Annotated in this window: 123 protein-coding genes and 2 riboswitches (1 of these 125 cut by a window edge); of the genes, 92 read left to right on the top strand and 31 right to left on the bottom strand. The window is 34.6% G+C overall.

Annotated elements, in window-relative coordinates:
• The 4 genes from SPD48_RS11095 to SPD48_RS11110 all read left to right on the top strand — a co-directional run.
• Positions 1–520, top strand: the 3' end of a protein-coding gene (locus SPD48_RS11095) for an aldehyde dehydrogenase family protein (protein WP_336258176.1). The gene continues 932 nt to the left of window position 1, outside the view; only the last 520 of its 1,452 coding nucleotides appear in the window; the start codon falls outside the window, past its left edge; it ends in the stop codon at positions 518–520.
• A gap of 109 nt (positions 521–629) precedes the next feature.
• Positions 630–1,523, top strand: coding sequence for an NAD(P)-dependent oxidoreductase (locus SPD48_RS11100; RefSeq protein ID WP_336258177.1), 894 nt, complete (start codon positions 630–632; stop codon positions 1,521–1,523).
• 42 nt (positions 1,524–1,565) lie between these two features.
• Positions 1,566–2,369 carry a DUF3100 domain-containing protein gene (locus tag SPD48_RS11105; protein ID WP_336258178.1) on the top strand — a complete coding sequence of 268 codons (804 nt, stop codon included), beginning with the start codon at positions 1,566–1,568 and terminating at the stop codon, positions 2,367–2,369.
• Positions 2,370–2,382: 13 nt separating this feature from the next.
• Positions 2,383–2,838 (top strand): hypothetical protein, encoded by a 456-nt coding sequence (locus SPD48_RS11110; protein ID WP_336258179.1) that lies wholly within the window; start codon positions 2,383–2,385, stop codon positions 2,836–2,838.
• A 368-nt stretch (positions 2,839–3,206) separates the two neighbouring features.
• On the opposite strand, the gene SPD48_RS11115 is transcribed toward SPD48_RS11110, so the two are convergent.
• Together SPD48_RS11115 and SPD48_RS11120 are read right to left on the bottom strand one after the other, a co-directional pair.
• Complete coding sequence (locus SPD48_RS11115) at positions 3,207–3,341, bottom strand: hypothetical protein (RefSeq protein ID WP_336258180.1); 135 nt, start codon at positions 3,339–3,341, stop codon at positions 3,207–3,209.
• Between the two features lie 148 nt (positions 3,342–3,489).
• A complete protein-coding gene (locus SPD48_RS11120) occupies positions 3,490–3,684 on the bottom strand; it encodes a hypothetical protein (RefSeq protein WP_336258181.1) in 195 nt (64 codons plus the stop codon).
• A gap of 143 nt (positions 3,685–3,827) precedes the next feature.
• Between SPD48_RS11120 and rlmD (SPD48_RS11125) the strand changes: the two genes are divergently transcribed.
• The 11 genes from rlmD (SPD48_RS11125) (at position 3,828) to SPD48_RS11175 (ending at position 12,803) form a co-directional block, all read left to right on the top strand.
• Complete coding sequence (gene rlmD, locus SPD48_RS11125) at positions 3,828–5,210, top strand: 23S rRNA (uracil(1939)-C(5))-methyltransferase RlmD (RefSeq protein ID WP_336258182.1); 1,383 nt, start codon at positions 3,828–3,830, stop codon at positions 5,208–5,210.
• Between the two features lie 470 nt (positions 5,211–5,680).
• Entirely contained in the window at positions 5,681–6,535 is an 855-nt protein-coding gene (locus SPD48_RS11130) for a hypothetical protein (protein WP_336258183.1), read from the top strand.
• Between the two features lie 236 nt (positions 6,536–6,771).
• Entirely contained in the window at positions 6,772–7,107 is a 336-nt protein-coding gene (locus SPD48_RS11135) for a VOC family protein (RefSeq protein ID WP_336258184.1), read from the top strand.
• A 103-nt stretch (positions 7,108–7,210) separates the two neighbouring features.
• Positions 7,211–7,333 carry a DUF6440 family protein gene (locus SPD48_RS11140; protein ID WP_336258185.1) on the top strand — a complete coding sequence of 41 codons (123 nt, stop codon included), beginning with the start codon at positions 7,211–7,213 and terminating at the stop codon, positions 7,331–7,333.
• A gap of 38 nt (positions 7,334–7,371) precedes the next feature.
• Entirely contained in the window at positions 7,372–7,422 is a 51-nt protein-coding gene (locus SPD48_RS11145; RefSeq protein ID WP_336258369.1) for a hypothetical protein, read from the top strand.
• A 144-nt stretch (positions 7,423–7,566) separates the two neighbouring features.
• Complete coding sequence (locus tag SPD48_RS11150; RefSeq protein WP_336258186.1) at positions 7,567–8,178, top strand: chloramphenicol phosphotransferase CPT family protein; 612 nt, start codon at positions 7,567–7,569, stop codon at positions 8,176–8,178.
• Between the two features lie 172 nt (positions 8,179–8,350).
• A complete protein-coding gene (locus SPD48_RS11155; RefSeq protein ID WP_336258370.1) occupies positions 8,351–8,809 on the top strand; it encodes an RDD family protein in 459 nt (152 codons plus the stop codon).
• Between the two features lie 256 nt (positions 8,810–9,065).
• The gene (locus SPD48_RS11160; protein ID WP_336258187.1) at positions 9,066–9,851 is read left to right on the top strand and encodes an AraC family transcriptional regulator; all 786 of its coding nucleotides are present in this window, start codon (positions 9,066–9,068) and stop codon (positions 9,849–9,851) included.
• Positions 9,852–9,936: 85 nt separating this feature from the next.
• Positions 9,937–10,491, top strand: a complete 555-nt coding sequence (locus tag SPD48_RS11165; protein WP_336258188.1) for a DUF899 family protein — start codon at positions 9,937–9,939, stop codon at positions 10,489–10,491.
• A gap of 418 nt (positions 10,492–10,909) precedes the next feature.
• Positions 10,910–11,731, top strand: a complete 822-nt coding sequence (locus SPD48_RS11170; RefSeq protein WP_336258189.1) for an alpha/beta fold hydrolase — start codon at positions 10,910–10,912, stop codon at positions 11,729–11,731.
• Positions 11,732–11,951: 220 nt separating this feature from the next.
• On the top strand, positions 11,952–12,803 hold the full coding sequence (locus tag SPD48_RS11175) for a recombinase zinc beta ribbon domain-containing protein (RefSeq protein ID WP_336258190.1): 852 nt from the start codon (positions 11,952–11,954) through the stop codon (positions 12,801–12,803).
• Between the two features lie 208 nt (positions 12,804–13,011).
• On the opposite strand, the gene speB is transcribed toward SPD48_RS11175, so the two are convergent.
• Both speB and SPD48_RS11185 read right to left on the bottom strand, forming a co-directional pair.
• Positions 13,012–13,989 carry an agmatinase gene (speB, locus tag SPD48_RS11180; RefSeq protein WP_336258191.1) on the bottom strand — a complete coding sequence of 326 codons (978 nt, stop codon included), beginning with the start codon at positions 13,987–13,989 and terminating at the stop codon, positions 13,012–13,014.
• A 58-nt stretch (positions 13,990–14,047) separates the two neighbouring features.
• A complete protein-coding gene (locus SPD48_RS11185; protein ID WP_336258192.1) occupies positions 14,048–15,106 on the bottom strand; it encodes a YkvI family membrane protein in 1,059 nt (352 codons plus the stop codon).
• A gap of 167 nt (positions 15,107–15,273) precedes the next feature.
• Here SPD48_RS11185 and SPD48_RS11190 point away from each other — a divergent pair, with 167 nt between their 5' ends.
• The 3 genes from SPD48_RS11190 to SPD48_RS11200 all read left to right on the top strand — a co-directional run bounded on the left by SPD48_RS11190 (position 15,274) and on the right by SPD48_RS11200 (position 16,382).
• Positions 15,274–15,717, top strand: a complete 444-nt coding sequence (locus SPD48_RS11190; protein ID WP_336258193.1) for an Lrp/AsnC family transcriptional regulator — start codon at positions 15,274–15,276, stop codon at positions 15,715–15,717.
• 318 nt (positions 15,718–16,035) lie between these two features.
• On the top strand, positions 16,036–16,176 hold the full coding sequence (locus tag SPD48_RS11195; protein ID WP_336258377.1) for a hypothetical protein: 141 nt from the start codon (positions 16,036–16,038) through the stop codon (positions 16,174–16,176).
• The gene (locus tag SPD48_RS11200; RefSeq protein ID WP_336258371.1) at positions 16,122–16,382 is read left to right on the top strand and encodes a GyrI-like domain-containing protein; all 261 of its coding nucleotides are present in this window, start codon (positions 16,122–16,124) and stop codon (positions 16,380–16,382) included. Before SPD48_RS11195 ends, SPD48_RS11200 begins: the two co-directional genes overlap by 55 nt.
• 65 nt (positions 16,383–16,447) lie before the next feature.
• On the opposite strand, the gene SPD48_RS11205 is transcribed toward SPD48_RS11200, so the two are convergent.
• From SPD48_RS11205 to SPD48_RS11215, 3 genes are read right to left on the bottom strand one after another with little or no spacing between them, the layout of a single operon-like run.
• Positions 16,448–16,759 (bottom strand): HAAS domain-containing protein, encoded by a 312-nt coding sequence (locus tag SPD48_RS11205; protein ID WP_442962151.1) that lies wholly within the window; start codon positions 16,757–16,759, stop codon positions 16,448–16,450.
• A gap of 41 nt (positions 16,760–16,800) precedes the next feature.
• Entirely contained in the window at positions 16,801–17,217 is a 417-nt protein-coding gene (locus tag SPD48_RS11210; protein WP_336258195.1) for a DUF1129 family protein, read from the bottom strand.
• Complete coding sequence (locus SPD48_RS11215; protein ID WP_336258196.1) at positions 17,210–17,563, bottom strand: PadR family transcriptional regulator; 354 nt, start codon at positions 17,561–17,563, stop codon at positions 17,210–17,212. Before SPD48_RS11215 ends, SPD48_RS11210 begins: the two co-directional genes overlap by 8 nt.
• A gap of 484 nt (positions 17,564–18,047) precedes the next feature.
• Here SPD48_RS11215 and SPD48_RS11220 point away from each other — a divergent pair, with 484 nt between their 5' ends.
• The 6 genes from SPD48_RS11220 (at position 18,048) to SPD48_RS11245 (ending at position 26,065) form a co-directional block, all read left to right on the top strand.
• Positions 18,048–19,025: a ring-cleaving dioxygenase gene (locus SPD48_RS11220; protein ID WP_336258197.1), complete on the top strand. Its 978-nt coding sequence runs from the start codon at positions 18,048–18,050 to the stop codon at positions 19,023–19,025.
• 271 nt (positions 19,026–19,296) lie between these two features.
• Positions 19,297–19,674 (top strand): hypothetical protein, encoded by a 378-nt coding sequence (locus SPD48_RS11225; RefSeq protein WP_336258198.1) that lies wholly within the window; start codon positions 19,297–19,299, stop codon positions 19,672–19,674.
• Positions 19,620–20,408, top strand: a complete 789-nt coding sequence (gene yidC, locus SPD48_RS11230; protein ID WP_336258199.1) for a membrane protein insertase YidC — start codon at positions 19,620–19,622, stop codon at positions 20,406–20,408. The genes SPD48_RS11225 and yidC overlap by 55 nt, the downstream gene beginning before the upstream one ends.
• Before the next feature lie 207 nt (positions 20,409–20,615).
• Positions 20,616–21,611: a glutathione S-transferase family protein gene (locus SPD48_RS11235; protein ID WP_336258200.1), complete on the top strand. Its 996-nt coding sequence runs from the start codon at positions 20,616–20,618 to the stop codon at positions 21,609–21,611.
• 960 nt (positions 21,612–22,571) lie between these two features.
• Entirely contained in the window at positions 22,572–24,347 is a 1,776-nt protein-coding gene (locus SPD48_RS11240; RefSeq protein WP_336258201.1) for an ABC transporter ATP-binding protein, read from the top strand.
• Positions 24,344–26,065: an ABC transporter ATP-binding protein gene (locus SPD48_RS11245; RefSeq protein ID WP_336258202.1), complete on the top strand. Its 1,722-nt coding sequence runs from the start codon at positions 24,344–24,346 to the stop codon at positions 26,063–26,065. The genes SPD48_RS11240 and SPD48_RS11245 overlap by 4 nt, the downstream gene beginning before the upstream one ends.
• 191 nt (positions 26,066–26,256) lie before the next feature.
• Here the strand turns inward: SPD48_RS11245 and SPD48_RS11250 are convergent, their stop codons facing one another.
• The 4 genes from SPD48_RS11250 to SPD48_RS11265 form a co-directional block, all read right to left on the bottom strand.
• Positions 26,257–27,396, bottom strand: a complete 1,140-nt coding sequence (locus tag SPD48_RS11250) for a hypothetical protein (RefSeq protein WP_336258203.1) — start codon at positions 27,394–27,396, stop codon at positions 26,257–26,259.
• Entirely contained in the window at positions 27,389–28,684 is a 1,296-nt protein-coding gene (locus SPD48_RS11255) for an arsenic transporter (RefSeq protein WP_336258204.1), read from the bottom strand. Before SPD48_RS11255 ends, SPD48_RS11250 begins: the two co-directional genes overlap by 8 nt.
• Positions 28,685–28,699: 15 nt before the next feature.
• Complete coding sequence (locus tag SPD48_RS11260) at positions 28,700–29,038, bottom strand: ArsR/SmtB family transcription factor (RefSeq protein WP_336258205.1); 339 nt, start codon at positions 29,036–29,038, stop codon at positions 28,700–28,702.
• Between the two features lie 231 nt (positions 29,039–29,269).
• On the bottom strand, positions 29,270–30,457 hold the full coding sequence (locus tag SPD48_RS11265; RefSeq protein WP_336258206.1) for a chromate transporter: 1,188 nt from the start codon (positions 30,455–30,457) through the stop codon (positions 29,270–29,272).
• 372 nt (positions 30,458–30,829) lie between these two features.
• Here SPD48_RS11265 and SPD48_RS11270 point away from each other — a divergent pair, with 372 nt between their 5' ends.
• The 3 genes from SPD48_RS11270 (at position 30,830) to SPD48_RS11280 (ending at position 34,672) form a co-directional block, all read left to right on the top strand.
• Entirely contained in the window at positions 30,830–31,912 is a 1,083-nt protein-coding gene (locus SPD48_RS11270) for a flavin-containing monooxygenase (protein WP_336258207.1), read from the top strand.
• The gene (locus tag SPD48_RS11275) at positions 31,909–32,535 is read left to right on the top strand and encodes a DJ-1/PfpI family protein (protein WP_336258208.1); all 627 of its coding nucleotides are present in this window, start codon (positions 31,909–31,911) and stop codon (positions 32,533–32,535) included. The genes SPD48_RS11270 and SPD48_RS11275 overlap by 4 nt, the downstream gene beginning before the upstream one ends.
• Before the next feature lie 256 nt (positions 32,536–32,791).
• Complete coding sequence (locus SPD48_RS11280) at positions 32,792–34,672, top strand: ABC-F family ATP-binding cassette domain-containing protein (RefSeq protein ID WP_336258372.1); 1,881 nt, start codon at positions 32,792–32,794, stop codon at positions 34,670–34,672.
• A 95-nt stretch (positions 34,673–34,767) separates the two neighbouring features.
• On the opposite strand, the gene SPD48_RS11285 is transcribed toward SPD48_RS11280, so the two are convergent.
• Positions 34,768–35,502: a YqcI/YcgG family protein gene (locus tag SPD48_RS11285; RefSeq protein WP_336258209.1), complete on the bottom strand. Its 735-nt coding sequence runs from the start codon at positions 35,500–35,502 to the stop codon at positions 34,768–34,770.
• A 170-nt stretch (positions 35,503–35,672) separates the two neighbouring features.
• Between SPD48_RS11285 and SPD48_RS11290 the strand changes: the two genes are divergently transcribed.
• The 12 genes from SPD48_RS11290 to SPD48_RS11345 all read left to right on the top strand — a co-directional run bounded on the left by SPD48_RS11290 (position 35,673) and on the right by SPD48_RS11345 (position 47,409).
• Positions 35,673–35,993 carry a cupin domain-containing protein gene (locus SPD48_RS11290; protein WP_336258210.1) on the top strand — a complete coding sequence of 107 codons (321 nt, stop codon included), beginning with the start codon at positions 35,673–35,675 and terminating at the stop codon, positions 35,991–35,993.
• 181 nt (positions 35,994–36,174) lie between these two features.
• Entirely contained in the window at positions 36,175–37,890 is a 1,716-nt protein-coding gene (locus SPD48_RS11295; protein WP_336258211.1) for a sensor domain-containing protein, read from the top strand.
• 90 nt (positions 37,891–37,980) lie between these two features.
• The gene (gene rlmD, locus SPD48_RS11300; RefSeq protein WP_336258212.1) at positions 37,981–39,369 is read left to right on the top strand and encodes a 23S rRNA (uracil(1939)-C(5))-methyltransferase RlmD; all 1,389 of its coding nucleotides are present in this window, start codon (positions 37,981–37,983) and stop codon (positions 39,367–39,369) included.
• 426 nt (positions 39,370–39,795) lie between these two features.
• The gene (locus SPD48_RS11305) at positions 39,796–39,984 is read left to right on the top strand and encodes a hypothetical protein (protein ID WP_336258213.1); all 189 of its coding nucleotides are present in this window, start codon (positions 39,796–39,798) and stop codon (positions 39,982–39,984) included.
• 382 nt (positions 39,985–40,366) lie between these two features.
• Entirely contained in the window at positions 40,367–40,960 is a 594-nt protein-coding gene (locus SPD48_RS11310) for a hypothetical protein (RefSeq protein WP_336258214.1), read from the top strand.
• Between the two features lie 774 nt (positions 40,961–41,734).
• Positions 41,735–42,403: a YdeI/OmpD-associated family protein gene (locus SPD48_RS11315; protein WP_336258215.1), complete on the top strand. Its 669-nt coding sequence runs from the start codon at positions 41,735–41,737 to the stop codon at positions 42,401–42,403.
• A gap of 94 nt (positions 42,404–42,497) precedes the next feature.
• The gene (locus SPD48_RS11320) at positions 42,498–42,719 is read left to right on the top strand and encodes a hypothetical protein (protein WP_336258216.1); all 222 of its coding nucleotides are present in this window, start codon (positions 42,498–42,500) and stop codon (positions 42,717–42,719) included.
• 299 nt (positions 42,720–43,018) lie between these two features.
• Positions 43,019–43,801 (top strand): MerR family transcriptional regulator, encoded by a 783-nt coding sequence (locus SPD48_RS11325; RefSeq protein ID WP_336258217.1) that lies wholly within the window; start codon positions 43,019–43,021, stop codon positions 43,799–43,801.
• Positions 43,802–43,831: 30 nt separating this feature from the next.
• A complete protein-coding gene (locus tag SPD48_RS11330) occupies positions 43,832–44,905 on the top strand; it encodes a serine hydrolase domain-containing protein (RefSeq protein ID WP_336258218.1) in 1,074 nt (357 codons plus the stop codon).
• A gap of 255 nt (positions 44,906–45,160) precedes the next feature.
• Positions 45,161–45,919 (top strand): class I SAM-dependent methyltransferase, encoded by a 759-nt coding sequence (locus SPD48_RS11335; protein ID WP_336258219.1) that lies wholly within the window; start codon positions 45,161–45,163, stop codon positions 45,917–45,919.
• Positions 45,920–45,980: 61 nt separating this feature from the next.
• A complete protein-coding gene (locus SPD48_RS11340; RefSeq protein WP_442962146.1) occupies positions 45,981–46,439 on the top strand; it encodes a GNAT family N-acetyltransferase in 459 nt (152 codons plus the stop codon).
• A 436-nt stretch (positions 46,440–46,875) separates the two neighbouring features.
• Positions 46,876–47,409: a GrpB family protein gene (locus SPD48_RS11345; RefSeq protein ID WP_336258220.1), complete on the top strand. Its 534-nt coding sequence runs from the start codon at positions 46,876–46,878 to the stop codon at positions 47,407–47,409.
• Between the two features lie 259 nt (positions 47,410–47,668).
• On the opposite strand, the gene SPD48_RS11350 is transcribed toward SPD48_RS11345, so the two are convergent.
• Positions 47,669–48,208, bottom strand: coding sequence for a cupin domain-containing protein (locus SPD48_RS11350; protein WP_336258221.1), 540 nt, complete (start codon positions 48,206–48,208; stop codon positions 47,669–47,671).
• A 114-nt stretch (positions 48,209–48,322) separates the two neighbouring features.
• On the bottom strand, positions 48,323–48,715 hold the full coding sequence (locus tag SPD48_RS11355; RefSeq protein WP_336258222.1) for a hypothetical protein: 393 nt from the start codon (positions 48,713–48,715) through the stop codon (positions 48,323–48,325).
• A 160-nt stretch (positions 48,716–48,875) separates the two neighbouring features.
• A riboswitch (purine riboswitch) is annotated at positions 48,876–48,975 on the top strand.
• A gap of 70 nt (positions 48,976–49,045) precedes the next feature.
• Between SPD48_RS11355 and SPD48_RS11360 the strand changes: the two genes are divergently transcribed.
• The 7 genes from SPD48_RS11360 to SPD48_RS11390 all read left to right on the top strand — a co-directional run bounded on the left by SPD48_RS11360 (position 49,046) and on the right by SPD48_RS11390 (position 55,645).
• Positions 49,046–50,227, top strand: a complete 1,182-nt coding sequence (locus SPD48_RS11360; protein ID WP_336258223.1) for an MFS transporter — start codon at positions 49,046–49,048, stop codon at positions 50,225–50,227.
• Positions 50,228–50,907: 680 nt separating this feature from the next.
• Positions 50,908–52,197, top strand: coding sequence for a hemolysin family protein (locus tag SPD48_RS11365; protein WP_336258224.1), 1,290 nt, complete (start codon positions 50,908–50,910; stop codon positions 52,195–52,197).
• A gap of 456 nt (positions 52,198–52,653) precedes the next feature.
• Positions 52,654–53,082, top strand: coding sequence for a GNAT family N-acetyltransferase (locus SPD48_RS11370; RefSeq protein WP_336258225.1), 429 nt, complete (start codon positions 52,654–52,656; stop codon positions 53,080–53,082).
• A gap of 93 nt (positions 53,083–53,175) precedes the next feature.
• On the top strand, positions 53,176–53,694 hold the full coding sequence (locus SPD48_RS11375; RefSeq protein WP_336258374.1) for a nucleotidyltransferase family protein: 519 nt from the start codon (positions 53,176–53,178) through the stop codon (positions 53,692–53,694).
• Between the two features lie 26 nt (positions 53,695–53,720).
• The gene (locus SPD48_RS11380) at positions 53,721–54,386 is read left to right on the top strand and encodes an HAD family hydrolase (protein ID WP_336258226.1); all 666 of its coding nucleotides are present in this window, start codon (positions 53,721–53,723) and stop codon (positions 54,384–54,386) included.
• A gap of 83 nt (positions 54,387–54,469) precedes the next feature.
• A complete protein-coding gene (locus tag SPD48_RS11385; RefSeq protein ID WP_336258227.1) occupies positions 54,470–55,057 on the top strand; it encodes a GNAT family N-acetyltransferase in 588 nt (195 codons plus the stop codon).
• A gap of 33 nt (positions 55,058–55,090) precedes the next feature.
• Positions 55,091–55,645 (top strand): GNAT family N-acetyltransferase, encoded by a 555-nt coding sequence (locus tag SPD48_RS11390; RefSeq protein WP_336258228.1) that lies wholly within the window; start codon positions 55,091–55,093, stop codon positions 55,643–55,645.
• 119 nt (positions 55,646–55,764) lie between these two features.
• Here the strand turns inward: SPD48_RS11390 and SPD48_RS11395 are convergent, their stop codons facing one another.
• From SPD48_RS11395 to SPD48_RS11410, 4 genes are all read right to left on the bottom strand, one after another.
• Positions 55,765–56,520 (bottom strand): LamB/YcsF family protein, encoded by a 756-nt coding sequence (locus SPD48_RS11395; RefSeq protein ID WP_336258229.1) that lies wholly within the window; start codon positions 56,518–56,520, stop codon positions 55,765–55,767.
• Positions 56,521–56,554: 34 nt separating this feature from the next.
• On the bottom strand, positions 56,555–57,847 hold the full coding sequence (locus SPD48_RS11400) for a TRAP transporter large permease (RefSeq protein WP_336258375.1): 1,293 nt from the start codon (positions 57,845–57,847) through the stop codon (positions 56,555–56,557).
• 41 nt (positions 57,848–57,888) lie between these two features.
• Complete coding sequence (locus tag SPD48_RS11405; RefSeq protein ID WP_336258230.1) at positions 57,889–58,428, bottom strand: TRAP transporter small permease subunit; 540 nt, start codon at positions 58,426–58,428, stop codon at positions 57,889–57,891.
• Between the two features lie 180 nt (positions 58,429–58,608).
• Positions 58,609–59,682, bottom strand: a complete 1,074-nt coding sequence (locus tag SPD48_RS11410) for a TRAP transporter substrate-binding protein (protein ID WP_336258231.1) — start codon at positions 59,680–59,682, stop codon at positions 58,609–58,611.
• Between the two features lie 343 nt (positions 59,683–60,025).
• On the opposite strand from SPD48_RS11410, the gene pxpB reads away from it, so the two are divergent.
• The 4 genes from pxpB to accC are packed head-to-tail and all read left to right on the top strand — an operon-like array spanning position 60,026 to position 63,574.
• Complete coding sequence (gene pxpB / locus SPD48_RS11415; RefSeq protein WP_336258232.1) at positions 60,026–60,760, top strand: 5-oxoprolinase subunit PxpB; 735 nt, start codon at positions 60,026–60,028, stop codon at positions 60,758–60,760.
• Entirely contained in the window at positions 60,757–61,749 is a 993-nt protein-coding gene (locus SPD48_RS11420; RefSeq protein WP_336258233.1) for a biotin-dependent carboxyltransferase family protein, read from the top strand. Before pxpB ends, SPD48_RS11420 begins: the two co-directional genes overlap by 4 nt.
• 15 nt (positions 61,750–61,764) lie before the next feature.
• Positions 61,765–62,229 (top strand): acetyl-CoA carboxylase biotin carboxyl carrier protein, encoded by a 465-nt coding sequence (gene accB, locus SPD48_RS11425; protein ID WP_336258234.1) that lies wholly within the window; start codon positions 61,765–61,767, stop codon positions 62,227–62,229.
• 1 nt (position 62,230) lies between these two features.
• Positions 62,231–63,574, top strand: a complete 1,344-nt coding sequence (gene accC / locus SPD48_RS11430) for an acetyl-CoA carboxylase biotin carboxylase subunit (RefSeq protein WP_336258235.1) — start codon at positions 62,231–62,233, stop codon at positions 63,572–63,574.
• 131 nt (positions 63,575–63,705) lie between these two features.
• On the opposite strand, the gene SPD48_RS11435 is transcribed toward accC, so the two are convergent.
• Positions 63,706–64,461 carry an IclR family transcriptional regulator gene (locus tag SPD48_RS11435; RefSeq protein ID WP_336258236.1) on the bottom strand — a complete coding sequence of 252 codons (756 nt, stop codon included), beginning with the start codon at positions 64,459–64,461 and terminating at the stop codon, positions 63,706–63,708.
• A 225-nt stretch (positions 64,462–64,686) separates the two neighbouring features.
• Between SPD48_RS11435 and SPD48_RS11440 the strand changes: the two genes are divergently transcribed.
• The 6 genes from SPD48_RS11440 (at position 64,687) to SPD48_RS11465 (ending at position 67,885) form a co-directional block, all read left to right on the top strand.
• Positions 64,687–64,896, top strand: a complete 210-nt coding sequence (locus SPD48_RS11440; RefSeq protein ID WP_336258237.1) for a hypothetical protein — start codon at positions 64,687–64,689, stop codon at positions 64,894–64,896.
• Between the two features lie 293 nt (positions 64,897–65,189).
• The gene (locus tag SPD48_RS11445; protein ID WP_336258238.1) at positions 65,190–65,375 is read left to right on the top strand and encodes a hypothetical protein; all 186 of its coding nucleotides are present in this window, start codon (positions 65,190–65,192) and stop codon (positions 65,373–65,375) included.
• Positions 65,376–65,397: 22 nt separating this feature from the next.
• Positions 65,398–66,393, top strand: a complete 996-nt coding sequence (locus SPD48_RS11450; protein WP_336258239.1) for an LLM class flavin-dependent oxidoreductase — start codon at positions 65,398–65,400, stop codon at positions 66,391–66,393.
• Between the two features lie 355 nt (positions 66,394–66,748).
• On the top strand, positions 66,749–66,970 hold the full coding sequence (locus SPD48_RS11455) for a DUF3923 family protein (protein WP_336258240.1): 222 nt from the start codon (positions 66,749–66,751) through the stop codon (positions 66,968–66,970).
• 86 nt (positions 66,971–67,056) lie between these two features.
• The gene (locus SPD48_RS11460) at positions 67,057–67,422 is read left to right on the top strand and encodes a DUF4064 domain-containing protein (protein WP_336258241.1); all 366 of its coding nucleotides are present in this window, start codon (positions 67,057–67,059) and stop codon (positions 67,420–67,422) included.
• Positions 67,423–67,435: 13 nt separating this feature from the next.
• Positions 67,436–67,885, top strand: coding sequence for a hypothetical protein (locus SPD48_RS11465; protein ID WP_336258242.1), 450 nt, complete (start codon positions 67,436–67,438; stop codon positions 67,883–67,885).
• A 189-nt stretch (positions 67,886–68,074) separates the two neighbouring features.
• Here SPD48_RS11465 and SPD48_RS11470 read toward each other — a convergent pair whose 3' ends face one another.
• Positions 68,075–68,281: a hypothetical protein gene (locus SPD48_RS11470; RefSeq protein ID WP_336258243.1), complete on the bottom strand. Its 207-nt coding sequence runs from the start codon at positions 68,279–68,281 to the stop codon at positions 68,075–68,077.
• Positions 68,282–68,541: 260 nt separating this feature from the next.
• On the opposite strand from SPD48_RS11470, the gene SPD48_RS11475 reads away from it, so the two are divergent.
• The 3 genes from SPD48_RS11475 (at position 68,542) to SPD48_RS11485 (ending at position 72,017) form a co-directional block, all read left to right on the top strand.
• Positions 68,542–68,976, top strand: a complete 435-nt coding sequence (locus SPD48_RS11475) for a hypothetical protein (protein WP_336258244.1) — start codon at positions 68,542–68,544, stop codon at positions 68,974–68,976.
• Positions 68,973–69,995: a DUF2332 domain-containing protein gene (locus tag SPD48_RS11480; RefSeq protein ID WP_336258245.1), complete on the top strand. Its 1,023-nt coding sequence runs from the start codon at positions 68,973–68,975 to the stop codon at positions 69,993–69,995. The genes SPD48_RS11475 and SPD48_RS11480 overlap by 4 nt, the downstream gene beginning before the upstream one ends.
• A gap of 327 nt (positions 69,996–70,322) precedes the next feature.
• Entirely contained in the window at positions 70,323–72,017 is a 1,695-nt protein-coding gene (locus SPD48_RS11485) for a methyl-accepting chemotaxis protein (RefSeq protein ID WP_336258246.1), read from the top strand.
• Between the two features lie 364 nt (positions 72,018–72,381).
• Here the strand turns inward: SPD48_RS11485 and SPD48_RS11490 are convergent, their stop codons facing one another.
• The 4 genes from SPD48_RS11490 to SPD48_RS11505 all read right to left on the bottom strand — a co-directional run bounded on the left by SPD48_RS11490 (position 72,382) and on the right by SPD48_RS11505 (position 76,285).
• Complete coding sequence (locus SPD48_RS11490) at positions 72,382–73,971, bottom strand: amidohydrolase (RefSeq protein ID WP_336258247.1); 1,590 nt, start codon at positions 73,969–73,971, stop codon at positions 72,382–72,384.
• A gap of 84 nt (positions 73,972–74,055) precedes the next feature.
• Positions 74,056–75,081: a hypothetical protein gene (locus tag SPD48_RS11495; protein ID WP_336258248.1), complete on the bottom strand. Its 1,026-nt coding sequence runs from the start codon at positions 75,079–75,081 to the stop codon at positions 74,056–74,058.
• On the bottom strand, positions 75,078–75,965 hold the full coding sequence (locus SPD48_RS11500) for a permease prefix domain 1-containing protein (RefSeq protein WP_336258249.1): 888 nt from the start codon (positions 75,963–75,965) through the stop codon (positions 75,078–75,080). The genes SPD48_RS11495 and SPD48_RS11500 overlap by 4 nt, the downstream gene beginning before the upstream one ends.
• Positions 75,962–76,285 carry a PadR family transcriptional regulator gene (locus SPD48_RS11505; protein WP_336258250.1) on the bottom strand — a complete coding sequence of 108 codons (324 nt, stop codon included), beginning with the start codon at positions 76,283–76,285 and terminating at the stop codon, positions 75,962–75,964. Before SPD48_RS11505 ends, SPD48_RS11500 begins: the two co-directional genes overlap by 4 nt.
• 310 nt (positions 76,286–76,595) lie before the next feature.
• Here SPD48_RS11505 and SPD48_RS11510 point away from each other — a divergent pair, with 310 nt between their 5' ends.
• The 3 genes from SPD48_RS11510 to SPD48_RS11520 all read left to right on the top strand — a co-directional run bounded on the left by SPD48_RS11510 (position 76,596) and on the right by SPD48_RS11520 (position 79,442).
• A complete protein-coding gene (locus SPD48_RS11510; protein ID WP_336258251.1) occupies positions 76,596–76,781 on the top strand; it encodes a hypothetical protein in 186 nt (61 codons plus the stop codon).
• A 130-nt stretch (positions 76,782–76,911) separates the two neighbouring features.
• Positions 76,912–78,027, top strand: coding sequence for a serine hydrolase (locus SPD48_RS11515; protein WP_336258252.1), 1,116 nt, complete (start codon positions 76,912–76,914; stop codon positions 78,025–78,027).
• A gap of 86 nt (positions 78,028–78,113) precedes the next feature.
• A complete protein-coding gene (locus SPD48_RS11520; protein WP_336258253.1) occupies positions 78,114–79,442 on the top strand; it encodes an FAD-dependent oxidoreductase in 1,329 nt (442 codons plus the stop codon).
• 391 nt (positions 79,443–79,833) lie between these two features.
• Here the strand turns inward: SPD48_RS11520 and SPD48_RS11525 are convergent, their stop codons facing one another.
• Entirely contained in the window at positions 79,834–80,655 is an 822-nt protein-coding gene (locus SPD48_RS11525; RefSeq protein WP_336258254.1) for an aldo/keto reductase, read from the bottom strand.
• Between the two features lie 149 nt (positions 80,656–80,804).
• Between SPD48_RS11525 and SPD48_RS11530 the strand changes: the two genes are divergently transcribed.
• Positions 80,805–82,409: a catalase gene (locus SPD48_RS11530; RefSeq protein WP_336258255.1), complete on the top strand. Its 1,605-nt coding sequence runs from the start codon at positions 80,805–80,807 to the stop codon at positions 82,407–82,409.
• Between the two features lie 274 nt (positions 82,410–82,683).
• Here SPD48_RS11530 and SPD48_RS11535 read toward each other — a convergent pair whose 3' ends face one another.
• Positions 82,684–83,142, bottom strand: a complete 459-nt coding sequence (locus SPD48_RS11535; RefSeq protein WP_336258256.1) for a DinB family protein — start codon at positions 83,140–83,142, stop codon at positions 82,684–82,686.
• Between the two features lie 91 nt (positions 83,143–83,233).
• Between SPD48_RS11535 and SPD48_RS11540 the strand changes: the two genes are divergently transcribed.
• Both SPD48_RS11540 and SPD48_RS11545 read left to right on the top strand, forming a co-directional pair.
• The gene (locus SPD48_RS11540) at positions 83,234–83,773 is read left to right on the top strand and encodes a D-glycero-alpha-D-manno-heptose-1,7-bisphosphate 7-phosphatase (RefSeq protein ID WP_336258257.1); all 540 of its coding nucleotides are present in this window, start codon (positions 83,234–83,236) and stop codon (positions 83,771–83,773) included.
• Positions 83,774–83,848: 75 nt separating this feature from the next.
• Entirely contained in the window at positions 83,849–84,139 is a 291-nt protein-coding gene (locus SPD48_RS11545) for a hypothetical protein (RefSeq protein ID WP_336258258.1), read from the top strand.
• A 14-nt stretch (positions 84,140–84,153) separates the two neighbouring features.
• On the opposite strand, the gene SPD48_RS11550 is transcribed toward SPD48_RS11545, so the two are convergent.
• Positions 84,154–85,050, bottom strand: a complete 897-nt coding sequence (locus tag SPD48_RS11550) for a LysR family transcriptional regulator (RefSeq protein ID WP_336258259.1) — start codon at positions 85,048–85,050, stop codon at positions 84,154–84,156.
• Positions 85,051–85,327: 277 nt separating this feature from the next.
• On the opposite strand from SPD48_RS11550, the gene hpaB reads away from it, so the two are divergent.
• The 10 genes from hpaB to SPD48_RS11600 all read left to right on the top strand — a co-directional run bounded on the left by hpaB (position 85,328) and on the right by SPD48_RS11600 (position 95,422).
• Positions 85,328–86,791, top strand: a complete 1,464-nt coding sequence (gene hpaB, locus SPD48_RS11555) for a 4-hydroxyphenylacetate 3-monooxygenase, oxygenase component (protein WP_336258260.1) — start codon at positions 85,328–85,330, stop codon at positions 86,789–86,791.
• Between the two features lie 22 nt (positions 86,792–86,813).
• Positions 86,814–87,797 (top strand): 3,4-dihydroxyphenylacetate 2,3-dioxygenase, encoded by a 984-nt coding sequence (hpaD, locus tag SPD48_RS11560; RefSeq protein ID WP_336258261.1) that lies wholly within the window; start codon positions 86,814–86,816, stop codon positions 87,795–87,797.
• Between the two features lie 90 nt (positions 87,798–87,887).
• Positions 87,888–88,355 carry a flavin reductase family protein gene (locus SPD48_RS11565; RefSeq protein WP_336258262.1) on the top strand — a complete coding sequence of 156 codons (468 nt, stop codon included), beginning with the start codon at positions 87,888–87,890 and terminating at the stop codon, positions 88,353–88,355.
• Between the two features lie 176 nt (positions 88,356–88,531).
• Positions 88,532–89,323, top strand: coding sequence for a fumarylacetoacetate hydrolase family protein (locus tag SPD48_RS11570; protein WP_336258263.1), 792 nt, complete (start codon positions 88,532–88,534; stop codon positions 89,321–89,323).
• Positions 89,320–90,075, top strand: coding sequence for a fumarylacetoacetate hydrolase family protein (locus SPD48_RS11575; RefSeq protein WP_336258264.1), 756 nt, complete (start codon positions 89,320–89,322; stop codon positions 90,073–90,075). The genes SPD48_RS11570 and SPD48_RS11575 overlap by 4 nt, the downstream gene beginning before the upstream one ends.
• A gap of 13 nt (positions 90,076–90,088) precedes the next feature.
• Positions 90,089–90,472 (top strand): 5-carboxymethyl-2-hydroxymuconate Delta-isomerase, encoded by a 384-nt coding sequence (locus SPD48_RS11580; RefSeq protein WP_336258265.1) that lies wholly within the window; start codon positions 90,089–90,091, stop codon positions 90,470–90,472.
• A gap of 41 nt (positions 90,473–90,513) precedes the next feature.
• Complete coding sequence (gene hpaI / locus SPD48_RS11585) at positions 90,514–91,431, top strand: 2,4-dihydroxyhept-2-ene-1,7-dioic acid aldolase (RefSeq protein WP_336258266.1); 918 nt, start codon at positions 90,514–90,516, stop codon at positions 91,429–91,431.
• 34 nt (positions 91,432–91,465) lie between these two features.
• Complete coding sequence (gene hpaE, locus SPD48_RS11590) at positions 91,466–92,956, top strand: 5-carboxymethyl-2-hydroxymuconate semialdehyde dehydrogenase (protein WP_336258267.1); 1,491 nt, start codon at positions 91,466–91,468, stop codon at positions 92,954–92,956.
• Between the two features lie 551 nt (positions 92,957–93,507).
• Positions 93,508–94,803, top strand: coding sequence for a hemolysin family protein (locus SPD48_RS11595; RefSeq protein ID WP_336258268.1), 1,296 nt, complete (start codon positions 93,508–93,510; stop codon positions 94,801–94,803).
• A 133-nt stretch (positions 94,804–94,936) separates the two neighbouring features.
• Positions 94,937–95,422 (top strand): hypothetical protein, encoded by a 486-nt coding sequence (locus tag SPD48_RS11600; protein WP_336258269.1) that lies wholly within the window; start codon positions 94,937–94,939, stop codon positions 95,420–95,422.
• 168 nt (positions 95,423–95,590) lie between these two features.
• On the opposite strand, the gene SPD48_RS11605 is transcribed toward SPD48_RS11600, so the two are convergent.
• From SPD48_RS11605 to SPD48_RS11615, 3 genes are read right to left on the bottom strand one after another with little or no spacing between them, the layout of a single operon-like run.
• Positions 95,591–96,097: a PadR family transcriptional regulator gene (locus SPD48_RS11605; RefSeq protein WP_336258270.1), complete on the bottom strand. Its 507-nt coding sequence runs from the start codon at positions 96,095–96,097 to the stop codon at positions 95,591–95,593.
• Positions 96,098–96,103: 6 nt separating this feature from the next.
• Positions 96,104–98,572, bottom strand: a complete 2,469-nt coding sequence (locus SPD48_RS11610) for an ABC transporter permease (RefSeq protein ID WP_336258271.1) — start codon at positions 98,570–98,572, stop codon at positions 96,104–96,106.
• Positions 98,541–99,260, bottom strand: a complete 720-nt coding sequence (locus tag SPD48_RS11615; RefSeq protein ID WP_336258272.1) for an ABC transporter ATP-binding protein — start codon at positions 99,258–99,260, stop codon at positions 98,541–98,543. The genes SPD48_RS11610 and SPD48_RS11615 overlap by 32 nt, the downstream gene beginning before the upstream one ends.
• 457 nt (positions 99,261–99,717) lie before the next feature.
• Here SPD48_RS11615 and SPD48_RS11620 point away from each other — a divergent pair, with 457 nt between their 5' ends.
• The 3 genes from SPD48_RS11620 to SPD48_RS11630 all read left to right on the top strand — a co-directional run bounded on the left by SPD48_RS11620 (position 99,718) and on the right by SPD48_RS11630 (position 102,542).
• Positions 99,718–99,975 (top strand): YiaA/YiaB family inner membrane protein, encoded by a 258-nt coding sequence (locus SPD48_RS11620; protein WP_336258273.1) that lies wholly within the window; start codon positions 99,718–99,720, stop codon positions 99,973–99,975.
• Between the two features lie 143 nt (positions 99,976–100,118).
• Positions 100,119–101,621 carry a GGDEF domain-containing protein gene (locus SPD48_RS11625; RefSeq protein ID WP_336258274.1) on the top strand — a complete coding sequence of 501 codons (1,503 nt, stop codon included), beginning with the start codon at positions 100,119–100,121 and terminating at the stop codon, positions 101,619–101,621.
• A gap of 78 nt (positions 101,622–101,699) precedes the next feature.
• The gene (locus tag SPD48_RS11630) at positions 101,700–102,542 is read left to right on the top strand and encodes an MBL fold metallo-hydrolase (protein WP_336258275.1); all 843 of its coding nucleotides are present in this window, start codon (positions 101,700–101,702) and stop codon (positions 102,540–102,542) included.
• A 608-nt stretch (positions 102,543–103,150) separates the two neighbouring features.
• On the opposite strand, the gene SPD48_RS11635 is transcribed toward SPD48_RS11630, so the two are convergent.
• On the bottom strand, positions 103,151–103,774 hold the full coding sequence (locus SPD48_RS11635; protein WP_336258276.1) for a DUF3298 and DUF4163 domain-containing protein: 624 nt from the start codon (positions 103,772–103,774) through the stop codon (positions 103,151–103,153).
• A gap of 125 nt (positions 103,775–103,899) precedes the next feature.
• Between SPD48_RS11635 and SPD48_RS11640 the strand changes: the two genes are divergently transcribed.
• The 14 genes from SPD48_RS11640 (at position 103,900) to SPD48_RS11705 (ending at position 115,320) form a co-directional block, all read left to right on the top strand.
• Positions 103,900–104,259 carry a DUF3221 domain-containing protein gene (locus SPD48_RS11640; RefSeq protein ID WP_336258277.1) on the top strand — a complete coding sequence of 120 codons (360 nt, stop codon included), beginning with the start codon at positions 103,900–103,902 and terminating at the stop codon, positions 104,257–104,259.
• Positions 104,260–104,330: 71 nt separating this feature from the next.
• Entirely contained in the window at positions 104,331–105,572 is a 1,242-nt protein-coding gene (locus SPD48_RS11645) for a GTPase (protein WP_336258278.1), read from the top strand.
• Positions 105,573–105,597: 25 nt separating this feature from the next.
• Positions 105,598–106,701: a M24 family metallopeptidase gene (locus tag SPD48_RS11650; protein ID WP_336258279.1), complete on the top strand. Its 1,104-nt coding sequence runs from the start codon at positions 105,598–105,600 to the stop codon at positions 106,699–106,701.
• A 27-nt stretch (positions 106,702–106,728) separates the two neighbouring features.
• Positions 106,729–107,058: a chaperone CsaA gene (gene csaA, locus SPD48_RS11655; protein ID WP_336258280.1), complete on the top strand. Its 330-nt coding sequence runs from the start codon at positions 106,729–106,731 to the stop codon at positions 107,056–107,058.
• A 96-nt stretch (positions 107,059–107,154) separates the two neighbouring features.
• Positions 107,155–107,433 carry a GNAT family N-acetyltransferase gene (locus SPD48_RS11660; RefSeq protein WP_336258281.1) on the top strand — a complete coding sequence of 93 codons (279 nt, stop codon included), beginning with the start codon at positions 107,155–107,157 and terminating at the stop codon, positions 107,431–107,433.
• A gap of 136 nt (positions 107,434–107,569) precedes the next feature.
• Positions 107,570–108,217, top strand: coding sequence for a hypothetical protein (locus SPD48_RS11665; RefSeq protein WP_336258282.1), 648 nt, complete (start codon positions 107,570–107,572; stop codon positions 108,215–108,217).
• Positions 108,218–108,266: 49 nt separating this feature from the next.
• Positions 108,267–108,791: a TlpA family protein disulfide reductase gene (locus SPD48_RS11670; RefSeq protein WP_336258283.1), complete on the top strand. Its 525-nt coding sequence runs from the start codon at positions 108,267–108,269 to the stop codon at positions 108,789–108,791.
• An 89-nt stretch (positions 108,792–108,880) separates the two neighbouring features.
• Positions 108,881–109,852 carry an N-acetylmuramoyl-L-alanine amidase family protein gene (locus SPD48_RS11675; RefSeq protein ID WP_336258284.1) on the top strand — a complete coding sequence of 324 codons (972 nt, stop codon included), beginning with the start codon at positions 108,881–108,883 and terminating at the stop codon, positions 109,850–109,852.
• Positions 109,853–110,460: 608 nt separating this feature from the next.
• Positions 110,461–110,910, top strand: coding sequence for a YehR family lipoprotein (locus SPD48_RS11680; protein WP_336258285.1), 450 nt, complete (start codon positions 110,461–110,463; stop codon positions 110,908–110,910).
• 271 nt (positions 110,911–111,181) lie between these two features.
• Positions 111,182–111,328: riboswitch (FMN riboswitch) on the top strand.
• 197 nt (positions 111,329–111,525) lie between these two features.
• A complete protein-coding gene (gene ribD / locus SPD48_RS11685; protein ID WP_336258286.1) occupies positions 111,526–112,650 on the top strand; it encodes a bifunctional diaminohydroxyphosphoribosylaminopyrimidine deaminase/5-amino-6-(5-phosphoribosylamino)uracil reductase RibD in 1,125 nt (374 codons plus the stop codon).
• Entirely contained in the window at positions 112,610–113,218 is a 609-nt protein-coding gene (ribE, locus tag SPD48_RS11690; RefSeq protein ID WP_336258287.1) for a riboflavin synthase, read from the top strand. Before ribD ends, ribE begins: the two co-directional genes overlap by 41 nt.
• Before the next feature lie 4 nt (positions 113,219–113,222).
• Positions 113,223–114,416: a bifunctional 3,4-dihydroxy-2-butanone-4-phosphate synthase/GTP cyclohydrolase II gene (locus tag SPD48_RS11695; protein WP_336258288.1), complete on the top strand. Its 1,194-nt coding sequence runs from the start codon at positions 113,223–113,225 to the stop codon at positions 114,414–114,416.
• Between the two features lie 18 nt (positions 114,417–114,434).
• Entirely contained in the window at positions 114,435–114,902 is a 468-nt protein-coding gene (ribH, locus tag SPD48_RS11700) for a 6,7-dimethyl-8-ribityllumazine synthase (protein ID WP_336258289.1), read from the top strand.
• 214 nt (positions 114,903–115,116) lie between these two features.
• Complete coding sequence (locus SPD48_RS11705; RefSeq protein WP_336258290.1) at positions 115,117–115,320, top strand: hypothetical protein; 204 nt, start codon at positions 115,117–115,119, stop codon at positions 115,318–115,320.
• Positions 115,321–115,343 lie beyond the last annotated feature (23 nt).

Raw genomic sequence — 115,343 nt, forward strand, 5'->3', positions numbered from 1 at the left:
AGTAATAGCCGACGGATTTACTGAAAATGTAGATAATGGTCCAGTTATTGATGAAGGCCAATTAAATACCTATCTGCACTATGTAAATTCTGCAATAGAAGAAGGCGCCACATTAGAATACGGTGGAAAAAGATTGACAGAGAATGGGTTGGATAAAGGCTATTTTGTGTTACCGACTATTTTCAGTAATGTTTCTTCTGAAATGACGATTTATAAAGAGGAAATTTTTGGACCGGTAATTGGAATTACAGCAGTAGACTCTTACGAAGAAGCAATGCAACTTGCAAATGATAATGAATTTGGTCTATCTTCTACAATTTATACGAACGACTTAAATAAAGCGTTTGATTTTATACGTGAAATCGAATCTGGAGTAACTCATGTCAATATTCCTTCGAATTATTTTGAAAACCAATATCCATTCGGAGGAAAGAAAGCATCGAGTATCGGTCCACGTGAACAAGGTTCAACAGCCTTAGATTTCTGGACAGATTATAAAACGGTATATATTAAACCTTAATAGTTTTTAAAATAGGGTGTCCATAATAAATAATGTAGGAGTGTTTCTACACTGTTATGGACAACCCATTTTATATCTTTGTCAACTCAGAAAGGAAGTATGCTCAACTATGAAAAACATCGGTGTAGTTGGCTGTGGTTTAATGGGTTTTGGAATCGCATCCACACTTTTAAAGAAAAATTATCATGTTTCTGTTTTCGATATTAACGACGAGGCGGTAAATAATTTAGTTAAAATAGGTGCAAAACGGGCAGAAAGTGTCAGAACATTAGCAAAAGATGTCGAAGTTATGATATTATCATTGCCATCACCATCTCTTATAAATCACTTAATGACAGATAAGGAACAAGGTGCTTTTCATGTGATGAAGAAAGGCTCTTTTATTTTAGACATGAGTACAAATGATGTTGAAATGACAAGAAAATTAAATGAAAGCGCCAAAACCTATGGAATAGAATATTTCGACTGTCCTTTAAGTGGCGGTCCAGATGGAGCAAATGAAGGAACGCTGACCATTATGGTTGGTGGAAATGAAAAGGCATTTCATAACGTATTACCTGTTCTTGAAGCAGTTGGTTCAAACATTACTTATATTGGAGAAAGCGGCGCAGGGCAAATTGTTAAGTTATGTCATAATATGGTTGTTGGCGGAATTATTTCTTTATTAAGTGAAACGCTTGAAGTGGGGGAAAAAGCAGGGGTTCCAAAAGAGAAAATTGCCTCTGTATTTCAGAAAGGCTCTGCCCAAACAAAAGTGATGGACGTGTTTGGATCAAATATCGTAGCAGATACATGTGAAAATGTAAAGTTTTCCTTAGGTAATATGATGAAAGATATGAATTTATATAGAAATCTTGCCGAGTCACAAAAAGTACCTGCAATTTCCAGCCAATCAGCTTATCAATTATTTCAAATTGCAAGTTATAACGGAAAAAGACAGAAAGATTCTTCAGCAGTATATGAGATAGTGAAAGCATTGGGAGAGGGGGAATTAAAAAACTAATTTAATTGCTTGTAAACAGTTAGATAATAAGGGGGATAAAAAATGAGCGAAAATTCAAATTCAATTATTGGTCTTTGGAAAGACTGGCGTTTACATGTTTTAGTATTTATAACCGTTATTATTACAGAAGCTATTGGACAATTTAGTATTCCAGTAGGACCTGGTGTCATTCTTTTATTACCAATGTTGTATGCACTAATCATCGGTCTTATTTTATATTTCACACCATTAGTAAAAGAAAAACAGTCTAAAAATGCCGAGCCAATTATTGTACTAGGAGTAGCATTACTTCTAGCTAAAATTGGTGTCATCATTGGTCCATCTTTACCAGAAGTTATTGCAGCAGGACCAGCATTGTTATTACAGGAACTTGGAAATTTAGGTACCATTTTATTAGCACTTCCAGTAGCTATTTGGCTTGGGATGAAGCGAGAAGCTGTTGGTATGACCCATTCCATCGGACGAGAACCGAACGTAGGGTTAATTATGGATAAGTTTGGAATCAACTCACCAGAAGGTCGCGGTGTCATGACAATGTACATCTTTGGTACCGTATTTGGAGCAGTCTTTTTAGGTCTAATCTCTGGATTTCTTGCAACAATCACTCCACTTCATCCACTTTCTTTTGCAATGGCATCAGGAGTAGGCAGTGGTAGCATGATGGCCGCAGCAAGTGGTTCATTAATCGCAGCATTTCCTGATTTAGAAACTTCTATCGTTGCATTTGCCGGAGCTAGTAACTTATTGTCCTTATCAACTGGATTATGGGTTAGTATCTTCATAGGTTTACCTTTAACAGAAAAAATCTATGCGGTTATGACAAAAAGAAGAGAGTCTAAATCATAAGGGGGTATTTACAATGTTATTAAAAAATATACAAGAATGGACGTTGTTATTAGTTATTTTTGGATTTACTGCCCTCTTAGGAAATTGGGCGGGGTACGAGATTTTACCTTTAGCAGCAATTCCGGGAATGATTGTACTTATCCTAGTTTGTTTAGCAGGTTTCATTTTAAGAGAACTTATCCCAATCAACTTTCCGAGTATTGCTTATATTTCTATAATTGGAGTTCTCGTATCGATGCCATGGATGCCAGGATCAGAGAAAGTTGTAGAGTGGACAAATGAAGTTCAATTGCTCGCGCTTGCCACTCCAATTTTGGCTTATGCAGGAATTTCAATAGGTCGTTCATGGACAGATTTTGTGAAATTAGGTTGGCGATCTATTGTTGTAGCAAGTTTAGTTATGATAGGAACATTTCTTGGCTCAGCCATTATCGCGGAAATAATTTTACGAATTCAAGGTATTATATAATTATACGTTTGATTAATAACTCCTTTCGTTGGTGAAAGCTAACGAGGGGAGTATTTTATTGGATGTATCCAATTCTCAATTTCGCCGTAATCGAAAGGCGTCCCGCCGATAACACGATAATCGCCGTTATAAATTGTCAACCGCCGATAAATCTATTTATTCCGTCGATAAAATTGCTCTCCCGCCGATATGTGTAGTCCATCCGCTGTAATTGAAAGAGGCATCACCGATAACACGGTATTCGCCGTTATAAACTGTTAACCGCCGATAAATCTATTTGCTCCGCCGATAAAATTGCTCCCGCGCCGATATGTGTATTCCATTCGCCGTAATCGAAAGGCACATCGCCGATAACACGGTATTCGCCGTTATAAATTGTTAACCGCCGATAAATTTATTTGCTCCGCCGTTAAAATTGCTCCCCCGCCGATATGTATATTCCATTCGCCGTAATCGAAAGGCACATCGCCGATAACACGGTATTCGCCGTTATAAATTGTCAACCGCCGATAAATCTATTTGCTCCGCCGATAAAATTGCTCCCGCGCCGATATGTGTATTCCATTCGCCGTAATCGAAAGGCACATCGCCGATAACACGGTATTCGCCGTTATAAATTGTTTACCGCCGATAGATCTATTTGCTCCGCCGTTAAAATTGCTCCCCCGCCGATATATGTAATCCATCCGCCGATAACACGATAATCGCCGTTATAATTTGTCTACCGCCGATAAATTTATTTGCTCCGCCGTTAAAATTCTTCCCCGCCGATATGTGTAGTCCATCCGCCGTAATCGACAGGCGTCCCGCCGATAACATAATAGTCGCTGTTATAACCGTCGTCAAACTCCTCCCATCCTTTTGATAAATAATTTAGCCTCATTTTTTCTTACTTTCAAAGTTGAACGCAAGTTATGGTAAGATAAGGATAGTTAAAGAAAATTAAATACATACTATAATAGAATTTTACATAAAGGAAGATTACCATCATGGCAAAACAGAATGCTCCAGTAAAAAAGAATGAAACTATTACATTAACATTTGAAGATTTAACACATGAAGGAAATGGTGTTGGAAAAATAGCAGGGTATCCAATTTTTGTTCCGAACGGTCTACCAGGTGAAGAAGCAGATGTAAAAGTAATTAAAGTAAATAAAAGATTCGGATACGGAAAACTGCTCAACATTAAGAAAGCTAGCCCAGAGCGGGTAACACCGCCATGCGATGTTTACTATAAATGCGGAGGTTGCCAACTGCAGCATATGAGTTATGACATGCAGCTTGAGATGAAACGAAATCAAGTAAAAAACGTCATGCAAAAAGTGGCACATCTAGAATCTGTACCTGTCCATCCTGTTCTAGGAATGGAAGATCCATGGCGTTACCGGAATAAAATCCAGATTCCTGTTGGAGAAAAAGATGGAGAGCTTATTACAGGTTTTTATCAGCAACGGAGTCACAGAATTATTGATGATATGGATACGTGCGTGATCCAGAACGAACTAGGGGATCGGATGGTGGAAGCGGTTAGACGAATCGCAACAGATCTGGGTATCGAAGCATACGATGAAAACACTCATCGTGGAGTCTTACGTCATATTATCGTCCGTACGGCATTTGGTACGAATGATACAATGATTATTCTCGTCACACGCACGGAAAAATTGCCTCACCAAACAGAACTCATCAAGCAATTGACTGAGACGTACCCGGCTAGTAAATCAATTATCCAGAACGTTAATAAAGAAAAAACAAACGTCATTATGGGAAAGAAATCCCGGACAATTTATGGCGAAGACTATATTTACGATGCTATTGGTGACTTGAAATTTAAGATTTCACCTAGGTCGTTTTATCAAGTCAATCCTACACAGACGAAAGTGTTATATAATAAAGCATTGGAATATGCAAGTGTTGGACCAAATGATGTAGTGATCGATGCATATTGCGGAATAGGGACGATTTCATTATTTTTAGCACAAAAAGCTCAAAAAGTATATGGGGTCGAGATTGTTCCCGAAGCAATTGATGATGCGAAAATAAATGCAAAACTTAACGGAATAACGAATGCTGAATTTGTAGTTGGTGAAGCCGAAAAAGTGATGCCATGGTGGACTGCACAAGGGTTAAGACCTGACGTAATCGTTGTCGATCCACCACGAAAAGGGTGTGACGAGGCTTTGCTACAGGCGATGATAGATATGGCACCAAAACGAATTGTATATGTATCATGTAATCCATCAACTTTAGCACGCGATTTACGAATCTTGGAAGATGGTGGGTTCAAAACACAAGAAGTGCAACCAGTAGATATGTTTAGTCAGACGAATCATGTGGAGTGTGTATCGTTGCTACAAAGAGAAACTATATAGAAATTCTTAGTTTTAAACACTTTCACAAGCATTTCGTGTTTGTAGGAGAAGGTGAAAAAACGAGAAATAAAGTACTGAAAAACCACATCACTGTTTCGGTGGTAAATTGATCTGGGGTGTGGGAATACAATCTGAGGTGGAGTTTATGTCTGATTTTGAAAATGGTGGTGCATTTGCTATAAAAGGATTACTCTAGACTTTTTTGATTCTATACTTTCATCAACCTCTTATTCTGTTTTTTGGAAAAAGAAGATTAAACAAGAGCAATTAAAAATAATCCATGCATATATCACTGAGAAAGAAATTGCAAAACGAGAATTAAGCAACATTGATGTTCTCAGTACGACAGAAGAAGAATTAATTAATATAGCAATGGAAAAATGTAATTGTGATGTAACATTTAATACATTAGGTGAATTTACTAAAAAAGCGATTATCATTGAAGTATTAGCAGAAATGAGTGAGAAAGTATGATTATAGAAAGAATAATTATATTAGATTATGAAAATAAAGTAGCAAATGAAAATAAAGTAGCAAATGAATTTGAATTTTCAAAAGGGCCTAATATTATTACAAGTGATGGAACTACTGTAGGGAAATCAAGTTTAACGAAATCGCTTTACTATGCATTAGGGTTTGAAATTAAACAGTTCCCGCATGGTTGGGATGTTAAGACAATGAGATTTCGGATAGATATATTAATTAATGGATTATCCTATTCTATTATTAGAAATAATTCCTTATTTTACGTTTCAGACAATGAGGGAGTATTAAATCTTAAGGAGTTTTCAGAATGGCTTCAAGAAAAATTATCCTTAAATATGAAATTGAAGTTACGAGGAGCAAGTACTAAAGAATTATCAAGTGTTTATTCTACAGAAATTTTAGCTCCATTTTATCTAGATCAGGATAAATCCTGGAATGGATATATATTTAAAAACTCATCTGATTCATTAGGTAGATATTCGAACATTCCAAGTGATTTATTGGAGTATGTATTAGGAATATCTAATGAAAAAATATTAGAAAAAGAGAATGAGAAAAGTATAAAGCGAAAACTAATTAAAGATAATGAGTCGAAAATTGAGGTACTAAATACATTACAAGAAGAGTATGCCGATAAAACGGAAATGTTAGATTCTGCACCATTTGATATAAAAGAATTAGAAGTAGCATTTAGAAGTAATCTTAATAGATTAAGTAATATTACTAATGAAATCTCTACAAGGAAGAGGAAACTATTTACTAATAAGTCAGAAAAGGATTTAATATACCAAGACAATATTGAGCTGAAGAAGGTAATGGCTATTCATAAAGTTAACTAAACCAATCCTAAAAAAAGAGAATTACAAGAAACTATTTAGTTTAGTTGATAATGTATAATTCAACGTTATAATCTAATTCAAAGGTTAATTCCCATCAATCATCTATTAATCTTTATTATTTAAATTGTCAATTAGGTGGAATCTTTAGGGGATTGTCATTGAAATAATACAATTTTGTATTCTTATTTACTTATGGTATTGTTTTCCATTGCATCATTCCAATATTGTGTACAACTGTGGTTAATCAAGTTAAATTAGAATATGAGCGTGAAGGCGATAAATTTTTATTTGTTTCATTGGAAGAAGAAAACCAAATGATGTTAGAAGAAATCAATGGTTATTGGGATACTGAAGAGTTGAAATACCCATTTGGTCGAGGAATCAATTTTCTAATAGACATTAAAAATATACAACCTGTTATTGACCGTTTGAGAAAGCAAAAACATCCACTATTTAGAGAGCCATCTGTTAGCAAATATAAAAGTAATTACACTACATTCATTCAAAAGGAATTTCTTGTTCAAGATCCTGATGGATATTTACTTAGATTCTCGCAAGAAATGGAAGATTAATATAAGAATTTATTCCAGAAACGGACGCAATTCACTGATAAGAGGTCACTACGCACATATTTAACATAGGGATCATATCGTTAATTATTTGACATAAGTGATGATGAAGAAAAGTTTAAGGAGGAAGGAATATATCAATGGAAAAAAACGATTTGAAGAGGTTTACAAACAAGGAAAACTTAAAATTGTAAAAGTTATTCGCGATAATGAGACGGGTGTTTTATAAATGTTACACCAAGAAGATATGGTGCAGGTTTGACTGTAATGGTTGACCAAAATGGCAAACCATTAGTTGATGAAGGATTTTTAAAGTAATATGTAGTTTTAAGATACGTTCGATAATCATTTGCTATTGTAACAGTTGAGCCGCCCTTCAAACGGAAGGATTGTGGAATAAAAAAAGTCAGAATCATCAAGAAATTAAAGCCTCGACTATACAACTGAAGGAGTGTTTCATCAATGAGTAAACTTGGAAAAATTGTGATTCTAAATGGTACCCCGAGATCAGGTAAGTCTAGCATTGCAATTACAATTCAAAATACATTTGAAGGATTGTGGATGAATCTAGGGGTTGATCATTTTATGAAAATGACTCCCGAAAATTATCAGCCTGGAATTGGATTGCGACCTGGGGGTGAACGGCCTGATCTTGAACCCATAATTATACAAATCTATAAAGCAATGTATGAATCAATTGCTGCACATAGCCGTATCGGGATAAATGTTGTGGTGGATGTCGGACATCATGACAGGTATTCCGTCCCCCGAAAGATTCTCCCTAATTGTGCGCGTATACTAAAGAAGTATCCGGTTGTGTTTGTAGGTGTACATTGTCCAATCGAGGAAATCATGAAACGGCGCAAGGATACTTGGGGAACAGGTTACGCTAAGAATGGGGCAATTCCGGAACCAGTCAAACGATGGCAACATTACGTTCATATACCAGGAATCTATGACCTGGAGGTCGATACTTCAATAATGAGTTCTGATGAATGTGCTCATCTTATTCACCAAAAACTTAAGGACCTACCATCCCAAACAGCTTTCCAATTAATTGGGGGTATAGAATAGAAAAATAAATAGTCCTATTACGTTAAGACACGGATTAGATTCTACACCTTAATTTAAAGAAACGAGACAGATTTTTTTATTAAAATTCTACCTTAGTGGGAGGAGAGTTATGTTCTATTCAACGTTTAGAGTTCGGATTTACGCCTTCCTATTAGATTAACTGGTTATTGTTATATACGGTGTTTTTGTGGTTGGCACTATTTCGTATGCATATCGCCCATATTTTCAATCCTTATTTTCCAGTTCCCCAGCAGTAGCAGAATTGACAGGATTTTTTATGATGACATTGCCAGTATCGCTCTACTTTATTCTCTGCGAGTGTACGAAAAGGCAAGGTACTTTAGGCAAAAGAAAAATGGGAGTCTGTGTTGTTGATAATTCTGGTCAACGTATTGGAATTGGTCGCTCTGTTGTTCGAACGGCTGTTAAGTTTCTTCCTTGGGAACTCGCTCATTTTGGTATATGGCAATTAATGCTTCCATCAAGCATTTCAGATATTACAATTTATATCATATTGAGTACCGTTAATTTTGCAATATTAGTATATCTAATCTTCCCTTTCACAAATAAAAAAAGGAAAAATGTTTATGATGGGATAGCGGGAACAGAGATTGTTCACTGTCATAAGTAGCCGTATTATTTGAAAAGAAGTGGTTCTGCCAATAGACGTAGTAGTGGAATAATACTGGACTTGAAGATGTACGGACGGAAACAATTTGCGGATTAAGGAAACCACTTTATTCCGAAGGGTGATTGAAGGACTTGTTGAACGACATGAAAGAATCTCTGTATGAGTATTATTAAAATCAGTTGTTAAGAAAAGGGCCATTTTGAGGAAGCCATTTTATTGAAGAGGCAAAATCATATTACAAGGAAGGGGCACATCCATGACTTATAGATATCCAGAAATAGAAGAGGTGATTTCGTATATTCAAAAGAATATTGACGAACCGCTTTCTCTTTCTCAACTGGCGAACAAAGTCTCCTATAGTCCATATCACTTTACACGTATATTTAAAGAAAAAACAGGTCTCTCTCCACTTTATTATGTATCCGCTATGCGATTACAAAAGGCAAAGGATTTGTTATTAAATACGAACCTAACAGTTCGCGATATCGGAATGGAAATTGGACAACAAAGTTTGGGAACCTTTACGACTAGATTTACCCAAAAGGTTGGTGTGACTCCTTCTCAATTTCGAAAGTCGAATATGCAAGTGGACGACCTCCTGCTTTCATTACAAAAACTGAACGATTGGCGTGAACAATATCCCACTCTAAATCAATATGCCAGAATAGAAGGAACCGTCCGAGCAACACTTCCCCTTAAGGGATTTGTTCTAATTGGCTTATTCTCCAAACCAATTCCGGAGGGATTTCCCTTGTATGGAACATTGCTTTCTTCTTTGGGAGACTTTTGTTTTACAAACGTCATACCCGGCACTTATTACCTAATGGCTACCTCGATTTCTTGGGAGATGGAATTTATGGATGTTCTCCTCCCACAAACAACCTTAAGGACTCGATCGAAAAAACCAATAGTCGTCAAATCCCATTCCGCCGTTCCGTACCAAGAAGTTACGCTTTACTCACCACGAATAGACGATCCTCCTATCTTGGTTTCCATTCCCTTGTTGATGAATCATTTCCTAAATCGAATTCATCAACATTAGCAATCCATGAGAACTTTTATGAAGTTCTACGTGATAGGATAAAGAAGAAACATTAAAGCAATTGCTTACGAAAGGAGAAATAGTGATGTCAGAAAAGAAAATCGCATTACCTATGTTTTTCTCATATTTTGAATGGGCCTTCGACGACAAGGGGCCGTTAGCCGAAAAAGGGGAAGACACTTATTTAGAAGAATCGTTAAAATCTGATGGTAGTAAATTATCAGCGGTTGAGGTTGATAAGGATTACTTTTTCAATGGTCCGGAAGGTAAGGTTGGCTTGCTTGATCTGTTCGATGGCCGGAAACAGCTAATTGTTGGTCACTTTATGTTTGACCCAAGTTGGGATAAGGGTTGTCCAGATTGCTCGGCGGTTGCCGACCAAATCTCAGACACCTCTCTGAGATATTTGCATGAGCAGAACACCTCTTTCGCCTATGTCTCTCGTGCTCCACTGGCGAAAATTGAGAAGTACAAGCATTCAAAGGGCTGGAGTTTCCCGTGGTACTCCTCGTATGACAGTGACTATAACTATGATTTTAAGGCAACAACTGATGAAGGCGAGATGCCTGGAGGAAGCGTTTTCCGGCGTAAAGAGAACAGTATCTTTCAAATCAATCATGCTGAGACATCGACAAACTAAATTCCTGGTTGAAATCCATTAAAAAAATCAGTTTTTTTTGCACAACAAGTTCAATCTATGCAAACAAGAGAGCTCAAAAAAAGATGAAGTGACAGGACTATTAATCGTGAATGTGTTTTAAGGGAAATAGTTATTAGGTTGAACGTCACCGAAAAGAAGGGATTTGAGCCACATTCTGTATTGTATTATTTAGGCGTTGAGCTAAATAACGAGGGCTTTGATTTCTATGATGAAGTTCTAAAAAGATATCGTGAATGCAGACTCCTATGGAATATATCTTGGCACCTATATATACAAAGAGAAACTACATCCGAGGAGATCAGTGAACCAATTTGAACGATATCTAAAAGGTAATTGCTTAGAATAGTAATTATATAATGCATATTTACCTATCGGTGGGAGCAAAGGTTAAAGCAGCATGACCACTAATCAAAATAAAACAAAGGAAGAAGGAAAAATCGTGAAAACAATCCAATCAAAAGATGGCACAACATTAGCCTATGATGTCTTCGGCAATGGACCTCCCCTTTTATTTATAACGGGGGCCACCTGTTTTCGCTCGTTTGAACCAGTTTTGCATGATGCAAAAGTATTTGCGGAGCAATTTACCGTCTACAATTACGATCGTCGCGGACGTGGTGATAGTGGTAACGTGCTACCGTACAAAATTGAACGTGAACTAGAAGACATTGAAGCCATGATCGATGTAGCTGGGGTAGCAGTAAATATTTATGGCCATTCTTCGGGTGCTATACTTGGTCTTGAAGCTGCAATGCATCTGGGCGACAAAGTAAATAAGCTGGTCATGTATGATGCACCTTATGCAAATGATGAAGCAAACCAAAATGAATTCAAAGAGCTAAGTCAAGGATTATATGAGTTGCTTGAAAGCGGTAAGGATGAAGAAGCGATAGTCTCTTTTTTAAGTGGTATTGACATTCCTCAAGAGGTGATTACCGTATTTCAGCAATCACCCCAATGGGCGACTATGGTAGCACTCGCACCTACACTTGCCTATGACACTATCCTTGCCAACGATTTACCACCCATTAAAAGGGTTTCTCATCTTACAACACCTACCAAAATTATTGTTGGAGAAAAGAGCCCTGCTCCCATTCATCAGGTCGCGAACCAGTTGAATGGTGCAATTCCAAACGCAGAGTACAGTATGCTCGCGGGACAAGACCACATGCCAAACCCCAAAGTGTTGATGTCGGTGCTTTCAAGTTTTCTAAAATAGTAGCTTGTCAGCAGTATTTTATGGGATTTATTTCGGGGATTCGGAATATATAGTGGAACTACCTATTCAACATTTAAGAATATGTAAAGTGCAAATTGGACTATTTGGTGGTATGTTAGGTCAAACAATACTAAAATTAAGTTCGATATTCGAATGCATCAAGATTTAATCCTAAACTATTGTCAGTGCGGAAATATTTGATAAAGCACAGGAAATCAGGATGAGAAGAAATCACGGGCGAAATACAGTAGAAAATAATGGTGAGAAGCGAGAGAAGTATAGTCGTAAATATGCGTTTAGCTGTATGGTTGATTGTGGTTACTGTGAAAGTACATTAACAAGACGCAGATGGCATAGTTCAACGAAATATAGCAAAACGATTTGGCAGTGCGTTACAAGTACAAAGAAGGGAAAAAAGTTCTGTCCAGACAGTAAAGGAATACCCGAAGAAGCCATTGAAAAAGCCTTTCTAGAAAGTTATCGAATTATGTGTAATAATAACAAAGACGTATTGGAAGAATTTTTGCAACGAATGGAAGAAACATTGAGTTCCAATAAGATTCATAAAGAAATAACTAAAATGGAAAAAGAAATTCAAGGATTAGAAAACAAAAAGAATAAATTAGTGGATATGAGACTGGAGAATATTATCGATAAAGATACGTATGAAGATAAATATAATTCACTGATGCAAGAGATTAATGAGAAGGTTCAAACAAGAGAAAAGTCCTTATCAAATTTGGAAAAAGAAAAGAATATTAAAAAACGCTTATTAGCTTTCAAGAAAGTATTGGAACAAAATGAAGTGATTGATACGTTTGATCGGCATGTATTTGAAAGTGTCGTTGAGAAAGTAATTGTAGGTGGAATAGATGAAGAAGGAAACAAAGATCCCGCCATGATTACGTTTGTATATAAAACAGGTTTAAGTAATAGTCTTGATGGTGAAAAATTTAAGCCTGCTAGAAGAAATGCGAAAAAAGATAACACAAGAAAATCTAACGAATTGTGTTCACATACAGTCGACGAGGACAATAAATTGTGTTCACATAGTAGTGACGACACATATTGAGAGTGTTGCGTGGCTACAAAGAGAAACTTAACAGAAATCCTTAGTTTTAAACACAAGCATGCACACTTTGTACCAAATCGTGAATATGGACGTAAGAAAGTGATGAAAAACCATATTGAAGTTTCTGTAGGAATTTAACTGATATAATACAATGCAGATCCGCGTATTTCACTGCGGATCTGCACATAGATGAAGCGTATTTTTACCATTAGCTGCCTGCTGCTTTTAGTTTCTTTTCATGAATGATGAAATTGATAAAATCAATGATCAGCCTTGCTGCAATTTGCGAAGTGACCCCGGAAGGATCGTATAAAGGGTTCACTTCGACCAAGTCAAAGCCAATAACATCACCTTTCTTCGCTACCGCTTCGAGAATATCGCTTACTTCCTCGTAATAAAATCCACCAGGGGAAGGAGAACCAGCACCTGGTGCAATCGAAGCATCTAGTCCATCAATATCGAGTGTTACATAATATTTTTCGCCGTCTGGCATATTTGCCAATGCCTGCTCAATGCCTATTTTACGTACTTGTCTAGGTGATAAAATGGTGCTGCCATATTCCCGCGCCTCGGCGAAATCCTCTTCCTGACTGCTGCCGACGCCGCGAATGCCAAGCTGGGCCATTTGATTGATATGTCCCATCTCAGACATTCTCCGCATCGGACTGCTTAGCGTAAAGCGTTGACCAGATGCATCTTTTAACCAGTCTAGGTGGGCATCAATCTGGACGACATTCACTTTTTCGTGTTTTTCCAAGGCAAAAGCTACTGGTGATGTAATGGAATGATCTCCTCCTAATACAACTGGGATCGTCCCTTTGTCAACAATAGTACGAATAAATTCTTCGGTGTTCTCATGACTTTGCTCTACATCCCCATTAATAATAGATACATCGCCACAATCGACAATTTTATAGCCGCTGTTATCATAAGTAATACCTTTTTCATGATCATACCCAGCTCCAAAAGCATATAAAGACGATTGCTCACGAATGGAACGAGGCCCCATTCTTGCACCAGACCGCCAGGCTGTAGTCATATCATTTGGCACACCTACAATGGCAAAGTCAGCATCTAGATTATCTAGGTCTTTGCATATTGGATATTTTCTGAAGGAAGTGATGCCTGTAAAAGGCATATCTAGTTTTACTCTGTTGTAATCTGATTTTCTTGCATATTTACTCATTTTAAAATCTCCTTTAGTATTTTACAAATAACTTTCGTTCATTCAAACTGCATGCATTTTAGATGGAACCTTTATTAATGAATTGACGATAAACCATGCCAATCATTAAGATTAAACCAATATAACCTACAATTGGATATACAAAGTCAATGATAGCGGCAAATGGAAGCAGTCCGCCAAAGAAACCGATAATCGTTAAAATAATGGTGATTAGTCTGTATTTATTGGCATTGCCTTTAGAAAATTGAGTAGCAACTGTCCATAGCATACCAACTGCTGTTGTATAGATAGCGATAAGTAAAATTATCGAGAAACAGAACGCTAAAAATGGACTAATTTGGCTTGCTAAAAATAGAGTAGGAATATCTATTTCGTGTAGGGCATCAATATTTGTCAACATGCCAATGTAAATGACAAAAACTCCAACCAACATAATAAATCCACCAATGATTCCTCCGAGAACGACATTCTTTCTTCGGGTTTCATCTTTTCCTAAATTGGCTAGAAATGGCAAAGCCACCAATAAAACAAAAGAGGAATAAACGAAACCGGCTTGCCACCAATGATTGGTTGCTTTTCCTAAGCCTAAGTCATGTACGAGCTGACCAGCATTTCCAAAGCTAGAAACATCAAAATTACCTGTTCCTACGATGATAGCAAATACAACGATAACGGGACCTGCAATCCCAAGAATTTTAATGATTGTTTCCAATCGTAATAATGCAGTAATTAATACTAGAATAGCCATTAAAGCTCGTCCAGGTAAAATGCCGACATTAAAATGTTCCGAAACAGTTGCTCCAGCTCCAGAAATCATGACGACAAATACAATCAGCATAAAAAACTGAGAAAACCAATAGAAAAATGTTCCGATATATTTTCCAGTGAAATAGACAAATACATCTTTGGAGTCAACTGCCTTTAAGCGCATCCCGACATCCATTGCAAAGGCGCCAAACCACATATGAAGTACAGCTGCTATGATAATTGCTCCTATTCCATAATAGCCAAACGAAACAAAAAATTGCAATATCTCCTGTCCTGTTGCTGTTCCAGCCCCAAGAATATAAGAAACAAAGGCTCCTGCTAAAATGAAAATTCTGACTATATTGTTCATTTTTGCTCCTTTCTAAAAAAATAATAAATATAAATAATTAAGTATATATAATATTATTATAATTTAGTATAATATTATATATATTAATGAATGTGATAAAGAATAATTATTACCAAAATGAATTAATTTTACTATTTCTTTTTACAAAGTGAAGAAAGGTGTTGGGAATGGATCATATTGATATAAAAATGCTGCGTATTTTGCAAGAAGATGGTCGTATTACGATAAGTGAGTTATCTCAGAAGCTGGCTCTGAGTAGACCAAGCGTGACGGAGAGATTGTACAGGCTGCAAGAAAAAGGAATTATTGAGAAGTTTTCAGCAATGGTTTCCCCAGAAGCAGTTGGAAGGAACTTATCAGTTATGATTGAATTAAATGAATTAAAGCAGTCGCCTGTAGAGGTTGAAAAGGTGCTGGAAAAGGAACCCGGCATTTTGGAGTGCCATCGTGCGACAGGTCATGTACATTATTATGTTAAAGCTGCATTTAGAGGGATGGATGATTTGCAGGTACTAGTTGAAAATTTGCTTCCTTATTGCAATACACGAACCTCTATTTTACTTAAAACACCTATAAAAAAAGATGTCATTTTGCCGATGGAGGAATCTTAATAGCAGGGTATGGGGAATGGGTGATACATTTAGGGATAGCTTTAGCATGGTATTAATTAAATAGATTTCTAGTTCATATATCTGGTGTATAAATGCGGGGGCTAGGCCTTGAGGGGTAAGGAATGGGTGGAGTTGGGGAAATACTAATTAGAGGTAAAAAAGAGAAACAAGCTTAAAGCATTTCCTAAGCTCTCCTTCCAATTAACGATTCAAGGGAGAATTAATATAGAGTATAGAATTGATAAGAAAGAAGCCTTTAGGATTGTCGGTGTAAAGAAGAGAGTTCCTATTCAATTTGAAGGAGAAAATCAAGAAATTGTGAGGTTAGTTAATAGCATTACACCTGAACAATGGGAAGAGCTAGCCAGTTATGCAAATATGGAACCAAATCAAGTAGTGAGTGTATTTATAATTTTGATGATGGACGTACGGAGGAAAAAGGGAGTCTCGACCATATGATTGGTTGCTTAACGACAAAAAACACAGGCTTTGATAAGTTTGATGTAGTAGAAGTCCCTTCTCTAACATGGGCGATATTTTCATCTAAAGGAGTATTTCCAAAAGTCATGCAAGAGACCTGGGGAAAAATATTTTCAGAGAGCAAGCACGGAATCTTTATCGAATTTTTATTAGCGATCACTACCAAAAGTTTGGTAAATAGATAGGAAACCAGCTCGTGGAAACTCAAATTAAAATAAGGGTTTTAACAGAGGTTTCCACAAGCCTATCTTCATTGAGGTGAATTTTCACTTACTTTTTCCAATTTAGACATTATCCAAAGATAAATGGCGATTCCACCGAAACTTATTATCATACTTAGAATTAGTTGTGTTTCATGTTGTAGTGATGTTAGGTTTAGGAAATAATCTGGTAATGTTAACAATGCTGTTATAATGATTAGAATCCATGTCTTAGCCCAAAGAGAAACACCAATTATAAATAGTAACGTAATTCCGCCAACAATTAAACTTCCTGTATTGTTAAAATGAACGGTAGGGGTGTGAATCACTTTATCAAGAAAGTTTAAACCTAAAAATAGCATCAATGGAAGCAACCCAATACTGAAAATCAAAACGCCTTTTTTTAAGATTGATTCATTGTTGAAATATATTTATATCCTTTAAAAACAGCTACAATAAATAGTAAAGCGATTAAAATATTTCCGCCGATTTCCAAGAGAGAATATGAAAGATTTCCTGCCAATAAATCAGAGAAAATTTTAAAAGTAAATGATCCAAAAATGATGAGACAGATGTATTTAAACCATGAGCGATAATCAATGGTCATTTCATTAGAAAGCATCTCCATATATTCTTTCGGTGAATTGCCAATTATTTTTTCAATTGGTTTCCCATTTTTCTCGGCTTCAGCTAAATGGATTTGTAATTCATTAACAATCTCATTAATTTCATCTTCATGTTTACCACTAGAAAATAGGTAGATTCGTAAGTTTTCTAAGAAGTTTTGACTCTTTTTAGAAAGCTGTAATTCACTATTCATCCTGATTACCTCCATTTGAATTTGATTCATATTGTAAGACTCCATTAACATTGTTCTGCAAACTCTCCCAACGCTCTATAAAATTTCTCAATTCCAAATCACCCTTTGGCGTTAGTGAGTAGTATTTTCTTCTTGGTCCCGCTGTAGATTTTTTTAATGTAGATGTAACTAATTCTTCCTTTTGCATTCGCATTAACAATGGATAAATTGTGCCCTCACTAAATGACTTAAACCCGTAACTTTCAAGTTTTTCTGCTAGTTCATAACCGTATACTTCTTTATTTTTGATTATTGCCAGCAAACAGCCATCAATTATACCCTTAAGCATTTGTGTAGTTGATGACAAATTTCTTCCTCCTTTTTCACAGTAACTTGCAATGCAAGGGTTATAGATATAAAAAGTCTTGCATTACATGGTATATAAGAAGTATAACTTCATTAGTCTTGTAATGCAAGGTAAACTTCGAAGAGCCAATTAATATAAGAAGAATTCTGTAAGATTACGGGATTTCGGTTGTATACATAACAATTAAATATATTCCTAAGTTATCAAAATAGAATAGAGGGAAAGAATATAGTATTGATTATATAAAGTAGTGAGAAGAAACCGAAAAATGAAAAAGGATAGTAACTATATAAAAAGTATCTCTAATTCGAGACATTTTTATTGCATTCTACTTACTTGAGTAGTAAAGTGATGATAGAGAACGAAAATGAAGTCCATGGGAAGTAAATGTTTTTGCCCAATTGCTTGGTGACGAGACGAATAAAGGATATAGAAGTGATAATTCGCTTAAAGTTAAAGCGAAACAAACTAGGAGGAATGTAAAATGAACCAATTAAAAGGAATACATCATGTTACAGCTATTACAAGTAGCGCGGAAAAGAATTATGAATTTTTTACGTATGTGTTAGGAATGCGTTTAGTTAAGAAAACGGTAAATCAAGATGACATTCAAACCTATCACCTGTTTTTCGCAGATGATAAAGGAAGCCCTGGAACAGATATGACATTTTTTGATTTCCCTGGAATTCCTAAAGGTCAACATGGAACGAATGAAATTTTCAAAACATCCTTCCGTGTGCCTACTGATGCATCACTAGACTACTGGGTAAAACGTTTTGATCGCTTAGAAGTTAAGCACACTGGAATTAAAGAACAATTTGGTAAGAAAACTCTTTCTTTCGTAGATTTTGATGATCAGCAATATCAATTGATTTCCGACGAATTCAATCAAGGGGTTGAATCGGGTACCCCTTGGGAAAAAGGACCAATCCCACTGGAACATGCCATAATGGGGTTAGGACCTGTCTTTATTCGAATTGCGAACATTGATTATTTTAAGGAAGTTTTGGAAAAAGTCTTATTGTTTAAAGAGATTGATCAAGATGGATCATTTCATTTATTTGAAGTAGGGGAAGGGGGCAATGGCGCGTCGGTCATTGTAGAAGATAATACAATTCTTCCTCCTGCCCGCCAAGGATATGGTACGGTACACCATACGGCTTTTCGAGTAGAGGATCGCTCGGTTTTAGATGAATGGGATGAGCGGATGAAGAATTTTGGATTCCCTACTTCCGGTTATGTAGATCGTCACTTTTTTGAGTCCTTGTACGCAAATGTTGCCCCACAAATTTTATTTGAATTTGCTACAGACGGCCCCGGCTTTATGGGGGATGAACCGTATGAAACACTCGGGGAAAAATTATCTTTACCTCCATTCTTGGAACCAAAACGTGAAGAAATAGAAAAACTTGTTCGACCAATTGATACAGTAAGAAGCACGAAAGAATTTACTAAAGAATAAAAGCAAACTAAGATGTTAATTTTAAAAAAGCCTGCTATTCATAGATGAGACAACAGTCGTTTCATATAGTATAGATGTAAAAGCTGTTCCAATTAAATGGGAACAGCTTTTTTTCATTGCCCTAAGCCCCATAGTTGAACTGTTACTATATAAATTAACGTTTACGACAGATGCCTTTTACTCTCTTTAGGCAATATGGTTACCTTGCTTAGGATAGCTAGTTATCTATGATATAATGATAATGAAAAATAAATGAAGGAGGTGAGTATGCATGTTATTAGAGTTGATAAATGATATTCTGATTAATTCGTCTGTATTCTATATTTATTTTGGTATGTTTCTTGCTGTAATTGGACTTGGACAGCTATTTATAATACAAAAAAGTTTTTGTAAAATACAGCAGTCTATCAAATTGAATGATTATCGAAGCTTAGATGTGGATAACTCATTACTGGAGATGCCATTCGTTTGTCATGAAATATTTGTCAATTGGTTTGTAAAAACGTTTAAACGAACTGACAAGCCCAGTACGAATGAAGAAGATGAGTCTAACTCTTATTTTATATGGATTTGTAAAATAAGAGGAGGACTATTATGGAGAAAAACAGCATACTCACATCCTTTCGGAAATATAGTATTATTATTCTAGCTTTAGGTGCCTTATTTTTACTCGCTGGTTGTGGAGGGGACTTTTCACCGATCGATGAATCATCAACCGGCTTTTTTAATGAATTTATTGTATATCCTTTTTCGTTGTTAATAAAATGGATCGCTGGACTTTTAAATGGGAGCTATGGATTATCTATCATTGTCATTACGATTGCCCTTAGACTTGTCATTCTTCCATTTATGGTAAAACAGCAAAAACAAAGTAAGGCTTCACAGGAGATAATGAAAGTAATAAAGCCCGAGATCGATACGATTCAAGAAAAGTATAAAGGGAAACAGGACATGGAAGACCAACTAAGCATGCAAAAAGAATTACGTGAACTTTATCAAAAGCATGATTTTCAACCTGCAAAAATGGTTTTAGGCTGTTTACCCTTGATCATCCAAATGCCTGTTTTGATTGGCTTTTATTATGCGATCCGACGGACTCCCGAGATTGCAGAACAATCGTTTCTTTGGTTTAGTTTGGGTGAAACAGATATTCTATTAACCTTCATTGCTATTTTTATTTATTATGTTCAAGCCCGTGTAAGTTTAATAGGACTTGACCAAAATCAACAGGGGATGATGGCAATGATGGTGTATATTTCACCAGTGATGATTGGTATTATTTCCTTTATTATGCCATCTGCACTTCCATTATATTGGGCAGTTGGAGGACTTTTTATGATCTTCCAAACTATCTTCTTAAAAAAGTTCGTGTTAAATAAATAATTTTTAATCAACATCTCTTTCCGGTAACATTGCTAGGAAAGAGGTGTTTCTAATTACTGGATTATGTGTTGGTGTCAATTTGTCTTGAAGCTGGCATTCATACAATGTGAGCATAATGGTTAAAGAGGGTACATACACTTTTTATTTAAAAATAGAGTAGGGTAATAACCTACATCTGTTAGAATATATATATCATAATTAAAGGGAGTGATTACGATTTCGCGAAATAAAGAAATTAAAGCAGACGGTTCGTTTAATAGACAAAAATCTTCGTTTTCGACGCACTTTGGTACAAAACAGGAAGAATTGCCTGTTAAAAAGAATCAATATCGCTTAATTTGGGCAGCTCCTTGTCCGTGGTCACATCGGGCAGTTATTGTGAGAAAAATACTTGGCTTAGAGGATGTGATCAGTCTAGGAGAAGTTGATCCAATTCGTCCTGACGTTCCTAGAGTCGACTGGTCGTTTTCACTGGATGAAAATAAAAGAGATCCCATATTGGGGGTTAAGTATTTAAGTGAGCTTTACACAAGAGCAGATCCTAATTATATGGGACGTCCAACAGTTCCGGCAATGATTGATCTGGAAACGGAAAAAGTGGTGAACAATGATTATTTTACGTTGACAACTGATTTTGAAACCGTTTGGGCACCTTTTCATAATGAGAGTTCTCCCGACCTATACCCTCAAAACTTGCGCCAAGAGATCGATGAATTAAATGAAATGATATTTTCTGATGTAAATAATGGGGTGTACAAATGTGGGTTTGCTCAGTCACAACAGGCTTATGAGCAGGCATATGATCGTTTATTTGAACGATTGGAAGAGTTGGAACAACGTCTAGCCACTCAACGATTTTTATTTGGAGATTATATTACAGAGGCTGATGTCAGGCTTTATGTTACTTTAGTGAGGTTTGACGTTGCTTATTACAATGCTTTTAAAGCAAATAAATATCGTTTGATTGATTATCCGAATTTATGGGGATATGCACGCGATTTATACGTCACTCCTGGTTTTGGAGACACAACCGATTTTGAGGCAATTAAGAAGCATTATTATATTTCCGCTCGTCTTTCACCCGGGAGCAATAAAGAAGAGATCATTATTCCTAAGGGACCAGACTTATCGGGATGGGATGTACAGCCTAATCGAGAACATTTGAGTAATACAAAAGAAAAGTTTTTAATTTATGAAGAATAGAATGAACGAGTCAACAGGATAAATTATTTAGTTAGTTTGATTGAATTTTACCTTTACTACTATTAACAATAGGCTCTTGTTTAAAAGCTGCTTTGTTAAATAAAAATTAAATTTTTGTTTATTCATACTTAATTTACAAATTAAGCGGTGATTATATGTGATTTTTTTTACTTGGCTATCAATAATTTGTTACTCATTTTCATTCTTTATGATTTTTTCTCTCTCTCAAGATTGGAATATCACCTTTGTTGATTATCTTTATGGAATAAGTATGTTTACACCTATTTTTTTAAATATTATAAGTATTGTGAGTGCATGTTTATCCGTAAAAGGAACTATACGTAAAACTTTAGTTTTTTTAAATTCTTTGATGATTATTTACTATGGAATTTTTTGCTTTATTGCATTATACGGGTTTCAAGAACCTTAAAAATAAACCGGTCGGCTCAATTTATCTTGAGTTGACTGGTTTATTTATTAACATCTACCTATCAATTTTAATCTAAATGTAGCAGAAATTAGGATAGCTGCACGATTGCCAAGAAGCTTATTAGTTTTCCATTGCCTTCTCTTTTTGATAAATAAACGCTTTTTTATTACTAACTACTTTCTCACTAACCTACTGCCACTCTGCATAAAGGAAAACGACTCCGCATAACTCCCTAGTACTCCTAAGTTTATTTATTTCGTGCTGCAAAAGTTAAGATACTTACTTATCATTTAATCTGCCCCTTTAAACATTCGGTTCACCTTTTAAAAGTAATAAAGTAAAATAACTCATCTTTACAATATAACAATATATGGTTATAATGTTTGGAAGCTAATAACAGTTTAATAGATTGGAATAACATCCTCATTACATATGACACCTGAGAATATACAAATAAACTTGTGGAGAATGTTTAAACAAAATTAACTATTTTATAGTGAAAATAATAATTTGTAGGAAGGAATTGAGTTATGGCTCAGGTGCATGAGAAGAAGTTAAAAAAGCATAATTTACTTACCGTTTACTTTTGGGTGTTATCTTTTATGTCCCCTTATAAATGGCAACTTTTACTGCTAATTATTTGTGGGATTGTTTTAAGTGGTGTGGAATTAATTATACCTAAATTTATTCAATATTTTACTGATACTATTTTGCCGCAAAATGATATACAGCAATTCTGGCTTCTAATTAGTGTGATCATTGTATCGGTTATTGTTATGATCGGATTTACTATAGTCTTAAATTTACTTGAAAGAATCGTTCAAGAGAAATCCTCTCGAGATTTACAATATGCTATTTATGCACATTTACGTAAATTAGGTTTTGCTTATTTTGAAAAACATCCGATTGGGGAAAGTTTAGCATTAATGAATTCTGAAGTAGCTTCATTACAAGACTTTTATCGTAGATTATTCCCCTGGATGGTCAACGGTCTCATTTTTTCGAGTCTGGCGATTATTATCATGGCACAAATTAGTATGAAATTAAGTCTTATTATTTTGGCAAGTTTTTTATTATATTATATTTTTGGTTCCTCCATTGAAAAAAAAGCATCAACTTATGGTAAAAAATTATCAGATGAACGTGTTGCATTTAATCAAAAAGTATATGAGAGTGTTTCATCGCTGAATGATATACGAGTAAGTGGTGCTGAAAAATGGGATTTGAAACATTTTGTAAAGAGTTTGAGAAGCTTTAATAAGTTAATGGTTAAGACATATTTCTTTGCATATTTACGTAGTACGAACCGACGTTTGTCATACAATATTGGTGGTATTGGAATCATTATTTATGGGGTTCATTTAGTGCGAACAGGAGATATTACGACAGGGGCTTTTATTGCTTTTCTTTTATATTTTTTCCAAACAATGCATATCTTGACATCTGTTATTACATCATTAGCAGATCAGAAAGTAGTTATGTATCAAGCAGAGAAACTGTACACATTTTTACAGCAACCTGTAACTGTAAAGGAAGCAAAGGAACCCAGAGAGTTATCACAACCCGAGGGAAGAATTTCTATACAAAACATGACATTTTCTTATCCAGATGGCCCTAACGTATTACAACATTTTAACTTAGATATATCTGCTGGAGAGAAGGTAGCATTAGTTGGTGAAAGTGGTTGTGGGAAAACGACTGTTTTAAAATTACTCGGCCGTTTTTATGACCCTTCTGAAGGTAAGATTGTAATAGATGGTATATCTATTGATCAATTATCATTTGAATCATTGCGAAACAATCTTGGATTCGTTTTTCAAGAAACATATTTATTTGGAAGAACAGTTAAAGAGAATATATTGTTTGGAAATCCCGAAGCGACGGAAAAGGAAGTAGTTGAAGCAGCAAAAGCGGCCAATGCGCATAAGTTTATCGTTGATTTACCAAATGGATACGAAACATTAGTTGGTGAACGAGGGGTAAAATTATCTGGCGGACAAAAACAACGGATATCAATCGCGAGGTTGTTTCTTAAAAATCCTCCGATTCTTATTTTAGATGAGGCGACATCCGCATTAGATAATGTTAGTGAGCGTGAGGTTCAAACTGCATTAGATCAATTAATGAAAGGACGAACAACGATCACAATCGCCCACCGTCTATCTACAATAATGGATTACGATAAAATCGTCTTACTGGAAAATGGAAAAATAATGGAATCAGGTTCATATGAACAATTACTTGCGAAAAAAGAACGCTTTTTCGATTTAGCTGCTCGTAATGAAAGTGTAGGTGTTGAAATATGAAAAGTAATTTTAAGTGGATATTACCTTATGCGTTTCCAGTTAAAGGCTTACTCTTTCTAACAACTCTTTTTATGGTCATTGAGTCACTTGCAAATTTAGCAGCAATCGGTTTGCAACAATCGTTAATTGATAATGTATTATTAAAAGGTGAATATCACCTTGTTACAAAAATTATAATCTTAATCGTTATCGCGTTTTTTATACACTCAATTATGTTTACAATTGGTCCACATTTTATTCATTTAAGTGTTGCAGCCATTACCGAACATACGTCAAAAGATTTTATTAACTATATGTACAAAATCCCGACGAGAAGACTTCAACAAAAACGAACTGGTTCTTTTGTACATAATATTGTGTTTGATGCAGAACAAATTGCAGTATTATTAGGGAATGATTTACCACGTATTATCATGGAATTAACCTCATTATTATTGCTCTTTTATATTATTGGAAAAAATAGTCTAGCAATCTTATTATTTAGTGTTATTGCGATTATTGCTTATATATTGTTAGGTCATCGCTTTACGAAAAAAGTGAAAGAGGCGGCAAAAGATGTACAAAGTTCCCGTTCGGAGTTAATTGTACATATGGAAGAAGGCATCTCCTCGACCCGGGAAGTTATTGCATACCATCGAATCAAGTGGGAAAAGGCAATTTATGACCGTGTTTTCAAAAAATATTTTCGTGCGGTGATGCAAGAGGGCAAAGTCGTTAATGTTCAGATAATAAGTAGTGAACCTATAAAATGGGGAGTCATTTTATTTATATTAATTTACGGCGGCTATCTTGTCATGCAGGGAAATATGTCCTTAGGTACTTTTGTAATTATTTATCAATTTAGTAATCAGTTAGTTGGAAAGTTTCAGAGCTTATTTTATTTATCCTTAGGTTTGTCAGAGAAAATGGCATGTGTTGAAAGAGTTCGGGCAGTGATAGATGAACCGACATGGAGCGACGGGAATAAAGAGATAACAGATGAAATCCATTCACTGGAGTTGGACAATATTGAATTTGCCTATAATGAAGAATCAGAAGATTTAGTTTTAAAAAATATAAACGTATCCATCCCAATTGGGAAAAAGGTAGCTTTTGTTGGAAGTAGTGGAGGCGGTAAATCAACGATCGCTCAGCTATTGATCCGTCTATTTGAGCCTACAAAGGGACATATACTAGTGAATAATTTAGATCTTACACAGATTAGAAGGAATGATTGGACCAAAAGAGTATCAATCGTTTTTCAGGAATCATATTTATATCCTGATTCCATACGAAATAATATAATGATGGGTCATGAAGTGAGTGATGAAAGATTAATCGAAGTTTGTAAAATCTCACAAATTCACGATTATATCATTTCATTAGCTGAAGGATATGATACGGTTATTGGGGAACGTGGAGTAACACTTTCCGGTGGTCAAAGACAGCGAATTGCAATTGCGCGAGCACTCATTCAAAATCCGGAGATATTAATTTTAGATGAGGCGACTTCCGCACTAGATTTAATTACTGAAAATAAACTTCAACAGGCGGTGGATGGGTATAGAGAAGGAAAGACAACTATTATTATAGCGCATCGTTTATCAACTATTCAAAATGCAGATTGTATATTTGTAATAGATAAAGGATCAGTTATCGAACAAGGTTCACATATTGAATTACTCAAAGGTATGACAAAATATAAGTCACTTGTCATGGCAGAGCATTCGCAAGTTTAACATGTAAATTTTTTTCTCTAAGTGATTTATAACTAATATACTACGTCTGAGTAGGAAAAACTCAGACGTTTTCTATATTCTAGGTTGAATCTACATCAATATTTAGGACACTCTTACGAACTTCACTCTCCTATATAAAATAATGGTACACTTTGTATTACTAAAAAAATTTCTGAATTGGTTGTCTATGCTTAAGTAAATAAATTCAACATATTATTATTCCACTTTAATAAAGCATCCAAATAACTTGGTTGTTCTTCGTTTATTTTGGCAGCTCGGCCATTTTCCCATTCAAGTGATTCAAGAATAGATTTTGCTAGTTCAATATTTGTTTCGGTTTGTTTCTCATTTAATACAGATTCTTCTAGAATTGCTTTCGTATATTTTTCTTTATTAGCTTGAAGTTGTAATAAAAACTCAGATGTTTCTTTGTGAGTTCCTTCTCCATTGATAAATCGCTCAAAATATTCTTTATCCATATATTTTTTAGTCAGTGCATAAAAGCTTACGTCATCATTATTTGAAAGAGGACTACTATACCTTTTAAAAGGTTCTATGTCACTATTATCGATAACAACATACCCTTTTGCTCTTAAAATATCATTCTCATAATATCTATTTATTTCATCCATAAAATTTTTTGCTTCTTGTTCATCTTCAAAATAATTTTCCGCAATATATTCAGCTTGCTTGAGAGCCATCTCTCTATATGCTGCCTGTTCTTCCGCACTTTTTTCAGGCATTGAAACTGAGCTGCGAATAGCTGAAGCTAGTTCGGCAGCATAAACAGATGCGTTTTTCACTTTTCCTTCTAATGCTTTTTTAATGGTGTGATGTAACGTATTTTCAGGATAAAGAGATTCGATTCCTTCAAGATTAAAATCATCTTCAAATCGGTTATAAGAGTTTTCTTTTTCCAATTCTTCAAGTTGTCTTCTTTCAATAGCCTCTATACTATTGTATTCTTCATAAAACTTTTGGAATAAATCTCCCAACTTATCATCTTCGTTCACTTGCTTAAATTTTAATGAGTCATTATAAATATCCCATCCTTTTTGACTAATCGTTACAGATTCAGTTCTTAATGGGATGGACTCATTCTTTTTCAGGCTACCTTTGTTTATCTTCATTTTTATAAGATTATCTGTTTGCGTTTTTTGATAATCCGAATTCGTCGGCATTTTTGTTTGTATATTTTGAATATACAATAGAATCACCTCGATTTTATTCTGTAACAAAGTTCTTTCTCTATATATCGGATAAATCAAATGAAATTGTAATGGTAGTATATCAACTTCTGCTAAATCTTCCCCAAACTCTTTTTTAAACAATAAGGAGCCATAAATAAAGGGAAAGTAATGTTATAAACAATACTGGAATCGTCAATACTATACCTGTTTTGAAGTAAGTTCCCCAAGAAATTTTTACTCCTTTTTGCGATAAAACATGAAGCCATAGTAATGTAGCTAACGAACCGATTGGGGTAATTTTAGGACCTAAGTCGGCTCCAATTACATTCGCATATATGAGAGCTTCTTTTATTGCTCCTGTTGCGGATGTATCTGCTATCGCTAAAGAGTTGATTAAGATTGTAGGCAAATTGTTCATTACAGAAGAAAGTACAGCTGATAAAAACCCCATTAACATTGTAGCTAAAAACAAACCTTCATTCGCTCCATAATCGATCACCTTGGCAAGTAGTGATGTTAATCCGACATTGCGAAGACCGTAAACAACGACGTACATGCCGATTGAGAAAAAGACAATCGCCCAAGGAGCACCCTTCATAATCTGTTTCGTATTGACACTGGAACTTCGTCTAGACACGATTAAAAAGAAGATAGCTACAACCCCTGCAACAAAGGAAACAGGAATCGAGAGTAATTCACTGACAAAATAACCGGAAAGGAGCAAAACAAGAATAAACCACGATAAGCGGAATAATTTTGGATCACGAATGGCATCTGCCGGCTTTTTTAAATGTAAACTATCATATTTTTTTGGAATGTTTTTCTTAAAATATACATATAAAACAAGAATGCTCGCAATAAGCGCAAATATATTCGGTACAACCATATGTTTCGCATATTCTGAAAAACCAATCCCAAAGTAGTCTGCCGAGATAATATTTACCAAATTACTTACGATTAATGGCAAGGATGTCGTATCGGCGATAAAGCCACTTGCTATAATAAAAGGAAACACCATTTTTTCATCGAAATTCAGTGCTCTTACCATCGCTAAAACAATTGGTGTTAATATAAGTGCGGCACCATCATTTGCGAAAAAGGCAGCCACAATTGCTCCTAATACGGATACATAGATAAACATCATGACTCCGTTACCTTTTGCTACTCTAGCCATATGTAGAGCTGCCCATTCAAAATATCCTATCTCATCAAGAATTAATGAAATGATAATGATAGCAATAAATGCTAGAGTAGCGTTCCAAACGATATTTGTTACCTCCCATACATCTTGGAAGTCTACTACTCCAACGATTAGTGCCAAAACAGCTCCTCCGCATGCTGACCAGCCGATAGATAAGTTTCGTGGTTGCCATATAACAAATGTAAGGGTAACTAAAAATATTATGATCGCTAAAATTGTCTGTAACATGTATTCATCCCCAAATTATTCGCATATTATTGTTAATCCTTGTTGTTCTAACCAAACCAACTTTTCATCTTGGTTTGGAAGATGAGTTAACACATCCTGGAGAAGTAAATAGAATTTACTCTCTTGATTTAATGAATAAATTATCCACTTTCCACTTCTTCGTTCATTTACCAATCCTGCTTCTTTTAATCTACGTACATGTTGGCTAATCGCAGGTTGAGTCAATTGAAAAATCTCTACAAACTCGCAAACACAGCAGTCTTTTATCTGCATGAGTTGAAGCATCGATAATCTAGTTTTATCTCCTAGTAATTTTAAAATCATTGCCGTTTCTTCTATTTTATCTTTTTCCATCTCCTCACCTCAAACAACGGTTATATAAGCAATTGCTTATATGATAACTTCTATATATGAAGATATCAAATTAAAATTTTGGGTTTTAGGGGGGAGAGTTTCACATAGTTGATGACGTCTTGAAAAATTTAAAAAGTTAGCAGCCATAAAAGTGTTACTATGTATGGAGGCCTATAAATAAAAAAGAATGTGAATTTTATTGGTAAAATCACATTCTCCTATATTCTAAACTTATATATATGAAATTAATAGCCCACCTAAAGCTCCTGCTATGACGATCACCCAAGGTGGTAATTTCCAAAAGACTAACATACCAAACAAAATAGATGCCAATGCAAAATCAATTGGTGCTAATATAGAGCTTGTCCAGATCGGTTGATAAAGTGCAGAAATCAGGAGACCGACAACTGAAGCATTTACTCCCATTAACGCTCCTTTGATTTTAGGGTTGCTGCGCAATGAGTTCCAAAAAGGTAAAGTCCCTAAAATTAGTAAAAAAGCAGGTAAAAAGATTGCGAAAGTTGCTAACAAACCTCCTTGCCATCCATTCATAACAGCACCAAGATAAGCGGCAAAGGTAAATAAGGGACCTGGGACAGCTTGAGCCACGCCATAGCCTGCAAGGAATTCTTGTTCACTTAGCCATCCAGTCGGAACAAATTCCTGTTCTAGTAAGGGTAAGACAACATGCCCTCCACCGAAAACTAGAGAACCTGAACGGTAAAAACTATCTATAAAAGCCATCCAATCTAATGTTGTAATTTCTCTTAGAATGGGAAGAAGTAGTAGCAATCCAAAGAACAGAGATAAGCATATCAATCCGAAACGACGCGAAACAGGAAAATCTGTGGCAGATGCCTTTTCATCTTCTACAATCTGTTGCCTGTATATTAAAAATCCTAGAAATCCGGCAATTAAAATTACTCCAACTTGCGTAAAAGCTGTTTGCCATAATAGGGTAACTACCAATGCAAATAATGCGATCGTTTTCCTCTTAGTGTCGGGTGTTAAACTTTTAGCCATCCCTAAAATTGCATGCGTAACTACAACAACAGCTACTATCTTTAATCCGTGGATCCAACCAGCAGTTCCGACATCAAACGTATCAAGAAGTAAAGCGAATAGGATAAGAGCAATGACTGATGGAAGGGTAAAACCTATAAATGCTAAAATCCCTCCTAGAACTCCAGCCCGCATTACGCCGATACCGATTCCTACTTGGCTGCTAGCGGGGCCAGGTAAGAATTGACATAAGGCTACTAGATCTGCATAACTTTTTTCATCCATCCATTTTCTTCGGCGAATATATTCTTCATGAAAGTAACCTAAATGTGCTACTGGCCCGCCAAATGAAGTTAGCCCAAGCCTGGTTGAAACAAATAATATTTCAATTAATGATGTAAGTTTATTTTCCTTCAAGCTCTTTTTACACTTCCTTCCATTTATTTATTTTGTCCATCACACTAGACCTCCATTATGTTTACCGAAAATGGATTCTACTATCAATAAGATAGCAACGATAATTTACTAGTTCAACCGCTTTAACTAAATTTTACATTCTTTTAACATTTGCTTTCTTTATAAGTCGATCGACTTCTAGAAAAAATCTACATTAAGTAAGATCTTAGTAAGTGTAATAAACTGTACATACAAAGAATCAAATGTTGCTAGGTTCAAAAATTCAGACAAAGCAAAATTTAATAGGAAGTATCTGCTTTTTCAACTTTACTTGTACCCCGTAAGGGTATATTATTGTATGTAATAAGTTATTTTACTATAGGAGAAACGTATATGATTAACTATGACATTGTAGTAGTTGGGGCTGGGCAAGCTGGTCTGGCAATCGGATATTATTTGAAACAGGCAGGGATATCTTATGTTTTAATAGATGAAAAACAAAGAATCGGTGATTCGTGGAGACATCGATATGATTCTTTAGTGTTATTTACACCACGTAAGTATAGTTCATTACCAGGTTTAGAAATGAGTGGTTGTCCAGAAGGATTTCCGACAAAAGATGAAATGGCTAATTATTTAGAAGCCTATGTGGAACATTTTAACCTGTCTATTAAATTAAATACCTTAGTTAAGCAGATCGACAAAAAAAGTAGCCTCTTTGAAATAACAACTAACCAAGAAGTTATTAAAACAAAAGAAGTTGTCATTGCTACAGGCGCCTTTCAAAAACCTTTTATTCCTTCCGTAAAAACTGGCAGTGACGATGGGATACTACATATTCATTCTTCAAACTATGTTTCACCAAATCAAATACCTGATGGATCTGTACTAGTAGTTGGCGGTGGTAATTCGGGAGCACAAATTGCTGTTGAATTAGCGCAAGAAAGAGATGTTTCTTTAGCTATTAGTCATCCATTAAAATTTTTACCACTACGTTTTTTAGGGAAAAGTATTTTCAAATGGCTTGATTTTGTAGGTTTATTATATGCGGGACTTGATACAAAAAGAGGTCGTTGGTTTCAAAAACAAAGCGATCCTATTTTTGGGTATGATCTAAAAAAGTTAATAAATGAAGGTAAAATTAAGATTAAGGATAGAGTCATGCAAGTGACAGGTAAAGAAGTAGTATTTCAAAATGAAGAGAAGCTATATTATGAAACGATAATTTGGGCAACTGGATTTGTACCAAATTACGAGTGGATAAATATTGATGGTGCGATTTCTTCAAAAGGAAAACCTATACATACAAGAGGAGTAAGTCCAATAAAAGGCTTGTATTTTATTGGACTGCCGTGGCAATACCAGCGGGGTTCAGCGTTAATTTGCGGTGTGGGACGAGATGCTGAATATTTAATGCCAAATATTTTACATGAACATTTTCAGAATGGCACTGAGGAGAGGAGAAATAATAAATGAAAAAGAGGAAAGTTGGAATTTTACTGTTTGATTATGTAGATGTTTTAGATTTTACTGGCCCCGCGGAAGTGTTATCATTAACTGCTAATAATAAAATGGAACAAGCAGTTACACTTTATAAAAAAAACTTATTACCTACAAGACCATTTCAAGTATTCACTATTTCTGAATTGGGAACAGCGATAAAAACGCACTCAGGGATAAAAGTAACACCTGATTTTAGTATTGATAATAGTCCAGAATTGGATATTTTGATTGTGCCAGGTGGTCCGTTAAGAGCGGTACAATCGATTGTTAAAAAACAAAAAATAAAAGATTGGATTGTCAAACATAGAAATATTGAATATATATGTTCCGTCTGCACAGGAGCATATATTTTAGGTGGAACGGGCTTGTTAGATGAAAAAAAGGCTACAACTCATCATTTGGCGTTAAACAATTTACAAGAGGTGTATCCTAAGATTCGAGTTATTTCTGATAGAAGAGTTGTTCATGATGGTAACCTCTTGACATCTGGTGGGGTTTCTTCAGGAATTAACATGGCAATTTATCTTGTAGAGCAGATTTTAGGTAAGACTGCTTCAGAAAGAATAGCAACCACAATTGAATTTTTATCTAGATAATTTAAAGATGATTGATTATAAAATAAGAATAGAGTTCAATCATCCTTTATTAAGAGGTTCAACAATTAGACATATGAAAAAGATATCTCCATTTGAGGTTTAAAGTATTCAAGATATGAAAAACAATCAAATGTTTTTTGAGCCATTAATAAATAGAGCGAGTAGCATAAAGCGGTAACCTTAACAATTAGATTGTCGATCACAAATCATCTATAATGGAAGATAGCAAGTAGTTTGAGTTGAGGGAATGAATAGCATGTTAACAATCGAGAATCTTAAAAAATCATATGGTGAAAAACTTTTATTTGAACATATACAATCAACGATAACTGACAATGAACGAATCGGATTGATTGGTGTGAATGGAACGGGAAAGTCGACTTTATTAAAAATTATAGCAGGATTAGAACCAGCAGATGAAGGGGAGATCATTCATCCGAAAGAGTATACGATCGAATATTTGCCGCAAAATCCAGAATTTGATGAAGAAGTAACTGTACTAGACTATATTTACGCTGGAGACGTCAAAGTAATGCAAGTGTTGCGTGATTATGAGCAAGGATTATTAGTATTAGAAAAGAATCCAAATGATGAAGTGGCACAAAATCGATTGCTCGATTTACAACAAGATATGGATAAATATGATGCATGGGAAGCAAGTACGATTGCCAAAACGGTGTTATCAAAAATGGGAATTTTTCAATTTGAAGCGAATGTCACTCATTTATCTGGCGGTCAGAAAAAGCGGGTGGCTATCGCGAAGGCATTAATTCAGCCGGCAGATTTATTAATTTTAGATGAACCGACAAACCATTTGGATAATGACACAATTGTCTGGCTGGAAAAACATCTCGAAAGTTACAAAGGAGCCTTATTACTTGTCACACATGATCGGTATTTTTTAAATCGTGTCACAAACAAAATATATGAACTAGAACATGGAAAGCTTTATATGTATGAAGGAAATTACGAATTGTTTTTGGAAAAGAAGCTGGAAAGAGAAGAACTTGAACAAAACCTGCAGCAAAAACATCGAAATACGTTGCGAAGAGAAATAGCTTGGTTGAAACGAGGGGCGAGAGCGAGATCTACAAAACAAAAAGCCCGGATCGATCGCATTGATGTGTTAAAAAAACAAACCTTTCACACGAACGATGACAATATTGAAATTCAAGTTGGTGCCACCCGTCTTGGAAAACAAGTAATTGAATTGAAATCAATTAGTAAAACACTTGGTGATAAAATATTGTGGGAAAACTTTAACATGTTAATTACACCTGATGATCGTATCGGTATCATTGGACCAAATGGAGCAGGGAAGTCAACACTGCTAAATATTATTGCGGGGCGATTAAATCCGGATGAAGGAGAAGTCATCATTGGTGAGACGGTAAAAATCGGTTACTATACTCAAGGCGAAGAAGAATTAGATGATGATCTTAGAGTGATTGAATATATTAAGGAGATTGCAGAAGTTATTCAGACGAAAGAGGGAAAGGTAATTACTGCAGAGCAAATGTTGGAGCGTTTTTTATTTTCCCGACCGAAGCAATGGACGTATATTAGCAGTTTATCAGGCGGTGAAAAAAGACGTTTATATTTATTAAAAATACTAATGCAAGAACCAAATGTAATTGTCTTTGATGAACCAACAAATGATTTGGATATTAAAACATTAGGAATATTGGAAGAATATTTAGATCATTTTCCAGGAGTTGTTTTAACTGTGTCACATGATCGGTACTTTTTAGATCATGTAGTAGATGAGTTAATTGTCTTTAATGGCAATGGAGGAGTTAGTCATTTTTATGGGAATTACAGTGAATATGCTTCCCATATGCAGCAAAAAACTTCTAAACAAATAGAGAAGAAATCCCAGCTGCCTAAAAAGATAGAGAAAAAAGTTAAAACGAAACTGTCTTATCATGAACAAAAAGAATGGGATGTTATAGAGGATGAAATTACAGAGTTAGAAGAAAAACTTGAACTACTACAAGATGAAATTGCGTCTAAGGGAAGTGACTATACTCAAGTACAGGAGCTTTTTAAGGAACAGCAAGAGCTAGAAAATAAATTAGAAGCAAAAATGGAAAGATGGGAAGAGCTATCTTTACTTGTAGAAAGTTTTAAAAAATAAAATTAATTTCGGTAGTTAAAATAAATTTCCGAGCAATGATTTATTTCCTATTGAAACATCGCTCGGATTTTCATTTCGTTTTTATTAGCCTATATTCATTTGACCTTATGGGAGAAAGGACATTTTCCTTTAATCGGTTTAATATCATCTCCGATAAAATATTGTTTCCATTCCCGATGTTCTGGGTCACCATAGTGGTTAATATTTGGATGTTTCGGAAGTTGATCCCACTTTTCTACTCGCTTTCGAATCGTTTCGCGAGCTTTTTTACCCTCTTCCGTTGTTCCTTCGATTCCGTTAAAAATTCTTCTAGGTTGGAACCCCATTATTAAACTTTTACCTAAATTTCTTGTTTTCCGTTGTTTATATGCCGGAGTGTTTCCAAATACAAAAAAAGGTTCTCCTGCAAAGGAAAAGTTCCACATTGCATGATCCGGATCTTTCGGTATTTGCTCAGGCCAGTCTGCTTGATCTTGTTCATGTAAATAATTAAGTACATTCCAGAAATAGTCTCGGTAATAGGACAAAGACTTTCCTTCTTTTTCCGGTTCGATAAAAAGGAAAAAACCGTAACGGATTAACCGGTCAGTTTTATCAAATAAAGTAAGGAATTCCTCTAACGCCTTTGGGAGCTGTGACCAGTCATCTTGTGAAATATAAGAATAGCGTAATTCCCCTCTTTTATGGGCAGCAAGCCCGAACGTGCAAGGAAAAGTTTTATCTGAAACTATTTGATCGAATGTATGAAATTCTTCAATTACCCAATTAGGAACAAAATCAGGATTTTTCATATCTTCTTTACTGTATAAAAATTTTTCTGCTGTTTTCATATGCACACCTCTCTTATTTATTGTTGTTTTACCCTGTTTTCAGCTTAGAAAAACAAAGCTAAGGGAATATAAAAGTGGAAGTCTTTTTCTATAATTAAAATCTATTCCTTAGTCTTAAAATAAGAACTATAGTACATTAGTAAAAAGATCATAATTAAGGAGAGCGTATAATGGAAATTCAATCAATTGCTGCAGCACAACAGTTTAATGAAAATAGATTTACAAAAATTGATATGATTAAAACGAAATCGAGTGTTGTTTTTATGTTGAATTTTTTACCAGGTCAACAAATGAAGCCCCATAACCACCCTAACCGCGAATTATACTTGCATGTTTTAGAAGGAGAAGGCACTCTCTTGATAGATAATGAAGAAATTGTTGTGAAACAAGGAGAACTTATTTATTGTAATGCTGAAGAAAAAATCGGATTTATAAATACGAGTGAAACTAACGTTTCAATTTATGCTACGATGAATAAAATGGAGGATTAACATTGTCCTACTTATTAAGCCTTGAGATTAACACTTTTAGGTTAATATAGTTTAAAATTAAATAGATAGCTCGGTTCTTGTCGAACTGAGCTATTTATTTAATTTTGAAAAATCTTCCTCTAAGAAATAACTTACCATTGCGGAAACATTTATAAAGCCTTTAAGAAAAGAGGTTATCACAGTGAATCAAAAAACTAAGCTGTCGGAAACATTACAAAAGTTAGAAGATATTGAGCTAGCTTTAAATGAGTCTTCTATTGTTGCAATTACAGATAATAAAGGAGTTATCCAATTTGCAAATGAAAAATTTTGCGAAATGTCTAAATATAGTTTGAAAGAATTAATAGGGAGTAAGCAAAGTATCGTTAATTCCGGATACCATAGTAGAGATTTTTTTAAGGAAATGTGGAGAACAATTGGTACAGGGAATGTTTGGAAAGGTGAAATAAAAAACAAAGCGAAAGATGGAACATTTTATTGGGTAAACACAACAATCGTTCCTTTTTTAAAAGAGAATGGTAAACCATTCAAATATGTTTCGATCCGCCACGATATAACGAAACGGAAAGAATATGAAGAAACGATCAAACAAATGGCATTTTATGATCCTTTAACTTCATTGCCAAATCGTAACGCATTAACTGAATGGATAACGAAAGAGGCAATGGAAGTTGGAGAATCAATTACAGTTCTTTTTATGGATATTGATCGTTTTAAATCTATTAATGATAATTTTGGCCACCGAACAGGGGATAAAATATTAAATGAAGTTGCTAAAAGATTGCAAAACTGTATCACTTCTTTTGATTTTATCGTTAGACAAGGTGGAGATGAATTTATTGTATTTTTGAAAGAACTAAGTGACCAACAAGAAATTATGACAGTTGTTGATAAAATTAAAGAGCAGTTCAATTTGCCTTTTTTTATTAATGGTAAAAAAATTGCCACCTCTACAAGTATTGGAATCAGTATGAATACTTTAGAGGACAAAGAAATTGAACTATTAAGTTTTATAGAGGCAACGATTAGACAAGCGGATACAGCGATGTATCATGCAAAGAGAAATGGTGGTAACTCACATTGTTTTAACACGTTTGATCAAAATAAAGAAATGGAAAGATATTACTTATTAGACCAAGAAGTAAAATATGCGTTAGGACAAAATCAATTTTCCATTCTCTATCATCCCCTTGTTAGTTTGAAAGATAATAAGATTAATGGAGTAGAGGCATTATTACGTTGGAACAATAAGAAACTAGGATCCGTATCTCCGGTAGAATTTATTCCAATTTTAGAAGAGCTTGGTCTCATTATTCCAGTTGGTAAATGGGTTCTAAAATCAGTCTGCAAGCAAATGAAGTCATGGCATGATAATGGGGTTCATATAAACAGAGCCTCCGTAAATGTTTCGCCAGTCCAATTTAGAAGCCAAAATTTTGTAAATGATGTAAAAGAAATATTACAAGAAACCGGACTGGAAGCAAAATATTTGGAAATGGAAATTACGGAAGGCACGATTTTAAACATAAAAAATCCAGAAGGAACTTTGTCTGAATTGAGAGATTTGGGTGTCTCTATTTCCATCGATGACTTCGGAACCGGTTATTCATCCTTGAGTTATTTAAAACGCCTACCTGTTAATACGATAAAAATAGATAAATCATTTATCGATGATTTAGACATCGAGGGTGAAGTAATCGTAGATACAATTATCTCAATGGGAAAAAATCTTAAGTATAATGTAGTAGCTGAAGGTATAGAAAACGCAGAACAAGCATCTTATTTGAAAGCTCAAAATTGTCATGAAGGACAAGGGTATTTTTGGAGTAAGCCTATAGAAGCAAAGCGAATAACTAAACTCTATGAAGAACAGGTTTCTTCCATTAATGTTAAATGACTTTTTATATAAGATTTCCCATTTGAACACTGTTTCTATTATACTAGGAAAGAAAATAAAATTGGTTAGTAGTAGGGGGAGGAGTCTCCGTTGAGTCATATAAAAGGAGAAACATTTGAAGTAGACATTCATCGATTGGATGATAAAGGAGCAGGACAAGCAGTTGTTTGGCGTAAAAACGAAGAAGGTAATGAAAGAAAATTAAAACTTACCATTCCATATACGCTTCCCGGCGAGAAAGTTCGCGTGACAGTTGAACAACCACATAAACGTCGTTGGAAAAGTAAGGCGGACACAGTTCTTGAAGGACATTCAAAACGGGTAGATGCTAGATGCCCACATTTTGAAAGCTGTGGTGGATGTGTATGGCAACATTGGAGTTATGAAGGACAGCTTGAAGAAAAAACGAATTATGTGAAAACGGTATTACACAATCAAGGATTTGATTCAGAAGTTGTTAAAGATACAATTGGGATGGAAGAGCCATGGTATTACCGCAACAAAATGGAGTTTACCTTTGCAGTTGATGGATCACTTGGATTGCATGAACAAGGGAATTATCAGCGAATCATCCCTTTAGAAACATGTTTTATCATGAAACAGGAAATGAAAGAAGCAGTTTTAGAAGTAGCACAATGGGTAAAAGAAAATCAGTTGTCTGGTTATCATAAAGAAAAAAGGGAAGGGCTTCTTCGTCATGTGATGGTTCGCCAATCTTTTCATACAGAAGAAATACTGTTAGCTATTTTTGCAACAGAAGGACCGGATAAGGTTTCAGGAATCGACGACTTAACTGAACGTATTGAAAAGAAATTTCCTCAGGTCAAAAGCCTATTATGGTTAGAAAACCGAAACTGGGCAGATCGAACACAGGCAGAAGAAACGCATGTATTGTCAGGTCGAGATTTTATTTATGATGAATTAATGGGTTATCGCTACCGATTATGGTTTGATACATTTTTCCAAACGAACCCAGCGCAAGCTGAAAAACTGGTCGAACTTGCTCTTCAGATGGCAGAACCAAAACCGACTGAAAAAATGATCGATCTATTTTGTGGGGTCGGAACATTTTCTTTACCGTTCGCAAATAGGGTGAAAGAACTTGCTGGGATAGAAATTGTGGAAACGTCGATTGAATCTGCAAAAAGAAATGCGGAGGACAATGGTATTACGAATACTCACTTTTTAGCAAAAGATGCACGTCATGGGATCGATGAAGTATTAGGCCATTTTGGTAAACCTGATTTATTACTCGTTGATCCCCCTCGTTCTGGAGCAGGTGGTAAAGTAATGCGCCGAATCGGGCGTTCTAAGCCAATTCGAATTGTCTATGTGTCATGTAACCCCGCATCCTTCGCAGTAGATATTAAAGAATTAGAAGCATTTGGCTATACATTACAGACAGTTCAACCTGTGGACTTGTTTCCACACACGTATCATGTGGAGTTGGTGGCGTTGCTACAAAGAGAAACTATATAGAAATCTTTAGTTTTAAACACTTTCACAAGCATTTCGTGTTTGTAGGAGAAGGTGAAAAAACGAGAAATAAAGTACTGAAAAACCACATTACTGTACTAGTGGTAATTGATCTGGGGAGTGGGGACACAACAGAATAATTATAAAAATTATTTCATAATTGATGATACTAATTTTAACGGCAGTTGTAAGATAAGGAAATTTACAGTCGCCGTTTTTCCTTTTAAAACGAATAGTGATTTATCGATATAGAAACTAGTGAAGATTATAGCAGTAACCAATATAACTCAAACAAAAATATCAAAGTGGCCCAGTCATATGTGGTAGAATTATTTGGACCCTAGCTATTATTATTTACAAGAAATAATGGAAGGCTTTAAGTGATTATTGTAAGCCTATCCTTAATAAAAATAATATGGATGTGAATAAATGAACCAAAGTGAAAATGAAGTCAATCAGGTTGCCGAAAAACGATTAGGGCTTGTCATTGGAGTTCATGTCTTGTCCTTATTAGCTGCAGCTGCTTTTCCCGAAGGACGTCCTTTATTGGCTTCCCATTTTATTCGCTGTAGAAGGTCTTATTGTCCTTCATTTATTCAGATTGTGGAAAAGATATAAATATCAATCAAAGCATTATTATACGATAAATCTATATTGGGTTTTAACAGGTATAAATATTTTTGCTTCGCTACCAATATTGCGATTGTGTTATGGAACACATTACTTTTGGGTCATTTTACCATTGATGATCGCCGTCTTCTTTTATGCCCATTTCATTAGAGAAAAGACTTTAGTGCTTTTTGTAAGTCCAAGTAAATTAAAAACGTTATATAGATTGCTTGTATTGATGCGTATCTTTGTAGTTGTATCAATAAGGGAGAAATTTCTAAATAATAACTGTCAGAGGCTTCTCTATAATGATATGATATATATTAAATTAGTCAAAAGATACAAAGGATCAAAATCTTTCTCTGTATGGAGATAAAAGAAAGGGCAGATAATGATTACGGATGAAATTATTTCCACCCTAATTGTGGTTGGTGGATTTGTTGGTATTATTTTTATTATTTATATTTTAAGCAAAATCCCTGGCGTTGGTCTTATCTTTGGCTTCCTTCGAAGACTCTTCTTGTTATTGTGGGGTATTGTTGTCATAGGCCTAACCTTTGTATATTTCACTTTTATCGGAAGTGAAGAGGGGATTCTTTATCAAGGAGAGCCGATAAATTTTCTTCTTGATGATGGTATGAGAGCATCGGTATTTTTTACTCTGCTGTATGCGGGATTTTGTCTTGTGTCAGTATTTTCTTTTGTTGTGGAGCTTGGTTGGAAAATCACTCGTATAAGCAGCAGGTTTAATGCTGAAATTGTTTTAGTTATAATGATTATTTTGGTGTTTACCGTATTTCCGATGGTTGTCGAAAAAATACTGCCAGATATTGAAGTAGGACGTTTTGGAAGATATGCACTTGGAATTTTACCGCTCGTGATGTATGTTGAGGGACAAATAAAAAGAGCCAGGGACCGATCAGGAGACACACGTTATCTTTCTTCGAAGGAGCGGTTTTATCCAAAATTTAGAATTAGTACATAAAAAGCGGAGGGAAAGATAAAAAATGGTTGTCTTTCTCCTTAAAGATTGATAACTATATTAATTTTAAAAGGTTGCCTTTGATGGCAATCTTTTTATGTCTATTATTCTTTATGAATTAACAATCGTATTGTTTAATATTTTGAATAAATGAAGCAATTATTGAACGTTGTTTCAATTTTTTGGGGAGCATTTTTGTTGAAAATGGAGGTAAAAACATGATTAGTGTTTTAAAGACAAGGCTTATGACAAGGGACTAAAAGTAATTGATTTTTCAGAAGTACCATCGGATGTCTTGACTGTTGTTACAGGTACCTTGGCAAATTATTATATAAGTTCAATTTTGGATGGAAAGCAAATAAAAGACCCCCTTTTAATTTGCTTTGCGATGAGGTACACCTTTATTTACCAATAAAGATGAGGCTGATGAAGTTTAGAAACAAGTACTTTATAACTTGAAAGAATAATAAAAGAAGGTAGATGTACTTCCTGTATTCGTAGTCGGTCAAAGACCATCTAAACGGTATTGAGCCAGTGCAATAATTTTACAATTTTACGTTTGACAATTGATTTCAGATTGAGTTGAACTAGCTTCAGCACCTATTCGCCTAGGAGACATCCGGTTCTCCCTACATAAATCAAATAAGAATTGCAATTCAAATATATCTCAGTCTAAGCATTTCCGATTTGTACGGCGATGAGCAAGGTGCTTGCGTTTTTCTTAAATGATAATATATTCTTCATCATATACTGATGAAAATAAAAAGGTGATTAGAAATGACGAAAACGATTGTAGAAAAATTAAATTTAACGAAATACAAGCAGATCGCTGTATTACATCAGCCAAAAGGAACAAATTATTTTAGTGAATTATCAGGCTATGATACTGATATAAAGCAGTCAGCCTACGATTTGATCTTTGCTTTTGTAGTCAATATTGACGAGTTAAAACAATTAGTTCATAAAGTAATTGAAAAAAATTATCTGAATCAGAAAGGATATTTATTCATCGCGTACCCTAAAAAAGGTAATACTGTGTACCCAAGCTATATTCATCGTGATGAAATTATGCCAAGTATTGGTGTAGATGAAGAAGGATATGTAGGGACAAGCAATATAAAATTTTCACGTATGGTTGGTCTAGACGAAACATTTACAGTTGTTGGTTTAAAAGAGGATGCTAATAATAAACAGAAAGCTGCTAATAAAGTAAGTCAGCGAGTAGATGATTATATTAATTTAATTCCAAAAATAGAAAAAGATTTACAAGATACTCCAGAGTTATTAGTTTTTTATCAAGCACTCACCCCAGGTTATCGCAAAGATTGGGCTCGATTTGTATATAGTGCTAAACAAGAGACAACGAGAGAAAAGCGACGTGAGGAAATGAAAGTCATTTTACGAGCAGGCTATAAAAGTCGAGACTTGTACCGACGCAACATATAAAAACAAATTAACATAAAAAAACATTATTGGTCATTACGAAGGTTATCAAAAGAAAATCTCAAGTAATCATGGTGATCCATGTGGTTTACGATATATGGACAAAGCATGGATAAGATTAATGATTGAAGAAGATGAATTAGAATTGTCATCAGGTGGGGTATTCTTGGTGGATAGTGTTGACAGTTTTTTTAAAGAGAATAAAAATATAATGGAATTTGTAAAAGGACCTATCGATATTCCGCCAGGTAGATATGCCATATACAAAGATAACTCAGATAATTTTTTAAGGATTATTGACTTTACTAACGAGAAATAAATTTAAAATAGGGCAATTTTCTTCTAATCAAATATAGTCAAAATTAGCATTTCCGATTATGATCCGGTTTTCGTGAAAATATACTTTTCCGTTTTCCGGTTCTTTTTCGTGCTCATACCTTGTCTTTAATCGGTTTTATCTTTTTTTCATTATTCAACATTTCGAGAGAACTATATATAAAACTATGGATATAAGGTTCAAAAACAAGTGAAAAAAGACGAAATAATATGAACTATCACTTGAACCTCCAGTTACTGAAGCCTTTATAATGAAAATATAATTAGATGGGAGGAATTTTGATGGATAATCAAAAGATGTTTTCCATTGGTGAATTTTCAAAAAAGACAGGAATATCCATTCGTAATTTACGCTATTATGATGAGATTGGTCTGTTAGTACCTGATAAGCATCCTATATCAGGGTATCGTATATACAATTACAAAGATATTGTAACCCTACAAAAAATCCTTAGCTTAAAATTTCTGGGATACAGCTTACATAAAATCGCTGATTTGTTACATGAATCGAGTTTTACTGTTGATTTGAATGAAACATTAACCGATCATTTCATAGCCCTGGAAGAGGAGAAAAAACAAATAGAAAAATCTATGGATGCTATTAAAAGAATTATCCGTTTATTGAAAGAAGAAGGAGAAGTTGATAGCGAGTTATTATTCAGTCTGATTCATAGTCTGCCTACCGAAGATAAACAAAAGGAATGGATGGAACGTCATAAGTTAACCGATTTTGTAGAAGAGTTGTCAAGGAAGGTAGAAGAGAGCGTAAATTTGGAAAAAACCTTTGTACAGCTGTCTAAAAAAGTAAATCAATTGTACGGTAAACCGATAGAGGATCCAGAAGTAAAAGAAATGGCTGAATCGTATATTGAAGCAACTATTTCATATCTTGGTGAGGGTTTAATGCGGAAATTATCCAATGTAAGCATTGAAGAACAAGACCTGCAAGAACTGAAAGACATAACCCCTTCTCCATTTACCGAAACTGAGGAAAAATGGCTTATTCAAGTAATCGAATATTATATGGAAAAGTCAGAAATTAACTTGAAATCGAATGCCAAATGATAACTTTTCAACTAATAAGGAGAACTGGGTGTGGTTTGTTTGATTAAGGAAACAGAAAAGTTGATAACAAAAGAACTAAATAAGTCAAAGAAAGCAAGTATAGTTGTTGGAGTAGTTACAAAAGATGAAAAAATAGTTACGGGGACCATCCATAGTGAGAATGAGGACGTTGACAAAGGTGATTATGTATTTGAAATTGGCTCAACAACAAAAACCTTTACTAGTTTACTATTATCAAAGTTAGTCCTTAATAAAACAATAGATTTAGATCAACCAATATCTGCATACAAACCAGAGTATAGGCGTGCATTATCATATAAAGGAAAGGAAGTAACATTTCGTCATCTATCGACACATCTGTCAGCTCTTCCAAGGGAAAACACGAAGAAACTAAGGCAACGAATGAAAGAACATAAAGATGAAAAACACAATCCATATAAATATCTTTCACAGGAGGATTTCAATCAATTTTTTATAGATTTTGACTTAAAAAAAGAGATTGAGAAGAAATGGAGATATTCCAATATAGGTGTAGGTTTATTGGGAAACACATTAGCTGAGATATTAGGCTTAACTTTTGAGGAAGCTATTACATCGCAAATTTTGGAACCTCTAGGTATGAAGGATACCTTTATTAAAGGTAATGCAGATCAAAATCGGCGCTATGTAAAGGCGTATACGAAAAAAGGAGAGGAGATTCCGCCATTTTTGGTACCAGCTATGAATGGTACAGGTGCATTAAAAAGCACAGTCCATGATATGCTCATGTTTTTAGAACATCAATTGAATATTCGTGAAAGTCCATTAAAAGAAGAAATTAAATTCACTCATAAAATACATTCAAAAACACAATGGAAAGATTTTAATATGGGATTAGGTTGGGTTATTGAGCGAAGAAAATGGAGTGATTTTCCAATTGTTCATCATGATGGAGCAACAATAGGATTTCATACGTATTGTGGATTTATTAAAGAGAAACAAATTGGTACTGTTATTTGTACGACAAGCCAAATAAGACCATTAAGATTAATTAAAATCTTATTAGGACTTTCTGGAAGATTAAACGAAGATATTGCAAAAACAATTTTTAATAAGTATAGATAGTAGGAAGAAAAAGGTTGCTCAAAACGAATTTAGTGTTGAGCACTTTGATGGAATAAGGATTACTAGTACTAAATGTAACTAAGTATCTCTCCGATAAAAAGTTGACATCCTAACGGCAAGAGATTCGTTGGATATGTTACAATAATTAAAAAGTAAATTTAACATTTTTTACTAGACAAACTCGTCAGATTGTTTGAAGAATGAATTTTATATATTTCAATAGCAAATTAATTAACGAAAAAGGTAGGTAAATATATGTTGGGGTATTATAGTAAGCTCTCTTCGGAGGTATATGATATAGATAAATATGTAGGATTTTCATTTGGAGATGTGGAATTTTATAGCGACAGATTAGCTTCTTGTACAGGGAAGATTCTTGAACCAGGGGTAGGTACGGGGCGTATTCTTATTCCACTATTGGAAAAAGGCTTTAAAATTGATGGTTTCGATGTCTCCAATGAAATGTTAAAAATATGCCGACGAAATTGTGAGAAAAGAGGACTGAATCCAAAACTCTTTGAAGGAAAAATGGAATCAGTTTTATTAGAAACGGAATATGAAGCTATCATTGTGCCAACAGGAACATTTTTACTATTACATAAAAGGGAAGATTCTCTTAATGCTTTAAGGAATTTTTATAACCATCTTTCTAATGGCGGCAAGCTTATCATAGATATCTTTTTGCAAACGGACTTAACAATCGGTGATGTATCGACAAGAACTTTGGAAACTCAGAATGACGAGATGATCACATTAGAGAGCAAGATAGTTGAGGTCGATTATATCAATCAATATACAGTTTCACATAACCGATACGAAAAATGGAATAACGGTGTATTAACACAGACAGAATTAGAACGATTTCCACTTCGTTGGTATGGGATTGAAGAGTTTAAAACAATCCTTGAACAGATTGGTTTTGAAGATATAGTTATTTCTGCTGACTACAAAAATAGGGAATATCCTACAAATTCATCCCAGACAATCACATTTGAAGCTGTTGCTAATAAATAAATCTTTCATTATGAGACTTGTGTTTTAGGTGTATAACAGAAAACTGGAAGGAATTTAAAAAATGAAAATTAATATAAGGAAACTTGATAAAAGCGATAAATTTCCAATGGAATTGTTGTTACTTGCCGACCCTTCAAGAGAAATTGTTGAAGGTTATGTCAACAGAGGAGCTTGTTTTATAGCTTATTTTGAACAGCAGACAATTGGTGTCTATATTTTACTTCCAACAAGACCTGAGATAGTTGAACTTGTAAATGTGGCTGTCGTAGAAGAACAGCAAGGTAGAGGCATAGGTAAAAGGTTGGTGTTGGATGCAATTAGGGTAGCGAAGACAATGGGTTACAAAACAATTGAAATTGGAACAGGAAATTCAAGCTTAGGCCAACTTGCTCTTTACCAAAAGTGTGGATTTAGAATAATTGGTGTTGAGAGAGACTTTTTCGTGAAACATTATTCTGAGAAAATTTTTGAAAATGGTATACATTGCAGAGATATGGTTCGTCTATCTCAAGATTTGTAAATATAAAAGCTTTTAGCAATCTAAGCTATAGTGGCACAAACAGAGTAGCACTTTTTAATGAAGGGTTTATTGATATTTAGTAAGATTCTCAAAAATCGAAAGGGGACAGTTTGCTGGAAAGATAAGTATTGGTAGAGACGGAGTTTACAGAAGGTAATTGGAGAGAGTATACTTGAACAAACCAAATGTACTAAAGCCGATGTCAATAATGGCAGAGGTTCTTTTAACTTTAATTGAATGAAATTTTTTATAAGTATAACATGAAGGAAAAGATAAATATGGAGGAAAATGGTATGTTTTCAACCTCTAGAAAAGATTTTGTAAACAAAATTATTATATAAATCTGGTGAAATTTTTCTTATATGTAGAAATATTAAGTGAAAAGTGTTTTATTATTAACTAACTATAAGAACCAAATTAAAAAGGTGATAATTTTTTGAGTAGTAAGATTGAAATAGAAGTTTATAATCCTCAATGGGAAATGATTTTTCATAAATTAAAAAGTGTTTTATGTAAGGAAATAAGTGAATTAGTAATAGCGATTGAGCATGTAGGAAGTACATCTGTAAAAGGGCTTGGAGCAAAAACTATATTGGATATAGACATTGTAATTAAGGATTACAGTATTTTTCCTAGGGTTATTCAAGGACTTGAAAAACTAGGATATTTTCATCAAGGTAATTTAGGAATTGAAGAAAGAGAAGCCTTTGGTAGAAAGGATAATTTAGTACCTTGGGGTGAAGAAAAAACAAATTGGATGGAACATCATTTATACGTGTGTCCTTTAAATAGTAAAGAATTATTTAGACATTTGGCTTTTCGGGATTATCTTCGCAATTATCCTAAAATAGCAGAGGAGTATGAACAACTTAAAAGAGAATTAGCAAAAACTGCTAAATCTAGGGAGTGTTATACCTTTGGGAAAGGAGAGTTTGTGAAGAAGGTTCTTGAAAAGGCAATCAATGATTAAAAAGTGAACCACTTCGTAATTATGTTACCTACAAAAAGTTACAGTTTGGTAAGGAGGATATCAGTATCGACTTAGGGATAGTAGATGAGCTTAGTCTATCTATTTAATAATTTTACAACTTCATAGTAATCATTAATCTAGGCTTTTCTCTTACTTTTTTAGTAACGAAAAAGTCATCCTTACTCTTATAAGTAATTAAAAGTACGAAAACCAAGTGACCCTCTCATCAAGGTGATCGTACTTTCAGTTTGAGAGTCTGCTAGCTCCTTTCTCCTGCCATTGCGTCAGCTTTTGTTTGCTCGACTGTACCAAAAGGATGTTCAGGTGGCGCATAAATTGTATATAATTTAAGTGGTTCATTTCCTGTATTTGTTAAGTTATGCCATGTTCCTGCCGGTACCATGATGGCATCATCCTCACTGACTCGTCGTTGAAAAGTCAGATTATTTCTAGAATTACCCATTTGGACAAATCCTTGCCCTTCTTCAATTCGAAGAAATTGATCGGTATTAGGATGTACTTCTAAACCAATATCTTCTCCCACACCAATACTCATTAATACGACTTGTAAATGGTCTCCAGTCCATAATGCATTTCGGAATGCACGATTCTGTTCGGCAGCATTCTCTATGTTAATGACAAATGGATTTTTTCCGTAATCTCTTAAATCAAGCCAATTGTTTCTATTGCCGTGTTGCCAAGTATTATACGGGTTCATTTGTTGATAGTGATGCATCGAGTTTCCTTGGAAGTTATACATCGGCATGTAGCCGTAATTTGGGTAAGGGGCATAGTACATTTTAATCCATCCTTTCTGATATTTAAAATTATCTTATGCATGATGTTTTAAAAAGGTACTTTGCCTATAGTAGGTGAAATTAAAGACATAGTAGGGAGCAATTTTAAGCGAAATTTATTGAAAAGGTTTTGGACTTCTTTCTAACAGTCCTCTGAAATTATCTCTATAATAAAAAATTAGATACCCGTGCGTAATTACAAGTAGGATAGCTAATAACAGTAAGGAAGGATCTACAAATAAATGAAGTAAAAAAATATTTGCAACAATCGGTGATAATATAACGAGATTAAATGGAATGTATTGATTTAATATTAATAAAAGTCCACAGATGATTTCAATTGATTTTTCTACAACTAACAAATAGTTAAACTCAAAGAGTGCCATTGCTTGCGGACTAGTAGAAATAAATGGTTCCATTCCAAAAATGACAAAATAACCATTTATTCCTGCACCTAAAAAAACGACTCCTAGAAATATTCTGCATATAAACATAATTAGCTTACTCATCGTCTCACCTCCTTTCCATATTGTAATATAACAACTCGTAGTAAGTTGTTGAGAAATGATGAAACAATTCTAATTAGCTAATAGGTAATCTCCTAAAATGTAAAAAGTATCAAAATTTTTCATTTGAAATAAAACAAGTTGCATGGTATATTTAGACTTGGAATTTTTATATGAATTTGGAAGTATAACCTCAATAATATGGTTTGAGGGTCTCTACCAGGAACCGTTAAATCCTGACTACTAGTATGTAATTGTAGTTGGGTTTTTTTATGTCTTTTAATAATTACTGATTAATTTATAGAAAGTGTTTTGTTTTAAAGGGGGATTTTGATGAACTTTAAAGTTTTTATACTGGCGGCCACAGCTGTTATCGTAGGGTTAGTGGAATTAATTGTGGGTGGAATTTTACCGGTTGTTGCCAAAGATTTGGAAGTTACTTTAGGAACGGCAGGCCAATTAATTACTGTGTTTGCCTTAGTATATGCATTTTCTGGTCCTGTTTTATTAGCGTTAACGGCCAAAATGGAACGAAAAAAATTATATTTGATTGCCCTTACTGTCTTTTTTCTTGGGAATCTAATGACGTATTTTAGTTCGACCTTCACGTTTGTGATGATCGCGCGTGTCATTATGGCTATGAGTGCAGCATTAGTAATCGTACTTTCTCTAACGATTGCCCCGAAAATTGTGACACCTGATCATCGTGCGAAAGCGATCGGTTTCATTTTTATGGGTGTAAGTTCCTCACTCGTTTTAGGGGTGCCGATTGGAATTGTACTTACCAATGTATTTGGATGGCGCTCTGTTTTTTTAGGAATCGCTATTTTGACGATTGGTTCGATTATTCTTATTTCTATGTTTTTAGAAAAAATACCTACAGAAAAAGTTTTACCATTATCCGCGCAACTAAAAGCACTTGGCAATATTAAAATTGCCGGAGCTCATTTAGCGATGATGTTCATGCTTGCCGGGCATTATACCGTGTATGCATATTTTACGCCGTTTTTAGAAACGACATTACATTTAGACTCCAATTGGGTAAGTATATGTTATTTTCTTTTCGGAATTGCAGCAGTATCTGGCGGTGCAATTGGTGGATCAATGGCTGATAGGATCGGATCGCCGAAAACTATCTTAATTGTGATCAGTTCGTTTGCGGTAATGTTATTTATACTTCCATATGCAACATTTTCATTTATTGTATTCTTGGCAGGAATGATGATTTGGGGTGCATTAAGCTGGGCGCTTGCGCCGCCAATGCAAAATTATATTATTCAGACAGACCCGGCTTCTTCCGACATTCATCAGAGTATTAATAACTCTGCATTGCAAATCGGGATTGCTCTTGGCTCAGCAATAGGTGGTATTTCTTTAGAGCATCTCGAGTCAGTAGAAAGTACGGCTCATGTTGGTTCTGGCGTTGTTGTTATTGCATTTTTGTGTGCAATTATATCTATAATGATGTCACCTAGCATCTCTCGAACTGATCTTGAAGTAAAAGTAAACAACTAAAAAAATAATAAGGCGATGTTTGAAAATTTTATCGCCTTATTCCAAAATAAATTAATCACTTCTCCTACATGTGTTTTACAATGTTGCGAAAGATGAAATGTTTCACTTGCGCTGCATTGTACTTTTAAAAATAGACTTCTATTTCCTTCTGTACATTCCCTCGTAAAAACATCATATGATAACTTTTACTATGTTTTATTATAGTTGGTTGATGAATATGTGAACTATCCATTGTTGTAATTCATTGAAAGAGTAGATACTATTGCTAACGAATAGAAATATACATACTACTAGCAATAAAGTAAAAAGTATTATTTAGTAGGATTCATTTTTTGCCTTATTTATGTAAATCAAATCCCTAGTTTGGCAATTTTTATTATGATTTAGAAGCCGGTTTATTAAATTGATTTATTTTATTGAAAATCTTTACTGATTTTGTGGTTAACATTAATGTTTCAAAAGAATTACTATGATAAAATAAAAATAAATCTAATTATTAGATTTAAAAAGGAAGAGGTGATGCTGATGGGAAGGTAAAAAGGTTTTGGGGTCTACCATGTTTTATTTTTAATAATAGAAAGACAACCATGAGCACTCATCGAAAAATTTATTACACACTAAAAAGATTGAACCATAACCAGGAGGTGAATTCCTTGTGTCACTAGATGCAAGGATACTATTTGGAAATAGTTAATATACTTTTGGTTGCTATATTGATATTAATGACAGCCTTCTTTGTAGCAGCCGAATTTGCAATCGTTAAAATACGAATAACAAGAATTGATTATTTAATTAAATTAGGAAATAAAAAGGCTGTAAACGTTAGAAAAATTCTTGATAATTTAGACGGGTACTTATCAGCATGTCAATTAGGAATAACCGTTACTGCATTAGGCTTGGGTTGGCTTGGTGAACCAACTGTAATGCGTTTACTTACCCCACTATTTAAAGAACTTGCTTTAAACGAAACAGTTGTATCCATATTGTCATTTGCGATTGCCTTCTTCACCATTACTTTTTTACATGTTGTAATAGGTGAATTGGCACCAAAGACAATTGCCATTCAAAAAGCGGAAGAAATATCATTTTTATTAGCAAAACCATTGATTTGGTTTTATAAACTCATGTATCCATTTATTTGGTTATTAAACGGATCGGCACGACAGTTTATTCGAATATTTGGTTTTAATCCAATAGCAGAACATGAAGTAGCTCATTCCGAAGAAGAACTGCGACTGATACTGTCAGAAAGTTACAAAAGCGGCGAAATTAATCAGACTGAAATGACATATGTTAATAATATTTTTGAATTTGATGAACGATTAGCAAAAGAAATTATGATACCACGGACGGAGATGATTTGTTTTTATCAAGAGGACAGTTTCGAAAAAAATATCGAAGTGGTATATGATGGTCAATTTACTCGATATCCAGTTGCTAATGGGGACAAGGATAACATTGTTGGATTAATTAATATAAAGGAAATGTTTACTGTAAAGCTTGATAGAGAAAAACCGATATCGATTGATAAGTATATTCGTCCCATTATTCATGTTTCTGAAGTAACTCCAATTAAACAGTTGTTACTTAAAATGCAGAAGGAAAGAATTCATATGGCTATCGTTAATGATGAATATGGTGGGACTGCAGGTTTAGTTACCGTCGAAGATATTTTAGAAGAAATTGTTGGGGAAATCCGTGATGAATTTGATGTGAATGAAAGTCCGCTAATTGAAAAGAAAGATAATAATACGATAATGGTATCTGGAAAATTGCAAATTGATGAAATTAACGACTTATTAGGTACAGATTTAGTTAATGAAGACATTGATACCATAGGTGGCTGGATTTTTGCGGAAAAATTAGATGCAACTGTTGGGACAATCGTTGAATATAAAAACTTTCAATTTATTGTTGAGGAAATCGAAGGGTATCAAATAAAGAAAATAAAAATATTAGAAGATTTATAAAACTGGTTTTTATTATTACTTGAAAAGTTTTCTCTCTATTCGCAAAATATCTATTAGAAATAAACTATAGAAAGTACGATCACTCCATAATTTTATGCGGAGATCGTACTTTTAGCTTTTTCAGTTACTATTTTACTATCCTTCATCTAGCTATATAGACATCTCGTTGATACTTTTTCTAAAATAAGTTAATTTCCTAATTTGACAACTAAATTTTATCAATTAAGGAAAAACTGCGAGTGGAGAGGTGGTATATTATTGAACTCGGTATAGGATTTAGCGTGTTCGATCGAAAAGATACCGTACAAAGTAGCTGGCGAATATAAGGTAGAATTGTTAGCTAATAACGATACCATCTAACAGTTTTCGGAACTTAATAAAATAAGAGGTAATTTTACAAACCATACAATAAATGGTAATATTGTGCAAATGTCTAAAAGTTTTGGGGGTTTTAAAATGATTAGAAAAGCTACTGAAAGTGACATTCGTCAAATGGCACAGCTGATGGGGGAGCTAGGTTATCCTACTACAACAGAAGAGATGAAAAAGCGTTTTACAAAAATAAATTCTAGTAATCTATATAACACGGAGCTTGCGGTAACAAACGGAGAGATCGTAGGAATGATCGGTATGATTCTTGGGTACCATTACGAAAAAAATGAAAATTATGTCAGAATCGTTGCTTTAGTTGTTAAATCTGAAAGTAGAAAACAGGGCATTGGGAAAAAACTAATAGAATCAGCAGAAAAATGGGCAAGAAGCCAAGGCGCAAATCGATTAGTGTTAAATAGTGGTAATAGAAGTGAACGAGATGATGCGCATAAATTTTATACGAACAGAGGGTTTGAAGCAAGAGCCACCGGATATTACAAAACATTGATGTAAAGATGAAGGGATTTTTAAAAAAGAGGAGAAAATGGAGATGGAAAATTGATTAATGAAGAAGATGTTATTTTTTTAATCGAAAAAGATACATGGATGATGGATGTATTAAAGTATGCAAAGTCTTTAAATCTGCCTGATTGGTGGATATGTGCCGGATTTGTACGTTCTAAAATTTGGGATATTGTGCACGGTTTTAAAGAAAAGACGTCTTTACCTGATGTCGATGTAATTTATTATGATGCTTCAGAAATTTGTGAAGCAAAAGATAAAAAATTGGAAGAGAAATTGTATTCACTTGCCCCCTCTATCCCATGGTCAGTAAAAAATCAGGCGAGAATGCATCTTATCAATAAAGTACCTCCCTATACTTCCGCGGTCGATGCAATGTCAAAGTTTCCTGAAACAGCAACATCATTAGGAATAAAGCTGGATGAAAATGATAATCTAGTGTTAGCCGCTCCACATGGTATTGAAGATGCTGTCAACTTAGAAATTAAACCTACACCTTATTTTACGGTAAAAAAAGACCGAATGGCTATGTATGAAAAACGTATTAAAAATAAAGATTGGATTTCAAAGTGGCCTAAGGTCAAAATAAATCACGGAAAATGAAATTAACTAGGGAAAGCAGGAAAATTGTGATTAAAGTTGTTTTATTTGATCTAGATAATACGTTGTTAAATCGTGATAAATCCGTTTTACATTTTGTAGAATCACAATATGAACGACTTTATCAGTATATTGGGCATATACCAAAAGAAAAATATATTACGAGATTTATCGAGTTAGATGATCGTGGTTACGTATGGAAAGATATCGTTTACCAGCGATTGACGGAAGAGTTTTTAATTAACGGAATAACGTGGCAAGAGTTGCTTCAAGATTATGTAATTAATTTTAAATTTAGTTGTATTCCATTTGAGGATTTAGAAAATATGCTGGGAGAGTTAAAAGAGAATAACCTAACTTTAGGAATAATTACTAATGGTTATGGACAATTTCAAATGGATAATATCAAGTATTTAGGTATAGTAAAATATTTCGAAACAATATTAATTTCCGAATGGGAGGGGATCAAAAAGCCTAACCCCTTAATATTCAAGAGAGCTGCAAGGAGACTTGGTGTAATACCAAATCAGTGTCTTTTTGTTGGCGATCATCCAGAAAATGATGTAAAAGCTGCTAAAAATGTTGGAATGAAAAGTATTTGGAAAAGGGATGAGCAGTTGCTAGAAGTTGAGGCTGATTTTATTATTGGTAATTTATTGGAAATTCCTTTGATTATAGAACAAATTAATAATTAAAGTAAGTTTGTCACATAACCTCTAGTATTTCATTCCATTTTTGAAACTCGACTATAAGAACTTCTTTTGAGGAGAATAATGGCATGAAAATAAGATGTTATGAACCAAAAGATGAAATTGGATGGCTACGTTGCAGAGTTTTATCCTTTTTAGATACAGCATATTTTGATCATGTTTTACGTGAAAAAGAAAAATATCTTCATCCTTCAATTGAGTTAGTTGCTGAAGAAGATAATCAAATAGTAGGTTTAATTGATATTGAATATGAGAAGGAACCAGGAACTATTTGTTCACATAAGAGTCAACGTAGTGGGATGATTTGGCATGTAGCGGTTCATCCGGACTATCAGTGTAAAGGAATAGCTAGGAGGTTATTAAACGAATGTATTCACTTACTAAAAGATAAAAACATTCATCGTTTAGAGGCATGGACACGTGATGATTTATTTGTTAACAACTGGTATGAGAACAATGATTTTGTAAAAAGGAATACGTATTATCATGTTTATATGGAAGGGAAAGAAGTGGAAAGTGCTGTGAAATCGAATTTATCAAATCTAATCCCTATTACAGCCTTCGCTCATTATGTAGGCGATGATCCAGATGAAATGAGGCGACGTTTTAAAAGAGTTCATGAATGTAATATGTTCGAGCGCATAATAAATATGTAGTAAATCAATTTGTAACTGCTCAAGGAGGTAAAAATGGAACGCATAGATCCGATAAAATTCCTTGAAGGAAAAAGAATTTATTTAAGACCGGTAGAAAAGGAAGACTTGGATATCATTTACGCATCCTTTTGGAATGAGGAAGCAAGAAGACTAACTGGGACTCAAACAGTATGCAACCGGGAAAAAATTCGAAGCCGGTTAGAAGCTGTATCGATGGACGATAGTAGAATGGATTTAATTATTTGCTTACACGAAAGTAATGAACTTATTGGAGAAATAGCGATGATGGAGATCGATCATCAAAATCAAAATGCAATTGTTCGAATTTCCATCTTTGAAAAAGATAACTGGGGAAAGGGGTATGGCACGGAGGCAATGTCTTTGTTATTGGACTTTGGTTTTAACGTCGTCAATTTACATAGAGTAGAATTGGAAGTTTTCGCTTTTAATCCTAGAGCAAAAAAATCATATGAAAAACTAGGTTTCCAACAAGAAGGAATTATCAGGGATAAGTTGTTCTATGATGGACAGTTTCATGATGCAATTTTGATGGGAGTATTAAGAAAAGAATTTAAATCAAGACACTAAAGGTAAAAAGGTTGGGGGGCGAAAGGAACATTTGAACAGTTCGCTATTGAGTATAACGCTTTTAAAGTAAAAATAGACGTAGAAAAATAAAAGACCTTGGCTCTTTATGCCAAGATCTTTTATGTAAGTGATTTTATTTGCACGCCATTATCCGAAAGAGACTGTTTCAGATGCTTTACTAGTTGAACTGCCTCATAATTATCGCCGTGAATACAGATACTATCAGCTTCTAATGGGATTTCGGTTCCATCAATTGCTTTTACTTTACCGTTTAATACAATATTTAGAATCTGAGTAGCGGCTTGGTCTTTATCATGGATGAGAGAGTTCGCCACCGTCCTGCTAACTAATGTTCCTTCACTTGTATATGTTCGATCTGCGAACACTTCACTCGCAGTTTGGAGTCCAATTTCTTTTCCCGCCTCTACAAGCTCTCCTCCAGCAAGGCCCATTAAAATTAACTCGGGGTCTACCGCATAGACACCTTCTGCTATTGCTTTTGCCAATATTGGGTCTGTTGCTGCCATATTGTAAAAAGCTCCATGTGGCTTTACATGTTGCATTTTCCCCCCGAGAGCTTTTACAAATCCGTTTAATGCACTGACTTGATAAATGACATATGCTTTTGCTTCTCCTGGAGAAATTTGAATTGGCCGGCGTCCAAAACCAAGCAGATCTGGAAAACCGGGATGTGCTCCTACTGCTACATTGTTTTCAAAAGCCTTCTCTACTGTTGTTTCCATTACTTGAGGATCACCTGCATGGAATCCGCAAGCTACATTGACGGAAGTGACATGTTTAAGGACTTCATCATCATTTCCGATTTTGTAATTTCCAAAACTTTCGCCAAGGTCACTATTTAAATCTATTTTCATACCATATTCCCCCTAGTAATTGTTTTAATTAGAGCTATCGCATCATTAAATCAGGTAGCCAGAGAATGATTTCAGGATAAACAGTAATTAATGCAGTTGCCAATAAAATAACGACAAAGGATGGTAGTGCATAATAGGCTATTTTTAAAATATCATCTTTTACAAGTCCATTAATAACAAATAAGTTAAATCCAACTGGTGGAGTAATCTGGGAGATTTCAATCATCAATACTAGATAAATACCAAACCAAAGTGGATCAAATCCTGCTGCCACAATTAATGGTAAAGCAAGTGGTAAGCTCATAACAATAATTGAAAATCCGTCTAACATCATTCCTAATAAAATGTACATAATAGATAAGATCAGAATAAGTTGAAAACCAGTTAAGCCAAGTGTACTAATGAATTGTGTTAACTGAGCAGGAATCTTCAAATACCCAACTGTAACGGATAAATATGAAGCCCCACATACAATAAGCATAATCATCGTGCTCGTTTTAACCGAGCCTAAAATGATTTCCATAAAAACTTTCCCATTTAAGCTTCTAGAGAACAGAGCGATTATAAATGAACCCAATACACCGACAGACGCCGCTTCCGTTGGAGTTGCCCAACCACTATAGATACTTCCTAATACTAGAATAATAAGTAATATAATTGGAAGGAGTTGCGGAAGAGCTTTTATACGATCTTCCCATGTATAACTATCCTCTTTTCGAGCTAGACTTGGATTGATTAAACATCGAATAATTATGTATCCGCTAAAACCGAGTGCCAATATAATACCTGGTACAATACCAGCGATAAATAATCGACCGATACTCACTTCGGCTACAATTCCATAAACGATCATCATCATACTTGGTGGTATTAGGAAGCCAAGTGTACCAGCACCGGCTAAAGAGCCAATACTTAATGAACGATCATATTTTCTTTTAAGGAGTTCTGGTAATGCTATTTTCCCTACAGTTGCTGTCGTTGCAGCAGATGATCCACTTACTGCTGAAAAAAGGCTGCTTGCAATAATATTAACATGTAGGAGTCTCCCAGGTAAAAAGCTCATCCATGGAGCTAGTCCTTTAAATAAGTTTTCAGAAAGACGGCTACGTACTAGAATTTCCCCCATTAATATAAATAAAGGTAATGCCATCATTGTTGCACTGTTCGTATTATTCCATAAAATATTAGACAATATGGTAAGTGGAGGATTATTCGTAAACAAGATAATACTAAGAATCCCGACGATAAATAAAGAAATGCCAACCCAAATGGTACTTCCAAGAAAAAAGAACAACAATCCTAATAAAGTTAAAGCGACTACAGCCATACTCAATCTTCACATCCTCCTTACTGAATGTATCATTTTACTTAACGTCCTAAAGCTTCTATTTCTGTGTCGTCTTCCTCATCAAACTCACCTTTTTTGAATTTAACAATAGACTTCAATATTTCGGCGAAAAATTGTAACGATACAATGAATGACCCTAAAGGCATTGCAAATTGTGGAATTGCTAAATATGTTTTCGTAATTTGCATGGAGCGGGTACCCGAAGCATACGTACCTAAGAAGAAATCTACTGTAGCAAATGTAATAATTGCAAAGATTACTAATCCTAGAGTAAAAGCATAAATGTCTAAAAATGTACGTCCTTTTCCAGACTTAACTATTTTATGTAAAAAGGTTAATCGAATATGGCCTTTTTCTTTCAGTGTGTAAGCCAAACCAAAAAAAGTAATGGCAACCATAAAATATGCAGTATACTCTTGTGTAATATAAATGGTACTGTTAAAGGCGGAGCGTACAATAACTTCTGTTAAGACTAATACGACGCCTAAAACCATTGTAATTCCAGCAATGGTGCCGAAAGCATTTGATATTTTATCAATAATGCGGATAATTAAAGCCATTTTAATCCTCCTTCATTAAACTAGTCATGTGAATAAAAAGAAAAAAGACAACCGACATGTCAATTATTTGTGCCGGTTGCCATTGATAAACAGATCAAAAAAGTAAAAGCATTCTTCTGATTATAGGCAACTTAGGCTTACGCCATTAAGGATTAGTCATTATCCATGTTTTTTAATTGATTAACGACCAACCTCTTGATTAAATTTCTCTACTATTTCTTTTGCTGCATCAGGAGCAGTTTCTAACCATTCTTGTCTAATATCTTCTGTTAGTTCTGATAACTCTTGTAAGAATTCTTCACTTGGTACAAGTGTTTCGATACCATTTTCATTTGAAATGGCTTCTTGATCTTTATCAAGTGCAGCAACATCTTCCCAAACTTTTTCTTCCATTTCTTTTCCAGCTTGGATTACGGCTTCCTGAGTTTCTGCATCTAGTTTATTAAACTCATCTAAGTTAACGGTTACAAAGTTTGTCGCCATCGTAACGCTTACAGGAGAATAGTAATCTAACACTTCCCAAAACTTAGCATCAACTGCTGTTGGTGTTGAAGTAAGAACAGAATCGATTACCCCTGTCGATAGAGAAGAATATACTTCACTGAATGGTAATGGATGTGGAGTTCCTCCTCCAGCCTCAACAACTAACGCACCGTTTTTATCGTATGTACGCATTTTTAAACCTTTCATATCATCAACAGATTCTACTTTATCTTTTGTCCAAAATCCTGCTGCAGGCCATGGAGTAACATAAAGGATCTTTTGATTCCACTTTTCTTCAGCTACTTCATCAAAATAAGGACGTGCAATTTCACTTAGTAATTTTCCTTCTTCAAAGTTTAGAACTAAAAACGGTAGTGTAACAATTTCAAAGAGTGGTTCATCACCAGCAACACCACTTACTAACATGTCTGATACTGGGACAGCATTGTCACGAACAGCTGTTAAAAGTTCTGGACCCTCGTAACCTAGTGCGCCGCCAACCATTACATCAAGCGTTACTTTACCATCTGTCACTTCTGCTAACTTATCTGCAAAATCAAAGAGAGCTTCACTGTTATGGTTGTTTTCAGGGTATACTTCGTTTGCAAGCCAAGTTACACTTTCACCACTATTATCGCTTTCAGCACTTTCACTACTATCACTAGAATCAGCATCACTACTAGAATTTTCTTCATTACCGCCACCACAGCCGACAAGCGCGATAGATGTAATGAAAAGTAAAGCTAATAACGTTAATAAAGACCTGTTCATTAATTGTTTCCCCCTAAAGTGTATTAGTTTTTTACTAAGTGAAACGTTTAATGGACTTCTTAATATCACTTCCTTATAGAGTTTTCGCTATTGTCAGCGTTTTCAATAACTTTGGTACCGATATTCGGAACTTAGGTTTTGAAAATATTAAATACATTCTAGCATATAAATTTATACATGTGAAGAATTATTATCAAATAATTATTTATAAAAGAACAATTTGAAAAATAAGTACTATTACATCTTCTAACTTGTATTTTGTATAAAACTAACTATAATTGTGGTATATATCCGTTTTACAAAACACTGATACCGAAAAACGAAACAACAGGAGTTGTTAATAATGCTATTGGAACAAAAAAGAATTTCTATAAGACCTTTGAGTGATTCAGCACTCGTCGTTCAGTTAGATAAAGAAATAAATTCTATCATCCATAAAAACATAATGAACTTAGTTAAACTGATAGAAGAGGAACCTTTTGAAGGATTTGTTGAAGCTGTGCCTTGTTATAACAACGTAACTATTTTTTACAATCCAATTTCTGTTCGACGGCATGTCTCACATGTTCCATTTAAAAGTGCGTTCGAAAAAGTCAGCGCTTCCATGATGGAATATTTGGACATGCTTGATGATAAAATGGATATTAAGAATAGACTTATAGAAATACCAGTAGTTTATGGAGAAGAATTTGGGCCTGATTTGGAATATGTAGCTCGTTTTAATAATATAACTCCCGAGAAAGTGATTGAATTACATACGAAACAAGATTATTTAGTATATATGATCGGATTTGCTCCTGGATTTCCTTTTCTAGGAGGGATTGATAAACGAATTGCTACTCCAAGGAAAGAAAAACCACGTCTCTCGATACCGGCAGGGTCGGTCGGAATTGCCGGAGAACAAACCGGAATGTATCCTTTAGAAACACCTGGTGGGTGGCAAGTAATTGGTAAAACTCCAATCGAATTATTTACTCCGAAAACGTCACCACCTACCTATCTGCAATCGGGAGATAAAATTCGTTTTATTGCAATATCAAAAGATGACTATCTAGCATATAAGGAGCCGAAGCAATGAGTATAGAAATATTGCAATCAGGATTACTAGCAACAATTCAAGACTTAGGTAGATTTGGGTCTCAAAAATATGGTGTCATTGTGGGTGGTGCAATGGATCCTTTAGCTGTGCGTATCGGTAATATTCTTGTTGGCAATGAAGAAGGAGAAGCTGCTATTGAAATTACGATGTATGGCACGGAAATTTTATTTAAAGAAGATCAGTTGATCGCCATCACAGGAGGACAATTAGATCCACATGTAGATGGAGAAAAGCTTCCAATGTGGCGACCTGTGCTCATTCGTAAGGGACAAATTTTACATTTTAAAGCTCTACGTTCGGGTTGTCGGGCTTATATAGCTATTGCAGGAGGGTTAGAAGTTCCCGAAGTCATGGGCAGTAAAAGTACATATCTCAGGGCTGGTATTGGCGGGTATGAAGGTAGGGAATTACGAACAGGGGATATTTTAACTTTTGGATATTTAACAGAACATAGCAAAACCTTAACCAAGCAGTTACAGGAAATGCCTAGTCACTTTACCTGGTCCGTTAATTATTCCTCATTCTATACATTCAAAAAGAAAGAAACTATCCGAATTTTATTAGGTGCAGAGTATGAACGTTTTACAAAAGATAGTCAAAAGAAATTAATTTCCAGTCCATTTAAGCTAACAGTAAATGCAGATCGGATGGGCTACCAATTAGAAGGGACTAAACTTATGTTGAAAAAACAGTTTGAGTTATTATCTGAAGGAGTTACTTATGGTACTATTCAAATCCCATCAAATGGTCAACCGATCATATTAATGGCGGATTGCCAAACGACTGGTGGTTATCCGAAAATTGGGCAAGTAATATCTGCTGACTTACCACGATTGGCCCAGCTTCAACCTGGTAGCGAAATACGTTTTCAAATTGTCACTATTGATGAAGCTGAAGATATCTTAATAGAACAAGAAAAAGATATTCATGAAGTAAAAATAGGAATTCAATTTAAAGTTGCAGGTTAATATGGGGGGAACAAAATGAAAATGGATGAACTTAAAGAAATAGTAAAATTAATTGAAGAATCAAAGATAGATATTTTGAAATTGGAAAAAGGGGATTTCAAACTTTTTTATCAAAAGGAAGGTGCTAAAAATATTCGTTTGGAGGGAGAAGAATCAAGTTTTGAAGAAGAGAGAAATAACTTCGAAAACTCTATTCAATCAGATTCAACGGTTGAAGAAACAGATAAAGATTCAGACCTTCACCAAATCACTTCTCCTATGATTGGTGCATTTTATTCCCGGCCAAATCCTGATGCAGAGCCCTTTGTTGAGATTGGAAGTAAAATTTCCAAAAATGATCCTGTCTGTGTGCTTGAAGCGATGAAATTATTAAATGAGGTAAATTCGAATGTAGATGGTGAAATAGTTGATATTCTAGCAGAGGATGGCCAAATCATCGAATTTGGTCAACCGTTATTTACGGTAAGGGTGAGTGAATAATATGTTGAAAAAAGTGTTGGTTGCAAATCGAGGGGAAATTGCAGTCCGTATTATTCAAGCATGTAAGGAATTAGAAATTAAGACGGTTGCTGTGTACTCTGATGTTGATTATGATTCTTTGCATGTAAAATTAGCAGATGAGGCGTACTGTATTGGCCCATCTGTAGCTAAAGAAAGTTATTTACATATAGAAAATATATTAAAAGTTGCGACTTTAACGAAAGTAGATGCAGTTCATCCGGGATATGGATTTTTAGCAGAGAATGCTGAATTCGCCTCCTTGTGTGAGGAGTTGAACATTCAATTCATTGGTCCATCTGCTGAACCCATTCAAAAAATGGGAATCAAAGATGTCGCACGTCAAACAATGAAAAATGCAGGGGTACCTATTACTCCAGGTTCAGATGGAATTGTTCAAGACTTACAAGAAGCATTTACTATTGCTGAGGAAATAGGATTCCCAGTTATTATTAAAGCGACAGCGGGGGGCGGTGGAAAAGGAATTCGAGTTGCTCACGATGCGGAAAGTTTAGAAAAAGGGTTAGAGATCACGCAACAGGAGGCAACAACTGCTTTTGGTAATCCTGGCGTTTATATAGAAAAATTCATTGAAGATTTTCGTCATGTTGAAATCCAAATTTTAGCGGACAAATTTGGAAATACAATCCATTTAGGGGAAAGAGACTGTACGATTCAGAGAAGAATGCAAAAACTAATTGAAGAAACCCCATCAACGGCTATATCATCAGAAACTCGTAAAAAGATGGGGGAAGCTGCAGTACAAGCAGCAAAAGCTGTTCAATATGTTGGAGCGGGTACTGTAGAATTTATATACGATTATCGAAAAGATGTTTTTTATTTTATGGAAATGAATACACGTATACAAGTTGAACATCCAATTACTGAAATGGTAACAGGTGTTGATTTAGTTCAGGAGCAATTAAAAATTGCATCAGGGGCCAAACTGGAGTTAAAACAAGAAGATATTTCATTGAATGGTTGGTCATTCGAATGCCGAATTAATGCAGAAGATCCTCATAATAATTTCATGCCTTCACCTGGAAAGGTAACTCAATATATTGTTCCTGGTGGGTTTGGGGTTCGAATAGATTCAGCTGTATATACTGGATATACAGTACAACCGTATTACGATTCAATCATAGCAAAATTGATTGTTCATGGGAAAGATCGAGAAGATGCAATCCAAAAGTTGAAACGAGCACTTGCACATTTTACGATTGAAGGAGTTCATACGACAATTCCATTTTTTGAAGCATTGCTTGAAGATGAAAAGTTTCTCAGTGGGGAATTTAACACGAATTTTTTAGAAAGCTTTAAAATGTAAAAGTTTCTAATAAAGAAGAAATTAATAGTTAATTGTCTCATTGGAAAAGTCCTATAGCTTAAAAAAATAGTGGTTAAAGTCATCCGTTGATGACCTTAACTACTATTTTTATTATCTGCAGCCTAGTTTTGTCATTTTATATAGCCTAATTTTGTCGAAATTTCATTCGCAGCTTCAATAACCTTTTGAGAATAAACTTTAATATCCTTTTCTTGATAATTTGCTTCAATCCCCGCAATACTTAAGCCGGCAACTACGTCACCATTATGATCGAAGATTGGAGCGGCAACGGAGCAAGTGTGATCCTCCAATTCCGAACTGCTTACAGTATATCCGTCTTTTCTAGCCTGTTTGATTAATTCATAAAGCTTATCTTTATCTGTAATTGTACCTTTACTAAATTGTTTTAGTTTCGTATTTTCTATGTATTGCCTTACTTTATCATCTGGTAAAAAGGATAAAATAATTCTGGAACAGGCACCTGCATAAAGTGGACTCGTTCTGCCAACTGCCGTAAATAGACGAACTTTTTGTTTTAAATCTATTTTCTCTATATATACGGCTTCATCCCCTTGTTGGACAATTAAATTAACCGCTTCTTCTACATCCTCATGTAATTCTTTCATCACTGGGTAGGCAATTTGTCTAATATCAAGTCGGGAAGAGACAAGTGAACCGAATTTAAGAAAAATTAATCCAAGTCGATATTTTAGATCAGTACCTTTTTCTATGAATTGCATTTCTTCAAGTGAGGTAAGCATTCGGTAAACGGATGTTTTAGGAATTCCGGATAAATCAATAATTTCTTGAAATGAAAGCTCTGTATGGTCAATAAATAAATTTAAAATGTCCATTGAACGGACAACGGTTTTATTTTTATGATTCATTCGTTATAAATTCTCCTTAAATAATTTAACGTGCTTTTAACATCATATTGTACTATTTAATCGTAACATATTTTATTGGATATGCTAGTTAATTAGAGTAAAAGCTGTAATGAGGGGTATGGAACTATTCAATATAATTTTTAAAATTTACTCTGTGATAAATTTTACATGTTTACAGACGGTACGTATAAACTATACATAGAAATGAGTAAAGGAGGCTCTCACATGGGAAAAGATGAACCAAAATTTACAGAGGTTGGAACAGATATCGAAGCAATTAGAGAACAAGCAAGAAGATCAGGCTTATCCTATAATGAGGCAATCGAATGGATTGCAAAAACTACTGGCGGACGTGGTACAAATGTATATAGTGATACAAATGTAGAGGCTGTTAAGAAACAGATTGAACAGTCTGAACAAGCAAAACGCCATTAATATTTGTACTATTGTTGAAAATGTAAGAAGATTTGTGGAATCACCAGATAGAATTAATGGTGATTCTTTTTGTTATTTACGAAGACTAACATTATTATGAAGGAATTTTTTTTTGAATTGAGCTGAAATGGTACACCCAAATGTTTGATCAGTTAAAACGAAAACCAAAGTATACTAAAAAATGGAAAGTTATGTTACATTGATGAACAAGTAAATCGTTTTTGGAAAAAATGAATATCTAACTCTATACTTTAAAAGATACTCATAAAAAAGAATTGAAAAGAGGTTAAAAATTGAAAAATTGGCAGTCTGTTTTATATGTAGTTGTGTTAGCACTTATTTCAATTGTAACTGGCGAGATTGTAACATTTATTATGCTTGGTTTCATTTTAATGAGTCTGCAAAATATCCATAAAACATTAAGAAGCATGTTAGAATTAAAAAAAGAAGAGAAGTATTCCATTGAGTCAGATGAATAGCTACAAGAAAGGAAGAAGAACATTGCAATTAAGCGTATTAGATCAAGCACCGATAACAAAAGGAAATAGTGCAGCCGGAGCGTTGATCAAAGCGGAAGAATTGGCTATATTGGCCGATGAATTAGGATATAAGCGGATGTGGATGGCTGAACATCATGGAACTAAAGCATTTTCAAGTTCAGCTCCAGAAATAACGGCAGCTCATTTAGCTGCAAAAACGAAATCCATTCGGATCGGAACAGGTGGAGTAATGATGATGCATTATTCGCCGCTAAAACTTGCAGAAATTTTTAAAACATTGAGCGCTCTATCACCTGGTCGGATTGATTTTGGTGTCGGTCGTGCGCCAGGAGGAGATAATTATTCTATCTACGCTTTATCAGAAGGGCGGCAACCAATGGTATACAATATGTATGAGAAGTTTGATACCGCGCTTGTTTTACTAAATGATGAGGTGCCGGAAAATTCATTATATGATAAAACGATTGCTTCCCCGCAAAAGGTTCAGCTGCCAGAGGCGTGGATGTTAGGATCTAGCGGAAGTAGTGCGATAAAATCGGGAGAAATGGGTGTAGGTTATTCTTTTGCTCAGTTTTTTAATGGAGAATTGACTAAAGAAATCATTGATGCGTATAAAGAGCGTTTTAAACCTTCTCCATTTATGGAAAAACCTGAAACAATTGTCACGTATATGGTAACGACTGCAGAGACGAAAGAAGAGGCAGAATTTGAAGCAGGTCCGCAAGATATTTCCCGCTTAATGTTAAGGAGAGGAAGAATGCTTCAAGCATTGACGCCGGAAGAAGCACAAAACTATCCACTTACAGAATTGGATAAAATGGAAATTAAAGAAAATAGACGGCTTCATCTAGTTGGATCTGCGAAAGAAATCGCAGATCGATTACTACAAGAACAGGAACAGTATGGATTTGATGAAGCGATGATCTGCAGTATCCCGCATTCTCAAGAAAAACGGTTAGATGTATACCGCCTGCTCGCGCGTGAGTTACTCGAATAGCTAAAAAATATAGACTATTTTCGCTGTAGGAAGCGAGGAAATATGGTTAGATTAATTTTAGAATTTATTTCTGTAGTTATCTGCTTATATTTAATTCTCCAATTTGGGTATTATAAAAATGAAACAAAAACATTTAACTCTGCTGATTAACGGACATATAAAAGTAAAAAAATAATAAACTCTTCATAATAACAGAGTAACTGTTTTAAAATGAAGAAGTAGAGTATGTTCGGATTATGGTGTAAAAAGGTTCATAGATATTGAAAAATTATAATGTGTTCTGTAAGTGTAACCACATATTTTTTCAACGGATAGTTTACTTCAATTGTTGATAGGAGGTTAAACAAAGAAAAATATGAAAAAGAGATGGATTCCTTGGTGGATTGCTAACATATTTTGGTTTATTATCTTTGCAATAGGCTCAGCCGTTATTTGGCTAAGAGAAGTAGATGGTGCTGGTGTTACGCAAACACCAGAGCTTAGATTGATAGCATTCGTAGTTTTACTTATTGCATTTATTTTCCCATTAATCATTCAAGTTATTTGGGCAATTGTTAATGCAGTAGTTAGACAGTAAGAAAAAATTTAGTTTGTGGAGAAATTGAAAAATTCCAATCACATAGATAATTTTACACATTCAAAAATTCAAAGGAGGGGAAAGCAATGAAACGAACACCTGAACTAGTTTTAGGAAGTATTGCTTTGGGACTGCAGCTTTTGGTGATTTTGCTTGTTGTCCCGTTACTAGCTTTTTTTAGTTTTCAATTCCCTGAATTAACTTCACCGAAGTTTGAAGCATGGTATGCATGGTTTTCTGTAGCAGTTCATATAGCCGGATTCTTTTCAGGGTTAGTTGCATTAATTAGTTTAAAAACAAACGCAAAAAAAGCAGGAATTATTTTACTAATAACCGGTATTTTGATGTTTTTTCTCACACTAGGAGCAACGCTTATTCAGACGGTTTTATTCGTTATTGCAGGTAGTATGTGTTTAATTAGACAGTCAAAACAAGAGGCAGTTGTGCAATAGAAAAGGTGAATTTATGGAAGAATATTGGGAAATCATTGAAAGTCCTCAAGGAAAAACGTATGAACAATTGATCAAGGTATTATGTGACTACTCGGACTATTTTTATTTTATTACTCGAAAAGAATTAACATATGATGTAGATGTTTTAAGAAATTTCGAGCCTTATATCTTGGAAAAATATAAAACAAAGCAATGGGCAAACACACGAACAAAAGGACCGGTAGCAACCGTATATGTCATTGAGGTAAATGACAATACATGCAAGCTTCTTCAAACATCAGCAAACAGTTTATATGATTGGGTTGCACCTCAATTACCGGAAGATTTGACGTTTTTAAAAAATGATTTTGCTTGGTTTACTTCCACTACGCATGAGGAATTTGCAGGATTTTCGATTCGAACGCCATACTATAAAAAAATAATGGAAAAAATAGAAGGTTTAAAAATTGAATTTGTTCCTTAGATTGACAGAGATGAGCTTTTGAAAGTCATAAAACTAAAGAAAATCAGTGACTATAAGAAAAGCTAATTTTCAGTAGGGCAACATCTCACGTTTCCAGCGAAGTACCATTAAATCTTTATACAAGAAAAATCCGTCTGAATTCAAATGCTATGGAATTCAGACGGAATTATTTTTTAGATGAATTAATTTTTAATATCCATACGCCCAGTCGATTGAGTCTTCATACCAAACGACCGTACTGATTGAATCAAAAGTTATTTCTTTTTCATCGACAGTACAATGAATCTGATCTGCCGATTCATCTTGATTTGTCAATTCTTCATATAAGTCGTGATCTACATTTTCCAATACAGTAACAGAATGATCTTTATTAATTAATAATGCTGTTCCCTTCAATTAAGACACCTTCCTCAGAAGAATTATTTTAACTCATCTTCAGTATATACCAATGTAGCTCTATACAAACATATATGTGAAGACTTTCACATATATGTCATATTTACAGTTTTTAGTTTTGTAACAATTACTATTAATACAAATTTTTAACTAGCAAATTTTTTCTTCTTTTTGAAAGGGGAAAATATATCAGTGCAAACTGTTTTGCAATGTGAGTGCAAGGGTATATTGGAAAAAATGAAGAAGAGTGGGGATGAAAGATGAAGAACATAGTGAAACTGGCTGTCATTGGAATAATTGCTGGAATCATTTTAGCGTTATTTTTAAAAATTATACAATCGTTAACAAATAATCAGGCTTATAATTTATTGTTCAATACAGATTATATTCCATTTTTAAATGAGTTATATCCTAAGTATTTAGTCGAGGTTCTCTTTCACTTTATTACTTGTATAATGAGTGTTATCGTTTTATTTTATTTACTCAAGTTGTTTAACCTTCAATTTAAATTGATGCCTTATGTCCTTATCTATACTGCGGGGAGCAGCATTTTATTTCCGTTAACGGCATTATCCGAAAGAACTCCTGATTTATCCGATTATTCAGCGTGGATCTATTGGATAATAGGTCACATGATTTATAGTGTAATTGTTGCTATAATGATTAATAAATGGATAAAAATGGAGGAGTTATGAATAAGATACTATCTGATCGATTTATTCGTTTTGCCAAAGAGGAATGTAAGGGATCAAGCCCATTATATGAATACTTATCTTTGCAAATTGCTGAAGATGATTCACTGCTTTCCTTAAGTTCTCATGCTCAAGAAGGACAACCTATTCCAAACTTATTATTTGGGGCCGTTCACTATTTATTGTTTAAAGGAAAAGGAAAGCGACTAGGGGATTATTATCCGAGTATTACAGATAATCCGAAAAAAGATATGCCGGGGGCTTTTCGAGCATTTAGGGAACTTTGCTTAACGAACGATGAATGTATAAAAGAAATACTCCAAACAAAACTTGTGCAGACAAATGAAGTGAGACGTTGTGCGTATTTATACCCTGCATTTTGTTATATTTATGAAAAGATTAATCAACCTTTAGCTTTAATTGAAATTGGTACAAGTGCAGGGCTACAATTATTTTGGGATCGCTATTGCTATTCATATGGTAATGGAAAAAAGTATGGAAATCTTCAGTCGACGGTTCATATAACATCTAAAAGTAAGGGTAATCCTATTTTCCAAGAGAATATTCCGATAGTAAAGTCCAGAATTGGTCTGGATTTACATATTAGTAATCTAAATGATAGTGAAGATTATCTATGGTTACAGGCACTTATTTGGCCTGAACATCATGAACGAAGAGACCTATTTCGTCGTGCGGCTAACTTTGTGAAAGAAAACTCCCCTAGATTAATAGAAGGCGATGGAATTGAGTTACTTCCTAATATCCTAAAAAGTATATCAACCGAATCGGTTATTTGCATATTCCATACTCATGTCGCTAATCAAATTCCAACAAAGAAAAAACATGATTTACTCAACTACATCAGACAGATTGGATTAACAAGAAATGTCGTTCACCTTTATAATAATATGTTTGATGCAGAACTTCATTTGGATTATTTTTTAGGAGGAAAAGAATATAACAAATTAATTGGTAAAACAGATGGACATGGAAAATGGTTTGAATGGAAATTAAATGAATGAAAGTTAACTAGTTACCGTTGCTCGTAAATAAACCTTGTACTATGATTACAACTCTTATAAAATTTAGTATTCATTTGATGATCAAAAGGGTCCAGCCTTTTGTTCCGTGGGATTAAATTGCGGTCGCGTAAGTGGAAGTTTCATTTTATTTTTTATCGGAGGATTTTTATATTTTCAAAAGAAAATGATCTACTTACTAATAAATTATGGTTTCCAATAAAAGGAATATAAATTGTACTATTAATTTACGTTTCTTTATACAAAATCTCTCCCTGCTGTCGATATATTAAGAAATAGATTAACTTATAACAGTTGGGAGACAGCATGATGAAAAATAATTTGAAATTTAAGAGTATTCGGTCAAAGATTCTATTTGGTTTTGGGTTAATAATTACTTTAGTACTCATTATGAATGTTTTAAACTACTTAGGTTTTAAAACAATTACGAAACAAAGTGAGGATATTATTGATGAACAATTACCTATTTTAATTATCGAGGAACGGATACGGATTAATATAGAAGAAACAAGATCCTTGATCAGAGGTTATATCTTATACAAGGATATTAAGATGAAAGACGAATTATATGCAAAGATAGAAGAAGGAAAAAAATTAGATCAAGAGCAATTGAAGTATTTTTCAGAAGAAGAACTGAAAGAGTATCTGGATAAAAGGGAAGAGTGGGAAAAAACGTTACATGATTCAATTAGTGAATATGAAAATGGTAACTCTGAAAAAGCATTAGAAATCATGCATGATTCAGCGTCGCTATCTTCTGAAATTTCAAAAGAAATAAAAGAATGGGCGGAATCAAGTGAAGAAGACATTATATTACATGGGAAAAATATGATTGATGTCGCTAAATCGACGAACATATTTATGGCAATTATATCATCGGCAGTAATCGTATTCGGAATGATTACTGCATACATTACTTCTAGATCTATCACAAGACCAATTACTGCAGTGATGCATCGAATGAATGAGATTGCTGAGGGAGATTTAAGTCGCGAACCATTAAAGACTAATGCTAAGGATGAAACAGCAAAACTGGTAACAGCAACAAACACAATGAGCCAAAATACAAGAGAGCTATTAAACCGCATCAGAAAGGTTTCTGAAACGGTATCTAGTCAAAGTGAAGAGTTAACACAATCAGCAAATGAAGTGAAAGCTGGTAGCGATCAAGTAGCCCTTACAATGGATGAATTAGCTTCTGGTGCTGAGGTTCAAGCAAACAGTGCAAGTGATTTGACAAATATGATGGGTGAATTTTCAAATAAGGTAATTGTTGCTAATGAAAATGGAGAAACGATCAATGAAAATTCAGGTAAAGTATTGGAATTGACTGTTGAAGGAAGCAAACTTATGCATCAATCAACACTTCAAATGGAAAAAATCAATAATAGCTTAAAAGGTTCCATTACTCAAATGCAGAAATTAGATCAACAGTCACAAGAAATTTCAAAATTGGTCGCAGTCATTAACGATATCGCTGACCAGACAAACTTATTAGCGTTAAACGCGGCTATTGAAGCTGCAAGAGCCGGAGAAAATGGTAAAGGGTTTGCTGTAGTTGCCGATGAAGTTAGAAAGCTAGCCGAACAAGTCGGTCATTCGATCAAAGATATTACAGAGATAGTATTAAGTATCCAAACTGGTTCTGCAAATGTTTCTGAGGCATTAAAAACAGGATTTACGGAAGTGGAACAAGGAACTATACAAATCGAAACAACAGAAAACACATTTAATGAAATTAATGAGAAAGTAAATGAAATGAGTATAAATATTAAACGCGTATCTCAAAATTTAAAGGAGATAGCGATGAATAATCAGGAAATGAGTGAATCGATTGAAGAGATTGCCTCTGTTTCTGAAGAAGCTGCTGCGGGAATAGAGCAAACTGCAGCGTCAACGCAGCAAGCGAGTGGTTCTATGGAAGAAGTGTCCGGAAGTGCAGGTCAGCTGGCGGAGTTAGCAGAAGAATTAAATTCTCTAGTTCATCAATTTAAATTATCATAAATTTGTAAGTTAGCCACCAGTTTTCATAGAGAGTTTCACAACATAAAATAAGAGTTTTAAACACGTTGACTCACACTTCAGACGATTGCATTGGACAGGTAAAGCCTTTAAGGGATTCTTCAACTTGTCCTTTACTTGCAATCGTCTTTGGTTTCGATCAACTCCATTAGTGTTTAAAGAAGTTAGCGCTAATCTATGATATTCGTTATATCTTATAAAATTCACTTTACATTCCATCGTGTTTTTAGACGTTGGAATGTGTTTATTTTTCCATCAGTTTCATTTTAAATTGCCAAGTGTTAACGTGAAATTACGGAAGTTATAGGCTACTCTATTTTAAACTCTACTTTTATTATTTACTCCATTAATATGTCTTTGTCCTATCAAAGACAATCTGTCCCGCAACCACTGTTTTTACTGCTTGTGCTTGTAACATATCTTCTGTAGAACCAGCAAATAAATCACGATCAAAAATGGAGAAGTCTGCATCATATCCTTGTTTAATTAGCCCTCGAATATGTTCCTTCCCAATTGCTTGTGCGCTCCCAAGTGTGTACATTTGAATTGCTTCGAAACGAGAAACTTTTTGCTGTGGAACATAGCCATTATGTCTTTCGGATGGAGCTTTTCGTTCTACAGCAGCATAAATTGATAAAAGGGGATCAATATTTTCAACAGGCGCATCTGTTCCTGCTGCACATTGAATACCATGATCACGAAGTGTACGCCAAGGATACACGTACTGCAAACGTTCCTCACCAAGTCGATCTTTAATCCACGGGAAATCAGATGGCACAAATGCTGGTTGCGCATCCACAATAATAGGTAATCGTTTCATTTTCTTTATTAAATCTTCGCGAAGCACACTACAGTGTATAAATCGATCACGTTTACCAGAAGGAGCTGGATACTTTTCAATTGTTTTTATTGCTTGTTCAGCCGCTGCATCGCCAATCATATGCATGGCCACAGCTTCGTTTTTGTCTCGAGCTAATTTAACTAAGGTTTCGAGTTCTTCATCTGTATGAATAAATAATCCCTGATTACTTGGTTGATCTACATAAGGTGCAGAGAGAGCAGCTGTAGCACCTCCTAATGCTCCGTCTAAAAAGATCTTCATTGCGCCTAGTTCGATAAAACGTTCATCGACATCGATACTATTTTTTGTCATCTCTTCAAAGACTGTATGATGACGTAATAAATGAACACGAAAAGGAAATTTCTCGCTAACTATTTGTTTAAAAGCGTGGAGGGGGTTAGTGTAGCTTCCGAAATATCCCATGTCTTCTGTATGACCACCAGTTAATCCGTAAGAAATCATATCTTTTATAGAAACTCGAAGAGCTTCGGTTAATGACTGTACATATGTTTCACCTTCTTGGGTAAGGGCTTTTGTAAGCAGTGTTCGTGCTTCTTCATACAACAATCCATTTAATTTACCCTCCGCATTTCTGCCAATCTGTCCGCCTGCTGGTGTTGTACTGTTCTCCGTAATTCCAGCTATTCTAAAAGCTTCTGAATTACCAAGTATCACATGTCGACATACTCTAGTAAGTAAGATTGGTCCTTTTCGAATCGCATCAAGGTCCTCCATCGTAGGGATTCGTATATCATGGAAATTATTTTCATTCCATCCTTCGCCAAATAACCATTGATATTCAGGGATTTCTTGAGCTGCTTTTTCTATCATAGCTAACATTTCATCCATAGAACTTGCTTTGGATAAGTCTAAACGAATAAGTTTTTCTCCTTGATGAATCATATGTAAATGACTATCAACAAAACCGGGATACATAGCTGCTCCTTGCAAATCATAAAGTTCATCAGCTTGTTTTTTTAATGTATTAAAATCCCCTGTAGCCAGGATGCTTCCCTCATGTACTAGTATTGCTTCAACTGTTTCCGATTCTTTTTCCATTGTATAAATGTTGCCACCGTACCAAAGTTGTTTCATCATAAAACCCTCTCTCACTAGATTTTTACATAGAAACTATTACCTTCATTATGCTAGTTTATGAGAGATACTGCAAGATAGCCTTTAATCGTTTAGTTCAACTTTTCTAATATTTTCACCATCCAAATCCATTTTATATAAGTAATAATCCGAATATTTTTGGGCAAATTGTTTATCTACAATAAAGTAGATATGCTCTTCATGGACAATGGGGCGAGAAGTATATTCTTTTAGATTGGTAAGCTGGACTTCTTTATTTGTTGTCGAGTCATATTCAAAAAGTTCATATTGGAACGTTCCTCCTGAATGAGGATTACTAACGGACTGGTAGATTATTTTTTCTTCACCTGACAGAACAGTGAAGTCATAAATGTCGATTTCTTTTTTTGGGTCACTTACGATAGATAATTTGTCAGGTTCTTTTAAAGGCACGTTAAAAATCCGTAGATTTGCATCAAAAATTTCCTCTGCAGTCTGTGCAGTTTCATCATTAAACATTTGAATATACACGGATTCGTCTGATGCAGAAACTTGTAATGAATCTATAGAATATTTTTTCCAATCTGTTAATTGATCATGGGTAATTCCTGTCATATCATACTTGTAAATATCAAAATTATGTGGGTTTGCACGAGCAATCGGCGAATAATTTTCGAAAGTATCTGCTTTTAGATAAAATAAATTCGTCTCGTCCTTAGGATCAAAAGCAATTTCTGTAATCATTCCAGATTTTTGAAAGAGATTATCTTCTTCTAATTTATCTACATCAATTATATTTATAGTTGTGACTAAATCTGACTCTACATCCCGATTAATAACACTATATGCAAGCGAGGAACCGTCGGGAGAAAAAGCAATATCTAGAATAACTTTTTCTTTATTAATTGAAACTACTTCTTGTTCGAGTCCATCCTTACTGAATTTTATTTGTTGTTCTCCATCTTTATTAATAACATAAGCTATAATGCCTTCTCGGGAGATATCATATAATTCTGTCAAACCATTCTGTTTTTCATCCTCTGTTTTATTGTAAAGTAATCCGACAAGGACTAATATTCCTGTCAAAAATGCAAGGCTTGAAAATATTAGGATGTTACGGTTTATTTTCATACAAAAACTCCTTTAGGTATCGCATTCCAAATCAAAAAGATTACAATGATGACAATAAATACAAAAGGAATCATTGCAATGGTGTAAGCTATTTTTCTTTTATTATGTGACACTAAATTCATTTGAATATAATAAGCGACTAGCCAAATAATGAATGGGATAAAAATAGCTAGTAAAAATGGTGGGAATGTTTCAGAAAAAATTAATATTCCCCATAAAAAAAACAGTGTAGCTCCAGTAATGATTATCCCAGCAGTAATATTAATAAAATGAAGCTGTTTTGCTTGCTTTACATTTTTAGTTGAATGAAAAGTAAAATCTATAATTGTTGTCCGATAAATAAGAATAATGGATACAAGTAATAGAGTAATACCGTAAATAGTTAAAAATGGTGTAAATATATGAATCATATTGGTCGCTATTAAGGTACCAAGTAAGTAAGTGAAAATATGTCCAATTAATACACTATTGATCCATCTTTTTTGGTCGATAGAAGGGAATACTTGTAACGCAAAAAGCAATAAACCAGAACTCGTTCCGATGGAAAGTAGTAACCAAATAATTTCAGCATCCCTTTCTGCAATTAAATATGTTATGTATAAGGTAACTGAAAAAGCAATCGATGTGATCGCTAAAAATAGTAATAACTTTTTACGCATTGGATACATTGCTTCTTGCATGTCATTTCCAATTTTGTGTGATTCTCCAAAGTCTGTCATAGCAAGTTGTTCTGCTTTCTTTTGATCGAAACCTTCTTCCATATAACGTTTTGTGTTCAGTTCAAGATGGACTTCAATTTCTTCATAAATATCCATTTTTTCTTCCGTTGTTCCATCGATTTGGTTGAGGATTGTTGTGATAAAACTGTGAAACGGCTTTTTCATATGAAACTCTCCGAACTTTTCTTAATTAAATCATTCATCCATTCCCAATTTTCCTGTTTTTGTTTTAATTCTTTCTTTCCCTCGTTCGTCATCTGATAATATTTTCTACGGCCATTTTCTGTATCTTTCCAGTAGGAAGCGATCCAGTTCTTTCTTTCCATTCGTTTTAGTGCTGCATATAATGTTCCTTCACTCATTTCATACGTATCTTTGCTTAGACGTTTAATGATTCGCGTCATTTCATATCCATAAAGCTCCCGTTGGTGAATAAGTGATAACAATAATAAATCAATACTGCCTTTCATCATTTCTTTATCCATCATGTCACCTCCATTAATTGTAAGTAACATTATAATACGATGTACCTCGCATTGCAATGTATTATTTATTTTTTATCCTCTAATTGGAATGAGGATAAGCAAGGAACGTACTAAAAAGAACGGACAAACTAGAGAAAATACCTAATTGAAAATTAGATTACATCTATGAGAATGAAAGGATAGTTGTTCATTTCGTGTTCTAAAATCTGAATTTAGACGTATAGTAAAATAACATCTAGATGATTGTCACAACCAATGTAGCAGCTATATTCATAATATATAAAAATAACACTTTAAGGAGTGGGATTTAATGGGTGATCGAGCAAAGCTATTAAGAATTGGCATGTGGGCATTAGTCATCTTTTCCATATTATTATTTGTCGTGATTATTATGATAGGACATAGCAATTCCTTTAATTTTTCTCAACCAGATGTAAACGAATTAGTTTTTAATGATACCTTAACCAATGATTTAAACAATCTGAAACATTTATAAAAAAACATAAATATTCTACGTAAGAAAAAGTATGTCTTAAGAGATGATTCTCCTCTAAGACGTACTTTTTTAATGCATGAATTATGTGATATGATGATTGGTAGTTTGAAAGAAAAGGTGGATGTTTACCGTGGTAAAATATTTAAGTGTTATTGGAGCTGTAATCGTTCTAATAATAATCTTAGTCATCGGGTTTGTTGTTTGGCTTAATTCCTCAAATCCCGATTATGTTTGGAAAAAATTGAACGATGAACAGATGAAGTCATCTTTTGTTTTTAATAAAAACGGTGACACCGTCATTTCCATTAATCCAGACGAACGTCTTGCATTAGCAAGTACGGTCAAAATTATGGTTGCATTGGAATATTCATTTCAAATTGAAAACGGTAACGTAAAGCCTGATGAACAGGTTAAGTTATCTGATTTAGAAGCATACTACGTTGAAAACTTGGACGGCGGTGCGCATGAAGCGTGGATAAATAGTATAAAAGAGAATAATATGATTTCAAATGAAGCTGTCCCTATAAGGGAAGTGGCTAAAGGAATGATGGCGTTTAGTTCCAATGCAAATACAGAATACTTAATGGACAAACTTGGGATTGAACAAATTGAAAACAGAATGAAGGAGCTAGATATATACGAGCATGATCCATTGTACTTTTTTACTGCTTCCTTATTTATTCCTTATGAGCTAAAAAATGAGCATTATCCTAATGAGTCAATGAAGGAAGTGAAAGATGATATAGTTAGCCTTATGCGAGAAATGGATAAGCAAGAATGGATTCAATTATCTACGGATATTCACGAGAAATTGAAAAACGAACCTACGTACAAAACGGACGCTAAGATAAAAGACTGGTGGAATACTGATTTTGATCAACTGTTTTCTGACAAATTTATCCGTTCATCTGCCTCTGAATATGCGAATTTAATACATAAAATTAATCATAAAATGTTACCTGAAGAAGCACAGTTCGAGATGGAATATGTTATGGGTTCGTTAATGGAAAATGAAGCAAATCAGCAGTGGCTTAATCGGGCTGGAAAAAAAGGCGGATCAACAGCGTATATTTTAACTGATGCTATCTTTGCTGAAGATAAAGAAGGAGATTACTATGAAGCGGTTATATTTTTTAATGATCTAAAAGGTTTAGAAGCGTATAAGTTAATGAAAAGTTTAAATGAATTTGAATTAAAATTATTGAAGGATGAACAGTTTCAAGACAAACTAACTAATCAACAATGATATTGAGATGCATTACATATGTTTTTCTCCATCTGTACTCGGGTATACGTATCGATAGAAGAAATCTTTAGAGGGTGGGAGAAAAATTGAAAAAATATGATGCAATAATCCTTGGTTCAGGTGCTGCAGGTAAACATATCGCGAGTGAGTTTGCTAAGCAGCATAAATCTGTAGCTATTGTGGAAAAGGATTTGGAGGCATTCGGTGGTGCATGTATTAATGTCGCTTGTATTCCTACAAAAGCGTTAATCGAATTCAGTCTAAGAGGTATTCCATATGAAGAAGCAATTGAACGTAAAAATAAATTGACTGCTCAACTTAAAGAAAATGCGTATGATTCACTTGATAAGAAAGAAAAAGTAACCATTTTTGAAGGGGAGGCCCGATTCAAATCCAATAATGAAATTGAGATAGTTTCAGATCAGGACAATGAAGTGCTAGCTGGTGAACATATTGTTATCGACACAGGATCTACGCCAATTTATCCGCCCATAAAAGGTTTAGATAAGGTAGGTAATGTATTTACGAGTACGAGCTTAATAGAAGAAACTGAACTCCCTGAAACATTAATTATTATTGGTGGTGGATATATTGGACTGGAATTTGCATCAATGTATGCTAGTTTTGGATCCAAAGTAAAAGTAGTTAATTCAGAAAATGAATTAATGCCACAAGAAGAGAGTCGAGTAACTAAACATGTTCAAGAGGCATTAGAAGAAAAAGGCGTACAGTTTACGTTCGGTGCAAAAGCTGAAAAAGTTGAGGCAAAAGGTTCTGATTTAATGGTACATTTAGCTGATGGTAAAAAATTAACTGGCGAAGCAATTTTACTTGCAACTGGACGTAAGCCTAATATTAAAAACTTACAACTTGATCATACAGATATTGTAGTCGATAACGGTGCCATCAAAGTGAATGACCGTATGGAAACAGATGTGAAAAATGTATGGGCTGTTGGCGACGTTAGAGGCGAAATGCAATTTACGTATATTTCTCATGATGATGGGCGAATTGTGAACAACCAAATTTTTGGAGATCGATCATATTTACTTAAAGAACGGAACAATGTACAATATACTGTATTTGTAGATCCACCTTTGTCACGAGTCGGTTATACGAAAAAAGCCGCCGAGGAAGCGGGATATGAAGTGATAACAAATGAATTACCGGTTTCAGCTCTTCCTCGAGCAAAGATGATGGGAGAAGAAAGAGGATTATTTACTGCAGTTGTTGATAAAAAGAGTAAAAAAATCCTAGGTGTTTCCTTGTTCGGTCCTAGATCAGAAGAATTGATCAATATTGTTAAAATTGCCATTGACCATGAGTGGCTATACAGTGATATGCGGGATCAAATTTTTACACATCCCGTTATGAGTGAATCACTTAATAATTTATTTGATGTGGAGATGAATTAGAAAAACGTTTTCTCTTTGAAAAAGTTTTGAGGTTGGGACAAAACAAAATAGTAGATATGAAACACGAACAAAATCTCAAGTTAGCGAAAGAAATATATGGAGACTCCTGCCAGAAGAAAAGCCTCGATAAGACACTGAAAGGCGACAAATATCGAAAGATTACAGACTAAAACCGCCCTTTGCGGGCAACGTCTGCATACCCCTTGCCGGGGCAAGGGGCTTATCAGCGAGCAGCGGTAAAGGAGACACTGTGAAAGCAAGCGAAGTGCTGCTTGAACAGATGTCGCGCTTATGCCTATGGTGAAAGCGAAGTATATTTCTGTAGCGACTATTATTAACGTAATTATTCGTGTTTCAATAATTCATTCTAGCTTATGTCCCAGCCTCTTTTTTATCTTACATTCATTTCGTTTGGATCTCGCCCCGTTCGTTCATTCCGATTTAGTTTTTCTATTTTCTTCATATCCTCAGAAGATAATTCAAAATCAAAGATATGAAAGTTTTCTCGAATTCTTGATGGAGTTACTGATTTAGGGATAATGATAGAATCTTGTTGAATATGCCAACGGAGGACAATTTGGGCTGGCGATTTTTGATGCTTTTTTGCAAGATGTACGATTGCAGGATCATTCAAGACGTTACCTCTTGCCAGCGGGCTCCATGCCTCAATCAATATGGAGTGTTCTCTACAATATTTTTTTAATTCATCTTGTTGTAAATAAGGATGATATTCTACTTGATTCAAAACAGGAGTGACATCACATTCATTTAGAACGCGCTCTAAATGCTCGATGTTAAAATTACTGACTCCGATCGCTTTGACACGGCCATCATGATATAGTTTTTCTAATGCTTTGTATGTTTCGATATATTGATCATACATAGGTGTAGGCCAATGAATTAAATACAGGTCCAAATATTCGAGCTTCAGTTTTTCCATACTTTCTTCAAACGCTCGGAGTGTGTTGTCATACCCGTGATGACTGTTCCAAACTTTTGAAGTAATGAAAAGATCTTCGCGTGGAATAGGACTATTTCTTATTGCCTCCCCAACACCATCCTCATTTTCATAAAATTGTGCAGTATCAATGGAGCGATATCCTACATTTAATGCATGAGTTACCACATCGGTAACTTCTTCATTTAAAACTTTATACACACCTAAGCCGAGCTGAGGCATCAAAACATTATTGTTTAACCTTTCATATTTCATTGGATATCATCCTTTCTTTAAAAGTGTAAGGATATATTCTGTTTTTCTACTCATATTTTACCATAATTCAGGACTAATATTGGTAATCAAATGCATGTTTACCATGGTTTCGGGTAAAGTAAGAAAGACAATTATACTATCAAGGAAGGATGAGAGGCTTGACAAAAGAAAATAAGGAGTATGAGACACATATTGAGAAAGAAGATACGTTAACGACTAGACAGGGACATCCGGTTACAAATAATCAAAATATCCGAACTATTGGTAACAGGGGTCCCGCGACGTTAGAAAACTATGATTTTATTGAAAAGATCAGTCATTTTGACCGTGAGAAAATACCTGAACGAATTGTTCATGCGAGAGGTGCAGGTGCACATGGTTTTTTTGAAACATACGGTACAGTTGGAGATGAGCCGGTTTCAAAGTATACTCGTGCTAAAGTATTTCAGGAGAAAGGGAAGAAAACACCAGTCTTCGTACGATTTTCTACTGTAGTTCATGGAAATCATTCGCCTGAAACAGTCCGCGATCCAAGAGGATTTGCTGTTAAGTTTTATACAGAAGATGGAAACTGGGATTTGGTAGGAAATAATTTAAAAATATTTTTTATTCGTGATGCAATGAAATTTCCCGATATGATCCATGCATTTAGACCGGATCCAGTAACAAATTATCAGGATAGCGAACGATTTTTTGATTTTTGTGCCAGTTCTCCGGAATCGTTTCATATGGTCACGTTTATTTATTCTCCTTGGGGAATCCCGGCTAATTATCGAATGATGCAGGGGTCGGGAGTGAATACGTATAAATGGGTTAATAGTGAGGGAAAAGCAGTATTAGTGAAATATCACTGGGAGCCTAAGCAAGGGATAAAAAATCTAACGCAAAAAGACGCAGAAAAGATTCAAGCAAAAAACTTTAACCACGCTACCCAAGATCTATATGAAGCGATTGAACGAGGAGAATTTCCTGAATGGGAATTGTTTGTTCAGATTATGGAAGAAGGCCCTCATCCCGAATTAGATTTCGATCCGCTCGATGATACGAAACTCTGGCCAGATGACCAATTTCCTTGGTTACCAGTTGGGAAAATGGTGTTAAACAAGAACCCAGAGAACTATTTCACTGAAGTAGAACAATCCGCTTTTGGAACGGGAGTATTGGTTGATGGATTAGATTTTTCAGATGACAAAATGTTACAAGGACGAACGTTCTCTTATTCAGATACACAGCGCTACCGAGTTGGCCCGAATTATTTACAACTCCCAATTAATGCCGCTAAAAAGCGGGTTGCTACCAACCAAGAAGGCGGGATGATGCGCTATGAACCTGAGAGAGCAGGAACGAATAATCCACATATCAATTATGAACCTTCTGTTTTAGGTGGTTTAAAGGAAGCAGAACAGCTAGGGAAAGAACATACACCTTATGTTGAAGGAAATTTAGTAAGAGAGTCAATTGATCGTAATGATAATACGAAGCAAGCGGGGGAGACATATCGAAGATTTGAGAAATGGGAAAGAGATGAATTGATCTCGAACTTAGTTGGGGACCTCTCTCAATGTGATCCTCGTATCCAAGATAAAATGATAGCTTTAGCTGAAAAAGCTGATGAAGAGTATGGCAGACGCTTACGTGAAGGTCTTCAAAACGCTAAAAAAGATGGATCCAGTAAAAATCCATTAGGGTATAAAGATGCTGAAAAAGCACCAGCACAAGCTGTCGAAAGAGGTAAGGATGCAGAACCTTATTAAGTAAAGAAAAAAATAGTAACAATTTTATATGTTATGTTAGATTATAATTTCTTACCTAGAATCCACTCTATGAATAATAAGTAATCTGATAAAAGATAAGTGATTCTATTTAAATTAAGGATATAAAATTTTTGCTTAAGAGCTGTTTTTTTGTAAGATGAGTTTATTTTTAAAAAGTGCAATCTTGTTGGATCATGATCTGCTTTCTGTTGAGGGATGAATTACCACGGTGTGATAAGCATTTCTGTCCAACAAGATTAATTTACTTTATCTGTTACAGAAACTTTTTTATATCAATAATTGCTTGCATATGCATTCCTTCATGGAAAACCGTTCTCATAAGGACTTGTTCTATTGTTCTGATCCCCATATCAATTGGTGGAAATTCTTCTTCTAATCGATGTCCATATTCATTTTGTATATAAGTTGGCTGGCTTTTTAATCGTTCTTTCAAATCTGCAGTTGAGGGGGTTTCAGTCACAAAGTCATTTGGAGAAGTTCTGAAACCGAATGAGGTATGAAAAATATTTGGGATATCAATTGTTTTTTTTGTTAATTCTTGAATCCATAAGAATTGATCGAGATATACATGTCCCAGGTTCCAACGGATATTATTATTAAAGCCTTTTGGAATAATATTTGCCTTTTCTTCATTTATTCCGTTAAGTTCATTTAATAGTTCATTACGATATGTATGCAACTGATTAAATAAGATTTCATGCCGCTTTTTCATTCTATCCTCTCCCATTACGTTTATTAATATTTATCATACAAAAAAAGTTAAGTAGTAACAATGTACAGTTTTATAAACAGGAGGTACTGGATTGGATAAAGCAGTATTTTTAGATCGAGACGGAGTAGTTAATGAAGTATTGAGTCATCGGGTTAAATTTGTGAATCGTCCGGAAGATTTTCATCTACTTAAGGGGGTAGGTGAAGCAATCCGAAAAATAAACGAGTTAAATTTTAAAGTGTTCGTTGTTACAAATCAAGGAGGGATCGGGTTAGGGTATATGAAAGAGAGAGAACTTCGTAAGATCCATGCCAAAATGCAGAATGATTTAGCAGAATATGGTGCGATCGTCCATGATGTTGCTTATTGTCCACATAAACCTAATGAAGGCTGTGCATGTCGAAAACCAAAACCGTGCATGTTATTGCGGCTTGCTAAAAAGCATCAGATTGATTTAAAAAAAAGCTATATGGTTGGTGATCGGGAACCGGATATTGAAGCGGGAAAAGAGGCGAAAACAATTACCGTTTTGGTAGGGTCTAGAAAAAAAGAAAACGCAAATGCAGATTTGCGATTTACCGACTTACTTGAATTTGCAAATTGGCTTGCGAAAAGAGCAAGTTTATTTTAATAGATTGAAAATCATGAACGAATCTACTGAACTTCACGTACCATATAATTAAACGGGACCAAATTGATGAAGTAAATGTTTAACTTCATTTACGACGGGTATTGGAAAGGTACTAATGCAAAAGATACTACTTTATTTGATAAAGGAGCCAGAATGATGACGATCATTGATTTTCAAGCAGCAAAAAAGTGGGCTAAATTACCATATGAGATGCAAAGAAAACTACTTCATAATGTGTTTTGTGTGAATTGTGGGTTAGCTACAATTAAAGAATATACGTTAAAAGATGATACATATGGAATCGTCGTAGAGGCTAGTTGTGAAAAATGTGGCAGCAATGTAGCACGAGCAATTGAAATGCAATAAAAAGATTACAGTCGCTATTTAATCGTAGCGACTGGTTTATTTGTGAATAGCTCAATAAACCTTTTTGCAGACTTGGACAGATAACGATCCTTTGCCCAAACAATTGCCGATTCAGAAATGATTTTTTGATTAGACAGCTTGAGAATAGACACATGATTCGTATTGTATTTTAATAAAGTTGATTGTGGAACAATGGTTGCACCTAACCCTTCATTTACTAAGCCTAAAAGCATATCTACGTTCGGAGATTCACATTTAACCTGTACATTTAATCCTTCTTGTTCGAATCTTTCCATTATAATTTCGAATTGTCCTCTCCCTTTCATTCGATGTAATAAAAATAATGGAATATCGGCTAGTTCCTGTAGAGAAATTGATTCTCTTTTTACAGTTATCAAGTTATTTGGTACGACAGCTACATACTCCTCTTTAGGAAGCTCGTAATATTCTAGATCACTCATATCTATTGGCAATCGAATAATCGCTATTTCAAGTTCTCTTTCTTTAAGTTGTTTAGTTAAAAAATAGGAGTCACCTTCTATAAGTTTAAAATTAACATCTGGGTACATTTCCTGATAGATGTTAATTTTATTTGGAATATGAGAAAAACATGACTTATTACATCCAATGGATAAGGTCCCACGGATACCTTGTCCTGTTTCTTGGACTTCTTTGTACGTTTCATCTAAGTTGTTGAAAATAATTTCGACTCTTCTATACAATACTTCTCCAGCATCTGTCAAAACCATTTCCCGACCGTTTCTTTCAAACAAAATGACACCTAGCCTCGTTTCTAAGGCTTTTAACGATTGACTAAGGGGAGGTTGAGCGATATGCAGTTTTTTAGCAGCTCGAGTGATCTGCCCCTCCTTTGCAATTTCATAAAAATACTTTAACTGCTTAATATTCATACGTAACACCTCTTAATATATAAATTTTATATATAAAAACAATAAAATTAATATTTTACATATATGAGAACGTGGATGATAATAAATATATAGATAAAAGAAAGCGATTACATTTATATCTTTTGAATGAATACTCATGAGTTAGTAGAGTGTAACATTAACTGTTTGAAAATACGAACAATTTACTTTTCTGTAAGGTTGTCGGAGAAAGAAATAATTATTTATATTTACTTTATTATACATGAAATGGAAGAAATATGAATTGGGAGGAAAGAAAATGGGAGCGAAAACTGGAAAAGAATATAAAGAAAGATTGAAAAAAGCGAACAACAATGTTTATGCAAACGGGGAAAGAGTTGAAGATGTTACAACCCATCCGGCATTTAAAAATGTCATTGATTCTATGGCTAAACTGTACGATGTTCAACATGAAAAAGCGGATAAAATGTTATACAAATCACCTTCATCTGGAAATCTGGTAGGTATGACATTTAAACATCCAGAGACGATTGAAGATATTATTGATCGAAGGAAAGCGATTCAAGAATGGGCTCAAACAACACATGGAATGATGGGAAGGTCACCTGATTATTTAAATGCCGAAGTGATGGCAATGGGAATGAATAATGATTTATTTGCAGAGGCAGATCCTAGTTTTGCTCAAAATGCACGTGATTATTATGAATATGCTCGTGAAAACGATGTTAGTCTAACACATACACTTATTCACCCCCAAGTTAATCGTGCAAAAGCTCAACATGAACAAAAGGATGCGAATGTGGCTCTTCATCTAGTTGAAAAACGTTCAGATGGAATTATTGTCGATGGAGTACGTCTCTTGGCAACGCAAGGGGCGATTACGGATGAGACATTAGTATTTCCATCTACGGTAAAAAAGGCAGGAGAACTTGATGATCCTTATTCTCTCGCATTTGTTGTTCCTAATAATACTCCAGGGATTAAACATATTAGCAGAGAGCCGTGGGACTATAAAGATAATAAATGGGATTATCCATTATCTTCCCGTTTCGAAGAAGGGGATACAGTCATCTCTTTTGATCATGTATTTATTCCGTGGGAGAAAGTTTTTGTCTGTGGGAATTCCTCAATCTGTAATCGGACATTTGCCGAAACGAATGCTGTTGTGCATATGTCACATCAGGTAGTTGCAAAAGCAATTGTAAAAACAGAATTTATTTTAGGGGTAGCGCTTAGCATAATGGATGCAATCGGAATCGACCAATTTCAGCATGTGAAAGATAAAGGGCGGGACATTATGATAACGCTGGAAACGATGCGTTCCCATTTATATCGTGCAGAACATAATGCAAAACTCGATAAATATGGCACGATGACACCTGATTTTATTGCTTTAGACGCTGCAAGGAATTGGTATCCGCGAGTGTATCCTGATTTAGCCGAAATTATTCGTGTATTAGCAGCTTCCGGCTTAACGGGAATTCCGACAGAAGCTGATTTCGCTCACGAAGATATCGGTCCGATTCTTGAGAGAGGATTACAAGGAAAGAACTTAAATGGCTATGAACGAGTACAATTATTCCGTCTAGCATGGGATTTAACGGCAAGTGCTTTCGGATCACGGCAAACTCATTATGAATATTATTTCTTCGGTGATCCGATCCGAATGGGAATGGCATACTTTGACAATTTTAACAAAGAGCCATATAAACAACGAGTTGCTGATTTTTTGAAAGAGACTGCTAGGCAACCAAGCAAATAGGATGGAAATCGGGGAGATAAAAATGGAGATTAATATAACGAGAGTTGGAAGAGCCGTGTTGCATGTTACTGATTTAGAGGCATCTAAAAGATTTTATGTGGATGCCTTGGGATTTTATGAGACGGAATCAGATACAGATCACATTTATTTGCGCGGATATGAAGAACAGAACCATCATAGTCTTTTATTAAAAAAAGCTGATAAACCAGCAGTAGAAGTGGTCAGTTTCAAAGTATTAAAAGAGTTTCATTTAGAGATGTTAGCAGAACTTGCAGTTAAAAATAATTTGCCCTTTAAGTGGATGGAAAAAGGAACACAACGTGCGATGGGGCGGACTTTACGAATTCAGGATGTTTCAGGTTTATCTTTAGAATTCTATGCCGAAATGGAGCCAGTGGAGAGCTTAATGCAACGCTATGATTTATATAAAGGTGCTCGAATTCAGCGTATTGATCATATTAATTGTTTGGTGCCCGATGTTCAAAAAGCCTATGACTTCTTTCGGGACGAATTAGGTTTTCGTTGCTCTGAATATACAGAAGACGACGAAGAAAACTTGTGGGCGATTTGGACTCATAGGAAAGGAAATGTACATGATCAGGCTTTTATGAATGGTGATGGTCCATTGCTACACCATGTAGGATTTTGGTTGCCTGATCCGCTTGCACTTATCCATGCTTGTGATGTTTTAGCATCAATGGGAATGGCTGATACGATTGAACGAGGGCCAGGACGTCATGGTCTTTCAAATGCATTTTTCTTATATTTACGGGATCCAGACGGACACCGGATTGAATTATACTTTGGAGATTACTTTACAGGCGATGGAGATTTTAAACCGAAAAGATGGAGTGTTCACGATAAGACGCGGCAAACATTTTGGGGACACGAAGCTCCTGATAGTTGGTTTGATGAGGCGTCACCATTTCTTCATGTAATAAGTGGTGAAGAAATAAAGCAGGAAAAGGCGAAATTAACCTTATATAAACCAGATTTTACTTTGTGATTATTAGTTTATCTCAATGAACGTACTTTTCTATTTTTAAATACATTAAGAGTACAGCGATCAATAAGTTTATAGGGAGGGATAACTAAGGTGGATGACATTACATTTCGAAATGCGATGGGGAAATTTACAACTGGTGTTACTGTCATAACAACGCAGATTAAAGACGACATTCATGGAATGACAGCTAATGCATTTATGTCGGTCTCTCTAAACCCTAAATTAATAACTGTATCTATAGACAATCGAGCAAATATGTTAAATAGAATGAAAGATTCCAGTAAGTTCGCAGTTAATATACTTTCCGATCAACAACAAAATATTTCTAAGCATTTTGCTGGTCAGATAAAAGAAGAAAAGCAGATCGATTTTAGTTTCTTACGTGAAACACCTATTATCAAGGATTCATTAGCTTCGATTGTATGTACGAAAAAAACGTCCTATACGGTAGGGGATCACACGCTGTTTATAGGGGAAGTGATTGATATCACATCATCAGACGGGGCTCCGCTAACTTTTTATCGGGGAAAATATGGAATGAACTCGGTAGTCAGCTAATATCCCGAAGAATAAGGTAAAATCTCAAGACGCTGCGAGAGAAGGATGCCTCGCAGTCGTCTTGTGAATCAACGTTTGGAGGCTGACAGATCGAATCTGAGAATGAAGCCAACTTATTATAAATTAAAAAGTCTTAAGCCAGTTCAGATAAGCGATAGAAAGAGGAGTTGGTCAAATTGAAAGGAAAGGTTCAACTTACTTTACGGGGAGTAGAGCAAATTCTAGAAGGCGAATGTTATTCCGAGGGAATCGTAGAGATTCATGGATTAGAATATCATGAAGATACCTTACCTTTAGACATACCCAAAATTGGTACAGTGTATGGAACCTTATTAAATTTTAAAGGTATGTATGAGGAATATGAGCCTTTGATGAACGAGAATCCATATAAATCCCCACCGAAGGCTCCTATATTATATATTAAGCCGAAAAATACACAGATAAGTCATAGACAAGCGATTCCTTTACCAAAAAATATAGATGGAATAGAAATGAATGCGTCACTTGGGCTAGTGATTGGAAAAACTGCCACCAAAGTTTTAGAAAAAGAGGCAAATGAATATATTCACGGCTATACCATTGTAAATGACGTAACTATACCTCATCAAAACATCCATCGTCCTGCTATAAAAGAAAAAGCAAGAGATGGATTTTGTCCAATTGGCCCATGGATTACATGTAAACATTCGAATATCGATCCGAATGATCTTCTGATAAAGGTATATGTGAATGATAAACTCGAACAGGAAATTTCGACGAAATATTTATGTAGATCGATAGAAAAGTTAGTTGCAGATGTGACTGAATTTATGACGTTATATAAAGGGGATGTTTTATTAGTCGGTACACCAGAAAAACCACCTTACGCAAAATTAAATGATTTAGTTAGGATTGAGATTGAAGGAATCGGAAAACTTGAAAATAGAGTCATTCACGAAGAAGAGTTGTTAAGGGGAGATTCATTATGAAACGAGCCCGTGTAGGTTTCGGTGGGTTAATTCATGAAGCAACTGAGGAAAAAGGAAGAGTAAAATTAATGGACGGTCGACTGGTGGATGAAACCGAAGTTGTTTGGCTTCCTCCAATTCAACCTCAAACCGTTTTTGCTTTAGGGCTAAATTATGCAGATCATGCGGAAGAATTATCTTTTTCGGCACCAAAGGAACCTTTAGTTTTTTTGAAAGGGCCAAATACGTTTATTGGCCATCGTGGGCATACTATCCGGCCAAGTGATGTAACTTTTATGCACTACGAGTGTGAATTGGCGGTTGTGATTGGAAAAACAGGAAAGAACATTACACGTGAAAATGCATATGATTATGTTTCAGGATATACAATCGCTAATGATTATGCAATCCGTGATTATCTTGAAAATTATTACCGGCCTAATTTGAGAGTGAAAAACCGTGACAAATGTACACCGATCGGCCCTTGGTTTGTACATAAAACAGCGATTAAGGATCCGATGAATTTAACTTTACGAACATATATAAATGGAAAAATAAAACAAGAAGGTACAACCGCAGATATGGTGTTTGATATCCCATATTTAATTGAATATTTAAGTTCTTTTATGACGTTGAATGAGAATGATTTAATTTTGACCGGTACACCAAAAGGTTCTGTTGATACGAAAGTTGGTGATGAGGTCGTAACAGAAATAGAAGGAATTGGAAAACTGATCAACACAGTCGTAAATGAACAACACCAAATAAATTAAAAGGGAGATGAACATGCCACATCTCATTATTGAATATACTGACAATATAAAGGAAGAAGCGAATATCCCTAATTTATTGAAAAAGGCGAATAATACTTTGTTAATGCATAAAGATATTATTCCGATAGGAGGTTTACGGACAAGGGCAATAGGATTGACAGATTATTATATTGCAGATGGAACAGAAGACGATGCATTTATTCATCTGACATTAAAGATTGGGAAAGGACGTTGCGAGGAAGAGATCAAGAACGTTGGCGATGATTTATTTGCAGTGATAAGAGAGTATTTTAAAGATTTATTTGAAAAACGTTATCTTGCAATCTCAATGGAAATCTATGAGTTTTCCCGTCCAACTTATAAACAGAATAATATTCATTTACGTTATCAAAATTAGGGCGAAAAATAATTAAATTGATAGATCAGGAGGGCTTTAAAATGAATTATGATGAAGCGAGAAAAAGATTAAGAGGTTCAATCTGTCCGGTAATCACCCCATTTAGAGAGGATGGAACAATTGATGAGGAAGCATTTAAGCAGCTTGTAAACTGGCAAATCGAGAGCGGAAGCCATGGTATCTCTGTAACAGGAACGAGTGGAGAGCCAAGTTCACTTACTATTGAAGAGCGCAAAAGAGTTATGGATATGGCAAAAGATACAATTGATGGGCGAGTTATTTTTACACCTGGTACAGGTTCAACAAATCATGATGAAACGATGGAACTGACAAAGTATGCTGAAGAAATTGGAGCAGACGCCGCAATGGTGATTGTACCTTATTACAATCGGCCAAATCAAGAAGCATTATATGAACATTTTAAAACGGTTGCCGATTCAGTGGAAATACCAATTATTATTTATAATATTCCTGGTCGTACAGCGATTAATATGGAAGTAAGTACAATGAAACGGCTTGTTGAAGATTGTCCAAACATAATCGGAGCAAAAGAATCCAATAAAGATTTTGAACATGTGAACCGTGTGTTATTACATTGTGGGCGGGATTTCTTACTTTACTCGGGAATTGAATTGCTTTGTTATCCAATGCTTGCAATTGGCGGTGCTGGTTTTATTAGCGCCACAGCGAATGTAGATCCGAAGAGAGTTGCTGCTCTTTATGATGCTTGGGAAGCTGGCGATGTAAAAAAAGCTCAAGATATGCATTTTGAGTTAATGCCTTTAAATGATGTGCTATTTAGAGATACAAATCCAACCGTAGCCAAAGCAGCATTAGGAATGATGGGTAAAATCACTCCGAAACTTCGTCTGCCATTAGGTTTACCTTCCAGTGAAATTCAGGAAGAAGTTCGTGAAACATTAGAAGAGTTAGGAATTATCTCTAAGCAGCTAGGCTGATCGACTTTATGTTGAGAGAAGGACAGGTGAAAATATGACCACTTTAGAACATACGACACAACCGGATATTTTACTATATATTAACGGAGAGTTTGTTAAAAGTGAAGATGGAAATACATTTGAAAACTTAAATCCATTTACGAATAATAAAATTAATAAAGTATATGAAGGAAGAAAAACAGATATTGATAAAGCGGTTATGGCAGCAAGAGAGGCGTTTGATCATGGACCATGGAAAAAAATGAAGGTAACAGAAAGATTAGCTTATATATATAAAATTGCGGATTTAATTGATCAAGAAGTAGAAAAGATTGCTTATTTAGAAGCATTAGATACAGGTTTGCCAATTAAACAAACGAGGTCAATGGTTAGCAGAGCTTCAGAAAACTTCAGGTTTTATGCCAGAATGGTTGATAGTCGTTTGATAGGTGAAGCTTACCAAGTAGATGACCACTTTATCAATTATACAATAAATTTACCGGCAGGAGTTGCGGGATTGATTACTCCTTGGAATGCCCCTTTTATGTTAGAAACATGGAAAGTAGCTCCAGCACTGGCAACTGGTAATACAGTAATTTTAAAACCTGCTGAATTTTCTCCTCTATCTGCCAATGTATTAGCAGAAGTAATTGACAAATCAGGTTTGCCCAAAGGAGTGTTTAATGTTGTTCATGGGTATGGGGAAACTGCTGGAGATGCACTAGTAAAACATCTGGATGTTCAGTTAATTTCATTTACTGGAGAAACAGTAACAGGTTCAACAATCATTAAAAATAGTGCAGATACATTGAAAGAATGTTCAATGGAGTTAGGTGGGAAATCTCCGATTATTATTTTTGATGATGCTGATTTTGAAAGGGCACTTGATGCCTGTGTATGGGGGATTTTCTCTTTTAATGGTGAAAGATGTACAGCAAATTCAAGACTATTTATTCAAGAGGGAATTAAAGATAATTTTATTGAAGCATTAAAAAAACGTGTAGCTAAAGTTCGGATTGGGGACCCTTTAGAAGAGACTACCGAAGTTGGACCTCTGATTCATAAGGAGCATTATGATAAAGTTGTTAGTTACCTTGAAATTGCTAAACAAGAAGGTGCAGAAGTTCTAACACGTGATATACCGGATGAATTGAAAAATGGAAATTTTGTAGCCCCTTCAATGATATTACACGCATCGAATGATATGCGTGTTGCGCAAGAAGAAATTTTCGGTCCGATATTGACCGTAATGAGTTTTAAAGATGAAGATGAAGCAATTCGCCTAGCAAATGATATTGATTATGGTCTTGCTGGGTATGTTTGGACGAATGATATTAAACGGGGACATCGAGTTGCTCATCAGATCGACGCAGGTATGTTATGGGTAAATGCCCAAAATGTACGTGATCTTCGTACTCCATTTGGTGGTTCTAAATCATCAGGAATTGGACGTGAAGGTGGGCATTATGCATTTGACTTTTACACGGAGAAGAAAATTATCCATGTAGCTATCGGAGATCATCCGATTCAGCAATTTGGTAAATAATATTGATATAGAAAAGAACAAAGAGATATAGTTGTAAAGAAAATAGAACTATTTCAAATTTCATTGCTTGAAATTTGAGTAGTTCTTTTTTTATTTACAGTTAAGTAGACTACGATATATCATAGTTCCTGCACAGTAAATACGATTCCACTTAGAGTCGATTGCTGCTTGTGTCAAGCGACTCAGCATATATTTACCGCCACTCAACGAAGATGCAATTGACTCAGATATATCTTCCATTACTCCTCGTAATAGGTCGAGTTGTCCGCTAATTTATTTCGCCACTTAAACGTTCAACAATTAGTAACGAAATTACTCCAAATTTTCTTCAATTAGTAATACTCTATACTTCCAATGACGGAATCGTTCTCAATTAGAAAAACTTTTTTTATATCCCAGTCCCTTGATTTAGTTTTCATCATTAGTATTTTATTGTTTGGTGTGTAATGAGATATAAAGTTGGGAATAGTCCTAAAAGAAAATAGTTTTATTTTGTAATGAATAAAATAGGAGGTGTACCCCTTACTATTTATTATTAAGGGGGGAGCAAATTGGATATTCTCAAGTTATCAATGGTTGTAGTATTAATTGCATTAACTGCTTTTTTTGTAGCGACTGAATTCGCAATAGTAAAAGTTCGTAGTACGCGTATTAACCAGCTTGCTTTAGAAGAAAATAATAAAGCAATCTCTGCACTACGATTAATCCAGAATCTAGATGAGTATTTATCCGCATGCCAGCTTGGAATTACAGTGACCGCATTAGGGCTTGGTTGGTTGGGTGAACCTACGGTAAAGAGGCTGTTGACACCCTTATTTTTAAAATTACATTTAGCGGAAAATATTTCTTCGATTTTATCCTTTGTCATTGCCTTTTCATTAATTACTTTTTTACATGTAGTCGTCGGTGAACTTGTACCAAAAATTTTCGCTTTGCAAAAGGCAGAGAAAGTTGCTTTGACTTTTGCTGGTCCGATGATTATTTTTTACAAAGTGGCATATCCATTTATTAAAGCTTTAAACGGGACAGCAAGATTTATTGCTGGAATATTTGGTTTAAAAGCAGTATCAGAAAATGAAGTGGCACATTCTGAAGAGGAGTTACGAATGATTTTATCGGAAAGTTTCAAGAGCGGGGAAATTAATCAGTCTGAATATGAATATGTTGATAATATTTTTCGCTTTGATGAAAGACTGGCAAGAGAAATTATGGTACCACGAACAGAGATTATCGCTTTCGATCAAAAAGATACATTAAAAAACTTTATGGAAGTAGCTTCCGAGAGCAATTATACTAGGTATCCGATCTATGAGGGGGATAAAGATAATATAATTGGTTTAGTAAATTTAAAAGAAGTACTTATTCATTTTGCAAACGGAGATACGTTAGATGAAACATTAGAAACATACACGCGTCCTATTTTACGGGTCATTGAGTCACTACCAGTTCATGATTTACTGCTTACAATGCAAAAAGAAAGGGTTCATATGGCGATTCTATTAGATGAATATGGCGGGACGAAAGGGATGGTTACAGTCGAAGATATTTTGGAGGAAATCGTTGGTGAAATACGCGATGAATTTGATGAGGATGAAACACCTGAAGTTCATAAATTGGACGAGAACAGAACCATTATTGATGGAAAAGTTTTAATCGAAGAAGTCAATGATATGTTCAATATTGATATTGATGATACGGATATTGATACAATCGGAGGATGGATTTTAACTAAAATAGTGCAACCGAAAATAGGGGATAAAATTCAAGTAGATGATTATGAATTTATTGTTATGGAAGCAGAAGGATATCATATAAAAACAATCGAAGTTCATAAAACGCCTGAATAGTTGATATTGCTCTCTGTTCAGGTAAATTTCTTTTTTAAAGCACTTTCTAAAATAACATATTAATGCCATTTTGGTTGTAATAGTATAAAATGTAAATTAATAACTAGATTTTTATGAAAAAAGTAGGGATAATGTGCGAAGGAAAATATACCCTGTTGCAATAACTATTTCATTGCCTTTGGTTTTCCTTGTTTTTTATATCATTAACCAAGGACATTTTGAAGTGCAAACTTGTTCCTCTATAAATCCCGAATTAGTAAAGAAAAACAACATTTTATTTATCGGCTGTGATGTAAAATGGATGGGGTTTGGACAACCGAAAATTCATCAAGTTAATCTAATAAATGAAGACAACGGAACAAATAACAATGAGATTGATATTACTCCTTCTATTGAGAATCAACCGTTAACAGGACTGGCAGTCTTTACTGAAGAAGAAGCTAGCAGAAGTGGGCTCAATGAGCGTCTCGTTCCTGTTCGTGATTATAAAGTAAATAATTCTTTTAGGCTTATAATAAAAATAGAATATGAAGATGAAAAAGTATTCGAATCATTTAAGACATTATCGATTAGATATAATACGTTTGGTATTATAAGGGAACAACAGATTCGTTTATAAATGACTAATGAAGAAGCACTCTTTAGCAGTAATGTTTACATTCCACTAGTGTGTGATCCAATAATATAAGACAGGGGATTAAATCTCCTGTCTTATAATTATCATTTGTCATGAACGTTCAAAAAATTGGAGGCAAAGGGTTATGAAAAAGATAATATTTGCCTAAAATTATGTTCGATTTCGATTTTCAACTTGATTAATCCAATTTAAATCTGCTTCTAAATGTAAGAGTGTACCAGTGATTAATAAATACCTATTCTCATCACCTTGAATAAGAAATTCCGTTTTTAATTGAGTCAATTCCATTACATCTTTCATTAGCATTACTTTTTGTTGCTCAAGCATTTTCTGTTCCTGTTCAAAACGGATCTTTCGAGCACAGCTCCATTTAAAATGAAAATCTTCTTTAGTAGAATCATAAGGTACAGATTCCAGCAACCAATTTTCCAACTCTTTTTTTCCTTCTACAGTAATTTTGTATAGTTTTCTTTCTTGGTCATCCATTCCTACAGATGAGACTAGTTGATCGCGAGTCAAACGGTCAAGAGTCGTGTAAATTTGGCCAGGATTAATTTTCCCTTTAATTCCTAAGAGGTTTTCCAACTCTATTTTTAACTCATAACCATGATTAGTTTTTAGTGATAGCAATGTTAATATTCCATACTTAACCGACATACTTACTCAACCTTCTTTGAGAGATGATATAATGTTTATTTTACTAGCTGTAGCACTAGAAATCCAAGAAGCAATAAGAGTTAGAAAAACACCAGCAATCAGTGCCGCTATAATATTACTTAAAGGTATTTGAAAAGAAATAAATCCACCGAAAAGTTCGGATTGGGTGGTGACATAAAGTAAAATTAGACTTGATACTATACCCCCAATAACTCCCGACACTCCTATAAGCAGACCTTCTCCAATTATCATCTTCCTAACTTGTTGTTTAGTAAAACCTAGTGCCCGCATCGTTCCTATGTCGGAAGTGCGCTCCAAAGTGTTCATCAATAAAGTATTAGCTGTCCCAATACTAGCTAGCCCTACGATAAAAACTAGCATGGTTAAAATTAACTCATTCATACCAGTCAATGCTGAAGTAGTTGATCTAATTTCGTCCTCTACCGTTTCAATTTTTGAAAGGTGATTACCAAAATCTAACCATAACTGATCTCGTAATTGTTCACCAGTAAATCCGTCGTTTAAAGTTAGTAGTACGTCAAAACTATTCGTCCAACCAAATTCATTATTTAAATGATGCTCATCCATAAATGCGACATAGCCCGCGTAATGGGATGTTTTCACAACGTCAATGACTTCAAGTTGTTGTTTACCTGAAGGCGTATTAATGGAGATATATTCGCCAATATTTCCTCCCCATTCATCAAAAGCTCTTTCACCAAGAATAACAGATGGTTCCTTCGTCAACTCATTAAAAATTATATCTTCTTTTTTTGATTCCTCAAATAATCTAGGTCCCTCTTTATCTACAGCTAGGACAGAAAATTGTCTCTTTTCTTCTTCGATTGTTTCCCATGTAATTGGCGTAGCCTCCGTTAAAAGCTCAACATTAGCAACAGACTCATAAGATAGCAGCTTTTCTCTATCTTCATTCGACCAAGGAGCTTCTGAAGTGACTCTTAGGTCTCCTCCATAAGTATTCCTAATTTCATTTTCATAACCTTCAGGAGCAGATTCTATAACTGCACTTAGTAATAATATCACTGCTATCCCAACAGCAAGAATAGCGGAAGTATTGGCATTTCGATTTAATTGTTGTGTTATGCTTTGAGCTGCCAGGCTGCCAGAATATCCGAAAAAAATCTTCAAAATAGGTTTAAATATCTGATTCAGACCCATTAACAATAATGGAAACAACAGAATGATACTTGCTAAAATAGCTATATAAGAGGCAGGATGGTCGATAAATACAAAAGAAAGTAAGCCAGCTCCAAGAATAGTCCTATATATGTATTGTTTTATAGAAAAATGTGATTGGTTTTCTGTTTTTAATGTCAATAACACAGAGGTTTTTCCAGCATTGTATATTGGAAATAAAGAAAAAACAACAGGAAATAAAATTCCGATTATTACAGCAGTTAATGTAGGTATTTTCCAATTCAATGTGTATACCATGTCAAATTCAAACACAGCAAGTAAAGTTTGCATGAACATATCTCCAAGCCATATTCCTATGGGTACCCCAATAGCTGTACCTATTACAGCCAAAAATATCACTTCAATAAGAATGAGCCTAGAAATAGAACTTTGCAGATAACCAAAACTCTTCATTATCGCAAATTCCTTTTTTCTCTCCATAACAGTTGTATAAATCATGTTAAAAACAATGAAGCCACTAATTAACATCGATAACCCAGCAATTAAGTAAAAAAATGTATAAAGTCCCTCTATATCATTACTTTGTCGATCATCTGCGACAACTGGTTGTGCATAGACATTTGAATCACGAAATTCTTGCTGGAGAGATTGAAAAAGTTTTTCTCCATCTTCGTTTGTTTGAAATCTTAAATATGAAAGCTCGTTTTCCATGCCAGTCCATTCTTTTAACAAGCCAAGAGGAGCAATAATTCGGAAACTCTTTTGTTCAGCACGTTCCCAGTCACTCGGACTTGCAAGCAGCTGGGTATATTCAACGATAGCGGAAATCTTAGCTTCTCCTAAATCGGTAAACCGAATTGAATCACCTACCTTTTTATTTAACAGTTTTGCAACAACGTCCGGTATCACCAATCCTTCATTATCTAAAGTTCCTTCAATAACTGGAAGTTTTAGCAATGAACTATTTTGATCACTTATGCCTGTAATTCGTACAGACCTTTGATTTAGGGAATGATTACCCTCAAGCTCAAAGAAAGCTTGTTTATCAAGCGCCATTAATATTTCTGTTACAGCTGGACTAGTCACAACCGGTGTAACCAAATCTTCGGAATAAGTATGATCATCGCTAAGAATCCAATAATCCGCATTTGCCACATACATTTGTTCATAATAATTGAAAACATCATTTGTTGTTTTGTCTGCAATCAGCATAGAGGTTATAAATGCTATACCTAAGATAATCCCAAGCATTGAAATAAAACACCGTTTTTTATTTTGTATTATGTTACGCCATGAAATTCGCCACATATTCAGCATAATCGTCATCCTTTCGAGAAATCACTTGATCAATAATTCCATCTTTAAAAAGAATAATTCGATCAGCAAATCCAGCTGCGAAAATATCATGCGTAACCATTAAGATCGTTTGATTATTTTCTCGATTAAACCTAGATATTAAGCCAAGAATTTCTTCGGCTCTATTTCTATCTAAATTTCCTGTTGGTTCATCGGCTAATAAAACAGAAGGATTATTGACCAGTGCTCTTGCTATAGCTACTCGTTGTTGTTGACCACCACTAAGTAAATTAGCTCGTTTCCGACCAAGTCCTTTTAGTCCAACAGCATCTAGTAATTCTAATATAGTTTGGTTCTTTTCTTTAGTTAAACTACCATCTGCATGAAGAGGGAAAGCTATATTTTCTTCTACAGATAATGAAGGTAATAGCTGATAATTTTGAAAAATAAAACCTATGTACTTTCTACGAAATATCGTTCTTTCTTTTTCTGTCATATTACTTAGATTTCTTTGATTTATTAATATATCTCCTTGAGTGGGTGTATCAAGACCACCCAATAGTTGCAGTAATGTACTTTTTCCAGAACCACTTGGTCCCATTATAGCGACGAATTCTCCTTCTCTAACATTCAAATCAGCACCTTTTAATACTTGAGTTTTTTCTTGTCCCTGTATAAATTCCTTTTTTAAATTATCGATTTTAATCATGTTTTAAATTCCTCCTATCCTTCACAGAAATATTATATACTAAGTATATATATTATTAAAGTAAATTTATTCAAAACCCTTTAAAAAAATGATTTTAGACATAAATACACCTATATAAACATATACTTAGTATATAACATATAGATGTATTTTGTTTCAGAAACATAGAATATTTTATCTTTTATAAATTTCTAACAAACAGTATATCTGAATGGCGGCAGATGTGAGGCAATTTTCAAAAAAAGAAATGAAATTAAAGTGTACCAATAAACAATAGAATTTCTTCAAAATCATCAATAAAATATTTAAAGCACCTTACTAGTAATAATTAACTAGATAATAGAATGAGAATGGCGATCGTATCGCTAGAAATCCTACTTTCTCGCTATTGTAGGAACCCCCGTTTTACAGTATATTATTTGTAGTTAAGGCATTCTTAATAATAGGGGGTTATCAAATGCGTGAACATAGACGGAGAAATACAGCTGCTTTCGTATTTATGGCATACTTTACGTTTGCGGTAGGAATAGTATTGTTTTGTATAGGTTTATGGAATGCAAATATGGAATTAAATGAAAAAGGCTATTATATTGCTGTTATGATATTGGTTGCTGTTGGAGCAATTTTAACGCAGAAGGTTGTTCGAGATAACGCAGAAGACGATGCAATTATTGAAGAACAGAAAAGAAAACAAAATTTAGCAAAGAAGGAATAATTTTAAAGAGCAGAGTGTCCGCCGTAAATTTCACGGAGGGCACTTTTTCTTTTTATAAGTTTCCGTTAGCTATTATTGATTCTATTATTATATGAGAAAATAACGTAGAATAATAGGTAAAAGGACTTATGGAGAAAAACATAATGAGAACACATTATAGATTTAAATTATTTATCGTATTGTTTGCATTAGCGAATGTGATTACGATTACCATTACTACACTTGATTATTTTCGATTAAAGCAGCAAATAATCGAAGACAATCAATTTAAAATAGAGCATGCCACTGATACGGTAAAATATGCGTTAAAAACAATCGATAAAGCATATTATTTATTAGATGAAAAAACTGCGAAGAGTATGGAAATACATACAAGTGCACTACAGGAAAAGTATAATTTGAATCCAAATTTTGAAACTTGGGATTTCATTGAGTTAAGTAAACAAATGAAGATGGATATATATATTATGGACGAAAATAATATAATAATTTATGGCAGTGTACCAGAAGAAATTGGTGTGGATTTTTCCGAGTGTTGTACATCTTTTAATAAAATATTAAATAAAAGAAGAGATGAAGGCAAACTTTTTATTGACGGGATTGATCTAGATCAACAAAGTGGAGAAGCTAAAAAATTTAGTTATATGGCTACAAAGGATAAAAAGTATATCATAGAGCTTGGTTATTCTCTAAAAAATGAAGAAATTTTTCAGCAGTTTAATTTTTTGACGATCATTGATGAACTCGTACCTAATTTCGAACTGATTGAGGAGTTGCATGTATTAAATTTTGGAGGGTTGCCGTTTGGTACAACAAGAGGATATAAAATTTCGACAGAACAAAGAAAAGCATTTGAAAAGGCAAGAGAAAATAATGAGATTGTTGAAATAAAGACAAAGCATAATGGGGAAAATGTAATTATTCGTTATGTACCTTACTATTCAGAATATGATGATGGTGAAAATACAAAAATAAAAGTAGTCGAGATTATGTATAATACACATGATTTGGATGATGTGTTACACGAAAATTTAAAGGTTTTTGTTGTGCAGCTTATTATTATTTTAGTCGTTACTATCCTTGTCTCATCATTGATTGCGAATTGGTTTGCAAAGCCAGTCTATTTGGCATTTCATGATAGCTTAACAAAACTGAAAAACAGAGCGGCTTTTAATGATGTTATTGAACAATTATTAGTAGATCGCAAGCAAACTATCTCTTTATTAATGATGGATTTAGATAATTTTAAAATAGTCAATGATACAATGGGACATGGAAAAGGGGATTACTTACTTTACTTAATTGGTCAAACAATAAAAGAAACCATTAAAGTGGAAGGCAAAGCGTTTCGATTAGGTGGTGATGAGTTTGCTATTGTTATGCCTAATGCGAATAAAGAAGAGTCGATACAATTGGCGAAAAAAGTAATTCAAGCTATAGAAGACAGGTTAAATAACGAAAATGAAATTAATACATTTGCTGTCTCAGTGAGCATCGGTATTGCTTTGTCAGAGGAAACAGATAATCAGGAGTCGCTTTATAAGAAAGCAGACATTGCCTTATATACAGCAAAAGATAAAGGTAAAAATCAATTCATCGTATATCATCAAGGGCTTATGAGAGACATGCTTGAAAATGAAGCTTAATCCTTTATTAATCGGGAACATAACATTTGTACGAAAGTGACACACTATGGACAAGATTAATGAAAGGAGCGAGCGTCAGTGGGAAGAAAGATGAATTATGGTAAAGATTATAAATATATACCTGCTACTTCTATAGCGAGTGGATCAGGCATTGAGGTCCTTCCGGATTTATACCAATTCACCATTCAAATAGTAAATATCCATATGGTAGGTTATCCTAACAAAGAATTCGTACTAATTGATGCAGGAATGCCAATGTCTGCGGATCATATTATCAATGCTGTGGATGAAAGGTTTGGAAAAAATAGTCGTCCAAAGGCGATAATTCTAACTCACGGACATTTTGACCACGTAGGAGCATTAATAGAGTTAATTAATCGATGGAATGTACCTGTATATGCTCATGAAAAGGAAATCCCTTATTTAACGGGAGAAAAAAGCTATCCAGTTCCAGATGCTACTGTAGAAGGTGGACTTGTAGCAAAAATGTCTCCAATTTTTCCAAATGAACCTATTGACCTTGGAAAGAATATAGAAGTATTACCGTCCGATGGGACTGTACCAAATTTACCTGAATTTAAATGGATTCATACTCCAGGTCATTCACCGGGTCAAGTTGCGTTGTTTAGAGAAAAAGATCGAGCATTAATTGCTGCAGACGCATTTGTTACAGTCAAACAAGAGTATCTGTACAAAGTATTAACCCAAGAACATGAAATTAGTGGCCCACCCAGATATCTTACAACTGATTGGAAAGCCGCTAAATCGTCTGTTGAAATATTGGCGAAGCTTAATCCTTCAGTAGCTGTAACAGGACATGGCTTACCAATGGCAGGTGAGCAATTAGCAGAAAGTTTGAATAAGCTTATCCTGCATTTTGATGAGATTGCCAAGCCTGAGTATGGAAAGTATGTTAATTAGATACTTTGCAGCGTGAAAATAGATAATTAAAACTTGGTAGTATCAGGGTTCACTTCCTTAGTTGATTTTCAAATAACTGGTTGATTGAAAATTTAACTATATTTAAAGATATTTTATCGTTGTATTTGATGAAAACTGTGCAGTAGCTGGAGTCTACAGTCCTTTAGTTTCAGCATCGTTGATTTCCGCCTTCGGGCAGTTCGCTTTCCGCGGGCAACGCTTCAGCTTCCTCAGAAGCAAAGATCGCTTCTTGCGGGATCTTCAGCTGTTGCTTTTCCCGCAGGAGTCGACTGCCCTCCGGCTTCAATCAAACATTGTGATAGTAGTATCAAACTGTGAAGAGCAGTTTACCAAACACACCCAGCGTAGCATACTTCCGAAGCGGTAAGGCTATTACTTTCTAAAGTTACTGCGCAGTTTATAACTTTTGTGCAAAACAGCTTTACCACTATATTCGAGTTAATCAACGTTTTTTGTTTTAACTCACTTTGTTGGTGTGGAAAAATAAGAAATCCGCTCCGTAGCCTGTAATGAATCTTTTCACAGGAAAGGAGCGAATTTTTACATATAACCTTAAAATCGATCGATGTTTAATAACGTTTTATGGATCATGAATTGGTCGCCATTCTCCCTAAAGGTCCCTCTTCGGTTATGATTCCTTCCAGTTCAAAAACTGAAATTGGAAACATTGGTAAACCATATACATATGCAGCAAGTTCATATTGTTGAAAATAGATTACCAATGATTTGTCGGCAATATAAAAATCTTGATCCGGTCTAATCGATATAAAAGGTTCAAGTGTTGTAATATTTCGTTCGGCGATTTGTTCTGCAATTTTTTTGGACAATACTTCTACATAGTTACTATTCTTCTTAAATAAATTATTTAACTGGTATGAAGCCCCGGTCAGTGTATCGACAGTTAGTGATTTCATTAAAGTTAATCCATGAGCAGCATAAGGAAAAATAGCATAATTAGAAAAAGCGATGCTTACTATATTTCTTTCATTGGTTTTCAATTCAAACGTTCCAAGCATTTCCGCGAAATTGGTTGTATTTTGTTCCTGGTATTGTAATTTAACTAAGTTATTAATGACATTAAATATTTCCTGATTAATTATGTGTTGAACATATCCATTTTGTAAGCTATATAGTCTCGGATAATACAGTGTCATTTCTTGTTGATGAATTAATCCTGTCTTAATTACGACAGGTACCGTTATTGAATACATAAAATTCATCCTTATATGGTTAGTGCTTTATTCTATTCAATCATTAAACAAATGTCCTTATTTCTATTTTGGAAATTCATTCATATAAGTTACAATATATGTAAACGATAAAAGAGGGATTTATGATGAGGAAATATGGAATCATCATCGGAATTATCATCCTGCTTGTTGCTTGCTCATCACAAAATTCAGAGGACCCAGTCAATCTTGATGACAGGGAAGTCTCTTTTAATGCGGAAATAGTAGAAGCACATGAAGGATATTTAATGATTACTCCTAAAAAAGATGAAGATGAAATAAAATCAGCTGATCTTATCACTGTATCAACAAAGGATGTTGAGCTAAGTGACATGAATGGAAATAAAATTCAACCATCGATGTTTAAAAAAGGGATGGAAGTGGAAATTGTTTATGACGGAATGATTGCAGAAAGTTATCCGGCTCAAATAGTAAAATGCTATGAAATTCGAATTATTTCTGAATAAGTATGACTAAATTGCTCTATCTGCTCATGATATAATGGAGGAAATATAAATACAAAAGGATGAACTAATCGATGAATGACAAAAAAACCGGCATCTATGAACAAATGGAGGAATTATTCGGATTTATTTTAAATAATGTAGACCGTTCAAAAATATCATCTAAAAATAAAGCACAAATTAGAGAGGAGATAGTCGGTTTGCAGTCATTTGTAGTTAGTGCAAGACCGGCACGGATTGCAATTGTTGGGAGAAGGGGAGCTGGAAAGTCTAGTTTAATCAATGCAATTTTTGGAGAGGAAAAAGCGGAAGTTGGTGACTATAAATCCCAAACAGGTGCTGGAAAGTGGTACTTATTTGAAAATGAATTAGGTGGCATTGATATTTTGGATACACGTGGACTAGGTGAATCTCATCGTCCTGAAGAATCCACTATAACTGCAAGTCCATTAGAAGAAGTTAAACAATCTATAAAAAACAAATGTCCAGATGTTATTTTATTTTTATGTAAGGGAAAAGAAGTAGGTTCACGTATTGATGAAGATCTAGAGCAGCTGCAGCAATTAAAACAGGATGTGTATGATATGCATACATATGATGTGCCTATAGTCGGAATTGTGACACAAGTTGACGAGCTTGCTCCGGCATCCAATAGCGAACCACCGTTTGACCATCCTAAAAAACAAGAAAATATTCAGGCGACAGTAGAACTACTCGAAGAAAAAATTAGAGAAATTATTACAACACCAGTTACCGTTATTCCTATAAGTGCTTATATTGAATATGAAAATGGCAGTGTCGTCTATGACAGACGCTGGAATATCGATGTATTGCTTGATTATTTAATTACAGAATTGCCAAAAGAAGCACAAGTAATATTAGCCAAGGTCTCTAAAGTTAAGTCAGTCCAAAAAAGGTTAGCAAGAAATATTGGAAAAAGTGTCATGGCTGTTACCGGACTTGTCGGGGCTAGTCCTGTACCAATGGCAGATATGCCGATTATAACTGGGCTCCAACTTTCTATGATTGGAACCATTGCAATGATTAGTGGAAAGAAACTCAATCGTAAAACGATCATTCAGTTTTTAGGAGCAATGGGGGTTAATGTAGGGGTAGGTGTTGCACTAAGGGAGGTTTCAAGACAACTTGTAAAAGTTTTTCCAGGTGCCGGTAGTATTATATCTGGTTCCATTGCTAGTGCAGGTACTTACGCGCTTTGTGAAGCGGCTATTGCTTATTTCATTGATAGTAAGTCACAAGAAGAAGCAAAGAAAGTATATGAACAAGAATTAGAGGAACAAAAGAGAAAAAACTAATATATGAGAAAGAAGGAATATACGAATGTACAAATCAAGACAAAAACAATTAATGAGTTATATTCAAAACGAGTTAAAAGTCGATGGCATAATATTAATGTCCCCTAACAATATATATTATTATACTGGATTTCATGCAGAACCTCACGAACGATTTTTTGCGCTTTTTGTTCACGCAGAAACAGAAAAAACAATATTATTTCTGCCAACGCTTGACAAAGATGCCGGTGAGAATTTTGCAGTAACAGATAAAATTGTCTCTATATCTGATACTGAAAATGCATTCGAGAAATTTTCAAAGACTGTTGGGACTTCATTAAGTTCGTTTGCAATTGAAAAGTCTGTTGTCACTGTACAACAATATGAACTCTTAACAGCATTATATCCCCATGCACAGTTTGAAAATATTGAACCTTATATTGAACGAAAACGAATAAGAAAGTCACCAGAAGAAGTAGAATATGTCAAAAAAGCAATTCAGATTACTGAAAAAGGATTAGTGAATACGTTGGAATTAATTCAGCCAGGTATGACTGAATTGCAAATTAAAGCAGAATTGGAATATCAATTAATGCAATTGGGACCAAGTGGAATTGCCTTTGATACAATTGTCTTAAGTGGAGAAAACTCTGCACTGCCACATGGTGTACCAGGATCACGAAAAGTTCAGCGAGGAGACTTTCTTTTGTTTGACTTTGGAGTGACTGTAAATGGATATCATTCTGATTTAACCCGTACCTTTATTGTTGGAGAAGGTTCACTAGAACAAATGAATATTTATGAAACTGTATGTCGGGCAAATGAAAAAGCTATTGATACAATAGAAGTTGGTAAACCTTTAAAAGAAATAGATTTGGCGGCAAGAGAATATATAAATGCGAAACATTATGGGGAATATTTTACCCATCGAATTGGTCATGGTCTAGGTTTGGATGTACATGAACAACCATCTATACATAGTGGAAATGAAACACTAATAGAGCCTGGAATGCTTTTTACTGTAGAACCAGGAATCTATGTACCTGAGGTTGGAGGGGTACGAATTGAAGATAATGTTTATATAAATGATGAGGGAGAGGTAATTGTACTCAGTTCCTTCAGAAAGGCTTTAACATATATTGCAGTTTAATGTAAAAGAGAATGTAGGAGGAATTTTATGATTGAATTTGCAGATTTTCAAAAAGTAGATATGCGGATTGGGACAGTGGTGAAGGCGGAACCTTTTCCCGAAGCCAGAAAGCCGGCAATAAAATTAGAAATTGATTTTGGTGAACTTGGCATCAAGCAATCTTCCGCTCAAATTACTAAAAGATACTCGCCAGAAAAACTAATCGGTCGTCAAGTTGCTGCAGTTGTAAATTTTCCTTCGATGCGAATTGCAGGATATAAATCGGAGGTATTGGTACTTGGAGGTATGTTGGGTACGGATGATGTTGTTTTATTAGCTCCAGATGATCAAATTGAAAATGGCACTAAAATTGGCTAATAATTATTATTAGTTTTTTAAGAAAGTTGAGTCAGATATTTTTGTACATAATAACAGTATGGTACGATGAGAGAAAATAATAGAGGAGGAATATTTATGGCTACTATTCAAAAAGGTAATAATAAATTTTATATTGGAGAAAATGAAGAAACACCAATTGCTGAAATTACATTTAAACCGAAGAATGAACAAACTATTATAGCTGATCATACGTATGTTTCAGATGAATTACGTGGAGAAGGTATCGCTGGTAAGTTGCTTGAAGCATTAATTGATTATGCTCGTAAAGAAAATAAAAAGATTGTTCCTGTATGTTCTTATGTAAAACAAAAAATGGAAAGAACGGAAGAATACCATGATCTAATTGCAAAATAAAGTGAGGACACCTTGGTGATACCAAGGTGTTTTTTTGTATTGGTTTTGACAAAATAGTGAATGCAAAACGAAAACTTATCTATTGTTCTGTAAATAATATATACTTAAAAGGAAAGGAAATGACGGAGGAATTATCTTGGTATCAACTACTGCTTTAATTTCGATAGGAACAATAATATTTAGTTTTATGATTGGAATATTATTTTATTATTTGATCGTTTCTGACACAAAGGAGATTAAAAAGCAACGCATAGATCATGCACTTTCTTATCTGATTAATTTTGTTTTATTTATTTGGGCCGGAAAAATCATTCTCCATATCAATAGATTTATTTCGGACCCTTTTGCTGTATTAGCTTATCCAAGTGATGCGAATGCCTTTTATATTGCGACTCTATTATTATCCGGCACAATCGCATATCAAGTAATGCGCGGAAAGTTGGATGGTGTAAGCTTATTGAATACATTTATTCCGATTTTTATTTCCGCCTTATTCACTTACGAATTTTTACAATGGACAGTTCATGGAGAAAATCAAGCAATTATTCAACTTACTTGTTCCGCAGTATTATTAGTTATTTATTTTTTACTATTGGAGAAGATGAATGTAACAAAATCGAACTTACTCACTATTATGCTATGGATCATGGTTCAAGCGTTCATTGCTATACGTAATACGTATTCAATCGTCTTTGGATACTCTATCTCTATTTATTTTTTTCTAATTTTATTTATTCTAGTTTTCATTTATTTTGTGTATAGTATTAGAAGTAGATCAATATAAATTAAATACTATTTTACTTAGAGGAAGCGATTTAACTGGAGGAATATTAATGAGAAAATGGATTATAATACTTATCGTTGTCGGTTTACTCGGATGGGCAATTTACGATTTCACTTCAAAGCAGATTGCCAAAGAAGAAGATCCGGAAGTAGGAATCGAAAAGGACAATTCGGCTCCGGATTTTGAACTTACTACAATAGATGGAGAAACAGTGAAGTTATCTGAATTTCGGGGAGAAAAGATTTTACTGAATTTTTGGGCAAGCTGGTGTGCACCTTGTCGATCTGAAATGCCAGATATGCAGAAATTTCATGAAACATATGATGATGTTGTTATATTGGCGGTAAACTTAACGGAAACGGAAACAAGTAAAACGAATGTAACTAATTTTTTAGATGAGTATGAAATCACCTTTCCCGTACTCATGGATAGTGAGACAGTTGTCGCGAATATTTATAATGCAAGGGCACTACCGACTTCTTATTTAATTAATTCAGACGGTAGGATTCATAATATAGCAACTGGTCCGCTAAATTATGAATCAATGGTTCAAGAATTTGATAAAATGGATTGACTGTACAAAAAAGTGCGTAAAATGTAAACATATGTGTAAACGAAAATGACTCTCCTTACATTTATTATTAATGAAGGAGAGATTTTTTTATGGTGAAAATTTTTATTGATCCTGGTCATGGAGGCACAGATTCCGGAGCAACAGGAAACGCCTTATTAGAAAAAAATATAACATTACAGATAGCATTAGCGGTTCGTAAGTATTTAAGTGAATATAAAGGTGTTTCAATAAAAATGTCTAGAACGACAGATAAAACAGTTACCTTAAATGAAAGAACAAAAGAAGCAAACAGTTGGGGAGCAGATTATTTCCTAAGCATTCATATTAACGCTGGGAAAGGTACTGGATTCGAGTCGTATATTTTTAATAAATTATCAGATACAAGTTCTTCGGCGAAGAAAAGAACGATTATTCATAAAAAAGTTTTAGCAGTTAATGAATTAAGAAATCGGGGTCAAAAGAAAGCTAATTTACACGTCTTACGTGAGTCTAAAATGGAAGCTGCTCTTACAGAAAATGGTTTTATTGATACAGCCATAGATGCAATAAAAATGAAAGATAAAGCTTGGATTGCTCGAGTTGGTAAGGCACATGCAGAAGGTATTGCACAAATTTATAACTTAAAAAAGAGTTCACCTCCATCTACTCCTACTCCCTCTAAACCCACGTCAAATTCAATCAAAGACACGTATAAAGTGATTAAAACTACCGAGGGCTATTCTACTGCACAAGATGCAAAAAATAGGAAAAACAAGAGATCAACCGTATCAGCTGGTACGTATTATGTATATAAGAAGGCTTCTGGGATGCTGAATGTGACTAAACAGAAAGGGACTCCGGGAAGTTGGATCAACCCTACAACATCTTCACCAAAACAGCCTTCATTTAAAGTCGGAGATCATGTTGTCATTAAAAATAGCGCCAAAACTTATGCTACGGGAGAAAAAATACCGAGCTGGGTAAAAAACAAGTCATTAACAGTTCAGCAAGTAGCCTCGGAACGCCTGCTACTAAAAGAGATAACCTCCTGGGTGAAAAAGACAGACGTATCGAAAAAATAATAAAAAGTATAAGATTTCTGGAAAGAATTTGGTTTTATTGATTTAAGAAGTATGAATAGAGGCAGTTAATGTATGAACATTTCTTAATTTATCCAACTTAATAAAATATCACTTGTCCAATTGTATACGTTTAGTCTGTTTAAGTTTACAAAAGGAACTTAAGCAAAATCCCAGTGTTTTTATAAAAGTATCCGTGAGTGTTGATAGTATGCACGATGCTTCGATACCAAAAATACTGGGGTTTTTAATGATGTTGATGATAGAATTCCTAAGTTCGTTTATTCTGGTTTCAGTTGCTAATAAATGAGCCGAGGGGTCTTTAATAGAATACTAAACTAGTTAGAGCGTGTTCTTTAAAGGCCTTACAGTCTTATATTGAATATGAAGAACTACAAAAATTAACGATAAGATAAACCTTTTAGCCTATTGAAGTGTGGCTTGTTATTGGATAAGATAATTTAGGTTGTTTAAAGTTTTTAGCAGATAAGAAAAGATTTATACTTTCTTACTGCTCACTTAACTAAAGACTCCCCCTATGAAGGGGCATATTTTCTTTAGCGATAAGCTAAGTTTTCTAATTAAAAATTCATTAAAAAAGGAAGAGTAGAATGAAAAAATGGATAATGTTTGGTCTAACAATACTTCTCAGTTTTACACTAGTCGCTTGTAATTCTAAGGAAAATATCGTTACGCTTCAAACGGAACAAGATGGCGTTATAAGTGAACTTACTTATAAAGCGAATGGAGACAAAGTAACTGAACAAACTGCCAAAAATGTATTGCCTTATGAATCAATAGGTGTAACCACTTCAGAGGAAGCAAAGGAAGTATTAGACGATTTAATAGTCGGCTATGATGATACAGAAGGGGTTACACATAATATGGATTACCAAGATGACAAAGTAATTGAAACACTAACGATAGACTACGAAACGGCTGATTTAAATGAAGTAAACAAATTGTCTGGAGCCTCGTTTGAAGGAGATGTAGACAAAGGAATTAGTTTAAAAAAATCAGTGGAAATGTTACAAGAACAAGGATATGAAGTTGTTGAGTAATCTACAGAGTTAAATAGAAAGTTTTTTAGCACCCATTGAGGTGCTTTTTTTCATGCCCAAATACTTAAGGTGGCATTGATATTGTAGATGCCTCATTGGAATGAAATACGTTTACTTAGCTAATAAAAAATTTGTTGATCGATTGTTGACTAAATTCAGCGAGCAGCAACATAAAAATAGCCAAACTACCCTGATAAATTCTTCATAAAAACTTTTAGGCTTGAAGTTTCGTTCACTTTTAGTTATGGTAAATATACAACTGCATATACTAACAAGTCTTCGGGGTCGGGTGAAATTCCCAATCGACGGTGATTAAGGATAATTCCTTACAGCCCGTGACCTGTGTCATATAAATGACATGGCTGATCTGGTGAAACTCCAGAGCCGACAGTGATAGTCTGGATGGGAGAAGAATTGTTAAACGAGTAAATAAGTGGAGTATATTTTTTTGCATTCCTTCTTTATACATTTATTGGATATTAATGGAGGCATTGAAATAGTATGTCTATTTTCGTGTACTTTCACACGCTTATTTGCTTATTTAATAATTGATTTTTAAGTGCCTCTGAAGAAGATTCAGAGGCATTTTTTTGTTTTATGTAAGGAGGGGATAGGTTGTTAGATGAAAAATATATGCGTTTTGCAATTCAGTTAGCGGAACAAATGAAAGGTCAAACAACCCCGAATCCGCCTGTTGGTGCAGTTGTAGTTAATAATCAAACCATTGTAGGTTTCGGTGCACATATGACATCTGGAGAAGCCCATGCAGAAGTTATTGCATTAGAAATGGCTGGTGAAAATGCAAGAGGTTCAACGGTATATGTAACGCTTGAACCGTGTACTCATTTTGGAAAAACGGCTCCTTGTGCAGATCTATTAATCGAAAAGCAAGTGAAAAAAGTTGTCATTGCTTGTATCGATGTACATGACAAGGTTGCAGGAGAAGGAGTAGCTAAATTAAAGGATGCAGGAATTGAAGTTGAGACTGGATATTTAAGGCAAGAGGCGATTCATTTATATGATGTGTTTTTTTATTCCATTACATCAAAGTTGCCATTTGTAACAGTGAAAACTGCTGTAAGCCTAGATGGGAAAACAGCTACTGTTGGGCAGGAAAGTAAATGGATCACGAATAAAACGGCTCGATTAGATGCACATCTTTACCGTCATCAGCATGATGCTATTTTAGTTGGAGTAAATACCGTTATAAAAGACAATCCAAAATTAACAACTCGCATCCCTGGTGGAAGAAATCCAATCCGTATCATTTTAGATACACATTTACGTACTCCTACAAACGCGAAGATAGTTACTGATGGTGAGGCTGAAACATGGATTTTTATAGGTAAACGAACACCCTCATCGAAACTAAAGAAGTTTACTCATTCTTTCGTGCGTATATTTCAGATGGAAGATGAAACATTGGAAATGAGAAAGGTTTTGGAGATATTAAGTAAAGAAAACGTCTCATCACTATTTGTTGAGGGTGGGGCAACTATTAATGGTTCCTTATTAAAAGAAAAATTAATTAATCAACTAATTATATATATGGCACCTATCTTGATTGGTGGAAAAGATGCTCCAGGTCCATTTGGTGGAGAGGGATTCCATCATTTAAGGGAATCGTATCATTTACAAATTAGTGAAATTACCCAGATCGATGATCAAATTAAGATTGTTGCTAAAAAGGAGGATATGAATGTTCACGGGAATTGTAGAGGAAAAGGGTCAAATAATTGATTTAAGTAAAGTTACTGAACGCGCAATACAATTAACGATACAAGCAACTGATGTTTTAGATGACATCAATATAGGTGATAGCATTTCAGTTAACGGGATATGTCTAACCGTAACAGCTTTTAACAAATCATCTTTTAAAGTAGATGTGATGCCTGAAACGATAAAGGCGACTTCACTCTCATCGTTAAAAAATGGCTCCTATGTCAATTTGGAAAGAGCGCTTTTACCAACGGATAGAATGGGTGGTCATTTTGTAACGGGGCATGTTGATGGATTAGGGAAAATTACTCAAAAACAATTTGTGGAGAATTCTATTTATTATAAAATTAGTATCTCTCATTCGCTCATTCCTTATTTTGTTTTGAAAGGATCTGTTACTGTTGATGGTGTTAGTTTAACAGTTTTTGATATAGAAGAATCAGAATGTACGTTAACTATTTCACTAATCCCGCACACAGCAGCTGCCACGATTCTTGGAGAAAAGAAGGTTGGAGATATAGTTAATATCGAATGTGATTTACTTGCAAAACATGTCCATCATTATTTAGAAAAAAACATAAGGATGTGAGAAGATGTTCAACCCGATTGAAGAAGCGATCCATGATTTAAAACAAGGCAAAATCATCATCGTTATAGATGATGAAGATCGAGAAAATGAAGGTGATTTTGTTGCCTTAGCTGATAAAGTGACTCCAGAAATGATTAATTTTATGATTACTCATGGGAAAGGGCTAGTTTGTACTCCGATTTCGGAAGAACTGGCCTATACATTAGACCTTTCTCTTATGACAAATAAAAATACGGATCCTTATAGTACCGCCTTTACGGTCAGTATTGATCACATTCAGACTACTACTGGAATTAGTGCCGAAGAACGTGCACTCACTATTAAGGCATTAACAGAAAGACAGGTGAAAAAGGAAGATTTTAAAAGACCTGGTCATGTCTTTCCTTTAATAGCTAAAAAAGACGGTGTACTTCAACGAGCAGGACATACCGAAGCAGCAATCGATTTAGCAAAACTAAGTGGTGCATTTCCGGCTAGTATTATCTGTGAAATTATTAAGGAGGATGGAACAATGGCTCGTCTTCCTGAACTAGTTAAAATTGCCGAAAAGTTTGAGATGAAATTAATTACTATTAAAGATTTAATTTCTTATCGTAAACACCATGAATCACTAGTTAAACGGGAAGTAGAAACAACTCTTTCAACAGAATATGGAGAATTTAAGATGATTGGCTATTCTAATAAACTAGATTCTAAAGAACATATTGCCTTGGTGAAAGGGGAAATTAGCAAGGGGCAACCTGTTTTAGTGCGGATTCATTCAGAATGCTTAACGGGAGATGTTTTCCATTCGACTCGATGTGATTGTGGTCCACAACTCGATCAAGCCTTAAAGATGATAAGCGATAAGGGACATGGGATTCTAGTATATATGCGCCAAGAAGGAAGAGGAATTGGATTATTTAATAAACTCAGAGCATATCAACTGCAAAATGAAGGGCTTGATACAGTTGAGGCAAATGAAGCCTTAGGTTTTCCTGCTGATATGAGAGAATACGAAATTAGCGCACAAATTTTGCTTGATTTGCATGCAAATACTATCGAATTAATTACGAATAATCCAAAGAAAGTAAAAGCGTTAAAAGATAATCAAATACATGTTATAGATCGTGTAGAGACAGAGTTAGCCATACACAAAGAAAACAGTAAGTATCTGCATACAAAGCAACAAAAATTGGGGCATTTATTATCACTTTAAAATAAAGGAGATCTGAAATTGAGCAAAGTATACACAGGTAAGTTAGTAGGGAACGAACTAAAGATTGGAATTATTGTTGGCCGTTTTAACGACTTGATAACAAAAAATTTAGCGGAAGGAGCGATCGGTGCATTAAAAGGATACGGGGTACAAGAAAGTAATATTGATGTTGCATGGGTGCCCGGTGCTTTTGAAATTCCGTTAATTGCTAGGCAGATGGCGGAACGTCCTTATGATGCTATTATTGCTTTAGGTGCAGTCATTCGTGGAGCAACTCCTCATTTTGATTATGTATGTAATGAAGCCGCAAAAGGTATTTCGCAAGTAAGTTTACAGAGCGGAAAACCTGTCATCTTTGGTATCTTAACAACTGATACGATCGATCAAGCAATAGAAAGAGCAGGCACAACCAATGGAAACAAAGGCGCTGATGCCGCTGCAGCAGCAGTAGAAATGGCAAATTTAGTTAAAGAATTGAAAGAATGAGTAAGCCAATTTGCGATAATGTGAGCAACTTTCAGAAAAAGTGAGCCAATTTCATAAGTGATTATAAATCTAGTGATGTCTAATATGATAATCTTTCTATTTTATGTAAAGAATCTCTTTTAATCTTTCATCAACATAGAAAAGTGGCGAATACTTCAATTGGTTTTTTTGAAGTAGTACGCTAGTATTGGTATAGAGAAAGAATATAAAGGGGATGTTTCCGATTAAAATAGATTTGAAATTTTATCTTTATCAAATAGTAGGCGTATTAATTATTTGGATCGGGATGACAATTTTTCGAAAAGATATGGATGCATCAGGAGAGATAATTTATTATGTAGTTACTTCCTGGTTATTATTACTGATCGTATTGGCTGTGAAAAAATTTATTCGAGATCGTAAAACAAATGAAAAATAAAATGAATTCTGTTTCAAAAAACC

Origin of the sequence: Pseudogracilibacillus sp. SE30717A (assembly GCF_037071985.1) — a bacterium.
Lineage (GTDB): Bacteria > Bacillota > Bacilli > Bacillales > Amphibacillaceae > Pseudogracilibacillus.

Coding starts and splice junctions, on each gene's coding strand:
- SPD48_RS11275 (WP_336258208.1), top strand. CDS start 31,909: ATGAAAAAGAGGAAAGTTGGAATTTTACTGTTTGATTATGTAGATGTT.
- SPD48_RS11385 (WP_336258227.1), top strand. CDS start 54,470: ATGAAAATAAGATGTTATGAACCAAAAGATGAAATTGGATGGCTACGT.
- speB (WP_336258191.1), bottom strand. CDS start 13,989: ATGAGTAAATATGCAAGAAAATCAGATTACAACAGAGTAAAACTAGAT.
- SPD48_RS11675 (WP_336258284.1), top strand. CDS start 108,881: ATGGTGAAAATTTTTATTGATCCTGGTCATGGAGGCACAGATTCCGGA.
- SPD48_RS11535 (WP_336258256.1), bottom strand. CDS start 83,142: ATGAAAAAGCGGCATGAAATCTTATTTAATCAGTTGCATACATATCGT.
- SPD48_RS11550 (WP_336258259.1), bottom strand. CDS start 85,050: ATGAATATTAAGCAGTTAAAGTATTTTTATGAAATTGCAAAGGAGGGG.
- SPD48_RS11480 (WP_336258245.1), top strand. CDS start 68,973: ATGAATAAGATACTATCTGATCGATTTATTCGTTTTGCCAAAGAGGAA.
- SPD48_RS11375 (WP_336258374.1), top strand. CDS start 53,176: ATGATGGATGTATTAAAGTATGCAAAGTCTTTAAATCTGCCTGATTGG.
- hpaD (WP_336258261.1), top strand. CDS start 86,814: ATGGAGATTAATATAACGAGAGTTGGAAGAGCCGTGTTGCATGTTACT.
- SPD48_RS11390 (WP_336258228.1), top strand. CDS start 55,091: ATGGAACGCATAGATCCGATAAAATTCCTTGAAGGAAAAAGAATTTAT.
- SPD48_RS11140 (WP_336258185.1), top strand. CDS start 7,211: ATGAAGAAAAGTTTAAGGAGGAAGGAATATATCAATGGAAAAAAACGA.
- SPD48_RS11360 (WP_336258223.1), top strand. CDS start 49,046: ATGAACTTTAAAGTTTTTATACTGGCGGCCACAGCTGTTATCGTAGGG.
- SPD48_RS11105 (WP_336258178.1), top strand. CDS start 1,566: ATGAGCGAAAATTCAAATTCAATTATTGGTCTTTGGAAAGACTGGCGT.
- SPD48_RS11485 (WP_336258246.1), top strand. CDS start 70,323: ATGAAAAATAATTTGAAATTTAAGAGTATTCGGTCAAAGATTCTATTT.
- SPD48_RS11335 (WP_336258219.1), top strand. CDS start 45,161: ATGTTGGGGTATTATAGTAAGCTCTCTTCGGAGGTATATGATATAGAT.
- SPD48_RS11525 (WP_336258254.1), bottom strand. CDS start 80,655: ATGAAATATGAAAGGTTAAACAATAATGTTTTGATGCCTCAGCTCGGC.
- SPD48_RS11435 (WP_336258236.1), bottom strand. CDS start 64,461: ATGAATCATAAAAATAAAACCGTTGTCCGTTCAATGGACATTTTAAAT.
- SPD48_RS11245 (WP_336258202.1), top strand. CDS start 24,344: ATGAAAAGTAATTTTAAGTGGATATTACCTTATGCGTTTCCAGTTAAA.
- SPD48_RS11315 (WP_336258215.1), top strand. CDS start 41,735: ATGACGAAAACGATTGTAGAAAAATTAAATTTAACGAAATACAAGCAG.
- SPD48_RS11695 (WP_336258288.1), top strand. CDS start 113,223: ATGTTCAACCCGATTGAAGAAGCGATCCATGATTTAAAACAAGGCAAA.
- SPD48_RS11545 (WP_336258258.1), top strand. CDS start 83,849: ATGTTTAACTTCATTTACGACGGGTATTGGAAAGGTACTAATGCAAAA.
- SPD48_RS11465 (WP_336258242.1), top strand. CDS start 67,436: ATGGAAGAATATTGGGAAATCATTGAAAGTCCTCAAGGAAAAACGTAT.
- SPD48_RS11165 (WP_336258188.1), top strand. CDS start 9,937: ATGTCAGAAAAGAAAATCGCATTACCTATGTTTTTCTCATATTTTGAA.
- SPD48_RS11310 (WP_336258214.1), top strand. CDS start 40,367: ATGATTACGGATGAAATTATTTCCACCCTAATTGTGGTTGGTGGATTT.
- SPD48_RS11670 (WP_336258283.1), top strand. CDS start 108,267: ATGAGAAAATGGATTATAATACTTATCGTTGTCGGTTTACTCGGATGG.
- SPD48_RS11705 (WP_336258290.1), top strand. CDS start 115,117: ATGTTTCCGATTAAAATAGATTTGAAATTTTATCTTTATCAAATAGTA.
- SPD48_RS11210 (WP_336258195.1), bottom strand. CDS start 17,217: ATGAATAGTGAATTACAGCTTTCTAAAAAGAGTCAAAACTTCTTAGAA.
- SPD48_RS11130 (WP_336258183.1), top strand. CDS start 5,681: ATGATTATAGAAAGAATAATTATATTAGATTATGAAAATAAAGTAGCA.
- SPD48_RS11170 (WP_336258189.1), top strand. CDS start 10,910: ATGACCACTAATCAAAATAAAACAAAGGAAGAAGGAAAAATCGTGAAA.
- SPD48_RS11305 (WP_336258213.1), top strand. CDS start 39,796: ATGAACCAAAGTGAAAATGAAGTCAATCAGGTTGCCGAAAAACGATTA.
- SPD48_RS11355 (WP_336258222.1), bottom strand. CDS start 48,715: ATGAGTAAGCTAATTATGTTTATATGCAGAATATTTCTAGGAGTCGTT.
- SPD48_RS11440 (WP_336258237.1), top strand. CDS start 64,687: ATGGGAAAAGATGAACCAAAATTTACAGAGGTTGGAACAGATATCGAA.
- SPD48_RS11400 (WP_336258375.1), bottom strand. CDS start 57,847: ATGGCTGTAGTCGCTTTAACTTTATTAGGATTGTTGTTCTTTTTTCTT.
- SPD48_RS11320 (WP_336258216.1), top strand. CDS start 42,498: ATGGACAAAGCATGGATAAGATTAATGATTGAAGAAGATGAATTAGAA.
- SPD48_RS11635 (WP_336258276.1), bottom strand. CDS start 103,774: ATGTATTCAATAACGGTACCTGTCGTAATTAAGACAGGATTAATTCAT.
- SPD48_RS11500 (WP_336258249.1), bottom strand. CDS start 75,965: ATGAAAAAGCCGTTTCACAGTTTTATCACAACAATCCTCAACCAAATC.
- SPD48_RS11620 (WP_336258273.1), top strand. CDS start 99,718: ATGCGTGAACATAGACGGAGAAATACAGCTGCTTTCGTATTTATGGCA.
- rlmD (WP_336258182.1), top strand. CDS start 3,828: ATGGCAAAACAGAATGCTCCAGTAAAAAAGAATGAAACTATTACATTA.
- SPD48_RS11645 (WP_336258278.1), top strand. CDS start 104,331: ATGAATGACAAAAAAACCGGCATCTATGAACAAATGGAGGAATTATTC.
- hpaB (WP_336258260.1), top strand. CDS start 85,328: ATGGGAGCGAAAACTGGAAAAGAATATAAAGAAAGATTGAAAAAAGCG.
- SPD48_RS11460 (WP_336258241.1), top strand. CDS start 67,057: ATGAAACGAACACCTGAACTAGTTTTAGGAAGTATTGCTTTGGGACTG.
- SPD48_RS11420 (WP_336258233.1), top strand. CDS start 60,757: ATGAGTATAGAAATATTGCAATCAGGATTACTAGCAACAATTCAAGAC.
- hpaI (WP_336258266.1), top strand. CDS start 90,514: ATGAATTATGATGAAGCGAGAAAAAGATTAAGAGGTTCAATCTGTCCG.
- SPD48_RS11510 (WP_336258251.1), top strand. CDS start 76,596: ATGGGTGATCGAGCAAAGCTATTAAGAATTGGCATGTGGGCATTAGTC.
- SPD48_RS11575 (WP_336258264.1), top strand. CDS start 89,320: ATGAAACGAGCCCGTGTAGGTTTCGGTGGGTTAATTCATGAAGCAACT.
- SPD48_RS11190 (WP_336258193.1), top strand. CDS start 15,274: ATGGATCATATTGATATAAAAATGCTGCGTATTTTGCAAGAAGATGGT.
- SPD48_RS11640 (WP_336258277.1), top strand. CDS start 103,900: ATGAGGAAATATGGAATCATCATCGGAATTATCATCCTGCTTGTTGCT.
- SPD48_RS11255 (WP_336258204.1), bottom strand. CDS start 28,684: ATGTTACAGACAATTTTAGCGATCATAATATTTTTAGTTACCCTTACA.
- hpaE (WP_336258267.1), top strand. CDS start 91,466: ATGACCACTTTAGAACATACGACACAACCGGATATTTTACTATATATT.
- SPD48_RS11205 (WP_442962151.1), bottom strand. CDS start 16,759: ATGCTATTTTTAGGTTTAAACTTTCTTGATAAAGTGATTCACACCCCT.
- SPD48_RS11625 (WP_336258274.1), top strand. CDS start 100,119: ATGAGAACACATTATAGATTTAAATTATTTATCGTATTGTTTGCATTA.
- SPD48_RS11285 (WP_336258209.1), bottom strand. CDS start 35,502: ATGAAAACAGCAGAAAAATTTTTATACAGTAAAGAAGATATGAAAAAT.
- SPD48_RS11610 (WP_336258271.1), bottom strand. CDS start 98,572: ATGCTGAATATGTGGCGAATTTCATGGCGTAACATAATACAAAATAAA.
- SPD48_RS11475 (WP_336258244.1), top strand. CDS start 68,542: ATGAAGAACATAGTGAAACTGGCTGTCATTGGAATAATTGCTGGAATC.
- SPD48_RS11100 (WP_336258177.1), top strand. CDS start 630: ATGAAAAACATCGGTGTAGTTGGCTGTGGTTTAATGGGTTTTGGAATC.
- SPD48_RS11110 (WP_336258179.1), top strand. CDS start 2,383: ATGTTATTAAAAAATATACAAGAATGGACGTTGTTATTAGTTATTTTT.
- SPD48_RS11680 (WP_336258285.1), top strand. CDS start 110,461: ATGAAAAAATGGATAATGTTTGGTCTAACAATACTTCTCAGTTTTACA.
- SPD48_RS11580 (WP_336258265.1), top strand. CDS start 90,089: ATGCCACATCTCATTATTGAATATACTGACAATATAAAGGAAGAAGCG.
- SPD48_RS11220 (WP_336258197.1), top strand. CDS start 18,048: ATGAACCAATTAAAAGGAATACATCATGTTACAGCTATTACAAGTAGC.
- accC (WP_336258235.1), top strand. CDS start 62,231: ATGTTGAAAAAAGTGTTGGTTGCAAATCGAGGGGAAATTGCAGTCCGT.
- csaA (WP_336258280.1), top strand. CDS start 106,729: ATGATTGAATTTGCAGATTTTCAAAAAGTAGATATGCGGATTGGGACA.
- pxpB (WP_336258232.1), top strand. CDS start 60,026: ATGCTATTGGAACAAAAAAGAATTTCTATAAGACCTTTGAGTGATTCA.
- SPD48_RS11530 (WP_336258255.1), top strand. CDS start 80,805: ATGAGAGGCTTGACAAAAGAAAATAAGGAGTATGAGACACATATTGAG.
- SPD48_RS11185 (WP_336258192.1), bottom strand. CDS start 15,106: ATGAACAATATAGTCAGAATTTTCATTTTAGCAGGAGCCTTTGTTTCT.
- SPD48_RS11405 (WP_336258230.1), bottom strand. CDS start 58,428: ATGGCTTTAATTATCCGCATTATTGATAAAATATCAAATGCTTTCGGC.
- SPD48_RS11410 (WP_336258231.1), bottom strand. CDS start 59,682: ATGAACAGGTCTTTATTAACGTTATTAGCTTTACTTTTCATTACATCT.
- SPD48_RS11340 (WP_442962146.1), top strand. CDS start 45,981: ATGAAAATTAATATAAGGAAACTTGATAAAAGCGATAAATTTCCAATG.
- SPD48_RS11605 (WP_336258270.1), bottom strand. CDS start 96,097: ATGTCGGTTAAGTATGGAATATTAACATTGCTATCACTAAAAACTAAT.
- SPD48_RS11260 (WP_336258205.1), bottom strand. CDS start 29,038: ATGGAAAAAGATAAAATAGAAGAAACGGCAATGATTTTAAAATTACTA.
- ribE (WP_336258287.1), top strand. CDS start 112,610: ATGTTCACGGGAATTGTAGAGGAAAAGGGTCAAATAATTGATTTAAGT.
- SPD48_RS11280 (WP_336258372.1), top strand. CDS start 32,792: ATGTTAACAATCGAGAATCTTAAAAAATCATATGGTGAAAAACTTTTA.
- SPD48_RS11615 (WP_336258272.1), bottom strand. CDS start 99,260: ATGATTAAAATCGATAATTTAAAAAAGGAATTTATACAGGGACAAGAA.
- SPD48_RS11505 (WP_336258250.1), bottom strand. CDS start 76,285: ATGGATAAAGAAATGATGAAAGGCAGTATTGATTTATTATTGTTATCA.
- SPD48_RS11650 (WP_336258279.1), top strand. CDS start 105,598: ATGTACAAATCAAGACAAAAACAATTAATGAGTTATATTCAAAACGAG.
- SPD48_RS11370 (WP_336258225.1), top strand. CDS start 52,654: ATGATTAGAAAAGCTACTGAAAGTGACATTCGTCAAATGGCACAGCTG.
- SPD48_RS11495 (WP_336258248.1), bottom strand. CDS start 75,081: ATGAAAATAAACCGTAACATCCTAATATTTTCAAGCCTTGCATTTTTG.
- accB (WP_336258234.1), top strand. CDS start 61,765: ATGAAAATGGATGAACTTAAAGAAATAGTAAAATTAATTGAAGAATCA.
- SPD48_RS11660 (WP_336258281.1), top strand. CDS start 107,155: ATGGCTACTATTCAAAAAGGTAATAATAAATTTTATATTGGAGAAAAT.
- SPD48_RS11240 (WP_336258201.1), top strand. CDS start 22,572: ATGGCTCAGGTGCATGAGAAGAAGTTAAAAAAGCATAATTTACTTACC.
- SPD48_RS11290 (WP_336258210.1), top strand. CDS start 35,673: ATGGAAATTCAATCAATTGCTGCAGCACAACAGTTTAATGAAAATAGA.
- yidC (WP_336258199.1), top strand. CDS start 19,620: ATGGAGAAAAACAGCATACTCACATCCTTTCGGAAATATAGTATTATT.
- SPD48_RS11225 (WP_336258198.1), top strand. CDS start 19,297: ATGTTATTAGAGTTGATAAATGATATTCTGATTAATTCGTCTGTATTC.
- SPD48_RS11395 (WP_336258229.1), bottom strand. CDS start 56,520: ATGAAAATAGATTTAAATAGTGACCTTGGCGAAAGTTTTGGAAATTAC.
- SPD48_RS11175 (WP_336258190.1), top strand. CDS start 11,952: ATGAGAAGAAATCACGGGCGAAATACAGTAGAAAATAATGGTGAGAAG.
- SPD48_RS11455 (WP_336258240.1), top strand. CDS start 66,749: ATGAAAAAGAGATGGATTCCTTGGTGGATTGCTAACATATTTTGGTTT.
- SPD48_RS11490 (WP_336258247.1), bottom strand. CDS start 73,971: ATGAAACAACTTTGGTACGGTGGCAACATTTATACAATGGAAAAAGAA.
- SPD48_RS11325 (WP_336258217.1), top strand. CDS start 43,019: ATGGATAATCAAAAGATGTTTTCCATTGGTGAATTTTCAAAAAAGACA.
- SPD48_RS11160 (WP_336258187.1), top strand. CDS start 9,066: ATGACTTATAGATATCCAGAAATAGAAGAGGTGATTTCGTATATTCAA.
- SPD48_RS11150 (WP_336258186.1), top strand. CDS start 7,567: ATGAGTAAACTTGGAAAAATTGTGATTCTAAATGGTACCCCGAGATCA.
- SPD48_RS11270 (WP_336258207.1), top strand. CDS start 30,830: ATGATTAACTATGACATTGTAGTAGTTGGGGCTGGGCAAGCTGGTCTG.
- SPD48_RS11350 (WP_336258221.1), bottom strand. CDS start 48,208: ATGTACTATGCCCCTTACCCAAATTACGGCTACATGCCGATGTATAAC.